This is a genomic window from Shewanella sp. 6_MG-2023 (assembly GCF_030547195.1).
Classification (GTDB): Bacteria; Pseudomonadota; Gammaproteobacteria; order Enterobacterales; family Shewanellaceae; genus Shewanella.
The window spans coordinates 1-82,747 of sequence record NZ_JAUOQU010000024.1; the positions used below are offsets into that span (position 1 = coordinate 1).

Consider the following 82,747-nt stretch of genomic DNA (forward strand, 5'->3'; position numbering starts at 1 on the left):
CCCTGTAGTTCAGTTGGTAGAACGGCGGACTGTTAATCCGTATGTCACTGGTTCGAGTCCAGTCCGGGGAGCCAATTAAAACAAATTTTGAAGCATCGATTCCCCTGTAGTTCAGTTGGTAGAACGGCGGACTGTTAATCCGTATGTCACTGGTTCAAGTCCAGTCTGGGGAGCCACTTCAAAATAGTGTAAAAATTAAAGTATCGATTCCCCTGTAGTTCAGTTGGTAGAACGGCGGACTGTTAATCCGTATGTCACTGGTTCGAGTCCAGTCTGGGGAGCCACTTTAATAGTATGTTTGTAAAAATGAAGTATCAATTCCCCTGTAGTTCAGTTGGTAGAACGGCGGACTGTTAATCCGTATGTCACTGGTTCGAGTCCAGTCCGGGGAGCCACTTCAATAAATCTTCAATTCCCCTGTAGTTCAGTTGGTAGAACGGCGGACTGTTAATCCGTATGTCACTGGTTCGAGTCCAGTCCGGGGAGCCAAGATTTACCTCTAGCATATCATCATGTTATATCTCACGTTTTTAGTTTAAAACCCTCTCCTTTTATGTCTTTTTCTATTACAATTTAATACAGTTATATTTCTTTTTTAAGTTTATAATACCTTGAGTACATTATTCTCATTAAACTCAAGCATTTAAGACAGGAAACGGATCATTCATGGGCTTATCAAAATCTTTCCAGTTAGTACTTTTTGTTATTTTTGGTCTGTTATTATTTCGTATTTATGACCTTGAAAATAAAGAAATGCAACGCCAAGGCCATATTGCAATTGAAAATTACAAGCACCAAATCAATTCAATTACAGAATGGAATAGTGATGGACAGGCACTCTTTCAGCAATTAAGCGAAAATTTTAGCTTCCAATTTTTCCAATACATTCACAGTACTGACAGTGATAATAACTTTACCTATGGAACGTTAGCTAAAACTGACGCCGACTTTGAAGATAAAATTTTTTCTATCGAATTAGGTCATATTAATACGTTTGCTGACGCTCGCCTGCAAGTCCGGTTAAACACGAGTTCAGTTATCACCACAAGCTTTGTTAACCTTGAAAAAGCAGCGAGTCTGACCATTTTAGCGTATTTAGTTATTATGCTGAGTTTTACGCTGTTAATGCATGTGCACCGCAGAGGGATAAAGTATGCATCTGATTACATCAGTAATATTTCTAGTCTGTCATTTCAAGCTGTAGAAACCTCAAGATTAAAAGGCTCGCTTAAACCCATAGGTATTGCTCTTGAAAAGAGCCGAGGCGAATTAAAAGCCAGCATCGACAGTTTTCATAACAAAAATGATACCCTTACCAAAGCCGCTTATCAGGATGCTGTCACCGGCTTTTCAACCCGAAGACGCTTTGACGATCAAATAAAATCTATTTCGAAATCAGATAAGCAGCAATTTGGCGTGCTTTGTATTGTTAAAGCTGCTGAACTTGCCAGTATAAACCAGTTGCAAGGACGTGAAGCTGGCGATGATTATTTAAATAAAATTGCGACTTGCATCAGAACAGCTGGCTCTAAGATGGGAGTCAATGAATTTTACCGGGTATCAAGCAGTGATTTTGCATTATTTATTCATGGTATTACGACAAAAGAGTCTGAGCGATTTTTAGATAACCTAAAAAGAAGCTTTGATGAATATGCCCAAACCATTGAACCCGATAATATTGCCAATGCCGGTTTAGTCCCTTTTGAAAACCAGTTTGACCCTCACGCGCTATTGGTGTTCGCGGATACTGCAGTCAGCATCGCGCAAACATCTGGCCTTAACAGATACCATATTCTTGAAAAATTCAATGGTAACGAACAATTAGGCGATAACCACTGGAAAGTAACCATCAATGACCTCATTAACCGCAAAGGGGTTAAGTTTTTTCAACAACCAATCTTACCTTGTAATAATCAAGTCGATGTTTATCGTGAGTTATTTGCCCGTTTCTTTAATAATGAAGGCTCCAATTTACCCACAGCCAGTGTGGTCGCAATGGCTGAACGTCATCGATTAAATATCGATTTGGATAAAATGCTCATCGTTCATTGCATACAATTACTCAGCACCAATCCAAGCCTTAAGGGTAATTTTGGCGTCAATATTAGTGCCTCATCTGCTACCCATGAAGTCTTTGTGTCTTGGTTAACAGATATTTTATCTAGCCACCGCAGTGTTGCTGCAAGATTAATCTTTGAAGTCAATGAATCAGGTATGCAGAAGAACTTAAATGCAAGCCAACGCTTCGTTAATGAGATGCACAAAGTTGGCGTTAAGGTTGCCATTCAACAATTTGGATTAGGTTTTTCATCTTTCAAATTCTTTAGGGAAGTAAAACCCGATTTTATCAAGCTTGACAGCAGTTATAGCGATAAGATTGATCAAAACAACAACAATAAATTCTTCATAAGAATGATTGTTGATATCTCCAAAAGAATTGGCATAAAAGTGGTCGCTACAGGCGTAGAAAAGCAAGAAGAGAAACTAACACTTGAAAAATTACTCGTTGATGGCTTACAAGGTTATTACATTGCCAGACCAGAAATTATCGCGAAAACAGATAAATAAATAACCAATGTAAGACCTTTATTCAAAAAAAGGGTTATTATTTACATAACCCTTTTTTTTATCCGTTGTTAAACCAGCCTAAACCTTAGATAATACTGCTAATCTCTTAAAGAACTCTCATATAGAAAAGTGTAGTAATGACAGACTATCTCTTACTGTTAATTGGCACAGTGCTAGTTAATAATTTTGTATTAGTAAAATTCCTTGGACTATGCCCTTTTATGGGGGTATCTAGCAAGTTAGCTTCTGCCATCGGTATGTCCATGGCAACAACTTTTGTACTCACATTAGCATCTATACTTAGCTACTTAACCAACGAATTTTTACTTGAGCCTTTTGGTATCACCTATCTAAAAACAATGAGCTTTATTTTGGTCATTGCTGTTGTGGTGCAATTTACTGAAATGTTAGTACAAAAAACCAGTGCCTCTTTACATAGAGCATTAGGGATTTATCTCCCGCTCATCACTACCAACTGCGCAGTACTCGGTGTCGCCCTACTTAACGTCAATGAAGATCATAACTTTATTCAATCTGCAGTATATGGTTTTGGTGCAGCGGTTGGATTTTCTTTAGTACTAGTATTGTTTTCAGCCATGCGCGAACGTTTGGCGGCGGCTGACGTGCCTTTACCTTTTAAAGGTGGTGCTATTGCCATGATTACCGCAGGCATAATGTCGCTTGCCTTTATGGGATTTGCGGGGCTAGTTAAATAATCATGTCTAGTATTGCAATCGCTGTCATTGTGCTAACCATCTTAGCCTTAATATTTGGCTTAATTCTTGGTTACGCTTCAATTAAATTTAAAGTCGAAGGAAACCCTATTGTCGATCAAGTAGAAGCCCTGTTGCCGCAAACCCAATGCGGTCAATGTGGCTATCCAGGCTGCCGACCATATGCTGAAGCTATTGCCAATGGTGATAACATCAATAAGTGCCCGCCTGGTGGCACTGCGACTATGGAGAAACTTGCGTCATTAATGGGAGTTGATCCAGAGCCATTAAACGAAGTAGCTCAGGAAACGGTTAAAAAAGTCGCCTACATCAGAGAAGATGAATGTATTGGTTGTACTAAATGTATTCAAGCCTGCCCAGTAGATGCCATTTTAGGCGCGGGTAAACTGATGCACACGGTTATTACTAAAGATTGTACCGGCTGTGATTTGTGTGTAGAGCCTTGTCCAGTTGACTGTATTGATATGATCCCAGTTGAACAAAACCTAAAGAACTGGGATTGGAAATTATCTTCTATCCCAGTCACGCTTATTGATATTGATCATGTTAAAAGCTCAAAAGCAGCTAAAGTAAACGATGTAAACGAGGAATCTCAGTGCTAACTTTATTAGAACAAATTGATAAAGGGACTTTATGGCATTCTCCAGGTGGAATACACCCTCCACAACTTAAGACTCTGTCTAATACTCAAGCTGTACGCCAACTACCCTTAGCAGCTCAATATAGAGTACCGCTGCCTCAAGTCGGTGATTGCGCTCGTTTAACAGTAAAAGTCGGCGAGCAGGTACTCAAAGGGCAAATGCTCACTGATGGTGAAGGCTTTATGTACCTTCCTGTACATGCGCCTACATCTGGTCAAATTATCAGTATTGAACAGCATGCAAGTAATCATGCCTCTGGTTTACCTTGTTTAACTTGCACCATTGCCGCTGATGGTCAAGATACTGCTGCGGTATTTTTGCCTGCGACATTGACAGAACTGAGTAACCAACAAGTTATTGAGAAAATTAAGCAAGCTGGCATCGCGGGTATGGGCGGCGCAACGTTTCCAAGTCATATAAAACTTAATCCAGCCAGTGAAATTGATCTTGTGATCATTAACGGTGTTGAGTGTGAACCTTATATCACCTCTGATGATGTGTTAATGCGTGAATACGCAACTGACATCATCAAAGGCATCGAAGTCATCGATTATTTGTTGAAACCTCAACGGATAATTATCGCTATCGAAGATAACAAATCACAAGCTGCTGCAGCGATGAAGACGGCGTTAGCAGGCTTTGAATCCTTAGCAAAAATGACTCGTATCACCATCATTCCAACTAAGTACCCCTCCGGTGGCGAAAAGCAGTTGATTCAAATTGTGACCGGTAAAGAAATACACACAGGTAGCATTCCGGCCCAGCAAGGTATTGTGGTGCACAATGTCGGCACCGCCTTTGCGATTCAAGATGCTGTGTTAAATGGTAAACCTCTGATTGAGAGATTAGTGACCATCACGGGTAATCAAGTATCACAACCAGGCAACTATTGGTTACCTATCGGTACACCGATCACCCATGCACTCAAGCAAACACAAACGCCAGTCAAAGACACTAATAACATAAGTGCTAAAGTCATCATCGGTGGTCCTATGATGGGTTATGCACTGCCCAATACTGATGTTCCAGTATTAAAAGGAACAAACTGCATATTGGTACCAAGCAGTGATGAAATCGCCCCTGATGTCGATGAAAAAGCCTGTATCCGCTGCGGAGAATGTGCTGTTGTCTGCCCAGCTCTGTTGTTACCGCAACAATTATTCTGGCATGCAAAAGCCCAGGAGTACGATAAGGCCGCTAGCTTTAATTTAAAAGATTGCATTGAATGCGGCTGTTGCAGTTATGTTTGCCCCAGTGATATTCCACTTGTTGAGTATTATCGCATTGCCAAATCAGCGCTTAAAAATGAAGCGGAAGAAAAATTCCAAGCTGAACAGGCTAAAATACGTTTTGAAGCCCGCTTGCAACGCCTTGAAGATGAAAAGCGTGCCCGCGAAGAAAAATCAAGACTCGCAGCAGAAAAACGTAAAGCTGCTATGGATAGCAGTAAAAAAGATGCTGTTGCAGAAGCAATGGCGCGTATTGCAGCCAAAAAGCAAGCGACGGCAACACCCGCTGCAGAAACCAATAACAATAGTGCCACTACAGATAAAAGTGCAGCAGTTAAAGCCGCTATTGCCCGAGCAAAAGCCAAGAAACTCGCCAGTGCAGTTCCAGCTGATGCTAATGACACGCCTGTAACTACTAGCACTGTTACTACTAGCAGTGAACCTAGCAACACAGCTACAGACAAAAAATCACAAATCGCCGCAGCAGTTGCACGTGCAAAAGCCAAAAAGCTCGCTGCAACAAGTGCAACTGATGATGTCTCAGCCTCTGTTCAAGCCGCTAACGAGCAAGTTGTTAGCGAAGTAACAGAAGTAACGTCAGAAGCAGTTGACGACAGAAAAGCGAAAATTGCGGCTGCCGTTGCACGAGCTAAAGCCAAAAAGCTCGCAGCAACAGCTGCAACAAGTGCAACTGATGATATCTCTGCCTCTGTTCAAGTAGCTAACGAGCAAGTTGTTAGCGAGCAAGTTGTTAGCGAAGTAACAGAAGTAACCTCAGAACCAATTGACGACAGAAAAGCGAAAATTGCGGCTGCCGTTGCACGAGCTAAAGCCAAAAAGCTCGCTGCAACAGCTGCAACAAGTGCAACTGATGATATCTCTGCCTCTGTTCAAGTAGCTAACGAGCAAGTTGTTAGCGAAGTAACAGAAGTAACGTCAAAACCAATTGACGACAAAAAAGCGAAAATTGCGGCTGCCGTTGCACGAGCTAAAGCGAAAAAGCTCGCTGCAACAAATGCAACTGATGATGTCTCTGCCTCTGTTCAAGCTACTAACGAACAAGCTGCTAACGAGCAAGTTGTTAGCGAAGTGACAAAAGTACAGTCAGAACCCGTTGACGACAAAAAAGCGAAAATTGCAGCCGCTGTTGCTAAGGCCAAAGCGAAAAAACTTGCGCCTAAACATGACACTGAAAATGAAACTGTATCAGCGCCAGCAAAGCTTAAAGAAGAGCCTGCTCCAACAGAAGCTACTGACGACAAAAAAGCACGAATTGCAGCTGCAGTTGCTAAAGCAAAAGCGAAGAAGCTTGAAAATCAGCGTAAGCTGAGTGAAAAGGAATAAACATGGCATTTAAAATAGCTTCATCTCCACATGTCAGTACCACACTGCAGACCAATAAAGTCATGCTGCGTGTTGCCTACTGTTTAATTCCGGGTATTTTAGCCCAAACCTACTTCTTTGGTATGGGGACTTTGGTACAAATCATTATTGCCGTAGTAACAGCCTTAAGCGCTGAAGCTTGCATAATGAAGTTACGTAATAAATCAATTAAAACAGCCTTAGCAGATAATAGTGCCTTAGTTACAGCTTTATTGATTGCCGTTGCCATACCGCCCTTAACACCTTGGTGGATGACGGTTATAGGCTGTCTTTTTGCTATCGTGATCGTAAAGCATTTATATGGCGGGCTAGGTAATAATATCTTTAATCCTGCCATGGCTGCATATGTTCTGTTACTGGTTTCGTTTCCAGTGCAAATGACCTCATGGGTTGCACCTGCAGAACTTGCTAGCAATCATGTGGGCATTATTGCAGCATTAAATTCAATATTTGAATTATCCAATGTGGATATTCATTTATATCGCCTTGGCATCGACGGTCATACTATGGCGACACCGTTAGACACATTCAAAACTGATTTATCTATGGGGTTAACTAGCGCCGAAAGTTTACAGAAGAATGTTTTTGACGGCATAGCAGGTGTTGGCTGGCTTTGGGTCAATATTGCGTATTTACTTGGTGGCCTTGTGATGTTAGAGCTCAAGGTGATCCGCTGGCAGATCAGTACTGGCATATTATTAGCGATATTTATCTGTGCAGGTGTGGGATTTTTATTAAATCCAAGTACTCATGCTAGCCCATTACTGCATCTGTTTTCTGGTGGCACCATGTTATGTGCTTTCTTTATTGCGACCGATCCTGTTACCGCTGCAACCAGTCCCCGGGGCAGATTGTTATTTGGCGCTATCATAGGCGTGCTTATTTTTGTGATTAGAACCTATGGTGGTTACCCTGATGCGGTCGCCTTTGCAGTTTTACTTGCCAATATGTGTGCTCCATTTATTGATTACTACATTCGTCCGCGCTCATACGGCCATAGAGCAGGAAATTAAACAGGATTTATTATGTCTAATATTATTACACGAAATGGCCTGATACTTGCGATATTTGCTTTGTGTTGCACTGGCTTAGTAGCAAGCGTGAACTATTTAACTGCAGACAGGATTATTGACCAGCAACGCAAGCAACTTACACGCGTGCTGCAACAAATCATACCTCAAGCAATGCATGACAATGCATTAACTGACGATTGTATTGCCGTGATTGATGAAGCATATTTGGGCAGCGATCAATCGTTATCAGCCTATATTGCTAAACAGGGCGATTTACCTGTTGCAATGGCCATTGAAGCCATTGCCCCTGACGGTTATAACGGTGATATCAAGCTTATTATCGGTGTCGATAACGACAACACCCTACTAGGCGTAAGAACCTTAGCACATCAGGAAACACCTGGCTTAGGTGACAAAATTGATTTAAGAAAATCTGACTGGGTTTTAGCCTTTGCTGGGTTAGTTTTTAATTCAAACGATAAACCATTAGGCGTTAAAAAAGATGGTGGTAACATCGACCAATTTACAGGGGCTACCATTACCCCAAGAGCTTATGTCAAAGCGATTAATAATGCCCTAACCTATGTTAAAAACAACAGGCAAATGCTTTATAGCACCGTAAACCAATGTGGACGAGATCATGACTAATTACCGCGAAATAGCTTGGCAAGGATTATGGAAAAACAATCCCGGATTGGTTCAGTTATTAGGCTTATGTCCGTTATTAGCTGTAACAGCTACGGTAACTAATGCTTTAGGCTTAGGTGTTGCCACACTGCTAGTGCTGGTTGGTTCTAATGTACTGGTATCATTGGTGCGCAACTTTGTTCCAAAAGAAATCCGTATTCCAGTGTTTGTGATGATCATTGCCGCACTAGTAACCTGTGTTCAGCTGTTAATAAATGCTTATGCCTATGGCTTATATCTTTCTTTAGGCATTTTCTTGCCCTTGATTGTCACCAACTGTGTGATCATTGGCCGAGCAGAAGCCTTTGCATCACGCAACAATGTTAGCAGCGCTGCTTTTGATGGGCTCATGATGGGACTTGGGTTTACCGCCATTTTAGTGGTGCTTGGCGGAGTACGTGAAGTTCTTGGTCAAGGCACTTTATTTGATGGTGCTGAGCTGCTGTTAGGTGACTGGGCAAGCGCACTGACGATTCAAGTATTTCAACTCGATAGCCATTTTTTAATTGCAATGTTACCGCCGGGGGCGTTTATCGCCATGGGACTGTTAATTGCCCTTAAAAATGTTATTGATGCAAAACTCGAAAGCCGACAACCAAAACAACAAAGCGAAGCCATAGCGCGCGCCAGAATTACCAAGGTTAGCTAATAGATGAACAAACAAAAACGTTATGAAATGTTAACCCGTCTTCGGGACAATAACCCTAAACCTGAAACTGAATTAAACTTTTCATCGCCGTTTGAACTGCTGGTTGCCGTCACCCTGTCGGCGCAAGCAACCGATGTCAGCGTCAATAAAGCCACTGACAAATTATTCCCTGTCGCCAACACAGCTCAAGGAATTTACGATCTTGGCGTTGATGGCTTAAAAACTTACATTAAAACCATTGGGCTTTATAACAACAAAGCGATAAATGTTATTAAAGCCTGTAAAATGCTAATTGATCAACATGGCGGCGAAGTACCTGAAAATCGAGAGGCATTAGAAGCACTCCCTGGCGTTGGCCGTAAAACTGCCAACGTGGTACTCAACACTGCATTTGGCTGGCCGACCATCGCTGTTGATACCCATATTTTTCGTATGGCAAATCGCACTAAATTTGCCATGGGTAAAAATGTCGACCAAGTAGAAGAAAAAATGCTGAAAGTCACCCCTGCCGAATTTAAAGTCGATGTACATCACTGGTTTATTTTACATGGACGCTATACCTGCATCGCCCGCAAGCCTCGCTGTGGTAGCTGTATGATAGAAGACCTTTGCGAATACTCTCCACCAAAGAAAAAGTAAAGGATTATACTCATGCGAAGTAATAGATTCCCAAGGGAATCTATTTTTTTACCTTTACAAAAGCAAAAAGGCCAATTAAGGTGTATTTATGTATAATTAATGGTTGACTTTGCAATGAATGCTTTGAGTGTTAATGTTCAAGTAAAAATATACAAGGATATAAATGGTTATTCATTTCCCGCTGTTATTAGGGATGGCTTACCTTGCTGCTTGTACTTGAATGCTTATCTTAATGGCAATCATAATTCTCCACTTTCAAAGTCAAAGTCAAAACAGTCACCGTCATTCTATACCATAAAAAAATATGCCTACGAATTGAAGTTTCTATATTGCTTCTTCATTGATAAAGGTATTGATCTCGTTGAGCGTGTTGCGAGTGGCACTTTTCTATCTATTGAAGAAATTGACAGTTATATTCGTACTTGTAAATTTTATGTGGGCACAGAATCTGATAGCGAAGACAGCACAGTAGTTAGCCTTACCGATAAAAGAATCAGGGATGCAATCCATGCGACATCCAACAGTCAATCAGAAGTGTCAGCGCATACTTTTAATCAACGCCTCAATCGCCTGAAAGCCTACATTGAGTTTTTATACGTGTGCCATCACTACGATAAAGCTGAAACTAAGCAGCAAATCAGCACCGATGACCAATTTAATAAATTTAAACTCTACATAAGCACCGTAATATCTAGCTCCCGAAAGGACAATACTATTACTAAAGATGCTTTTGAATCTGCTATCCCATCCGATAAATTCTTTAATTTGTTGGATGTTATTCAAGAATGCTCTCCTGATAATCCATTCAAATCGAGTAAACTTCGAAATCAAATAATCGCCCAAATATTGATTGATTCAGGGGTACGCGTGGGTGCGGTATTGAAATTAAAGGTAAGTGATTTAATAGATGATTGGGGCAATCCTAGATTCCTACTCACCCGAACGCCCAACGACCCAACGGACACAAGACGCCTTCCCGCTGCGAATAAAACAAAAGCACTTTCTGTTCCAATCTCTCGTGATTTAATGAAGTTTATTAAGCTCTATATTGAAACCGTGCGCAAAAGTACACCAAACTCTCATGAACATGACTTCCTTTTCATCTCAGAAAAAGGAAGAACTATCGGTAAGCCAATGTCTTACAACGCAATGTACAAGGTCATTAAGACGATTGGAGGTTGTGTCGGGATAGCACTACATCCACATCTACTTCGTCATAAGTGGAATGAAATCTTTGAAAACAAAGCCAAAGCCAAAGGGTTCTCACCAGATAAAATCGAAGACCTTCGCAAATATGCAATGGGCTGGGTAGAAGACTCAAAAATGGCATCAGTTTACAACGAGTTCCAATTAGCCGTGACGGTAGCTGAAATTTCATCCAAGAACCAGAGCCAATCCGTACCCAACCTGAGAGATAGCAAATGAACAGCATTGAACTTAAAAGCTTAAAAAATAGCTATCAAGGAAAACGAACCTTTCAAGCAAAAGAAACGGGTTACGAGTTCGATCTCTTTTCTGATGAATGGTTGCTTGGCTACAAGAAAACCCTTTACCTTGACTGGATGAATGAGCTAGATAGCGAAACCTTTCTCGACCTACGACTGGCTATCGCGCACGTTGCTAAACATTATGCTCATTCAACCCTAAATGGCCATGTCAGCATCTTAAGAACCATTTGCGGTTACTTAGAGCCAACGACTTTTGAGGCGTGGTGGTTAACGCTCACGGACTATAAAAAGAATGTAAAAGATGCCCTATACGCATTTAATAAACGAAGTCATGAGTACCGCAGCAGTCTTCTTACTCCGCTCTATGACATCGTTAAGGATGAGAATTTAGGCACACGAGGTCACCAAAAAAATATCCTTGATGAAACAACAGGCGCTTACAGTGAAATCGAGCGTGATAACCTTCTTGAAGCACTAAGAATTGAAACCCTCCATGCACTCAGCAGTGAGATTGCAACAGCACAACCTTTCACTCGCCTTAGAACCGTTCTGGCTTGTCAGTTGATGGTGGCCATTGTAAGAAGACCTTCGCAACTGGTTAAAATTAAATGGTGTGACCTTTTGCGGGTGGGTCAAACATTTAACTCACACAAAGAAAGTAACCGTGATTGGCAGCCTTTAACTCAGCATCATTTTTCTGATGTAGAGCAGTTGCACCTACGAACCTTCAAAGGTAAAAATGGAGCGTTTAGAGTCGATGCCGAGTCACGTTCACATCGCTTGGAGCCAAATCTGTCTGAATTGTTGCTTCAGTATTACCAAGTTTACGAAACTTTCCTTTGCGCGTCATTGAGCAAGAGTGGCGTTATCCTCTCTGAGAGTGAAACAAAAGAGCTAATGCAACGACTCCCCTTGTTTCCAGACCAAAGTTTATTCTCCGTAAAATTTGATACAAAAGAGAGTCTCTTTCAATCAGTAAGCGACACATCAGAGGCTTTCCACCTCTCTTCGGTAAGTCTTGCCAAAAGTATTGCTTACCTCTTCGAAAAAAAATTAAGTATCAAGAGTGACCGGATAGCGCACAAGCCTCTTGCATTTAAAAATAATCGCTGGCGTCATACCCAGTTAACCCTCGCAGCTTGGATGGGGTTAAGCCCTGCGCAAATTGCCGCCATTACAGGTGTTACGGTAGAGGCAATACAAAATTACCTTGATTTAAAAGCGCCTGAGCGAGTCAAAATAGACGAAGCCTATGCGGGTAACAGTGTCATACAACGTTTTGATAGCGTATCTTCGAAAGAATTACAGCAACACGCTGACTTTAAAGTGAAAAGCCCATTTGATGAAGAGATAGGGCACAAGCTTAACCCAGCCAACTGCTCAAGCTGTCAATCAAAGGGAGCCGCTCCAATGGGGTGCTATCCCTGTGATAACTTTCGACCTTTGGAAACCGCAAACCATCAGCAATATTTAGATAAGGCAGAGCGTAATCTGGCGATTAATAGTCAATCAGGCCACCCCGCTACGGTTAAACGACTGCAAACCATTATTCTCTATATCAAAGTGACAATGATGCTGTGCGAAGAACGACAAACCATGAAAGTGGGGGCGAAAAAATGAGTCAGATTAACCGCTACATTGATAATCAACGCGCTTATGTCGCCAAAAAGAAAGCACAGCCTCTGATTGGATTTACCAACGCTCAAGGTGAGCAGGCATCTTGGGAAGATATTGCTGTCACATTTACCAACAGTGACAACAGAACCCAGAATATTCTCTTTTGTAATCTAAATAGAAAGAAAACCCAAATAGGTACGCGTTTCACGGATGAAGATCGTTTAGCACCCGAGGTGCATGAGTTATTATTTACCTATGCCCTTGATATATTAAAAGAAAACATATCTATAAAGTATAAAGTAGGAAAACTCACAGCCGCAAGAATCTTCCTTTGTCACCTAAATGAGAATGTCGCGACCGCCACCCTTGAAAGGATTCAATCTGCCATCAACCTGATGACATACAGCACTAACTTAACATCTTTTATCAACTGGCTGCATCAACATAAAATGCTGGCGAAGAGCTGTCAGCCCTACATTAATACTACAGTTGAATCAGTTCGCACTAAAAGTGGCGATGATGCGCTACAAGCAGAACAAAACAAGCTCCCCTCCGAAAACGCACTACTGGCGCTCGGGGCTATCTTCTATGATGTTATTCCAGCCTATCAGGATGGTGACAAGGAAGATGTTGATGCTTGGCAACACCTTTTATTACCGAAGCAAGAGCAGCGAGACAGCTTTAGTTGTACCATGGCAGCACTTGGCATGGCTTCACCTAATCGGGTCGGCGCAGAGCAAGTACTTTTAACAGTGCAACGCATAAAGGCTCATACACAAGTTGTCGATGGACAGGAAAAAACGGTGCATTATCTCAACTGGCGAGGCTCAAAGGGGTATAAGGATAATCAAAATCACATTAATGCAGAAATGGTCGACAGCGTAGACAGAGCCTTGCATTACACCACTCTTGCTACAGAGACCGCCAGAGCACTGGCTCGGTTCTACCGAAAGCCGAGTCGCCCACTAAAAGAAGTGCTAGGTGAATTTAAGCCTAGCAATGAAAACATCACCCTGCTTAAGCCTAGTTTAAGCAAATCAACCAACCTGTTACATCTTGGGTTGCTGCTTGGTTTTTTTGACGACAGTGACAAATGTGTACGGGTCACCCCTGACACAAAAGGGGCAATAGGCGTATCAATCACTAACCCAAAATTCATCAAGCCCATTGCGCAGCTTGAAGCATTCGACACACTGATATTCAAGATGAATTGCCCATACAGTAAAGCACTAGCTGGATGTACTTTTACCGCGAAAATTCAATATGATAATTATACAGCAGGCAAGCAAGAACTCACCCTGGCAGAGTTTCAAAATCACACTATAGAGATGAATCAATCTCAACTCAAAGGATACAATAAAACGCAAACTAAGTTTGTCGATTTTGAAAACGCATTATTTGCTTACACACAAAAGCAATTGGCTGGCAGAGTGAGACACCCCTTCCTTTTAGTGCCTATCGGTACACTAAGTACTACATTCGCTGACGATTTAATTAAAGGCAATAAAAATAGGCTTACGATCTTTGAACGCCACGGATTTTCATCAAACTTTTTGCTTAAGCCACATCAATTGCGACATTGGCAAAATGATTTTCTGGCGAAAAAAGGTCTACCTCATCACCTCATTTCTATGTTGTCAGGTCGAAAGAGCGCCGAGCAAACACTGACCTATATCCATACAACTGACGCTCAGAACGCTTCAGTAATTGGTGATATCTCTTACGCTAATGAGCCAGAAAGCGATATCGAAGCGAAGATAAGCCTTCGTATTAAAACTATGGATCAATTTAATGAGGCTATCGACAGTGAAACGCCGACTTTTGTTCATGAGTCAGGTTTCTGCACTCAAAATCTAGCCCTATCACCCTGTACTTATATGTCGGAGTTTGAAACGCAATGTGCGTTATGCGCATCTTCTTGCCATGTGACCCATGATAGCGCGGCAATAGACTTACTCATGAAGGATTTAAAGGTGCAGTCGCATAACTTGAAAAGGGTTCAGGAAGCTATCAACTTTGAAACCAGTAAAGGAATGCAAAAGTGGTATAAAACCCACTATAGCAACACTTGCATGCTAAAAAAACTCATTGAAGTGTTGTCCGACAAGACAATAGAGGAAGGTCGTATGGTACGATTGCTAACTCGATCAAACAGCATAAAAATCACTAATTTAAAGACACAAACTGTGGAAGAACGAAAGTTAGCACTGCCAGATACCGAGCAAGCACTTCAAGCTGCTATTGAGGCAAAAAATGACAATAACAAAGATGAAGCCACAAATAATTTTTTAGGTTTTTTAGGCTCACTCTAGGGTAAAAATATGGCACTTAAATCACTAGAAACCGACCAACAAATTTCCATTCAAGCCCTTATTCGAAGCTGGGAAGGCAAGTTGACATGGGATTTATTAGTCACAAAAACAGAATCCAGCTTAGGTATTGCTACTACGAGACAAACGCTCGACAAGTACGCCAATATCAAGCATGAGTACAAGCAAAAAAAGCAAGTTCTAAGGGGAAAGCCCGTTTCATCTGAAAATGAGGAACTGATTGCTTACTTACAGAAAGATGTGGATTTAGCGGAGAAGGTGCTCCAACTGGAATCCGAACTTGCGGTAGCACGTTCAGAAATAGGCAAACTTCAGGCTTTCATTCAAAAGTTATCCAGCATTGGCAAAACTAATCCAAGTGTCATGGATGTGTTTCAAAAAACTCTGCAAGACATTGAGCGCAGCAATTCGTAAACACCCAACAATGTCTAACGCACTCAGCCTTCAATCAAAATATAGCGAGGGGTAAAATGGCAGGTGGTCAGCAAAAGGCGCAGCAAAACCTTGAGGCATTTGAGGTTTGGAAAGCCACACAGACGGACGATGACTTTAAACAAATCGTGTTCAGAGGTCAGCTTAATCGTATTGAAGTGGCAAAAGGGATTGGCTGTGGTAAATCTGCTTTAAATCAAAACCCTGCCCTCAAAACAGCACTTAAAGCTTTAGAAGATGAACTGCGTGGTAAAGGCCTCCTGCCACCTTTAACTAACGCTGCAAAGAAGAATGCGGATAAACCCAAAGCCTACGACAATACAGCGAATCGTAAACTGCTTGATTCAAAGCGAGTGTCTTCATTAGAGACTGAGAATATTGAATTAAAAACTAAGGTCAAAGAGCTTGAAAGACGACTTGAACGCTTCGGTGAACTGTCTGAAACCTTATCTGAAATGGGGTTAATGCCACGATGAATTCCGCTTTGCATGAAGACCAAATGCGTGTCACTAGTGTCCCTTTCCGCTCGACCAATATGGTGATATTCACAGGAGTACCGCTGGCAAAAGACTCTTACAAAACCAATAGTGGCAAGTATTACGTCACCATCAAAGTAGACCCTGAGAGCATCCCCGTGCAACCTGAACTGGGTCAGCATTGGTCAGTCAAAGGTCATCGACAATTAAAAAACATGGAGACAGGCGATTATGTGATGCAGCAGCACACCTATGAATCACCAGAGTATGTTGAGTGCTCTTTGCCCGAAACAGGTGAGCAACTAATACGCTTTATCGCCAGAGAAAGCATATTCAAAGGGATTGGGGAAAGCAAAGCCAGAGCGCTTTGGCAGCTCTTAGGTAAAGACTTTCATGCCACATTAAGAAATGACACACCTGAATCCAGAAAGCGCCTGAAATCGATTGTGAATGACGATTCTGTGGAATCACTTTACAAAGGCTATGCCAAATACAAAAATTTAGCGTATTGCAACTGGATGAGTGAGCACAAAATCCCTGCCAGTGTGCAGCAACGGCTCCTTAAGCATCATGGTGAAGTCTCTATCGATGTTATCAAGGGCAATCCCTATGCACTTATTGGTTTTGGTCTTTCGTTCAGCGACATTGAAGATATTATCAAGGTAACGGATTTTAAGACCGATGTTGCAAAGGATGATCCAAGAAGACTTAGTGCAGCACTTGAAATGGCTATTCGAAAAGAAATTGAAAAGGGTCATACCTATACCACTCACACTAACGTGCGCCCTTACCTCTACAAACTCCTTAAAGACAAAATACTGATAACGCAGGCATTTCAATCGGGCCATAATAAGGCGCAGTACATTTTAAATCCTGACAAGGGAACTTATCACCCAACCGCACAACTCTTGATGGAGAGTGTCGTTGCTAAAAGACTTAACGCATTAGTCAAATGCAATGATTTGTTGGATGAACAGGCTAATGCTGCATATTGTACTGCGGTTGCCGAGCTGCCTTACGACTTAACCAGCAAGCAAACCGAAGCCGTAATAACGTGCTTAGATAGCTCGGTAAGTTGCATTACAGGCGGAGCAGGCACAGGCAAGACAACGGTACTAAGAGCCGCACTTAAGGCTTATCATCAACAGGGCTTTGAAGTCCATGCCGTTGCGCTGAGTGGTCGCGCAGCGATGAGACTGCATGAGTCGATTGGCTTTGTCACTTCAACCATTGCTAAGTTTCTCCGTGAAGAGCCTATTGAACCCAGCGATAAACAAACCAATCACCTCTTAGTTATTGATGAAGCGAGCATGATTGATTTGCCGACCATGTATCGCCTTGTAAATCACATTCATCCTTCTACACGATTAATATTTACTGGCGACCCAGACCAACTTCCACCAATAGGATGCGGTAAAGTACTGGCTGATATTGTTCAAGCAAAAACGGTTGCTAACACCATGCTGGATATTGTCAAAAGGCAAGAAGGCTCAACGGGCATCCCTGAATACTCAAAGCTCATTAATCAGGGCGTGATGCCAGATCACTTAAGCACAGATGCAATACACTTTCACGAAACCAGTCAAGAAAACATTGCTCAAGTCTGCTGTCAGTTGTATCAAAAGTCTCCCGAAAATAGCCGTATTATGGCTCCTACAAAAGCCCTAGTTGCTGAAATCAATATGCTGACCCAGGAGGCCATAAATCCCAATGGTAGTAGGCTTGAATTTGAAATTAATGGTGAGAAGTTTTTTCAAAATATCCGTTTAAATGACACGATTTTGTTTACCCGTAATCATTACGATAAAGGCATACAGAATGGCTCTCTTGGTGTTCTCACAAGCGTTACGGCTAGTGGTGATAGTTATGGTGAAGTGACCCTTGATACTGGAGATAAGATTGAAATCACACAAACTGTATTGGATTGTATGGAACTGGGTTATGCAATAACCCTTCACAAAGCACAAGGCTCCCAGTTCCCACGTATCATTATCGCCCTGAAAAAAGGCAGAATCGTAGATAGGGCTTGGCTCTATACCGCAATCACGAGGGCGGAACATGAAATACATATTGTCGGCTCAAGTGCTGAATTTAGACTTGTAACCGAAGCCCCTAGTCATTCTCACAAACGCAATAGTTATCTTGTTGAGCTTTTAACAAAACAATAATAAAACTTATGATTAAGGAGTGACTACGGGTGCAAGCGGAAATAAGCTGTGTGTTAATGCGAAGCATTATCCATAGTTTATTCTGCGCTCTTGCGAAGCTAGATGTGCCTGTAGTTGAGCGACTATTCTTGCAAATCACTTCTGCCCAGAAGTGTGTCAGGTTCTAGTATCAAAGCTGACACGTTTCTGGACAGAAATCATTTAGAGTACTCTGTCTACGTCGACTAATATTGATTAGAAAAAGTATCCGAAATTATCAAAGATCTATAATTAGTTTCACCCTCTTTATCTACAAAACGAGCGGTGAACGGTAGCCGAAGAGTACAGGGCAAGATCACGAAGCTTTACCTTGTGCTAAGTTTTTTATCTTATACTTCTTTTTGATAACAAACCAAGTCAACCATGTCTAAGCTCAATTTATTCAAGTACTTTGTAGCCTTCATTGCATTTTGACCTTATAACTCTTTATTAAAAACGACGTATACTCCCTCAAAAGTAGCAACCAACTCATCCGCACAAAATAGATTGCAGGCTATTTGAACACGACCTTTTCCCTTGCGTTGAAACGCACGATGAAACCGAGACCACGCCGTAAGGTTGTCATATTTACATACTGCTGTTACATCTTTGCTGGCGGGTTTCAAGTATCGAATGCTATTTTTTTGAATAACAATTTGATGTTTTTTACCCTCCAGCTGGGCATAAACTAAAGACCAACCTGCCAAAATACCAACAACAGACAAGCTGCCGCCAAACACCGTATTCATGTGGTTTGTATTCATTCTCAATGGTGCAGTAATCTCGATATTTTTGCTGCTACAAGTATTCACACCGATACCGAGAGACTTTGATACTGGTATATGATGATGAAGGTAGACTTCAAGCTCTCTATGTTTCATATAGACCGTTGCCTTTTTTAGACCGCCAAAATATTGCAAAAGTCCGTTTTAGAGGGATGCAGGAATTACATTTTAGCTAATTCAGTTAATACTTGCTTATACGTATCCACTGATTGGGCTCCAGAAATAGCGCTCTCGCGATTGAATACAACTGTTGGAACACCTGATATACCCGCTTGTTTCCATTTCTGTTCCAGCGACTGGACATGACTTCGCATATTATCGTCATCTAGGCATTGCATTGCTTCGTCAACATTAATACCAAGACTTTGCAACTCTTGCTCGAGGGTACTCTTGCTGGATATATCTTTTTGCTCGCTATAAAACGAAGCAAATAACCGGTTTTTAAGCTCGGTTTGCTTGCCTACACTTTTTGCATGCTCCAGAAGAATATGAGCATCAAGGGTATTTACAGCTTTTAGCCCGTCAAAGTAGTCGAATTTAAACCCAACGTCTTCTCCAAGCTCTGTCATCTCTTTTCTGAAACGAATGCTATCTTCTAATGTAGTACCGTACTTCCTTTTAAGGTGGGCACGTAGGTCTTCACCTTCAAGCGGCATATCTGGATTTAACTGAAAAGGTTGCCACTCAATCTCAATGCGATCTTCTATCCCAAGCTCTTTTATCGCGGTATTTAAACGCTTATAACCGATAATACACCAAGGACAAATCACATCTGACACTATATCCAATTTGATTTTCTTATTCATATTTAACTCTTTTTTATCAAGCGTTTAGCTTCAATTTTATTTCATTAAATAACACTAAGCTGAATCCAAATTGTTTATTATTCGGTATCCTGCTCATTTTCACCGTAGAGAGTTGCGGTTCTATATTTTTTGCTCACAAAGCTGAATTGTTGGAACGGTATTAGTGAAGTTCGGTACATCAGCTTTTATCTTCTCTGCATTTGGGCCAAATGCCGTTTGAAATGACTCTATAGATTCAAATGAAATTGTACTAATCGCCACATATGCCGCTGCTTCACCAGGAACAACACTTGTTAGCCCTGCATCTACTGTCGCCCCTTTTAGTGCGTCTCCCAGAAGCTCTCCTATCATAGGAACATGTTTGTTGCAGTAGTAATCAAAATCAAAAATCACATCATCGTTATTTGGGTATATTACGTATACTTTAATCATTGCTTTTTCCCTTTTTCTTTCACTAAAGTTTTAAACTGTTGGGGGTTACATTTTGTTCTTGGGCATTGCTTTTCCAATCATTGATTCACCCATTATTGCCTGCTTTTGGTGGGAGATGATCCCAGAAAGAATAGCGGTCATTCGATTACGTTTACCTGGAACCACAACTGCTTTTCTACCCAAACCATTGATAGCTATTTCTGCTACTTCCGCAGGATCTTTTGCAACCATAGGTAGTTTTGACCAGTCAACACCATTATCAGCAGTCATCGGTGTAGTTGTTAACCCAGGAGAAAGAACCGTTACATCAATACCTTTGGGTTTAAGTTCGCCATGAAGAGATGCACCTAGCTGAAGAACATAGGCTTTGGTACCTGCATAATTTGAAAAATATGGGGAAACCATATGACCAGAAAGACTTGATACCATTAAAATACCGCCTCTTTTTCTTTCGATCATCGCTGGTGTAAAGTGGTGAGTCAGTTGCAATACAGAGGTAACGTTAAGCTGTATCATCTTCAACTCTTGCTCTAGAGATGATTTAGCAAACGAACCATTAACTTCAATACCAGCGGCTAGTACAAGTAGCCCAATACTTTTGTCAATTTGCTTAACTTTTTCGACGCCTTCTGACGTACTTAAGTCAGCAGAAACTGTCATTGCTTTAATTCCGTAGCGTTCCGTAAGCAACGTAGCTTGCTCTTCAAGCTCTTTTTCTCGACGAGCGACCAAAACAACGTTCAATCCTTTTGCCGCAATCTGGCTTGCCATTTCTGCGCCAATGCCTGATGTTGCCCCTGTGATAAGTGCCCAATCACCATATTTTTCTTTAAAGCTGATACCCATAATTCGTTACCTTTCTCTGTGTTTAGTTGATGGGGTAACTATATGGAATTTGGAGGTACAGAGCTCTCCATAAAAGTTCAAAAATTGCTCACATTAGTTCAAACGAGCCAACCTGAATAGAAAGGTTAAAATGCGGTGGTGTCAAGTTAAACGAAATTGAGAAGGGGATAGGCCTGTTTGTCCTTTAAAGGCACGGTTAAACGTGGAAACCGACTCGAAACCCGTTTCAAAAACGATGTCGGAGATACGTAAGCTATTATCTTTCAGTAACACTTTAGCTTTGTTGATTTTTAATTTGCTAATGTATTTTATTGGGGGTTCTGAATACACCTCTTTAAACTTACGTTTAAAAGTAGAAACACTCATATGACACAGTGCTGCCAACTCATCCACACTCAGATCCGCATACAGATTACTTTGGATAATATCTTCAAATTTGGCAAAGTTAGGTTTAAACATAGAAGCAAGAAAATCGAGTTCAGAAGGTGCGCCGGTTCTTTTCGCCATAAGAATGACAAATTCACGTAGTTTGCTCTCGATAAGCAAATCATCCGCCAACTCTGGAGAATCCAGCAATATACTGATGCTATCACGATAGTGCTCTAGCAATTTGTCCACTTCAACCTGCAAAATATTATAATCGACCCTGTATTTTGACTGGCTAATATCAAAGTTAAACAGTGACTGAAATATTTCAGGATAGAGAAGGATACCAATCGCTTCACCTGCACCTTCATCATTATGATAGCTAGTGTTTTCATAAAAGTAGTTAGTGCATTTTGCCAGTATTCCGCAGTTTTTGTTCAATGAAGCAGATTCTGTCTGTTCCCTGACGTTAAAATCGCCATTTGTGACAAACGCAAAACACGCTTCACTGTCTACAAATACGCGCGGCATACGTTTGAAACTGGGTATATCTTGTTTTTGAAAAACAATACGTCCATTATATTTTATTGTTTTCATTTAAAGGCACCATTCAATAGTATTGCGATAAGGATAAAGCAGTCTACCTGCTCGATTAACTAATTGGCTCAACTAGAATCGTGTTGCTACGGTGCTGCATTCATAATCATTAGACATCTAAAACTCGACAACAAAACTAAAGCTCGAGAATAGCCTACGCATAATCTATTTTTCAAATGTACTCAATACAAGCATGAATACGTGTATAGATCGAGCGAGAGATTCATGTGGTCTTTGCCCTCTTGATTGAACTTTGAGTCCTTGACGAAACGTAAGGAAATAGTCGGTCAAATGCTCCGCATCTATACCATCAATAAGTCGTTCTGTTTTCTCATATTGAGTAAAAAATGCCAGTGTTGCAATACGACCTTGTTCAAACTTCTTAATAACATACTCATAGAGGGCTGGTTCGTTTGATTTTAATTCAACAATACTGTTTGTAATTAAGCAGCCGTAAGTGAGTAGATCATTCTCTGGATTTAAGAACTCACTATCAAATAAATATTGAAGATTCTCTGATATTAATTTATCTGAGTCGAGTTTCCTGAGTACCACAGACATGTGATGCTCAACATAGAAATCTACTATACATTTAAACACGGTTTCTTTGTTGCCAAACGCGTTGTAAATACTGGTTTTAGTTAATCCTGTAACGGTCGATAATTGATCCACCTTAGTCGACGCATAACCATGCTGCCAAAAATATTTGGCCATAACTCCAAGCACTTCTATCTCGTCAAACTGTCTTTTCTTTGCCATTTATCTATACAACTACATAAAATTCTTATTGACACCTATTGTACTAGTTAGTACATTAATTGCAAATGTACTAACTGGTACAATTAAACAAAACAATGAGGAACAAACGATGTTTTCAGCTATAGCACTATCACTACTTGGATTTGCCTCAACGGTGATTGGAAGTTTGCATTACTTTCTAAAAGTAAAAAAGAACAAGCCTCCCAAAAATCCTATCATCCTTATGCTAGCACTTGCGGCAGGTGTCCTTTTGGGGCTAGGTGCAATTATCAGTGGGATTATAAATATGCATTGGAGCTTTGTTTTCGTTGTCTTAATGTCCAGCTTTTCCATATTTCTTGGTGGTAAATTCATTTGGGTATTCAGTCAAAAAGATACTCCTCTAGGTGATATTAAAGTTGTAATTGGAGATAAGTTCCCACAATTCGAATCAACAACATATGACAACGAGATTTATTCGGCTGATGACATAAAAAATCAACGCGTTCTACTCAAGTTTTACCGAGGTGCTTGGTGTCCATACTGTAGTGCTGAATTAAAAATGTTTAACGATATGAAACCGACCCTAGATCGATATGGCGTTAAGGTCGTTGCGTTGTCGGGAGATACGGCAGAACAAGCAAAAATGCACATCGAACGAGATAGTTTAGATTTTCTTCTTTTGTCAGACCCAGAACTCAAAGTAGTTAAACAATACGGCGTTGAACACCACAAGGCTTTAGGGGCTGACTCGTCTAAAACAAAAACAGTATTAGGGCTGCCATTTCCTACTTCATTTGAATACAAATCAATGTCTATCCCAACATCGGTCTTAATTGATGAACATGGTGTCATCCAATGGATAGATCAGTCTGAAGACTATCGACTAAGAGCAAGCGAAGAACGATTAACTCAAGCCTTACGTAACGCTTTCACCATTAATAAATAATAAACCGAGAGAATTATTATGTTTAACTACCACAATATTGAAACAGCACCAGAAGCTTCAAAGCAAATGATGGAGCAATCTAAAAAATCACTTGGTTTAATTCCAAATTTACATAAAGTGCTAGCAGATGCTCCCGCAACTTATCAAGCTTATTTGAAGACTTATGAGTTATTCACGCAAAGTACACTATTCAGTCCACTCGAAGCTCAAGTGGTTCTGATGACCTCAAACTTTGAAAACAACTGTCACTATTGCGTTCCTGGTCATACGTGGATCATGAAATCAGCTAATATGCCAGAAAGCATTATTGAAGCACTACGGGAAGGAAATGAGTTACCTGATGTCAAACTACAAGCGTTGCATGTCTTTACTAAAGAGCTACTAGATAATCGTGGTCATATAGGTGATGAAAAGTTGCAGAACTTTCTAACGGTAGGATACACTGAGCGGCATGCACTTGAAGTGTTGACAGGCTTAGCTTGCAAACTCATTTCAAATTTCACCAATGCATTATCTCATACACCAGTTGATGCCCCATTAAAGGCTTTTGACTGGACTCACCCTTCAGAGAGGTAAGATCAATCTGAAGAGAGTATCTACTGATACTCTCTTTTAATGGCCGTGTATTTTCATAAGTATATGTGTTGTGGATTAGTAAATTTGGCCACATAGTCAGAACTCTAGGCATAAAGAAAAGTAAGTCAAATTACGAATCTTTAGTATAGCCTCATTCCTGCTCTAGCTTGTTATGGGGCAGAAACGTGTCAGCCTTGATACCAGACCCTGACACACTTCGGGGCATAAATAAGCTAGGTATGCTCTAAAAAAGTGGCCAAATTCACCATACCACTGCATAGGAAACCATGACGGTGAGAAAAGCTAAGATACCAACGCATCGAAATATCTTAAAATTAGCAATTGATTCTAGTAGCAGTTTAAATTTTTGCATAGATCCTTTATTTTTCCTAGTCATTAAATATCCTTATTATTTATGGCGTTAGGATTTTATCTATTCTATTCACAATTAATAAAAATGGTCTACACTTTATCGACATATTAAAAACAAGGAATGTTTTATGTTGTATTTAACCCGCCTGAAAGATGAATCTGTTGTGCTCTCTGGGGTGCATGATGCCCATGGCAATCTATTAGATGATATTGAAATCGTGATATTGCCTAATGATAAAGTGGGCATTAGTGCTGATAAAAAAATTACCATTCTGCGAAAAGAGCTAGTGCAGCGATACTTCCAAGATGGAACTCAGAAAGTCTTGCAAAAATAATAGAATTAACTACCATAACTGTATATAAGTACAGTAGTGTTGGTTATGAAGATTATTCCTATATACGCAAGTGCTGGTATTACAGGCTTTGAAAGCCCTGCGGCAGAATATAAGCAATCACCCTTATGCCTTGATGATTTACTAATAGAGCACCCAAGCGCGACGTTTATAGGTCAAGCTAAGGGCGAGTCTATGCAGGGAGTCGGCATCTTTGATGGCGATATTCTTGTGGTTGATAGGCAGTTAACCGTTAAAAATAATGATGTGATCGTCGGTTGTTATAACGGTGAATTTGTTTGCAAAATTATTGATACTCACAATCAGCAGCTGCTGTCAGCAAATACTGATTATGAGCCTGCCTTAATAACTACCAGTGAAATGTTTACGATCGAAGGGGTGGTAGCACGTTCAATAAGATGCCACCGACCGGCTAAGTTTCTATAGAATTTTTGTCATGTAAACGTTTTGGGTAAAGCTCAGTATAAACTTGCCATAGCGTATTAATATTTCTATGGCCTGTCACTTGAGCTACTTCATCAATGGTGTAGCCTTTTTCAAATAACCGGCTGTGTAGTGGTCAAGAAATATTGGCCACAGTCAGAGAGTTTGTTCAAAATGGTGACCTCCTATAAATAAAGCCTATACATCAAAAGGTGAGTTGAAAGTAGATACCACCTTTTCTCTAAAGCCACCTAATATTTCAAAAGATAGCGATTGCTCCCAAGTGAGGTCTCGATTGTTAGGTGGCGTTAAAATAGGTAATTGTGATTCATTTTTGTGTGGTGTACTAAACCTAACTTTATGCTCAGCTTGAAATGGGGTGCTAGCTCGTATTATCTCGCTTCTCCCCTGCTCTGCGGAGACAGTAACAGTTTCGGATTCCCTGAATATAACCGGTACATCAGGTATTTCTTCAGCGATACGATTTGCAAATTCTATAAGCTTTGGTGCTGCAAAAGTATATAGCCAAGCCTCCTGATTGATAGCCTTGTTTACTCGTAATATCCTACCGAGTACTTGCCTAAAATAGAGTTCGGTTTTAACTCTGCTTAGGTGGCAACACACCTGCAAGCGTGGGATATCAGTGCCTTCGCTGATCATACCTACACTGACTATCCAGTTCTTTGTGCTATTCCTGAATTCGTTGATTTTATGCGAAGGCAGATCTTCTTTATAGGTAACTATTTCGGCAGTTTGCCCATATTCACTTCTGAGCATATTTAGAATATATGCGGCGTGCTCTATCGAAGATGCAACGACAAGTCCAGCAGCATTCGGGTTATGCAGTCTAATGTCGTCGAGCTTGTTAGTCGCCAACGTTAAGGCATGCCGAATGGCTATATCATTTTTAATGATCGATTGGTAAGTAACTAATGAACCTTTGAATAGAGCCTCTAGGCTATTGAACGTCTTAGTTTCATTTTCTTCGTCAGTAACCGCAATCCTTTCATTATCAATTAATACAATCTTTGGGCCTCGGCATACACCATCAGCAACAGCGTCCCTTAATCCGTAGATATAATCACACTGTATTTGATTGTCTGGATCTGTATAACGAGATAAAGCTATCGGTGCTTGATCTGAGCGCCATGGAGTGCCAGTTAACGCTAAAGTATATTCGGCTTGGCTTTGAATATTCAATAAGATCTCTTCCCCCCAGGCGTTAGCATCTTCAAGAGAACTGCCAGAGCAATGATGGATCTCGTCAAATATCACGAGTACCCGATTTTGTTTTAACAGTTGCCAGAAATCTTCTTTGAAAGACAACATGCTTTGATACGTATAGGAGCAACCAACGGCACCTATGACACCATCGAAACGACATTCTAAAAGCCTCGAAAATGTATGCTTAATACCTTGCGATATATTTATCGAAGGTGAAAAGCAAAGTACAAAATCGATAAGGTCTTGCTCAAGTAGCTGAGCAGCGACTTCTGAAGCCATAATCGTCTTACCTGCCCCAGGAGTTGCTAAACAAAGGAAGTGCTTATGTTTGGCACTAAAGTGCTCTAGAGCGCGATTAACGCACTCTGATTGCCATTGTCTTAGATGCATTAAGGTTACTTTTGTTGATGAGCGAGAACAGATTTAATCGCTTTGATTTGGCCGAGTAGTTTTGAGCTATTTTCACGGGCTTGTAAATACTGGGATTCAAGGTGCGCTTTCATCTCAGGGAAGGATTGATACAACCGCATATATTCTTCTGACTCGCCTATGCTAGTGAGTAAATCAACTTCAGATTCTTTAAGGCGTTTTTCAAGCTGCTGGACAGCGAGACGAGTACTTGCATTAATCAACTCGGGTTTATTAACCTTTCTTTCAGTTCTTTCAGTTCTTTCAGTTCTTTCAGTGATAAAACTCGCTTCATGAAACAAATCCGACTTCTGATACGTAACTCTTTTAGAGTTTTTCGTTCCTTTTTTTGACAATAGACCTTTCTTAACTAGTCTCAGAATTTGTCTGTACACAAACTTGCGAACCTCTACGGAATCCTTATTAGTAGGAGATATAGCTAAATATGCATCACGTAATTGAGATACACGGAAATTGTTAAAGCTCTCATCCTGGAGAATAGTATGCAACCTTGTGCATATTTTCATTGAAATTTTCGACATTACTTTCTCGCAAGAGGTAGTGGTTCACTGTCTTAAGCTCTTTGTAATGAGCTTTAAACTAAATACGGATTATAATCCGTGGCTTTATAAGCCGCAACTTTGGATAGTCTTTATCTTTAACGAGATGAAAAATGAAAGACTTAGCTATCCAATTTGGAGCAAAATTGCGTGATAAGCGCAAAACACTAGGCATTTCTCAGGATAAATTGGCATTACTAGCAGAGATTGACCGCAGTTATGCAGGACGAATAGAGCGCGGTGAAGTAAATATCACCCTCGAAAAAGCCTATCAGTTAGCAGAGGTTTTGGGGTGTGATGTAAGGGAGCTGCTTCCTTAGTTCAAAAAACAATTTGTGTAACGTATTAAAATTACAATAGTTGTCATTATGGAAGTTTTTACTCTAATTGTGGCATAGTGATTTTAGGTACTGATTTGTTGTTGAACGCATTTTTGATCGTGATAATAATCTGAAATAATTCACGATGAGTCACACTGATTAAATCGTTTTTGCCCCATTCCGTGCTAGCACGCTTAACCTCACAAACCACAGCGAGGCTGTTTGTCCTACTTTTTCTAATGCCATCACTCACGCCAAGACAATTGCATTGAGCGGTCAATAAACTACGGTGTTTTGGAAGGATGTGAAACCAATTAATCCAAGGTGGCTCTAGGAATGTCTCGATTTAATCGCCATATACAGTAAGTATCTGCTTACACTGTGATTTATTCTGCTCTTTATCAATAGAAAGTGTAATGATTTAACTTGCAAAGTAAATCTTAGTACTATATGTTGTGCTTATTGATCGGCAAGGCACTATATATAGTGCTATCACTTTCAAAAAATTGAGGGGACATATGAGCATTCAAGCAAAATTTATTAAGTTTCACGATAAGATTAAGATAAGCCGTGAAGATAGCGAGTACAAAGATGCTCGTGAAAAGGATGACAGTATCTTAAAGGCTATTAAAAGTACCTTGAAGGACGAAGGCTACCCAGTAATAGAAGATTTTCTTCAAGGGTCTATGTCAACAGCCACAGGGGTCAAGAATCCGGATGAAGATTTCGACATTGATAGAGCTATAGTGATTGCTTTTGATGGTTCACCAGATGACCCTATCATAGTTAAAGAAATCGTTCTGAAAGTACTAGAAGACCGAGGCTTCAAAAACGCCAAGATTAAAAAGCCATGCGTAACCGCCGACTACGCTGCTAAAAATCTACATATCGACATCCCGGTTTATCGGGAGCAAAACGGTGATTATGAGTTAGCTGTAGGCAAAAAGAACTCTAGCGAAGGCAATAAGGAATGGTCTGGCTCGGATCCTAAAGGGCTAAAGGACTGGGTAAATGACTCTTCAACTCACCTCGGTTCAGCGAGTAAAAAGCTTGGGCAATATAAGCGTATCGTTAGGTACCTTAAGCGCTGGCGAGATCACAAATTTAGTACAGATGTAGCTAAGAAAGTTTTTTCCATCGGCTTAACCGTGATGGCAAAAGAGCAATTTTCGCCAAGCTTGGATGATAGTGATAAAGCTAACGATTTAGTTGCACTTCGAAACACAGTAAATGCCATGTTGAGTGGTGGTTATTTTAGTGATCAAGGTGACGATCTTTATAAGGTGACGGTTTATTTACCCAAATCACCATGGAAAGATATCTTTGTTGGTAGCAGTTTAAATACCGGAACTCAGTTCTATAACAAGCTGAAGTCGTTAAGAGATAAGTTAGATAAAGCTATAGATGAAACAGATTTGGTTAAGCGGTGCAAGATACTGAACCAAGTGTTTGGCAATGATTTTGAAGTACCTAGTAGTTCATCCAATATTAAAAAGGCTGCATACGCAACAGCCGGAGCCTCGGGTACATCGCAGGGGGCCTAATGATAGCATCTGAGGAAATTGTCGAGCATTTGATCAGTAGAGGCTTTGATTGCAAAGCACAGGATTTAAATGGGGCTGGCGTTATTACAGTCAGCCTTGAAATTGCAGGAAAAAAAATAGATCTGATACATTTTATAACATCAGAGATCACTCACTTACCTGTTTTTTTGCTTATAAATCCGCGCGATATAGGGCATCTGGCGCATGTCCTAATTTTCAAAATTGCTGACGTTGAGTATGGCAGTATCTGTGTCAATGATAAGGATTCTGTTTCAGTAAACTTCAATATGCCATTGCTGGCGATTGAGGAGTCTCTTAATCGCCACATAGGTATTTTGAATAGAGCGGTTACTGACCCCGACTGGAACCGGAAAGAGCTGTTACGAGAGTTCAAGTCTTGCTGGTTAAATATTTGTGATTTTGATGAAAGACCCGTACTTCTTACTAATGATAGCGGGGCACTGGAAGAGATAGATGTTTATAAGCCTGTAAAAAATTTTAAGTTTGGTGTTAGATCTTACTATTTGGCGCAATCTGAAAGTACTGATCTAGCAGCTGCGGCGAAAGTTTACTGGCAGGATAGTTCAGGAAGAAATCTTGCTGGTAAAGCTGTAGTTTTGCCTCTAACTGAAATTGAGCCAGCACCGTTAGAAAGAGAGCAGCTTACAACTTGGTATTTAGCTGTCTTGTTGAAACAAGAACCTGACCTTCTCAAAAAGTTGAGTGATAATTATGGGAGGTGGAAGACTCATGAGTACTGGATTGTTTTCAATGCTCAAGTACCTTCAGGAACGGTCTGGTTTTGCTTATATTTCAAAAGTAGAAAAGGTAAAAAGCATTCTCTGCCGTTAACTGAAACTCAGCTAAGACACTGGAAGATTAAGGCTGTTCCTATAAGGCTTTTTAATAAAGGAGCTGTGCTGCCAAGAGGTGGTGCAAATTTAGATTTAGCGACAAGCAAGGTTGCCTTGATTGGAGCTGGATCTGTTGGGAGCGAGATAGCACACAAGCTTTCTGCGGCCGGGGTTCAAAACTTAGATATCTATGACAATGATATTTATCAGATAGATAACTTATACCGGCATATCTTACCTGAGGAGTATTTAAATCTAGAGAAGTCTTATGGCCTCAGTTACCACCTAGCTCGTCAGTTCTTATGGTCCAAAGCTGTTCCCTCCAAAAAGAAACTACTGGAACTCAGAAACTCTCAGTTGATTAGCTCTTATGATTTGATTGTTATAGCCATTGGTAGCCCAACTCATGAGCGACTTTTTAAAGAGTATCTTTTGGAAAAAGGCATAAAAGTTCCGGTCATTAACACTTGGCTTGAAGGTTTTGGTGTAGGTGGGCATGCTGTATTAGATATGCCGGATAGCGCTGGTTGCTTACTTTGCGCCTATGTTTGCCCTGATATGTTGACCAGAGGGCTTAACTCTAACCTTAACTTCATCGAGCCAAACCAAGACGTCACAATTAACATGTCTGGTTGTGGTGAGCAGTTTATTTCCTATAGCGCTATTTGCTCTGCGCAAACGGCTCTAATTGCGAGTGATTTGGCTATCAAATGCCTGGAAGGGAAGATTACTGCTAGTTCAAAAGTTAGTTGGAAAGGCAGTGAACATGATGCTGTGTCTCATGGAGTATCGCTGACTAATAGGTTCTATCAATTTAGTGACTCTTTGCAGGTTAAATCTCTGATTCATGAGGATTGTGATGTCTGTAACTGATGAAGATATCTTGTTTGTCGGTTCAAGTGTCGAACTACGAGTTAACAAGCAGGTCTATGAATGTTGGCTGGAACACCGCCAAATCAAGCGAAAGGATACAGAACAGTTTGGGGCGTTGATTGGTTCACGAGCTGAAGGTGAATGCAAGATTTGGATTGACAGGTGTACAACACCAAAGAAAAAAGATATTAGCCAGCGAGCAAGGTTTGTGATGAGAGACCCATTTCATCAACAGGCAATAGACAAAGCATTTGAACAATCAAATGGTGAGCTGGGCTATATTGGAACTTGGCATACGCACCCACAATGTGTACCAGAACCCTCATCTATTGATTTGAATGACTGGGCTCAATGTACGTTGCGAAATCCTGACAGGAAACTTGTGTTTGTAATAGTGGGTAATGAGCAGGTAAACGTTTACATTAACATTAACGGTAATTTAGAAATAGCAAAGAGGAACATTGATGGGTAACAAGGCAGATCAATTCTGTAATCAAGCGGCAAGCTCGCCATTAGATTCGATGGATACTTTTTATCAGTATCTCGACAATCTGCGAAATTTGGTTAGTTGGAACCGTGTAGGGATTTTAACTGACGAAGGTGATAGGAATACCATCATTTTGCTAATGTTAAGCGAAGAATTGACTGCCACAATGCGCCTTTGCTTTGAGCCAAGTCTGATTAAGTCTTGTATAAATACCTTATCTGGTGAATCTGAAATAGTCACTTACAGATGTATTCAAGGTTATGCAATAACGCGCGATGATTTAACCAATTTATCTAGTATAGCAAGTATCTGGGTGAAAGCCGAGGCACAGAGCACTGAGCTAACACAAGATGATTTAGAATCGTTGTTCACTCGTTTTGAAGGAGAAAGGAAAAAAACGGGCCGTGGTCCAGATTTCACAAAAGGCACCAAGGAGACCGTTTGGCGGGATAGTTTTGGTCGTTGCATATTTACTGGGTGCGGTGAAAAGCTTGATTACGATGAGGTTTCAGGTACTTCAGGCAACTATGCATACTTGGCTCACAATGTTGCATCGTCTGAAAAAGGCGCAAGAGGAATTACCGAGTTATCAGAGAAACTGTCAAATGATCCGAGCAATGTATTGCTTTTATGTGATAAACACCATCGGTTAATTGATAAGGTTGCCGCTAGTGACTATCCAGCATCGTCACTATCTGCGATGAGGAAGGAATTCGGTCTTGTCGCAAATAGTTTATTGGATGGCTTGAAGTACCAACCAATCCCAGTTTACGCTGTATTGTGGCCTGTAAATTCTCAAACAGTTTCTCCCCCTTCTTACCTTCAAGTCGCCAACAGCCTTTCTAGAATAAAAAGAAGGATGCACCAGCAGATCAACATATTAAGTCATAATGAAGAGCTTTTGGTTGAATCACCAGATTTATTTTGGGGTCTAATGCCGAAAATCATTCAGGCTTCCGCCGATAAGATTATCCAACAAACCAAAGAGTTTGGATTTAATGCTGCGTTGTTTGGGTTTGGACCAACTTCAGCGCTTATTGGTTTCGGCGCAAAAATTGGGAACAAGAATGCGGTTACTCCGATGCTTAGATTTAGAGAATCTGGTAGTTGGTCATGGCCTGCAATAGATCCTGTCGGTGAGTTTTATGAAGTGGTTGGGTTTGATAAATTAGAAAAAGGAACTGATTTTGTAATAACTATTGCCTTAACGGCTGAACCAGAAAGTTTAGTTGAAGCTTCTAATTCAGTTTGTGTGAAGACTGGAGCCGAAATGATTACAATTCGCGCGAAGGAACAGTTTATGGGCAATGGTGCAGTATCGCATCCAGATGACGGAAAGGCTTTTACTGCTGTTCTTCAGTCAATGTTTCATACTCTCAAATCAGAGTATGGTGCACAAACTATCCATTTGTTTCCTTGTGCATCAAACGCTGCATCAGTGTTTATTGGACAAGCATATGATGTACACCACCCTAGGGTGGTTGTATATGATTTTGACAGTGGAACGATGGTGCCAAGAATATGTTTAGAAAGTGAGAACCACAAGTGTTCCATATCATCAATTTAATACTGTTGCTGAACCTGTCCTATAAAATAGCAAGATCGTGGGTGCCCCCAGTGTCAGGATAGTTGTTCAGATCTTAAAGTGATTTGTACCAATTAAACTGAACACTTTACGACGCGATTTTATGATACAAAAAGTTATCTATATTTCTCTAATTTAAGTGGTTACTCTAAGAAGGTTCTGTCCAAAAACGAGTTACGAAGGTACTTTTACCTTACCATCATTACTCAGGATACTTTGGCAAAGTGATGGTTTCACGCATTGAGGCAATCGCCTTACCAAGCCTACAAAAAAGAAATTTGATATAGCAGTCATTTTAAATTTGATATTATTTTGTAAAGAATAACTGGTGTGAATTTGTATGAATTTCAGCTAACAAAGCACTAAGTTTACAAATCTTACTCTTTTCGTAAAGCAAAATTTGGAAGATAAACCGTTGTAAACCACGGCACTAGGTCAATTGCACTCACTCACCCACTGAGTTGAATTTATTTTTGGTAAATATAAAATGACTACAAAGATAAGGTTTACCCAGAAGATTAATCATCTAATGCTATCTTTTTAGTACTTTTTATTAGAGCATCTCTACGAACCATTGCCTTCCAATTGGCAATGGTTAAACTGTTAAATACCATCCTGTAAATACAATCCCGCGCCCAAATCAGTTAATACTTTTGCATTAAAAAAATGTTAATACTGTGATCTATTTTGCTATCATTATAAGCTAATGATACTTGCAGCTATCCGTCATAACCTTTACAGCTAATTCATCTAAATACTCAATGCGTAGCAAGAATTATTTGTGGTTTGAAGCACAACATTTAGAAAAGGACATTTCGTGACACAGAAAGACACAGCTTGGGTTGAATACGCTAAAGCAATAGGCATCATGTTAGTGGTGTATGGACATGTAGCCCGTGGCATTTATCATTCGGGCATAGACTTACCCGTTCCTTTTTACAAACTTGCTGATAGCCTAGTTTATAGTTTTCACATGCCGCTTTTTTTCTTTTTATCAGGGTTATTCTTTGTTACATCATTACAAAAAAGAGGACCGAAAAAATTAGTTTTCAGTAAAATTGATACTATCTTTTACCCCTACTTATTGTGGTCAATGTTACAAGGTTCATTAGAAGTACTTTTACCTAGCTACACCAATGGAAGTCCCTCTTTTACTGACGTCCTTTCACTGTTGTGGGCCCCTAGAGCACATTTTTGGTTCTTATATGCTTTATTGTTAATCTTTGCATTATCGACGCTAGCATATCGTTTATTACCACAACGCTTCAGCGCTGTATTTGGCATTTTCAGCATTATAATGTACTTAACTAGCTCGATGATTTCAGATGATAAAATAATCAATTATATTACTGAAAACACAGCTTTTTTCGCGCTAGGAATTATTTTTTCACTGCATATAAAAACGCAGTGGCTTGATAGCAAATTAGCCCTTGTCGGATTATTTTTGGCTTTCATATTAGGGCAATGGATATTTCACGGTTATCTGTCATTAGAATATCGTGATAGAGGTATACAGTCTTTGTTACTGGCTATAATTTCAATTGGTTTTATCGTTTCTTTATCTATTCATCTGGCAAAATTTAACCTAAGTTTTTTTGCTTATTTAGGTCGCTATTCAATGGCAATATATCTGATGCATGTTGTTGCGGGCGGAGCCGCTAGAGCACTACTAAGTCAACTAGGCATACACTCTTTTATCGAACAGCTTGTTATCGGTTTTATCTTTGCCCTGTTAGCACCGCTGGCTGTTTTAGTGCTGATTAATAAACTAAAAATACCTTATATGTTTTCAGCACCATTGTGTTCTTGCTTAGCTAACATATTTGCTAAAGCTGCAAAACTTACCCATAAAAAGAAGCAAACAGGTACTTAGTTTGACCAAGTCAAATTTAAGGCACAAAAAAGCCGCTATAAGCGGTTTTTTGTGAATATTTTCAGCAAGTTTTAAAACATTGATACAAAAAATGCGCTGAAACATACTGCGATTACTACTGAGGTACCAAGAGCCATTTTTAGTTCTGTTGTCATTATCTTGTCTCCAAATGAATATAAGTTAATTTTAGCTTTTAATAATTATTTTCCTATTGTTTAACAACAAAACTGTGAACTAAAACGTAAATTTTAACCTGAAATCAATTTTATATCTCAGATGAAAATTTGTTATGCTTGAACAGTTACTTACATACATTCAATTATAGAGAATATTATGTCACAACTTCTTCATACCATGATCCGTGTCGGCAACCTTGACCGTAGCATTGAGTTTTATACCCAAGTTATGGGGATGAAATTATTACGAAAATCAGAAAACAAGCAATATCAATATACCCTCGCCTTTGTCGGTTATGGGGATGAGTCAACTGGACAAGCTGTAGTTGAATTAACTTATAACTGGGGTACTGAGAGCTACGATTTGGGTACAGGTTTTGGGCATTTAGCTATTGGCGAAGAAGACATATACGCCCGCTGTGAAGCCATTGCAGCTGCTGGCGCCAATATCACTCGCGCACCAGGCCCTGTTGCAGGTGGAAGCACCGAAATTGCCTTTGTAGAAGACCCAGATGGTTACAAAATAGAACTCATCCAAATGAAGTCAGCGACTCAGGGCTTAGGTTAAAAATCAGCAAAAAATTAGCTTAATGGTTAGAATAACTATCTAACTAAGATTGTCACTTGGTGACAATACAAAAAGCCAGCGTTAGCTGGCTTTTTATTGGATTCATATAAGTTTTAATTGCTTAGAACTTAAATGATACACCTGCGTAGATTTGACGACCAATGGTGTCATACACTTCAGGAACTGTACCTGCATCGTTTTCACTTGGGATCATCAGTGGCTCTTCATCGGTTAAGTTTTTCACACCAATGTTAGCTGAGACTGCGTCGCTGAAGAAATACGTTGCCGAAACATTGTGGTAAAGAATTGAATCAATCGGAGCATCCGTGTTGATGTCATTCATTTCGCCAATATAACGGTTCGAATACATTACACTCCAATCACCTTGTCTAGCACTTATGTTGAAGTTGTTTTTGTATTCAGCGTAACCACCGAACATACCACCAATTGTACCAGTGTAATTTTGGCCATCTTGCTCAAACTTAATCAAGTGAGTCAGATCGTTATTGATTTTCCAATCCAAACCAAATGCTTCAAAGCTGTATGCTAAGTTAAAATCAATACCTGATGTATCTTGATAACCAACGTTCGTTAGTGGGTTACTTAGGTCAGATAAATCACCATTAGCGCCAATATTAAAAGTTTCACAAGCACTTACATCACCAGCAAAACAGTTATTTAGACCTGCTTGAACGTCTAAACGAGAAATCGCGTTATCAATCTTAAATCTCCACCAGTCAAGTGTGATAGATAGACCATCAACATAGCTTGGTGAGTAAACTAAACCAGCAGTATAGGATTCTGACGACTCAGCATCTAAGTTTTCATCTGAGGTGTAGTTAACTAAAATTTGGTCATCTAACTCATTACCCCAAGGATCATCTAGGTAGTCGAATGAACCTGAGTTACCACCAAATAATTCGCTGACACTTGGCGCACGGAAACCAGTAGCAGCTACTGTACGAAGCATTAAATCATCGGTCGCCTCATAAGTTAAGCCCACTTTCCAAGTTGCAGCACTACCAAAAGTAGAGTAATCATCATAACGAAGTGCAAACTCACCAGTTAATTTTTCAGTGAAAGGAACACTGACTTCTTGGTAAACAGAGAATACATCAAAGCTGCCATCAGTTGGATCTTGCTGCGCTGCAGTACCTTCACCAGCAATAATTACTGGATCTGGATTGTAATAACCACTTTCATGACGGTACTCTACACCGATTGCGAAAGCCACTGCACCAGCATCTAAATCAAATGCTTCACCGCTGATCACACCAGCAATAACATGTTGATCGTTACCGCCATCAGTTTGCTCTGTGTAGCTAACGGCATCAATCATCTCTTGGCTCATAGGATCGCCACCAAACCATGCATCTTGATTCGCATTGATTGATTTTATCATGTTGCCTTGGTGAATTGAATTATGTACCCAAGTATCAGCTTTGTTACTGCCGTAGGTATAAGACACATCCCAGTCCATACCGGTATTAATATCTAAATAACCGGCTAGACCAGCAGATACACGTAGGGTATCTGTTTCTTGTTCATAAACACGATTACCAACATCATTCATACGTTTACGGTAGTTGATCATGCCGTCTTCATCAGCAGCAACGCCACCAGCAATCATTGCATCGTCTAATGTAATACAGTCATCTTGCTTAATATTGCCTTCACAAACTTTTAAATCTAAGTTAGCTGGTTGAGCTGCCATCATTTGATTAGATTTACGTTTAGTGTAGAGGATATCACCGCTTAAAATCATGTCATTTGAGAATTCGTGATTACCATTAGCAAAAAAACTGTAACGTTTATTTGGCGTTTGTAACCAGCTATCTTGGGTGAAATCGTATCCGTATTCACGATCGCCCCATTCGCCAGTCTCAGGGTTAATTTGTTTGCCACCTAAAGTGCCTTCAGGAATAAAAGAGCTATCACCCTTAGCAACCCAATCACGATCGCCCTGCATTACACCTTTACGCTCTGAGTAAGCTAAACCAAAAGTCACGTTACCTTTGCCGGTATCAAAACCATATAATGCACTTAGCTCTAGGTTCTCGCCATCACCTTTGTCAGTTGCACCGCCATTGATATCAAACTGGAAACCTTCAAAGTCTTTTTTAGTAATGATGTTAACAACACCAGCAATAGCATCTGAACCATATACTGCTGATGCGCCATCTTTTAAGATTTCAACACGAGCAATCATTGCAACTGGAATAGTGTTCAAATCGACTGCACTGTCTGCGCCAGATCCTGAGTTCACCATACGACGACCATTTAACAGTACTAATGTTCTGTTTGAACCCATACCACGTAAATCAACTTGCGCTACACCATCAGATCCGTTGTTGGTGGTCGCACCTGCAGCCATACCGGCCATAGCAGGTTGAGATTGTAGAATTTCATCTACAGAGTTATAACCTTCCGCTTTGATAGCACTGGCGTCAATCGTGGTGACAGGCGATGCTGTTTCCATATCTTGACGTTGAATACGGGAGCCCGTTACTGCAATTCTTTCTACGTTAGCAGATTCTTCTGCTGCGTAAGCACTTACCGAAACGGCTGAAGCAGCTGAAACTGACGCTAATAACGCGACGTTTACGCTGTTTGATAATTTAGATCTTTTAAGCATTTGTAGCTCCCTGGTGATATCTTTTCTTATTCTATGTACGCAATTAAATAAGTATTTAAATTTGCGTTGAACTAGATACTGTATAACCAGAGATATTTCGTCAAACCACTAACCTTTAACTTTTGACCGTTATCTTGTTAATAACTTACAAGTGCAAGTGTTAACACTAATAAGTAGCTATCGCGCTAAAATAGAATTTATTTTACTTAGCAGTGAATAACACTGCCAATAACCATCAAATAAAGTGTTATCATCTAGTGCAAAAATAACATTTTTAATACTTATCAAAACGAATATATGTGACAATGATCACACAATATTATTGAAGCTTGCGCCATATAAAATTTATTTAGTCAGTTTTTATTCAGTTTAAGATCTGTTTAGGATCTAAAACACTGTAACCCGCACCAGTACTGGGTCTTTATAGAATTATTAACTGTGGTTATTATTTAAACAAGTATATTTATAACAATGAAAGGTAATTTTATCTGTAGGATTGTTTGTATGGCTCAATTAAATAGCATTAGGTTTTAACAAGTACAACACAAGCAGGTGTTAGGTTATTACAATTTAACAATTGAGTATTATGCCATCCGGTATGTTTTATTTTTAATCATTTATAAATGTTACAATTCGTCGATAAGTTAATAATGAATATTTATTCAATACTGCACCATTATTTATAAGTAAAAAAAAAGGAAAGCCTTAGCTTTCCATTTTTTATTACAACAAATTAAACTGCTGGTTTTATGATATCAAAGTGCAGATATGCTCTATCTGTTGCAATTCGGCCACGTGGTGTTCTTTGTATAAAGCCTTGTTGGATTAAAAATGGCTCTAATACATCCTCAATGGTTTCTCTGTCCTCACCAATAGCTGCGGCAAGGTTATCTAAACCCACTGGCCCGCCCATGAACTTATCAATGATGGCTAATAATAATTTTCTGTCTAGATAATCAAAGCCTTCTAAATCAACATCAAGTAAATCCAGCGCTTTTTGTGCGACCTCTGCAGTTACAAAGCCATCATGCTTTACTTCAGCGTAATCGCGAACACGTCTTAACAAACGATTAGCGATACGAGGTGTTCCCCTTGAGCGTTTTGCAATTTCAAAGGCGCCCTGCTCATCGATGGGTAATTCCATGACTTTGGCTGAGCGAGTCACAATGGTACAAAGATCTTTTACGTTATAAAACTCAAGACGCAGTGGAATACCAAAACGGGCGCGCAAAGGCGACGTTAACGCCCCTGCTCGGGTGGTGGCGCCAATTAGAGTAAAGGGTGGTAAATCCAGTTTAATGGAACGTGCTGCAGGTCCTTCACCAATCATAATATCTAATTGATAATCTTCCATTGCAGGATAGAGAATTTCTTCCACTACTGGGCTTAAGCGGTGTATTTCATCGATAAATAGCACATCACCATGTTCAAGGTTTGTCAGTAGTGCAGCGAGATCGCCCGCTTTTTCAAGTACAGGTCCTGAAGTAGACTTAATATTTACACCCATTTCATTGGCAACAATCATCGCCAGCGTAGTTTTACCTAAACCTGGAGGGCCAAAAATCAACATATGATCTAAGGCCTCTTCACGTTTAAGCGCTGCCTCTATAAACACTTTAAGCTGGGCGCGAGTATCATCTTGACCTGTATAGTCTTCAAGCATTTTAGGGCGCATCGCCCTATCAATATGTACTTCTTGCTCAAATTCTTGTGGTTGTATTAAGCGATCTGCTTCTATCATTTATATCTCTTTAATTAAGCAATTAAATACCGGAGTTAAAGCATCGATTTTAGCGCGGCTTTAATTAATACTTCGCTGGTCATGCCGTCTGAATAAGCTGTTATAACCGCTTTACTCGCTTGCGCGGGTTTGTAGCCTAATGATACTAGTGCGGCAATAGCATCTTCTTCGGCATTGTTTTCAACCACTGCAGGTTGATAGTTAGTTTGCAATGCAAACTCACGCTCGGAGCCAACGGAAGCTTCGAGTAAACTTTTCAGTTTATCGCGCATTTCAATAACTAAGCGTTCTGCAGTTTTTTTACCGACACCGGGAAGTTTTACTAAGGTCACGATATCATCACGCTCAACACAATTAACAAACTCGCCAGCGGTCATACCTGACAAAATGGTAAGCGCCAGTTTAGGGCCGACACCATTGGTTTTTATTAATAAGCGAAATAACGCCCGCTCTTGCTTAGTAATAAAACCATAAAGTAATTGCGCATCCTCACGTACCACAAAGTGGGTGTATAGCATTGCGGTATGGTTTAATTCCGGTAACTCGTAAAAACTGGTCATTGGTACCTGTAACTCGTAACCAACGCCATTAACATCAAGTACAATTTCTGGGGCCTGTTTCTCAACCACCAATCCGCATAATCTTCCAATCATTTGTATCTTCCATATGTGCGGCTTTGAGCTTTTCCACCCAGCGCAATTAAACTTTGATAAGTGTGGTAGTGACAAATAGCAACGCCAAGTGCATCAGCAGCATCAGCTTGAGGCGCAGCAGGCAATTTAAAAATTTGCTGGATCATATGCTGAACTTGCGCTTTTTGCGCGCGCCCCGTCCCCACAACAGCACTTTTAATTTGGGTTGCACTGTATTCAGCAACCGGCAAATTAGCATTCATGGCCGCCACAATGGCGGCGCCGCGTGCTTGCCCAAGCTTTAGAGCCGAATCGGCATTTTTTGCCATAAAAACCCGTTCAATGGCAAATTGATCCGGCTGGTATTGCTTGATGATTTCTGTAATGCCATCAAAAACTTGTTTTAATCGAGTCGGCAAATCATCTGCTGAGGTTCGAATACAGCCACTGCCTAAATACAGTTGTTGTCTGCCTTGGCACTTGATGACGCCGTATCCGGTAATTCGTGAACCAGGATCAATGCCTAATATTGTTGTCACGGTTTTAAGGTTTCCTTAACCTAGACTTTCCATTACTTCGTCTGATATTTCAGCGTTATGATAAACCTCTTGAACATCATCATGATCTTCTAAATTATCGATCAAGCGCATAAATTTAGCTGCGGTATCAGCATCTAAATCGGCTTTAGTACCGGCAATCATGGTGACTTCGGCATTTACTGCTTCAAAACCAGCAGTATCTAGGGCATCTTTAACACTGCCAAATGCATCAGGCGTGGTGAGTACATCAAATGCACCATTATCATGGGAAACCACATCATCTGCACCCGCTTCTAAGGCGGCGTCCATCAGTTGATCTTCATCGACAGTATTTGGATATGAAATGACCCCAGATTTTGTAAACATATAAGCGACAGAACCATCGGTGCCTAGGTTACCACCTGACTTACTGAATGCATTGCGTACGCCAGAGACAGTTCGGTTTTTGTTGTCGGTCATGGTTTCAACCATCACTGCGGTGCCACCTGGGCCGTACCCTTCATAAATAATGGTATCAAGCTGCTGACCATCAAGCTCGCCGGCACCACGTTTTACTGCGCGCTCTACCGTGTCTCGGGTCATATTATTTGATAAAGCTTTGTCTATTGCGGCGCGTAGACGCGGGTTAGCATCTGGATCTGATCCGCCTTCTCGTGCTGAAACGGTTAACTCACGAATAAATTTACTGAATAATTTGCCACGCTTGGCATCTTGGGCCGCTTTACGATGCTTAATATTGTCCCATTTACTGTGTCCAGCCATGGTAAGTCCTTTAAATTTCCGGTCTCAATACCTGTTAGATTACACACTTAGGTATTATAAAAACAGACCGAGGCATATGCCTCGGTTTGTTATTTTATCAATGTAGCCAAACTTTAGATTACTCTTCAGTAGCGGGCTTCTCTTGCGGAATAACATTGATACCTAATTCAACTAACTGCTGCGGGTTAGCAAAACCTGGGGCATTAGTTAACGGACATGCCGCAGTGGTTGTTTTAGGGAATGCCATTACATCACGTATTGAGCTTGCACCTGTCATTAACATGATAATGCGATCTAAACCAAAGGCTAAACCTGCATGAGGTGGTGTACCATAACGTAATGCTTCAAGTAAGAAGCCAAACTTCTCGTTGGCTTCTTCATCTGAAATACCTAAGATACGGAATACCGCGCTTTGCATCTCTGCATTATGAATACGCACTGAACCACCGCCTAATTCACAGCCATTTAATACCATATCGTATGCATCTGAAATCGCAGCGGCTGGATCCGCTTCTAATTGCTCCGGGGTAACATCACATGCTGCGGTAAACGGATGGTGAACAGCGTGGAAACCACCATTAATTTTCTCAAACATTGGGAAGTCAACAACCCACAATGGACGCCATTCACCTTCAAGTAGGTCAAAATCTTCACCGGCTTTAAGACGTAGTGCTCCCATTGCTTCAGCAACAACATTGGCTTTATCAGCGCCAAATAACACGATGTCACCAGTTTGCGCACCTGTGCGACTGATAATTTCGTTAACGATTTCTTCGTTTAAGAATTTTAGTACTGGTGATTGAATACCTTCAATGCCAGCAGATAAGTCGTTAATCTTCATCCACGCTAGGCCTTTAGCACCATAGATGCCAGCGTACTTAGTGTAGTTGTCAATTTGTTTGCGAGACAAAGATGCGCCTGCTGGAATGCGTAATGCCGCAACACGACCTTCGACATCGTTAGCTGGACCACTGAATACTGCAAATTCTACGTCTTTAACCAAATCAGCGATGTCCACTAACTCTAGTGGGTTACGTAAATCAGGCTTGTCTGAACCAAAACGTGCCATGGCTTCTGCATATGGCATACGTGGAAATTCACCTAAATCGACATTTAATAAGTCGTTAAATAAACCACGAACCATTTCTTCAGTTTTCGCCATCACTTGATCTGACGACATGAAAGAAGTTTCGATATCTATTTGAGTAAATTCTGGTTGGCGATCTGCACGTAAATCTTCATCACGGAAACACTTTACGATCTGGTAATAACGGTCAAAACCAGACATCATTAACAATTGCTTAAACAACTGTGGTGACTGAGGTAAGGCAAAGAATTGACCTTTATAGGTCCGGCTTGGAACTAGATAATCACGAGCGCCTTCTGGTGTAGCTTTGGTTAAGATTGGCGTTTCAATATCTAAAAAACCGCTGTCATCAAGGAAACGACGCACAGCACTAGTCACTTTAGAGCGAAATACGATTCTGTCAGCCATTTCTGGGCGACGTAAATCTAAGTAGCGGTATTTTAAACGCTGCTCTTCACTATTGTTTTGGTAGTTATCCATGCTTAGTGGTAACGGCGCAGAAGCATTGATAATAACTAAGTCTTTACCTAATACTTCAATTTCACCGGTTTTCATTTGTGCATTAATTTGGCTTTCTGGTCTTGCACGCACCACGCCTTTTACTTGTACACAAAATTCACCACGTAAACTACTGGCAACCTTGAAAACATCTTCTAAATCCGGATCATAAACAACTTGTACAATCCCTTCTCTGTCACGAAGATCTAAAAAAATCACGCCACCTAAATCACGGCTACGGTTTACCCAACCTACTAAGGTGACTTCTTGACCAAGATGAGACTTATTGACGTCTCCACAATATTGACTGCGCATTTAACTCTACCCTTAATTCGGTAATAGGTTCTAAAAAATAATTCTGTTAAACATTAGATAAATAATGCTAGCAACTATAGTACTTAAACAACGTCAATGACGTGATAAATAAATCCGAACATTATTTTACTACAAGCTTTGAAATAGTTTACTGCAATTAACGCGGCTTTAGGAAAAAGTTAGCACAATAAACGTGCAAAAAAGCATCATCCAATGCTTTTTTTGTGGATCTGCTGCATTTTTGGTTAACCGCTGCCAAGCCTTAAGTTTATTTGTTAGAAATTAATCAAGACTATTCAGCTTATTGGTAACCTAAGTTGTTAGCGCTTTTCTTGTTGCGGTACATATTTTTATCAGCACACTTTAACAATGCAATGGCGTTATCACCATCATCAGGATAAATCGCCATACCGATACTGGCAGTAAGCGTTAGACTGATACCATCAATCCTCAAAGGCTCTGTTAGGTTAGCAGTAATGGTTTCAGCCACCTTAATTGCACTTTCTGCGTTATCGATATTATTCAGTAGTATGACAAATTCATCACCACCAAATCGAGAAACTGTATCTGATTTTCTAACCGCTTTTTTCAAGCTATTTGCTATAGCAACTAATGCTTGATCACCAACATGATGGCCATAGGTGTCATTAACTGCTTTAAACTTATCGATATCAATAAATAAAATGGCAAATTTATGTTGTTCTCTTAGATGAGCGGTGACGGCGCAAGCTAATCTATCATCAAGTAAACACCGATTAGGTAAATGAGTCACAGGATCATGCTCAGCTGCAAATTTACTTTCTAATTGTGCTTGTTTACGAAGCTCCACTTCTGCCTTCAGCCGCCTGTTACCCCAAATAACCAACAATGTAATAGCGCTAACAATAACTAACCCTATCAACAGCATCTTAAACCAATGTTGATATTTATCCGCTTCGCTACTTAAGTCAATGGCCACCCATTGCTGATACATTTGCTGCTGCTTTGTTTCATCAATAGTTTCTAAGGCACGATTAATTAGTGGGATGAGCTTTTTAAGTTCTGAATAGACGCCAATATGACTTTTTTGCTCTGCTAAATCCGCTACCAGTGCTATTTTTAAATCAGGGAAACCACCTTCATTAAGTGCATAAGCCAAGGTAACCACTTGCTCAATAAATAAATCAGCTTGACCTGTAGATACGGCTTTTAAACCACTTTTGACATCTGCCACAGGCATGATCTTTAAGCCTGGAAATTGTTGCCTTAATTGATTATTGATGCTGTACCCTTTGACCACAGCAATCCGTTTACTTGTGTATTGACTTAAATTAAATAGTGGTTGCTCAGTGAGTGAGGTGGCAATGGCCCAAGGAGATGGCCAGTAACCATCGGTAAATTCGAGCGTAGGCTGCTGCAATTTACTCTTGGCCATACTAGCGACCATGTGTATGGTTCCTGATTTAATATCATTGTTAAGGCTATCCCAATCTTGATAAGCAACTGGAATAATATCGATTCCTAATTGATTAGAGATAATGTCAGTGACGTCGCTGTTAACGCCAGAAAACTCACCCTGTTCATTTTGATATTCCATTGGTGCCCAGTCGTCTAAATAGCCCAATTTTAATGCACCTAAGGAGTCCAAATATTTTTGCTCGTTATGACTTAAAAATATTTGCTTATCACGGCTAATAAAAGTGCGGTCGTCATTATTAACCAGCCATTTACGCTCTATTTTATTTAGTTCATGCAAACTAATCAGCTTGAAACCATTGGTGATACGCTCAGCAAGCTCTGTGTTTTCAACATTGGTGAGGTTATAAATCTGGGTGCTAAATTCAGTTGAAGTGAGCTGATTGAAATCTGCCCATTTTTTATTATTAAGTAAGTAATGTGACGTAGTCGCACTCGATGCAACAAAGCCGACAATATCGCCGTCTTGGCTCGCTTTGACCATTTGAGCCATAGAATCGTAATACCGCAGCTGCGCATTAGGCAATAATGTTCTCAGTTCAACAATATAAGGAGATGTGGCAAAAATACCAATGCGTTTACCATCAACTTGACTAATATTGGTTAATTCTTTTTGGTAACTAAAAAAACGACTTTTTACCGTATATAAATGATTTGCACGATTTAACCCAGTGTTCATCGTGTCACTTTCAGGATAACCAATATGAACATCGGCAAGCCCTTTCTTAACCATGTTAATGCTACCGTTCATATCGCTAGAAATGAAATTAATATTGATACCCGTTTTTTCTGACCATAGCTGCCAAATATCGACAAATAAACCATGGGGTTGACCTTCAGGGTTTATATCAACAAACGGCTCAATTTCAACTTGCATAGCGATCATTAAGCCGCCTGATTCACGTCTCAGGCCAAACCAGCGTTTCTCAATATCATCAACCACCTTCGCTGATATTTGCGCAAAACCTTGGTTAATTTCAGCAACCCAATGACTGTGCCGTTTGGCAACCGCTGGCGCTAAATTAACTGTATTAACTGAGATCCTAGCGGAAGTTTGATACTTATTGGCCAAATCAAAATTAACCGGAATCCCTTGATAATAACCTTGAATAGCAGCAAAAGCATATAGCTCGCCATCAATTACCGCGTCCACGAGTTCACGTTTAGTTTTGAAGGTTTTAAATGTGAGACTAGGTTCAATGGCTAATAAATCATCGAGATGAGATGTGCCTTCGATAACCCCTATTTTAAAAGGTTTTAAATCTGTGATGCTTTTCTTAGTGGCGATATCATTATGAAGGTAAACGTAATTATTTAATGTTGTTATTTGATTGGCATAAGCAAATTTTGTCTTTCTTTTCGCGTTTACTACCATTCCTATATGGGCATCGACCTTACCTTCTTCAACAGCAGAGAGTGACTCCTTCCATGGCATGGGCTTAAAAATCACTTTAATGCCACTCTTAACTGACCATTCGTGCCATAAATCGACCATCAAACCCGAAGGGTTACCATTTTGATCAACAAATTGATAAGGGTAAGCGTCTTCACTCATTGAAATAGATATTGTTTTCGGTAGTGAGCTTACTAGTATCTCATCTGAGGAGGTATTAGCCCAAGTAGCAGTGGTGAGCACTAAATTGACTATGATGACAAATATAAATTGAGTGAACTTCAAGCGCTATCCCTTGTGCAAGATGTATTTTCTCTGAAGAAAAAGGTTATGTGTTTGTTGATTATTTTTAATTACTGTACATCATACCGTTTTATATCGACTAATTGTCTAACAAGGTGAATAATTTACCGAGAAAATAGCCAATAAACAAAATAATTTACAAAAATTCCAATGGGATACTTGCTGCTATTTGTTAGGATTAGCTAGAATGACAATATAATACTCCTAAGTTACTGCAGATGAACTCTCAACAAGACACAATTTACGCCACAGCAACTGACAAAATATCAGATTTTCAATTTGATAATCGCGTCGCTGGTGTGTTCAACGATATGATCAGACGTTCTGTACCTGGTTATGCACAAATCATTAATACGATAGGTGATTTTGCTGATAGGTATGTAACGCCAAATTCTAATATTTATGATTTAGGCAGCTCCTTAGGCTCTGCTACCTTAAGTATTCGTCGTCAAATTGAACAACGCCAATGCCGTATCATCGCAGTAGATAATAGCGAGTCTATGGTTTCTCGATGTCAGGAAAATCTCGCGGCTTATGTCAGTGATACTGAGGTTGAGTTAATTTGTGGTGACATTAGAGATGTAGAAATCACCAATGCATCGATGGTGGTGTTAAATTTCACCTTACAGTTTTTACCGGTGCAAGATAGAGATAGCCTGATCAAAAAAATATTTCAAGGCTTATTGCCTGGCGGCATTTTAGTGATCTCAGAAAAGCTCTGCTTTGAAGATGATGTGATTCAATCATTGCTGTATGAACAACACCTCGATTTTAAACGTGCTAATGGCTACAGTGAGTTAGAAATCAGCCAAAAACGCAGCGCACTTGAAAATGTGATGCGCCCAGACAGTTTAACAATCCACCAACAACGCTTTACTGATAATGGCTTTAGTCATTCAACTGTATGGTTCCAATGTTTTAATTTCGCATCTATGGTGGCTATCAAGTGATTAGTTTCAGCTCTTTTTATCAACAAATTGCCGACTCATCGTTACAACACTGGTTGGAAGAATTACCGGCTATTTTAGGAAAGTGGCAACGTGAACATAAACACGGCAATTTACCTAAATGGGAAAAAGTCCTTAACAAACTTAATTACCCTACTCCAACAAGCATCGATTTATTCAATGGTGTCAAAATTGGCGATGGCAGCCAATTAACTGCAGGTCAAACTGAAAAACTTGAAAACCTTTTAGGCTTGTTTCAACCTTGGCGTAAAGGTCCTTTTAATATTCATGGTATTGATATCGATACCGAATGGCGCAGTGACTGGAAATGGGATCGAGTCAAACCACATATTTCACCGTTAGAGAATCGCACCGTGCTAGATGTAGGTTGTGGTAGCGGCTACCACATGTGGCGCATGCTAGGGGCTGGCGCAAAACGTGTCGTGGGTATTGACCCTTCGCCGTTATTTTTATGCCAATTTGAAGCCGTTAAGCGTTTAGCGGGTAATCAGCATCCTGTTCATTTATTGCCATTAGGAATTGAAGAACTGCCAGCACTTGATGCGTTTGATACAGTGTTTTCTATGGGAGTGTTATATCACCGCCGCTCACCTATCGACCATCTAATGCAGTTACGTGATCAACTGCGTATGGGCGGCGAATTGGTATTAGAAACTTTAGTTATCGATGGTGATGAAAATGCGGTTTTAGTGCCAGAAGACAGATACGGCAAAATGAACAATGTATGGTTTTTACCCTCCGTTGATGCGTTAATGTTATGGCTTAAAAAATGCGATTTTACCGATATCCGTTGTGTCGATGTTGATGTCACCTCTATGGCAGAACAGCGCTCAACTAAATGGATGAAAAACGAGTCATTAGTGGATTATCTTGATCCAAATGATGTTAGTTTAACGGTAGAAGGTTACCCTGCACCCAAACGTGCAACGATTATTGCAATAAAGAACCAACCTAATCACGACTTAATTTAACCTAGATTATTAAAATAACAGGAATTATCATGTTAAAGCAGGTATTTATTTTATCTTGTACAGCCGCGTTAATCACCGGCTGTGCTTCAACAGAAAAAGTAACTCCGGTTGGTAGTGAAGAGTTTACTTCAAATTTAGCCAGTTCTCAGGCCGCTATTATTGAAGCGATTAATAGCCAATGTATTAGCGCCACACCTGAAATTGTTGCCTTAAACGAAGAAGTACAACAATTAAGGTTACAAATCACCGATACTCTTACCAAACAATCTGAAAAAATGGATGCTGATGCCGTTGCATTAGCGCAATTAAATGAACCACCTCAGTGTCCTGAGTCAGCAATAACCGATAAGTTTGTTCTGGGTGAAGTAGAAAGTGTTTTTATTGACGAATTAAAAGCCGCTTTTGCAACGCGTATTGATACTGGCGCTGAATCGTCATCATTAGATGCCCGCAATATTGTGTTATTTGAACGTAATGGCGTTCAATGGGTTCGCTTCGATGTAATGATCAATGGAGAGGATCAACCTGGAGATACTTTTGAACATAAAGTTGAACGTTTTGTGCGCATTAAACAAGATGCAGAACAACCTGATGATCGCCGCCCCGTTATTCATGCCCACCTGCAAATTGGTAAATACGCCGCTGAAACTGACTTAAACTTAACCGATCGTAGCCATTTAGATTATCCCTTACTACTTGGTCGTAAATTTATGAAAGATATTGCTGTAGTCGATGTCGGCCAGAGCTATATTCATGGAAAAAAAGACAAACAAATAACGACAAAAGTTAAATAGGACTTCTAATGCATTCACGTAAACCGTTTTTTATCTTCGTCGCGTTATTATTTATATTCGGTACTGCAGCCAGTATTTATCGCAGCGTTGAACACAACGTCCCTTTCCTTCCTGGTCAGCAGGTTCAAAGCTGGTCAGTGGAAGCAAAAGTGATGTTTAATGGTAATAATAACCCAACCGAAGTATCACTCTCTTTGCCACAAGATCCTGCATTTGATGTACTTTCAGAAAATGCTACCTCACCGGGATATGGTCTAAATATCTCAGAAGGGGCTGACAGAAGAGCAGTTTGGTCAATTCGTGAATCCTCTGGACGTCAATCCTTATATTACCGTGTAACACTGGTACCGACAGGTCAACTTGACGTCACCCAAGATGAAGTACCTGAAACACCAGAACCCTTTTTATGGCAAGTCACTGAAAAAGGCGCCGCTGACCAAATCATGAACGATGTATGGCAGCGCAGTGCTAATAACCTTTCTTACGCACAGCAGTTAATGTCAGTGATTAACGACACTAATCAATCGCAGAATTTAGCACTGTTATTATCAGTTAACACTCGTACCCAGTTGTTTTTGCAAATGCTGCACTCTAAAGGCGTTCCTGCAAAACAAGTGAGTGGTCTAATGCTAGAAGACCAACGTCGTCGTCAGCAACTCAATCCTTATGTGCAGGTTTATCATAATGGTGAATGGGTTTTATTTGATGTTGAAGGCAACAAACAAGGCCGTCCTGATAACTTGGTTTTATGGCAACACAATAACCAATCGGTGTTAGATGTTGTTGGTGGCAGTAACTCGCAAGTTAACTTTTCAATGTTGCAAGAAACACGCTCAGCACTGGCAACCTCTATCGATATGATGAAAAACTCAGATGCACTGGATTTTTCTTTGTACCAATTACCACTAGAAGAACAAAGTACCTTCAAAGGGATTTTATTGATCCCAATTGGCGTGCTTGTGGTGGTGTTCTTAAGAGTGATTATCGGTATCAAGACATCAGGTACCTTTATGCCGGTACTGATTGCATTAGCCTTTATTCAAACCACATTATTGACCGGCTTAATTGGCTTCTTGTTAATTGTCGCCTTTGGTTTGATGATCCGCTCCTATTTATCGCAACTTAACTTATTGCTCATATCCCGAATATCCGCGGTCATTATTGTAGTGATATTTATTATTGGCTTGTTTACGCTTATTTCCTATAAAGTGGGATTAAGTGAAGGCTTAACCATTACCTTCTTCCCGATGATCATTTTGGCATGGACCATTGAACGTATGTCAATTTTATGGGAAGAAGAAGGCCCTAAAGCGGTAGTGATGGCCGGCGGTGGTAGCTTGTTTGTCGCCACCTTAGCCTACCTTGCTATGAGTAACAGTTGGATCCAATATTGGGTATTTAACTTCTTAGGTATTCACTTAGTGATTTTAGCAATGGTGTTAGTGATGGGCCAATACACTGGCTACCGTCTCACAGAGCTTAAACGCTTTAAACCTTTGGCTGGAGATCAGTAATGAACTTTGCCTGGCCTTGGGAGCTGCGCCGCAAAGGCGTATTAAATATGAATAAGCGTAATATCGATTACATTGGAAAATATAATCCTCGTAAATATTACAAACGCGTGGATGACAAGCTGATTACCAAGCAATTAGCTTTAGCCAATGGTATTGCCGTACCTGACTTGATTGGTGTTGTTGAAGAGCAGCACAAAATCAATGATATTCCGCAAATGGTCATCGACCGTACTGGCTTTGTGATAAAGCCAGCAAAAGGTTCTGGCGGTAAAGGGATTTTGGTGATCACTAAAGTGGAAGGCGGTCGCTATTATAAACCTAATGGCGATGAAGTGACGCCGACTGAAGTTTATCGCCATGTCTCCAACATCTTAAGTGGGTTGTTTTCTTTAGGCGGCACCCCTGATGTCGCCATTGTTGAAGGCTTGATTGAGTTCGATCCGGTTTTTGATGGTTTTAGTTACGAAGGCGTGCCTGATATCCGCTTAATCGTGTTTAAAGGCTATCCAGTAATGGGCATGCTACGCTGCTCAACAGCTGCTTCTGATGGCAAAGCTAATTTGCACCAAGGCGCTGTCGGTGTCGGTTTAGATATTGCTACAGGCAAAAGTTTGTTTGCTGTTCAATTTGATGAACCTGTTTTAAAGCATCCTGATACTCAATTTGAATTGTCACAAATTCAAGTCCCAAACTGGGACACTCTGCTTCATACCGCATCCAGTGCCTATGAAATGTGTGAACTGGGTTATTTAGGAACCGATATGGTTTTGGATAAGCAGCGAGGTCCATTACTACTGGAGCTAAATGCTCGACCAGGACTTGCAATTCAAACCGCAAACGGTAGAGGGATTTTACAACGCTTGCAACATGTTGAGTCTATCAAAGGCCCTGCCGTTTCAGTGGAAGAACGTGTGGCTTATGCCAAAAAGCATTTCTGTAGTAATCCTAACTTTTAGTTTATTGGCAACTGCGCAAGCAGTTGCCAATCCTCTTCAGCTGTTTGTGCAACAATGTTTGCAATACAAACCGTCTTTAGCATCCCTAGATTTAAAGCAAACAACCCCTTACCAAACATTACAGTTTGAGCAATTAACCTTAGGCTTTAACAATTTTAACGACCGTTTAAATTACTACCGCCACTTAGCCACTCATAACCAGCGTGAAGGGCTATTAATGTGCCAATTACATTTAGCTGATGAATTATCAGCATTGTTAACAGCGCCTCAATTATCCAGTTTTATCGCTGAGCTTGAAGATAGCCACATGCCCTACTCTTTATTAGCCAATAAAATTAACGCGATTACACTAGCCCAACTTGATATCGATACCAAATCACAGTTACACAATGCACAGGCAACGATAAGACGAAACCTTAGTAATAGTAATTTGAAATTGGTATTTAATAACGCACAATGCCAGTTAGATACCAACCGCGATGATACAAACTCTGCTTTTGAGATCAGTTTAGCCAAATACTTACTTTTACAACCAGATGAGCAATGCCGAAAAACCACTTGGCAGGCCTATCAAGCACGGGCAAAAAGTAAAAATCAGCAGTTATTAGCGACAATTAAAACCATTAAGCAGCAAGTTTCAGCGCCTGAGCCCAGCATTGCTTCAGCTGAAGCCCAAAGCGCGCCATTACAGGCAACCCAATCATTATCAACAAAGCCGTTATTAACAAATCAGCTGTTATTATCCTTCTTAGAAAGCCAAACCAATAATATTAATACAGCGCCTTGGAATATCGGTAAAACCCTTAGTCAGATAAAAAATACCCCTTATCTTGGCCCCAAAAACAGTAGTGATTTATTTCAGCAAGTTGTCGATGTATTAACGCCTCTGGGGCTTGAATTCGAAGCGATTCCCCTCCAAGTGCAAGCTGATATGTCGTCCACTAATGAAACCAATACCACCGCGAGTACTGGCAATGGCACTGCAACGGTCAATGAACCATCAGAACCAATTACAACTTATCGCTTGTGGCATCAGCAGCGTTTAGTTGGTGAACTCTATATCCATACAAGTAAGCATTCGATGGCGAATATCATTAGGTATCCGGTGATCGGTCAGCAATTTGCCCAAGCGAGCGTGGTTTTTCCAAAATATTTATCTAATCGGCGCCAAGCAATGCAACTGGTGAAAAGCCTCAGCGAGGCCATTACTGCTATGCCTCGAGGCAGCCAATTCTATTTGGTAAATAAGCTTGGAGTATCAACAGATAATTATTTATTAGGTTATTATTGGTTAAGCAGTCATCTACAACACCAATTAGCCTATTTAACCCCTTCAGCGAGAGAGCAATTTGCTGAGTCTTATCGACAGCAACTTAGGGTATTTCGCAGCAAAGTCGCTTGGTATTATTTAAACTCTGAGCAGCAAGGAGATGATATAAATAATCAACAACTAAATAGCGCCATCAATCAGGCTTTTCAGGCGAGTTTTAATCAACAATGGCCGGATGCAAAAAATATGGCCTATAGCTTTAACGGCATAGCTAATGAAGGGCTCGATTACTATCACCCACTTTGGCAACAAAATTTAGTTAATTTGATTAATACAGACACTAACGCTTCAATAACAAATCGCCAAGTTTTTGATATTTTGGTAGTTAATGAAGATAATTTATCCCTAATCCAACAAATGAGCATTATACTTAATCCACCGACTGATCCATCATCAATCATCAGGAGAGCCTTTAATGTTGGCAATTCGAAAATTTAAATCCTTAACCAGTTTAATCAGCTTTTCGTTGCTACTTACTTGTGCCAGCAGCTTTGCTGAAACCAGAGATAACCATCAATTAACTCACCAGCAAGTTCGAAGCGCAATTCAGCTTAACCTTGAACAAAATATGTATTCCTTGCCACCTCGAATTCAAGGGCATTATGGTTTACGTATGTATCGCATGACTGGTGATGAAAAGTACGCTAATGCCGCTTTAATTGATTTGATCACCATTACAGAAAGACAAAACTACTTTGCCTGTAATATGGATAAACCTAATTTTATTGAAGATGAAGCCGAACAAGCTATTAGCGTGTTAGGTAAAGGTCCTCGTGCTAAAGCGCGTAAAAAAGCCCTTAAGCCGTTTCCAGAGTTTATTTTCTATAGCGATATTTTATTGCGCTATGCCAGTCGCACCGATGAACTGGGTTTCATGGGGCCATGTCATGAGCAAATGATTAAAGGCTTAAAAGCCTATGATTTAACCCCAGCTTTGACTGATCCTAAAATGATCACATCATGGGCCGCGCAGTTAGTGAATTATGTTTACTGGGCTAAACAGCTAAATGTGGGGGATTATGTCGAGGTATATAAACAAGCGTTCATCGAGACTTATCCTGACGATAAAGACAACAATCTTGATAAAAAGCAGTACCGAAACAAGCTATATGGTATGACACACTTTATTTTTGCCTCTAGTGGTTATTATCAAGAGCAAGTTAACGCCAAAGATTATCAATGGATTTTAGATTACTTTAATAACAACATTGATCGGATCTTAACTGATGCAACCGATGACATTATTTCAGAAGTCGGCATTAGCTTTTTATTAGCGGGTCAGCCAAACCATCCTGTGGTTAAAAAGACTCAAAACCATATTGCGGCGTCATTTATCCCTGAGTATCAACTGATCCCGTCACCTCGTGGTAATCCCAATATGGTGTCAGGCGAACACCGCAATGTATTGGCGATGATGCTTCTTGATTGGCCAGAGAAGCTGCATAAAGGCCCTTACCTTGCTGAAATAAAAGCGACGAAAAAGTATTTGCCGGTGCAAGTGACGCCTAAAGATCTCACTAAAACTAACAGCAATACAAAAGAGAAACCTAGCGCTAAGTAATTAAGCGCGTTCTCGATTGCCTTCAAGAGCGTATCACTGTGTGATACGCTCTTTTTAATATTGACCTGTAAACTAATGAGTTTTGTATGAATAGAGCAAAATCCACACTTGAGCAATGGCGAATTATTCAATCTGTAGTGGACTTTGGTGGTTACGCCCAAGCAGCAGAAAAGCTGAATAAAAGCCAATCTTCGCTCAATCACGCTGTGGCTAAACTACAAAACCAACTTGGGATTCAATTACTTGAAGTAAAGGGACGCAAAGCTTACCTAACGCAGCAAGGTGAAGTACTACTCAGGCGCTCACGTCACTTAACCCAAACCGTTGATGAACTTGAGCAACTTGCGAGCAATTTAGGACAAGGCTGGGAGCCCAACTTGACCATTGCCCGCGAAATCATCTATCCAATGCAATTTCTTGTGGACGCCTTAAAAGCCTTTTGGCCCGATAGCCGTGGGACCCGAGTGACTGTCATTGACTCGGTGATCACAGGCACACAAGAATTAATTGACAATAACATCGCCGATATCGCTATTTGCGGTATTCCTGCAAAAGGCCATATTGCCGAGTTCCTGTGTGAGTCAGACTTATACCTTGTATGCAGTCCGACTCATCCATTAACCCAGTGCGGTATTGTTGCCGATGAAACAGAGCTGGCGCAGCACTTACAAGTGGTCATTAAAGACACTGCAACTGAAAAATCAGTAGATACTGGTTGGTTAAAGTCAGAGCAGCGCTGGACAGTATCAAACTTTCACGAAGCAAAAAACGTGTTACAAAGTGGCATTGGCTTTTGTTGGGCGCCCGCTTATTTGGTCGAGGATGATATTCGCCAAGGTAAGCTCGCCAGGCTTATTCTTAAAGGCAGTAAAAGTCGTAAAATTGCATTAACTTTGGTTATCCCTAACCGAGATAATCAGGGGCCTGCCAGTAAATTGTTAGAATCTTTAATTTTATTACAGCACGATATTGACCAAAACAAGCCTTGATAGATATCTGATTTATTTAGCTTTAATGATACTCAAAGTCATTAATGCCAGCTCAAGTTACATTGAGTTCTACACTGAGACATCGATTATGGTGCCAATGTTTTCAGACCAGACATTTATCACATCTACTGCAACCTCGGCGTGAGAAATAGCTTGCTGAGCATCAATCAGGGCCGCTGTTTGCGAGCTAAGCGTGACGCTATCTGCAGTTATTAGTACTGAGGCAGAACTTAGCGTTTCTGGGATGGCTACCGCCGTGGTCGCCTGCGCTAAATCATTGTGCGCCTGTTGCAGTCCTTGAACACCGAGGGTAAAACTTGATGCTATTTCCATGATACAACTCCTTTTGAAACAACCTAATAGCAAGTTATATCACATTGAATAGTCGTGATAAAATGCATACCAATTTAAAAACTAATACCAGTTTGTCTCCCAATCTTTCCATACTGGGTTAAGCCCTGACTTTTGTATTTGCTGCACCATTTGCACCGCGCTGCGCTCATCTGAGATTTCAAATTGATCCAACTGGGTGTTGGGATTTTGATAACCACCAGGTTGGGTAGAGCTGCCAGCGCTGATATGAGTCACCCCTAAAGGCAATAAGTTGTTACGTAACTGCTGGGTTTCTCTGGTAGATAAACTAATTTCAAGCTGGGGGTTAAACAATCTAAACGCACAGATCAATTGCACTAAGCCCACATCAGTTAATTCGACTTTAGGACTAATTCCACCGGTACACGGTCTTAATCTCGGTAAAGAAATACTGTAACGACTGCGCCAGTGATGTTTTTCTAAATAGGCCAAATGATAGCCCATTAATAACGCATCTACGCGCCAACTGTCTAATCCGAGCAATACCCCTAATCCCACTTTATCAACCCCAGCCGCCGCGACCCTTTCTGGTGTAGTGAGCCGATAAGTAAAATCTTGTTTTTTACCTCTGGTATGATGCTTGGCATAGGTTTGGCGATGATAAGTTTCTTGATATACCATCACAGCATCGAGCCCTAACCCCACCAGCTGGGCGTATTCATCTTGCGCCAAAGGCTGTACTTCGATTGCTACATAACTGAAATGCTGTTTTACCAGTGGCAAGATGGTTTTAAAGTATTCAATGCCTACTTTGGTTTCATGTTCTCCAGAAACCAGTAATATTGAATCAAAACCTCGCTGTTTAATGATTTGAATTTCAGCTAATAATTCGGTCTCTGTTAAGGTTTTTCGTTTGAGTTTATTACTCATAGAAAAACCGCAATAGTCACACTCATTTGCGCACAAGTTAGATAAATACAATGGCAGGTATAAACCAATATTAGCCCCAAAGCGTTGCCGGGTTATCTGATATGCCCGCTGCGCCATCGTTTCTAAAAAAGGTAATGCAGCAGGCGATAAAAGCGCGATTAAACTGTCAATATGACCTTGGGGGCGCTGTAATGCTTGTTGCACATCAGCTTCAGTGCTGCTATTAATCCGCATTGATAAATCGATTAAATCTAGCTGTTTAAATTGCTCGACAAAACTCATGGTGCGCCACTCTATTAACTTAATTTGTTGAACCAACCGCATTCAAAGTTAAATTACTCAAACCAAATCATTCACCAGTAAGGGAATAATCTGGCTTACAGATGTAAAAATTGCGTCAGCGGGCTAGTATGTTCTGCCTGTTTGGTAACACTGCCAAGTCCGGCGGTATAGGCATCACGACCGGTTCTAACCGCAAAATCAAAACACCGCGCCATCACTATGGGAGATTGACTACTGGCAATCGCAGTATTGACTAGCACGGCATCTGCGCCCAGCTCCATTGCTCGGCTAGCTTGCGAAGGTGCGCCAATCCCAGCATCAACAACCACCGGCACATTAGCTTGCTCAATGATCATCTCTAAAAAAGGCTCAGTGGCTAAACCTTGATTACTGCCGATAGGACTGCCTAACGGCATCACAGCGGCGCAGCCCACTTCCTCTAGCCGGTAACACAGCACAGGATCTGCATGAACATAAGGCAACACAATAAAGCCTTTTTTACACAAGACTTCGGCAGCTTTAAGGGTTTCAATAGCATCTGGCATCAAGTATTTCGGATCTGGATGGATTTCAAGTTTGATCCACTTTGTGCCAAGCATTTCACTGGCAAGTTCTGCTGCAAAAATAGCTTCTTTAGCGGTTCTTGCCCCTGCAGTATTGGGTAATAACTTAACTCCCATTTGCTGTAATGGCGTCAACAAGTCATCATAGTCTTTACTATGATCAATACGCTTCATTGCGAGGGTCACTAATTGTGAGTTAGAGGCCTCAATGGCAGCTAGCATAGTGTTAGCATCGCTAAACTTTCCTGTACCTGTAAATAAACGAGACTCAAATTGATGTCCGGCTATGGTTAACATAATCACCCCCCTGCTACAGCTGAAAAGACGTCTACTTTATCATTAGGCTGGCATTGAATGGCCTGCCAGCGACTTCTTGGTACAACTTGTTGATTGAGCACTAATGCCAGTGCTTTGGGATTAAGTTGTTTAGACTCTATTAGCGCTAATAAGCTTGGCGCTTGTTGCAACTGCTCTGGTTGGCCATTAAATTCAATTTCAATCATGTTTAATCCTTTTGCGGTAAAGTTATCTGCATGAGTTGACGTCATTTGTTGACGCTGTAATAGCTGCGCTACAACAACTACATTTAGGGTCTTGATTCATTTGTATAATCTGCCATTGCAAGCTTTTAGCATTAAACACATGTAACTTACCCGCTAGCAGGCCTTTGCCTAAGTCATCGGCTGTTAACCAATTTAGCCCCAATAAACTTTGCATTGATGCAACCGTTTGAACAGCAGCAGTATTAACCCCCATTGATACACATGTTTGTGAAACATGAGTATCTTGTGGGTACAGGCATTGATAACAGCCCCTTTGCGGATAGTCAGTTGAGCTGCAAAATAATTGCCCATCATTAGCGGAAATCGCTGCGCTAATTAGCCCTGTAGCGTGACTAACACAAACTTCATTAATCATTAAGCGGCTAGTAAAGTTGTCAGTGCAATCAAACACCAGATCGACAGATTCAACTAATTTTGCACCATCTGTATCAGCGCCAAAGGCCTGCTCAATTGCCATGATATTTACGTCTTCATAGGCTGCTGCTAACTTATCTTTGGCAAGTAGCGCTTTGCTTAAACCAATATCTTGTTCGTTAAAAAGTAATTGCCGCGACAGATTTGAAAGCTCTACCTTGTCATGATCCATCAATATCAGTTCTCCAACTCCCGCGGCGGCCAATTGCTGGGCAACACTGTGACCTAAACCACCGATTCCGATGATCAGTAGCCGGCTATTAAGTAATTTAAGCTGACCAAGCTCACCCATATCAGTCAGTAAAATATGACTGGCATACTTGATAAACTGCTTGGAAGTGAGCCCACTCTTATTAGCTTGACGCTGTTGTGTAATCGTCATGACACTGGCTCACACTGCTTTAGTTTCACTGATGGCTTGTGGGATTTTACATGTAATTGCCTTGGCTGTTGCTGAGGTTGTTGCTGAGGTTGTTGCTGAGGTTGTTGCTGAGGTTGTTGTGCAGCCGCTAGATGCCATTGCTGCTCTAACAATGAATAAGCCTTGGCAGGGTTTTCTGCTTCAGTAATGGCTCTTACCACGGCAACACTATCAACCCCAGTGGCTTTGATATCCGTTATAACACTTGCATCAATACCACCGATGGCCACGGTTGGGCATACGTTGTTAAGTAATGCACTGTAGCGTGCTAATTTTGCTAAGCCTTGAGGCTTTGACGGCATCACCTTAGTGGTCGTTGGGAAAATATGCCCTAAGGCGATATAGGATGGATTTAATTGCTGAGCTAATAGAATTTCAAATACGCTGTGGCTAGATAACCCAAGGGCTAGCCCTGCCGCTGAAATTTCATTTAAGTCAGCTAACTCAAGGTCTTCTTGACCTAAATGAACCCCGAATGCACCAAGCTGTATTGCCAGTTGCCAATGATCGTTAATAAACACTTGGGCGTTATATTGCTTACCCAGAGCTATTGCGCGGCTAATATCTTGTACTAGTTTGGTTTGCTGAGCATCATTAGAGACCTCATTGACAGCATTAGCTTTAATTCGCAGCTGCACTGTGATGCAATTGGCTTCTAACACGCTTTGCAGCATAGTCACGTCATCCACAACCGGATAAACACCAATGCCCTTATGCAGCGCAGGAAAGCGGCAATCTAGGTAGCCCTGAGCTGTATTTATTAATCCATTGCTAAACTTTCCACCAGCAGCTAATTCTTGCTGTGTTTTGCCTAAATTGTTAATTTCAGCGCCACTTACGGCAGTAATTTCAGGGTAGTATTGTATTTCATCAGGCCAAGCGGTTTTTGCCACTGGCCCTGCGCCTTTACCAAATGATTCACTGCACACTAATCCCTTGAGTACATATGCTTTTGCCATCACAACGGCATCATGAAGTACATAGTTATGGGCTAAAAAGCATGCTATCGCAGTGGATAAGGTGCAACCTGTGCCATGGTTATTACTTGTATTAACTCGCTCGCTATTAAGCCAATAAGCTTGATATTGATGGGCGTCACTCACGCCGTGAACTTTACGGCAAATGAACAAATCATTGGCTTTGGTTTGTTGCCATACTGCATCACCGCCTTTGGCGAGCACATGACAATGAAGCTGTTTAACCAGTTGCGCTGCCGCACTATAAAAACCATCACTTGAGTCTAGGCTTTGGCTTTTAATTGTGCACTGAGGTTCAAATTCCACGCTGTTAGTATCAGTCAGCGTGTGTAACTCCCTAACATTAGGGGTAATTAAGCTAATTAGACCTTTAAAAGGGCTAAAATCTAACGGCTTTTTTGCGCGCTCATTTAAGCTATCACCACTACTGGCAACCATGACAGGATCTAAAATAATCGGGATCAGCTGGTTAGCTAAACTCTGACTTTTAAATGTCTTTAACCAATTAGCAATGAGTGCCAATTGTTGTTGATTGGCAATTAAGCCAATTTTTATGGCTGCTGGCGCTAAATCGCTAGCAAGTGTATTTAGCTGTGCCAATAAGATGGATTCTGACACAGCCTCGACTAGTGTTACAGCCACCGAATTTTGCGCAGTAACAGTGGTAATTGTGCTGCAGCCAAAACACTGTAAGTCATTTATAGTTGCTAAATCTGCCTGTATGCCGGCGCCGCCACCACTATCTGAACCGGCAATAGTCCAGACGATGGGCGACATGGTTTCTAAGCTATGTGGTTGTGAAACATTCATGGTTAAGCCTCTAATTCAGCAGTGGTCTTAACTGCTAAATCTGCGCTTGTTGCTGTGTCTGGCTTAGAAGGTAACGGATGATAAATTGCATAGCCTGTGGCTTTAAATTCAGCTGACTTTTGTGCCATGGCTGATTGAATATCTACACCGCTACTAACGCTTATATCTGCACTTGCGTCTACGGAATTAACATTGTGATTAGAGTGTGCCTGCAGGTGTTTAAATTCGCTAGCGTCAAGCACGTTCACCTTTTGTAACTGATCACGCGCTTGCTTTGCAGCGTATTCACGCACTTCTTGAGTGATTTTCATTGAGCAAAACTTTGGCCCACACATAGAACAAAAATGCGCAACTTTGGCAGACTCTTGGGGGAGCGATTCATCGTGATAAGCACGAGCGGTATCTGGGTCTAAGCCTAAGTTATATTGATCTTCCCAGCGAAATTCGAACCTTGCTTTTGATAAGGCATTATCACGAATTTGCGCACCAGGGTGACCTTTAGCCACATCGGCAGCATGAGCTGCAATTTTATAAGCGATAAGTCCTTGTTTAACATCTTCTTTATTCGGTAAACCCAAATGCTCTTTAGGAGTGACATAGCACAGCATGGCCACGCCATACCAAGCCATCATTGCCGCCCCAATCCCTGAGGTGAAGTGATCATAACCTGGCGCAATATCGGTGGTTTGTGGGCCGAGTGTGTAAAAAGGCGCTTCATCACAATGGGCAAGCTGCTTTTCCATATTCACTTTAATGAGCTGCATCGGTACATGGCCTGGGCCTTCAATGATGGTTTGCACATCATTTTCCCAAGCAATGTTAACCAGCTCGCCTAAGGTTTCTAATTCAGCAAATTGCGCTTCATCATCGGCATCGGCAATACTGCCGGGCCGCATACCATCGCCTAATGACAATGACACATCGTAGGCAGCGCAGATTTCGCAAATCTCTCTAAAGTGCTCATACAAAAAACTTTCTTTATGGTGACTTAAACACCACTTTGCCATGATGGAACCACCACGAGAAACGATGCCAGTAAGACGTTTTGCCGTCATTGGTACATAACGCAGCAGTACCCCAGCATGGATGGTAAAGTAATCGACGCCCTGCTCTGCCTGTTCAATCAAGGTATCTTTGAAAATGTCCCAATTTAGGTCTTCAGCGACACCATTTACTTTTTCTAACGCTTGATAGATGGGCACTGTACCAATGGGGACAGGAGAGTTTCGAATGACCCATTCACGGGTTTCATGGATATAGCGCCCCGTAGACAAATCCATTACAGTGTCAGCGCCCCACCTCGTTGACCAGACCAGCTTTTCAACTTCTTCTTCAATTGAAGACGTCACAGCAGAATTACCAATATTGGCATTAACTTTGACTAAAAAGTTACGCCCAATGATCATTGGCTCAGCTTCTGGATGATTAATGTTTAACGGGATAATGGCGCGGCCGCGGGCAACTTCATCACGGACAAATTCAGCGGTAATAGGCTGGCCAATGTGAGCGCCAAAAGCTTCACCGGGGGCTTTTTGAGTCAAAATCTCATCAGTGACTTGCTCTCTAGCCATATTCTCGCGAATGGCAATATATTCCATCTCAGGTGTGATAATGCCTTTACGAGCGTAATGCATTTGAGTAACGCGGCGGCCTGACTTGGCTTTTTTAGGGCGAACAAGGGCTTCAAAACGCAAATGATCTAAACCGTCGTCAACCAAACGCTGTTGGGTAAAGTCAGAGCTAACTCCATCAAGTTGCTCTGTATCTTCGCGCTCTTCAATCCAAGCTTGGCGAAACTTGTTTAAGCCTAAACGGACATTAATTTCAGCATCAGGATCTGAATAGGCACCGGCGCAATCATAAACTTTAATGGCTGGGTTGGCTTCAGTAACGGGCGCATCTTCACTACCGCCAAGGATAGTATCGCTTTGATGAATTTGACGCATGCCCACTAACAGATCGGGGCGGGATCCGCTCAGATAGATCTTTTCAGAATTTGGGTGCTGTAAAGGTTTTAGGGTTTCAATAAAATTTTGCGCTTGAGCGCGGGTTTCACGACGATTTGACATAAGCAACCTCAAAATAAAAAAATAGAGTTGCTTGCCTGGAGAATTGTTGATGACGAGCGAGTTAACATTAACTCTGTAATTGACTTGAATTTACACCTTAACTTTGGACCTTAAATATCGGCAAATGGCGGGTTAAATTAACTTCAGCAATAACTCTGCTTTAATTAATTCTATCTTTTATTTTGCACTAATATTTATGATCTAGCCACGCAGCCATTCACTATAAAATTGCTGCTGACTGTAGGGTAAAAATAAGCAAATTAACTGCTTGTTTCCTTCGCAGGTTCTAGCCTGATCAGGTTCAACGGATCCCGAATAAACGGTCTCAGCCATAAAGGCACTCCGACAAGATGGCTGCAGTATAGTCAGCTTATTTAATAAAATACAAGTCTTTGACAATTTTCGAATTGGAATATGAGTTAAATTATTTCACTAATTAAAATACTGTTATATATGGATCTAATTTACAACCAAGCGATTAAGACCCAATTAATACAGAAATAATTTGATAAATAAATTTGATAAATATTATTCATTTTTGATGTTGTTGAAATAAATCTTTTGTGAAAGTCTGAACAGTTCAAGGTAATTTAAGTTTCGATAAGCGTTGTTGAATGGCGTTATCTAGTGCTTTTTTTGTTTTGCCTCCTTCACATGGGTGTCCTAAATCTAAGCCTTCGGCATAAGGGTTAATTTGGGTTGGTAATGCCACCAATCGATGGCAAGTTTCACCAATCTTAACAATTCTATTTGGATCTAAACGATGATTGAGGGTAGTTGGTTGGCGCTTATCTTCTATTACTATTAACTCTATATCATCCATTTCAGGGGTTAACTCACTGGTGCTGGCACCACTAACAGAAGTCGCTAAATGGGCTTGCTGACTTATTTGCTGATTAACTTGTTGTTGATTGAGTTTATTTATAAAGGAATGGCTAGCTTGATTGATGGCCGATAAATTGTCGCTTGTTATGGTATTGGCCTCTGAGATGGTTTCATTAAACAATTGTGGCTTAAATAGATGTTCGTTACTGCTATCTTTTTGCTGCTGCAGATACATGCTATCAACTGAAGACCAATCGAACTGGTGCGTTTCGGCTTGCACTGCTTCTGCTATTGGCAATTTTTCAATTATGGGCTTGTAGTCAATGGGCTTTTGGTTAACAGCTTTTTGGTCAATATCTTTTTGGTCAATAGGCTTTGGGGAAATTGCCTTTTGATTGACAGTATCTTTTGGGCTAGTTGCAACTGCAGGCGCTATTGAGCTTGTATCGACAACCTTATTAGTACTTTGTTTGTTCGATATAGTTTGATCGATTATTTCTTCATTGGTAATGACTTCACTGACGACCTCTTCAATCAAGGCTTGTTCACTTGGCAGGGTCTTAGCTAGCTGGGTAATTTGCTCAGCCGTTAAAAAGTAGGCTTTTATTTCTTGGTTGTTACTTTCAGATGTCGCAGCTTTAACGGCTTGTTCACGGCTGATCTCGACAAAATGGCTAATGGTGTTATCAGCTAAGGAAAATAGCATAAACACCAGCACAACATGTAGCCCTGCAACAATAATGCTCGATGGTGATGTCAGTATCTTTTTAAACTCGTTATCAGAATTTTGTTTTAAAAAGCGACCGTGATTATTTTGATTGTCGATCAGCCCACAGATCAGCGGTAATGTTTGGGCTTTAATTACATCAGTGCTCATTATTTCAGTGCTAGTTACTTCAGTGCTAGTTGCATTCACCGTTTGTAACATCACAACATGATCACAGAAATCTATCACTTCAACCGCAGATTCTTGGCAGCTTGCATTTATGTAAAGCTGTCCATGTGAAACTTGTGTGCCATTTAAGCCTGTCGAATTTCCACTAGCACCCGGTTCAAAATTAGTGTTTGCTGCCAATCCTTGTGTTAAATGTTTATCACCACCTTGGTTCATTACTCGCGCCTCCTGTCGCTTTTGAATCACTGGATATAAATCGTGCTAGATCAGACTTCAACCACAAGCTGACCATAAACTAGATGATAAAAAAGCCATTAAGTTCATTTAATTTATGTCGATGACACACGACTCCCCACAAAATCAGACAGTTATCATAGCGTCAAACTTAAGCTTACACGTGTACGCTAAAGTCATGGCCTATTATGAATATTGCTGGTAGACTCAATGTAAATTGCTTAACAAGGTTGTATGCAACTATGTCACTTGAGTTAGATGCTAATCAAACATTAGCACCAACACCTACATCAAAGTCAGACTATGGTGTGATTGAGGAATTAGCTAACAGTATCACCCATGGTATAGGGGTACTTGCGGGTATCGCCGCGCTAATTGCAATGCTAATAAAAGCGAATGGCCAACTTAATATCGCTGACACTATCGGGATCACTGTGTATGGATTAAGTATTATTATGCTTTTTCTGGCCTCAACCTTATACCATTCCAGTAAAAGTCCCTTATGGCGTAAACGCTTTAAAATGGCTGATCACTGTGCAATCTATTTGCTTATTGCTGGTACATACACACCTTTAATGTCAATTAGCCTTCAAAATGATAGTGCGACGCTAATACTAACTGCAATATGGTTATTAGCCTTAGGCGGTATTATTTTTAAAACCTTATTTATTGGCCGCTTCAAAGGGCTAAGTGTTATTTTGTATCTTGTTATGGGCTGGCTTTGTGTCACCATCATGGGAGATTTAATCAAAGGCATGTCAGATTTAGGCTTTAACCTATTACTTGCAGGTGGGGCTTTTTATAGCATCGGGGTTATTTTTTATGTCAATAAGCGTATTCCTTATAATCATGCTATTTGGCATTTATTTGTACTTGCAGGCGCCTTGTCTCATTTCTTGTGTATTTATTTAACAGTCATATAAACCTGCTTTATATCCACAGTATTAACCCTGTCAGTATTTCGTCTCACTGTTATAAACTCACTCAAAAAGTATCGCTCATCAACCATGAGCGATAACCAACACTCATAAGCTGGCTATTGAATACTTACTATTGTCTACTTAACTCGCAACACCAAAGCGGGTTACAATAAATTATCATCCCATACCTGATCAAAAGCCATCAATGGAAAACCTTAGCCCAAAGCAAAGAATTTGGTTTATTGTAAATATGATCCCCACAGGTCATGTTTTAGCTTATGGTAAAGTGGCTGACTTAGCTGGGCTACCAGGTAGAGCCAGGTATGTGTCTAAAGCACTCAAAGACGCCCCCGATAACCTAAACTTACCTTGGTATAGAGTGATTAACAGCCAAGGAAAAATTTCTTTTAAAGTCAATTCTATTCATTTCCAAAATCAGCAACAGCGACTAAGATCAGATGGAGTAGAAGTGAACCAAGGCAAGGTTTCATTGTCAAAATATGAATGGCGCCCTGACATTGCAACCCTTGTCATGTCGTTACCTTTTTAAATATTGCATGGGTAGGTATTACTTTGATTAGAAAATTCACCGCTTTATTAGCCAATATTATTGTCATTACATTGTCTCAGGCCCCTAATGCTGTCGCTTCTGATGACAAGGAAAACCTCGAGTACCTCAAAGCATTAACCCCTCACTCTGCTGAATATCGGGTGTTCTATGGCAGTATCGAACTCGGTAAAGCTCGCTACCAGTTGCCTGAAAGTGATAATGGCTACTATAACTATCGCTTTGATAGCGATATCAGCTTATTAATGCTATCGGATGTGCGTAACCTTAATAGTGAGTTCAAACTCGAAGATGGCAAGGTTAAGCCCATCCGCTATATGAGTAAACGTAGCGGCACCGGATCTGACTACACAGAGCAAACCGCCTTTGCTGCTGGACAAGGCGTTATCCACACCATATATAAAGACGAAAGAGAGAAATTACCCTTTGCCGAGGATATCTACGATCCCTTGGTATCTCAATTAATATTTAGAATGGATATGTACCGCCAACCCGAATTGCTTAAATACAAAATGGTCAAAGAAAAAGAGTTTGATGATTATGAATTTAAAATTGTCGGCAAAGAACAAGTGATATTAGACAGTGGCACTTATCAAACCGTAAAAATAGAAGTGGTACGAAAAAGTAAAAAGCGCCAAACCTTTTTTTGGATGGCGCCAGAATTAAACTACTTACCCGTGCGTTTAAGTCATTTTTCTAAAGGTAGTAAGCAGCTTGATATTCAGTTAGATAATTATCAAATTCAGCAAGCAATAGAATCCGATACAGCTGTTACTAAAGCAAACGCTGGATTAACTGTTAATCAGTAATTCGCCTTGCCTAAATAACTTCCATTCGCCAGGCTGTAAAATATGCCACTGTTCGTTTTTTGTCAGCGGACGAGTAGCAATCACTGTAACGACATCATTGGGTGTCGTTTCTTTATTAAAATCAATAACCACATCAGTATCGATTAATTTGGCTTTGCCAAAAGGCGCACGGCGGGTAATGAAGCACAAATTATTAGTGCAATAACTCATTAAATCGACACCATCACTTAGGATCATATTAAAAACACCTAAAGCTCGAATGTCATCAGCCAGCGTTGCTACAAATTCAAACACCTGTTTCATGTCATCGGGTGGCGTATGACCAAACTCACCTAACACCTGTTCCATAATCCAGCAAAATGCCAGCTCACTGTCGGTGTCCCCAACAGGCTGAAAATGATTTACTTGAAACTTATTTTGGTAGTCTGATAACTGTCCATTATGGGCATAAGTCCAATATCGGCCCCATAACTCGCGGGTGAAAGGATGGGTATTTTCCAGCGCAACACAGCCACGGTTTGCTTGACGAATATGACTGACGACAATCTCACTTTTGATTGGATAAGATTTAATGAGCTGAGCGACATGGGATTCACTGCTAGGACGAGCATCTTTAAAGGTGCGGCTGCCCTTGCCTTCATAAAAAGTGATCCCCCAACCATCAACATGTGGCCCAGTAACACCACCTCTTTCAGCTAAGCCTGTGAAACTAAATACAATATCCGTTGGGACATTAGCGCTCATCGCTAGTAACTCACACATGAAACACGCCTTAAAAATATAATTAACTCAAAATATTACGTAATTTATATTGTACCTAGTGCAGAAAAAAATTGGCATTTTTATTAAACAAAATATTTTAAACAATTGTTTGAAATAACTTGTAATCAGCGCCAGTTAGGTTTAATTTTATGTGATACAGGTCAGACCACGGTCAGTTCTGTGAATAGGATCATTAATTTGTAGGTGTTTAAATATTAAACACTTTTAAGGAGAAAGACAGTGGAGACACTTATTTGGATCATCGCCATGATCGCGGTACTCGGCGCAGCAACTTACTTGCGGGTGTCGTTATTAACAGCAACAATTGCAGCAGCAGTTGTAATGTTAATTGGTAGTGTATTAGATATTGTTGGCAGTCTAGCTTGGGTTGTCTATATAGTTTTAGCATTACCTTTAAATGTTAAATCATTTCGTCAGAATTTCATCTCACGTCCACTGCTTAAAGTATATCAAGGCATCATGCCTGAAATGTCTACCACTGAAAAAGAAGCCATTGAAGCAGGTACAACCTGGTGGGAAGCTGACTTATTCGCTGGTAACCCTAACTGGAATAAATTACATAACTACCCTAAAGCGCGTTTAACTGCTGAAGAGCAAGCGTTTTTAGATGGCCCAGTTGAAACTGTGTGTAAAATGGTTAACCAACATCAGGTTTCACATGAGCTAGCTGACCTTCCACAAGAAGTTTGGCAATACTTAAAAGACGAAGGCTTCTTCGCCATGATCATCAAAAAGAAATACGGTGGTCTTGAATACTCAGCTTATGCTCAGTCACGTGTATTGCAAAAATTAGCTGGCGTGAGTAGTGAACTTGCATCAACGGTTGGGGTACCAAACTCTCTAGGCCCTGGTGAGTTACTGCAACACTATGGTACGACTGAACAACAAGATCATTATTTACCGCGTTTAGCTAAAGGTCTTGAAGTGCCTTGTTTTGCACTTACTAGCCCAGAAGCTGGTAGTGATGCTGGCGCGATCCCTGATTTTGGTATCGTCTGTAAAGGTGAATGGGAAGGCGAAGAAGTGTTAGGTATGAAACTAACATGGAACAAACGCTACATTACCTTAGCACCAGTGGCGACAGTATTAGGTTTGGCATTTAAATTACGCGACCCTGACAGCTTATTAGGTGATACCGAAGATTTAGGTATTACTTGTGCCCTTATCCCTACTGATATTCAAGGGGTTGAAACCGGTCGTCGTCACTTCCCATTGAACTGTATGTTCCAAAATGGTCCAACTCGTGGCAACGAAGTATTCGTGCCACTGAGCTTTATCATTGGTGGCCCTGAAATGGCCGGTCAAGGCTGGCGCATGCTAGTTGAATGTCTCTCTGTAGGCCGTGGTATTACCCTGCCGTCAAACTCTGCTGGTGGCGTCAAAACAGCTGCATTAGCTACAGGTGCTTACGCTCGAATTCGTCGTCAGTTCAAACTACCTATCGGTAAATTAGAAGGTATTGAAGAGCCAATGGCACGTATTGGCGGTAATGCTTACTTGATGGATGCTGTAAGTTCATTAACTACTGTGGGGATTGGTCTAGGTGAAAAGCCATCAGTTATCTCTGCCATCGTTAAATTCCATTTAACCGATAGAATGCAAAAGTGTGTTATCGACGCCATGGATATTCACGGCGGTAAAGGTGTATGTCTAGGTCCAAATAACTATTTGGGTCGTGGTTATCAAGCAGCGCCGATTGCAATTACCGTTGAAGGTGCCAACATTTTAACCCGTTCTATGATTATTTATGGACAAGGCGCTATTCGCTGTCATCCATATGTATTAGCTGAAATGGAATCTGCTTTTGATACCACATCGGGTCAAGGCTTAAGTAACTTCGATGCTGCCATCTTCGGTCATATTGGCTTTGCGATGTCTAATTTTGTAAGAAGTTTCTGGATGGGCGTTACTTCTAGCCGCTTCACCAAATCACCTTATAATGATAAAACGAAACGTTATTATCAGCAGATGAATCGTTTCAGTGCTAACTTAGCCCTGCTTTCGGATTTAGCGATGGCAACACTTGGCGGTAACCTTAAGCGTAAAGAACGTATTTCAGCACGCTTAGGTGATTTATTAAGTCAGCTATATTTAGCGTCTGCAACGCTTAAGCGTTATGAAGATGATGGTCGTTTAACTGAAGATTTACCGTTAGTTCAATGGGCTGTAGAAGATTCACTACATAAACTACAAACATCTTTAGATGACTTACTGGATAACTTCCCTATGGGTCTTGGCATTGCACTTCGCGCTGTTATCTTCCCATTTGGTCGCCCACTAAAACGTCCTAGCGATGTATTAGACCATAAAGTGTCTAAAATTATGCAAACGCCATGTGCCAGTCGTGACCGTTTAGGCCAAGGCCAATTCTGGACAGCTTCAGAGCACAATGCGGTAGGTATTCAAGAGCAAACTTTATTAGATATTTTAGCTTCAGAGCCTTTATACGACAAAGTCTGTAAAGCTGCCGGTAAACGCCTACCATTTATGTGGTTAGATAAAGTCGCTGCACAAGGTAAAGCCTTAGGTGTGTTAAGTGATACTGAAGTGGCCTTACTTGAAAGAGCTGAAATTGGTCGTATGAAGTCAATCAATGTTGATGACTTTGACCCTGAAGAGCTTGAAGCAAAGGTTGTTAGTGAAGCCAAGCAAGTTAAAGCGGCTTAACTCACTTTTTAAAGCTAACTAAAAATACCAAAAGGGAAAGCATTGCTTTCCCTTTTTTATTTGCTGTAAACCCAAGTTAAGCTGCGCTAATTACCCTAGTGTTAAGCAAAAATAATAATGACTTAAGTTAAACGCTTTGCCCAATTACCCTCATGTTGACTATCACATGCCGCTTCACTGTCTAATACAATCTGCCCAGCAGTTATCTCCACAGAAACAGCCTGTAAATAATGGCTTATCATCTGCACAATAAACGCATCTTGCTTGGCTAATTTGACCTTGGTTATTTGCGCCTCATTACTAAATACACAAATCACTTTTAACGATTTAGGAAAAGCGGTGTAGTTTACCGAATGCGTGAGCCATTGAAAGCCCTCACACTCTGACATTAATAAATCACACACCAGTGTTAACTGCTGACGAATTTGGTTATCACGTTTCTTGTCGGATTTTTTCATCGTTAACCTTCGATTAGCTTTGAATTATAGGGTTGTCACTGAGTTGTCACTATACAGACATAAAAAAGCCAGTTGTGACTATTCACAACTGGCTTTTTGAAGTGCTTAAGTCAACATAGCGTTTATAACAGCTAATTCACTTAAGCAGATTGTCACTAAGTCGTTAACTCTTGTTCTAGTTGCTTGGCAATCGCTTCAGGCGACCTACTGTTTCGGGCAAAGATACTGTAAGCCACCGGGATCACTAACAAGGTGAAGAAGGTTGCTAACAAAATACCTGATAACACTACCACGCCAATCACAAAACGTGTTTCAGAGCCCGCACCACTTGATAGCACCAATGGAATAGCACCAGCTGCAGTGGTAATACCGGTCATGAGGATCGGTCTTAAACGTTGGGATGAGGCTTGAATGACTGCTTGTTCAAACTCAATGCCTTTGTCACGCAATTGGTTGGTAAATTCAACAATCAAAATACCATTTTTAGCCGCTAGCCCCACCAGCATAATAATACCAATTTGACTGTAAATATTGATACTTTGTCCGGTAAACCATAGGCCAATTAATGCGCCTAGCGTAGCCAGAGGTACTGTAAGCATAATCACCATAGGATGCACATAACTTTCAAATTGCGCCGCCAATACTAAGAACACAATACCTAACGCTAGGATAAACACAAAGTACATGGAGTTGCCTGAACTTTGATAATCCAGCGATTGCCCTTTATAACTAATCACCGCTTCAGCAGGCAAATAGGTATAGGATAAATCATTAAGATAATCTAACGCTTCACCTAGACTATAGCCATCAGCCAAGTTTGCTTCGATAGTGATCGCCCGCATGCGGTTATAGCGATTTAAAGAGCTGGCATCAGCATACTCTTCTACAGTGACAATATTCGATAGTGGCACTAACTCGCCGGTTCGATCAGATCTCACGTAGATATTTTCTAAATCCGTAGCAGTATTTTGATTTTCACGATTACCTTCAATGATCACATCATATTCTTCCCCTTCTCGCATGAAGGTCGTCACTAAACGTGAGCCCAGCATCGATTCTAAGGTTCTGCCCACATGTGATATTGACACCCCTAAATCAGCAGCCCTGTCTTTATCAATTGACACTCTAAGTTGAGGTTTGGTTTCTTTATAATCATGATCAAGCCCGGTTAACATCGGATTTTCTTTAGCTTTTTCCATGATGATGTCTCGCCATAAAGCTAACTCTTCATAACTTGGACCACCTAATACAAACTGCACAGGCTTACCGACACCACGGCCAAAGGCTTGACGCATAATGGGAAATGCCCTGACCCCTGCTAAGTCCGAAATTCGAGCACGAATATCAGTAATAATTTCACTGGCAGGACGTCGCTCGGCCCAATCTTCTAAAACGATAATCGCCATGCCGTTTGAAAAGTTTGCTGAGCGACCAAAACCACGAGGAGCGCGGATCAATAAGCGTTTCACATCACCCGATTCAACTAATGGCATTAAACGGCCTTCAATTTCATCCATGTACTTTTCAATGTACTCAAAGCTTGCTCCTTCAGGGCCATTAACCACCAAAAACATTGAGCCTCTATCTTCGCGAGGGGCAAATTCCTGAGGTACTTGTTTAAGCAAGTAGCCACTTAACGCAAAAGCCACCACGACAATTACGCCGATAAGATAGGGCTTTTTAATCGCACTCACCAAATGCGATTGATAAATAGCAGATAACTTATCCATCACGTCATCGACTTTACGTACTAACCAAGTGTTTTCACCGGCGGGTTTAAGCAACTTAGAGCACATCATTGGGCTTAGGGTTAATGCGACTAAGCTTGAGAAAATCACTGCGGCGCTCATGGTAACTGCAAACTCTTTAAACAGCTTACCTAAATCACCTTCTAAAAACGTGATCGGCATAAACACGGCAATTAATACCAATGTTGTCGCAACTACCGCAAAAGCAACTTCACGGCCACCTAAATAGGCCGCTTTAAGCGGTGAGTCACCTTGCTCAATACGGCGATGAATATTTTCTAACATCACAATGGCATCATCAACCACCATACCAATGGCAAGGATCATCGCCAGCAAAGTCAGTAAGTTAATGGTATAACCTAATGAATATAAAACAATAAAAGTCCCCATTAACGACACTGGAACAGTCAACGCTGGAATTAACATCGCGCGCACACTGCCTAGGAACAGATAAATCACCACTATCACTAATAGCATCGCGATAAATAAGGTTTGGTACACCTCTTTAATTGACGCTTCAATGAATACTGAGCTGTCGTATGAGCGCTTAATCTCCATTCCTGCTGGTAATGTCGGATTAATAACATCGACTAACGCATTGGCAGCACGGGCGACTTCTAAGGTGTTTGAGGTTGATTGTTTAGATACCCCTAAGCCAATCATTGATTCAGTATTACCGCGGAACATTATCCGCTCTTCTTCTGAGCCAATTTGCACTTTAGCCACATCACCAAGCTTCACTAAATAGCCATCATCACCTTGGGTAATAACAAGGCTGGCAAAGTCTTCAGCGGTTCTAAAGCTTCTATCAACCCTGACAGTAAAATGGCGCTCTTTTGACTCAATAGAACCCGCCGGAAGCTCAACGTTTTCTGAGCGCAGCGCAGATTCCACATCCGCTACGGTCAGTTTACGCGCAGCTAAAGCTTGTCTGTCTATCCACACTCGCATGGCATAAACTTTACCGCCACCTAAACGGATGTTGGCAACACCGTCGACAACTGAAAATCGATCGACTAAATAGCGTCGGGCATAGTCTGTTAGCTGTAATGTGTTCATTTGATCAGACACTAAGTTAAGCCACATGATCACTTCATCACCACCATTGGACTTTTCTACTTCTGGTGGGTCTGCCTCTTCTGGTAAGTTATCCAGTAACCCTGAAATTCTATCTCGAACATCATTGGTCGCCGCTTCAATATCACGGTTGATATTAAACTCTAAGGTAATAGAAGAGCGTCCATCACGGCTACTTGAGGTAATTTGTTTGATCCCTTCAACGCCGCTAATTCTGTCTTCAATTAATTGGGTAATGCGACTTTCAACCACTGAAGCACTCGCGCCGCGATAATTGGTATCAATCGATACTACCGGTGGATCAATGTTGGGGTATTCTCTAAGAGGTAACTTATCAAATGACACCATGCCAAGAATAATAATTAAAATACTAATAACAGAAGCAAATACCGGCCTCTTTACGGAAATGTCAGTGAGGATCATGCCGCATTCTCCACATCAGCGACATTGGCAAAGTTAAACGCTTCTGCAGCCTGAGTGGTGACTTCATCTCCCGGTCTTACTTTTAATAACCCGCGGATAATGACCGATTGACCAATTCCGACACCATCAAGAATTTCAACCCAACCTCGATTACGAATGCCTATTGTGACTTCTTTTCGCTCGACAATATTCTCTTCGTTAACTGTGTATACATAGTGTTTTGATTGAATAGGAATGATGGCAGACTCTGGTAATAATAAGGTTTCACGATTTTGTTTAATCAGTTTAACTTTCATCAACATGCCGGGTAATAACGCTGCATCGTCATTGGCAATAATAGCGCGAACTACCACAGCACGTGTTGTTGGGTTTACCCTTGTATCAATAGATGTGACCACACCTTTAAATATACGATCTGGATAGGCAATCGCTTTCGCTTCAACGGTTTTACCTAATTTAAGTTGTTGGATAAAACGCTCTGGCACTGAGAAATCAAGTTTAATTTTACTAACATCATCTAAGGTCGATATTTGGGTACCTGGAGACACTAAACTGCCGACACTGACAAGCTTTAGTCCCAAGCGACCACTAAATGGTGCATGAATGGCGCGATCACCCAAAGCAGCTTTAGCTTGCTCAAGCTCAGCGCGGGTCGTATCGATTAAGGTTTGTAATCTATCTCGCTCAAGTTCTGCTACCGTTTTACTGGTAACCAAACTACGAATTCTGTCGAGTTCACGTAAATTATCGCTGACTTTAAACTCAGCGGCTTTAACTTTGGCTAGCTGCTCGCGGTTACGTAATTGAACCAGCAAATCGCCTTTTTTAACCACATCACCATCGTTAAATTTAATGTCTGCGATTTTCTCAGTGATTTTTGGTGTAATAGTAATAGACTCAAACGCTTTGTTGGTTCCTATTGCCTCAACCTCATCTCTTACTGGCAACATCGCCACTTTAGCAACAACAACGTTTGGGATAGGTTTAGCACGCACCTTGGCCTCTTCAGTAGGCTTCATAGATTGGTATGTAAACCAGCCTATCAGTAACGCAACGAGGAGAATTATTATTTTTTTCATCGGGATTCCATTCATCAAACTCAAAAACGATATGTTATGGGATTTAGCCAACCGCTAGTGTACTCAGCATCATACTGGTATCAAGGTGTTTTACCATTTCTTACAATTAACACACTTAGGAAACATTTGCGGAATATACGGGGTCGGGGTTAACTAAGATCAATCTTAGCTTTTTAATTGGTAAACAATCGATATAGAAGGTTAAATGACTATTTTTACTGTTTTTAAAGCATAAAAAAAGAGACAGTAAATACTGTCTCTTTTTTTTGATAGCCTAAAATACGAACAATTAGGTAATGTTAATTTAACGCATTATCGTACTTTACGATCTTCTTTCATTGCTTCGCTGACTACGCGATAGATTTCAGTAATCGTTTCATTTTCTAATGGCTCACCTGCGGCATCTTTAATAAAGATTTCAGTTTGATCTTTATCATCAGTTTCAACAAGCTCAATTCGATAGTTACCTTTTTCAAGTGATAACTTATCTTCGCCCCATAATGAACTCCAGAACCCGCCAGTTTCTTCCAAGACAATATAATACAAACCTTTGGCGCTGTTCATATCAACAATATCGAAACCTAGCTCAGGCAATACAATACGTAATCGATCCCAGGTTTTATTGAAATCAACTTCTGAAATGTAATAAGCGCCAGTGGTTTCTGTTTCAGCCACTAGATCAACGTTAATACCTTTACTTTGTTGAATACGGTCAGCTTTAATTTGCTTGTCACGTTTTAAGCTGATGTAAGCAATAGTGTTATTGAGCATATCAACGGTGTAACGGCGTTTATCTTCTGCCGTTAATAGCACTTGCTGATCATCACCATTGTAGCTTTCTTCATGCTCAATGAGATCAATACCCATGCTGCCTGAGCGACCATGAGGACTCACATCGACCTCATAACGGTAACGTTGACGCAGTAAATACACTTTGTCTTCACCGAACCAGCTTGTTTCTATGACGTCTTGCGTGTCTATCCAACCTGTTTCGATAAAACCTTCGTCATAATTTTCGTTTTCGATAGGTACTTCATGTTTTGCTAAGAAACCATGTAAATTATCAAAAACTTCTTGTTTTAGATCTTTTGTGGTCGTAATTGATTCGACAATAATTTTAATATTGTCACTGCCTTCTTCAATACGCGTACCTTCAGACATAGGCAAGACCAGTAAAGGAGGACGAATATCCAGACGTTTTCCAACTAAGTCTTTATCAACTTTGTTACCCACTTTAGGAATGTCGTATTCACGGCCATAAGTTGGCTCAGTCAAGCCTTCTGGAATAACTAATAGTGGGACTTCTTTGGCGTTAACATATTCATCATTGCCATTGGCAACGCGACGATCTGTCGGTGAACTACAAGCAGAAACTGCTGCTATAAGTAAAATTGGAGTGACTTGCTTCAACATTTATTGTGTTACCTCTATCTGGGCTTGTTTCATCGCTTCTAACAACTGACCATGAAACTGCTCAGAAAGTTCAGTTAAAGGTAAACGAATATGTCCTTGGCTAATTAAACCTATTTGATGCGCAGCCCATTTAACAGGGATTGGGTTAGCTTCGCAGAATAAATGCTCATATAAACCTTTCAGTGGTAGGTTCAGTTTTTCGGATAAAGCATGGTCACCTGCTAATGCTGCATCACACAGTTGTTTAAATGCTTTTGGAACAATATTATTAGCAACCGAAATAACACCATCACCGCCAAGTAATAAAAAGTCTCTCGCAGTGGCATCATCGCCGCTATAAAGTTTGAAATCCTGACCGCAAAGCTCGCGTAATCGAGCAACACGGGTTAAATCGCCAGTGGCTTCTTTAACACCGATAATATTTTCCACCGCTACTAATTCAGCCACGGTTTCAGGCAACATATCCACTGAAGTACGTCCAGGGACGTTATAAAGAATTTGAGGGATATCAGTACTTGCTGCAACAGCTTTATAATGTGCAATTAAGCCCTTAGGTGAAGGCTTATTGTAATAAGGCGTGACCCCAAGCATGGCAACAATGCCAGAATCAGCCATTGATTGGGTAAGTTCTATCGCTTCGGCAGTGGCGTTAGCGCCATTACCACCAATGACGGGTATACGACCTGCGGCAAATTTAACAGTTTGCGACACAACTTGTGCATGTTCTTTAATGGGTAAAGTAGCAGACTCACCTGTTGTACCGACTGCAACGATCGCATCAGTCCCCTGCTCTATATGAAACTCTACCAGTCTTTCAAGACTTTTATAATCTACTGTGCCATCACTATTCATAGGAGTGATTAAGGCAACGATGCTTCCGTTTATCATCTAAATTCCCCAAGGTTTCAGGATTCGCTATGTTACTGATGCCTACAACTAATGACAAGCATTAACGGGGGCTCTCAAATGCATTTTTACTAAAGCACAAATTTACATCGTCAGATGATTGTTTAATGGCTAAGCATATTTTTTATATCATGACGTTAGGTACTTTATTTCATTGAAATCAATCTTACACCTAAGTTGTTATGCCAAGAAGTAAATTTTTAATATGAATTAACTTTCATAGTGACATACTTATGTGGTTTTACATTAGTTATGGTAGCATTAGTGCCCGCAAAAAAACTTTGCGTTAGCTCGCTAGTTTACGCTCCATGATATCGAAAAAGTGAGGAAAATCCATGACCAACTATCTGGTCGTTACTGCTATGGGTGCTGATCGCCCTGGTTTAGTAAGTCGTCTAGCCCGTTTAGCAAGTGAATGTGACTGTGACATCGTCGATAGCCGTATGGCACTTTTTGGTAATGAATTTACCTTAATTATGATGATTTCAGGCTCTTGGGCAGCAATAACAAAGATAGAAACCCAGTTACCCAGCTTAAGTGTACAGCTTGAATTACTCATGGTAATGAAACGTACTTCCAAGCATACACCACAAAATTACGTGTCGCGTATCGAGGTCAATGTTAACGGTCAAGATCAACGTGGCACCATGAAGCGAATAACCGAATTCTTAGCGGATCGTTCCCTTGATCTTGCTGCGGTGCGCTCTCACGCTGACGACGATAATTTAACGCAGCATATTTTATTTACTATCAATGTGCCGGAAAAAATTGATCTTATAAAGCTTGAAAAAAGTATTCATGAACTGGCAAAAGAACTATCACTTGAGTGCTCTATCAATCATATGCAAAACAGTGACAAATAGAATATAAAATAAGGACATAAAATGAATACCTTAACCCTTGGTGATTTAGCACCACAATTTACCCTACAAAATCAATTTGACCAATCAGTCTCTCTCACTGAAGCTTTAAAAACCGGCCCTGTGTTAGTTTATTTTTACCCTAAAGCATCAACACCTGGTTGCACAGTGCAAGCTCATGGCTTGCGTGATAGCAAAGACCAGTTAGCAAATCATAATGTCACAGTATTGGGTTTAAGCCCTGACCCAGTTGCTAAACTGCTTAAGTTCAATGACAAGCAAGAGTTAAACTTTGCCTTACTCAGTGATGAAGATCATGCCGTTGCTGATGCCTTTGGCGTGTGGGGCGAGAAGCAATTCATGGGCAAAATCTATGACGGTATCCATAGATTGAGCTTCCTCATTGGTCAAGATGGCAAAATAGTACATGTGTTCGATAAATTTAAAACCAAAAACCACCATGAAGTGGTGTTATCGGTGTTAGAAACGCTTTAACTTAAGCCTTAAGTAAAAATTCCATAAAAAAAGCTTCGTTAATACGAAGCTTTTTTATTGCTGATTTTTAGTCAAATTCAAATTCAAGCTGATGTATTGCCGAAAGTTTCACCAGAGTCATCTTGCTCATTAGCGTCTTCATTTTCTGTTACTTCAGCTAAATTACGTTGGATTATATCTTGCTCTTGCGCCTCTTTCGGCAATAGGCTAATTAACTCGATACCGACTGGTAATTCATTAATTTCAGTACCTGAAATAATTTTTACTTTCTGATCTTTAGTCAGGTAAATTAACGGCATCGCCGTTTCACCATAACGCTGTTTAAAGTGTTCAAATGTAAAATTATCCGTAATATTAGTGACTTTAATAACAGCACCTTTCGCCATGTAACTGGCTATTTTGGCATAAGAAATTGACTCACCAAATAAACACAAACGCTTTAAATAAGACTCTGACAATTGATGTCTGGCACTTCCCCCTTCGGCATTATTTAAGCCATACACTTTATTGGTACCGAATAAGTCTTGAAAATGAAAACTCACTAAAGGGTTTAATTGACGATAGGGAGATAACACTAGCACTCGACCTATACCACTTAAATCCATAAAGTTTTCGGCGTGTTCAGAGGCCGGATTACCAAAATAAACCGGGATATTCGCCATTCTCGCTTGACGAATGTTGTCCCAGTTATTATCGGCTAATACCACTTTCACTTGCTTAGCCGTTAACACCTTAGCTAACTCACGTGAAAACTTAGAGGCACCAAATAACAGTAAGCCTTGTGATGAATCGGCCTTTACACCTAAAAACTTAGCCCATGGGCCTGCCGTTAAGCTTTGTATTACAACAGTGCCAATAATAATTAAAAACACTAATGGCACTATCGAGCTGGCACCATTAACCCCAATAGCTTCAAGCTTAATGGCAAATAACGAAGAAATTGCCGCTGCAACTATCCCTCTTGGTGCGACCCAACTTAAAAACCATTTATCAGCTCTAGATAAACTAGTACCAATACCAGAAATCCAGATACTCAGAGGCCTTGCAACCAACAACACGACCACTAAGACACCGACACCTCCCCAACCTAAATCAAGCATCGCGGTCGAGTTAAGTCTTGCTGCTAATAAAATAAACAAGGCGGAGATCAGTAATACGGTAAGAGTCTCTTTAAACTCTAAAATATCCGCAATATCAACCCCACGCATATTCGCTAACCAAATGCCCATCACAGTCACGGTTAACAGCCCAGACTCTTCTTGGATCAAATTAGAACCAACAAAGACGCCCAGCATAATAGTTAATACCGCAGTATTTTTAAGATAATGAGGAAACACATTACTACGAAGTGCAATGCCAATGAGATAGCCAGCAAGCGCCCCAAGTCCAAAACCTAACAGTAATGTCATGCCTAAAGCGAATAATATATGGGTGGTGGGATCTGCAGCGGTCGCCACAGCAATATATTCATAAACTAATACTGCTAAAATTGCCCCGATAGGGTCTATGACTATTCCTTCCCAGCGTAAGATGCTGGCAAGGTTTGATTTTGGCCTTACTGTGCGCAGCATAGGCACTATTACTGTTGGACCTGTCACTACCACTAATGCACCAAAAAGTAGCGCCATGGGCCATTCAAAGCCTAATAGCCAATGAGCGGCTGGGGCGATACAAGCCCAAGTTATAAAGGCACCAAAGGTCACTAAGTTTGTCACCATGCGGCCGTGATCTTTGATTTCTTTAAAATTGAGGGTTAACGCGCCTTCAAAAAGAATAACCGCGACCCCCAATGAAATAATGGGAAACAGCAAATCGCCAAAGATAGCATCAGGGTCTAAAATGCCAAGCCCCGGACCAAGTAACAAACCGCATAATAATAACGGTAATATTGCAGGAAGACGAAACTTCCAACCTAACCATTGACACAATAAAGACAGCACGCCAATCAGCGCGAGCATGCCAGTTATGTGTTCTACCATGGACAATTCCTTTTTTATATTTTCTGCGATATAGCTCGCGAGTTTGTATCTTTAATAAAATACTAAATTACACATCAGAGCAAGGCTTAATTAAAACATCTACCGTAATTTTTTAACTTAACATCAACCTTTTAACCTGCTGATTGGAAGTATCTAAAGCTTAATAATTTTCACGTTAAAGCCGCAGAACAATAGACTCAGCTTAAGATAAATACATTCAATGTCATAAATTACAGGCACAAAAAAGCCCTTGTCTTATGACAAGGGCTAATCTGTTCGGCGCAGCGGACGGGACTCGAACCTGCGCCCCCGGCGTGACAGGCTCAGCTTACTAATACAAAGTAACCAACTGCTGCTTTTATTCAAGCAATTCATTTAACCAATTGAAGTAACTAATTCAAGTAACTAATTCAAGTAACTAATTCAAGTAATTAATCCAATTAACTAATTCATTAAAATAAGCCCAACAGCATAAATTACAGGCACAAAAAAGCCCTTGTCTTATGACAAGGGCTAATCTGTTTGGCGCAGCGGACGAGACTCGAACCCGCGCCCCGGCGTGGCAGCCTCAGCTTACTAATACAAAGTAACCAACTGCTGCTTTTATTCAAGCAATTCATTTAGCCAATTCAAGTAACTAATTCAAGTAATTAATCCAATTAACTCATTCATTAAAATAAGCCCAACAGCATAAATTACAGGCACAAAAAAGCCCTTGTCTTATGACAAGGGCTAATCTGTTTGGCGCAGCGGACGAGACTCGAACCTGCGCCCCCGGCGTGACAGCCTCAGCTTACTAATACAAAGTAACCAACTGCTGCTTTTATTCAAGCAATTCATTTAGCCAATTCAAGTAACTAATTCAAGTAACTAATTCAAGTAACTAATTCAAGTAACTAATTCAAGTAATTAATCCAATTAACTCATTCATTAAAATAAGCCCAACAGCATAAATTAAAGGCACAAAAAAGCCCTTGTCTAATGACAAGGGCTAATCTGTTTGGCGGAGCGGACGGGACTCGAACCCGCGACCCCCGGCGTGACAGGCCGGTATTCTAACCAACTGAACTACCGCTC

The 82,747-nt window shown here is 40.7% G+C and carries 69 protein-coding genes, 5 tRNA genes, 1 pseudogene and 1 riboswitch; of the genes and pseudogenes, 44 read left to right on the forward strand and 31 right to left on the reverse strand.

What is annotated here, in order from left to right; genetic code table 11:
• The 19 genes from Q4533_RS14040 (at position 1) to Q4533_RS14130 (ending at position 18,014) form a co-directional block, all read left to right on the forward strand.
• A tRNA-Asn gene (locus Q4533_RS14040) sits at positions 1-74 on the forward strand.
• Between the two features lie 26 nt (positions 75-100).
• A tRNA-Asn gene (locus Q4533_RS14045) sits at positions 101-176 on the forward strand.
• Between the two features lie 32 nt (positions 177-208).
• Positions 209-284: transfer RNA gene (locus Q4533_RS14050), tRNA-Asn, on the forward strand.
• Positions 285-319: 35 nt separating this feature from the next.
• Positions 320-395 (forward strand) — tRNA-Asn (locus Q4533_RS14055).
• An 18-nt stretch (positions 396-413) separates the two neighbouring features.
• Positions 414-489 (forward strand) — tRNA-Asn (locus Q4533_RS14060).
• 177 nt (positions 490-666) lie between these two features.
• Complete coding sequence (locus Q4533_RS14065; RefSeq protein ID WP_303502965.1) at positions 667-2,568, forward strand: GGDEF domain-containing protein; 1,902 nt, start codon at positions 667-669, stop codon at positions 2,566-2,568.
• A gap of 137 nt (positions 2,569-2,705) precedes the next feature.
• Positions 2,706-3,284, forward strand: coding sequence for an electron transport complex subunit RsxA (rsxA, locus tag Q4533_RS14070; protein WP_076536414.1), 579 nt, complete (start codon positions 2,706-2,708; stop codon positions 3,282-3,284).
• Positions 3,285-3,286: 2 nt separating this feature from the next.
• Positions 3,287-3,904 carry an electron transport complex subunit RsxB gene (gene rsxB / locus Q4533_RS14075; protein WP_102475526.1) on the forward strand — a complete coding sequence of 206 codons (618 nt, stop codon included), beginning with the start codon at positions 3,287-3,289 and terminating at the stop codon, positions 3,902-3,904.
• On the forward strand, positions 3,898-6,516 hold the full coding sequence (gene rsxC, locus Q4533_RS14080; protein WP_303502966.1) for an electron transport complex subunit RsxC: 2,619 nt from the start codon (positions 3,898-3,900) through the stop codon (positions 6,514-6,516). The genes rsxB and rsxC overlap by 7 nt, the downstream gene beginning before the upstream one ends.
• 2 nt (positions 6,517-6,518) lie before the next feature.
• On the forward strand, positions 6,519-7,568 hold the full coding sequence (gene rsxD / locus Q4533_RS14085; RefSeq protein ID WP_303502967.1) for an electron transport complex subunit RsxD: 1,050 nt from the start codon (positions 6,519-6,521) through the stop codon (positions 7,566-7,568).
• A gap of 12 nt (positions 7,569-7,580) precedes the next feature.
• A complete protein-coding gene (rsxG, locus tag Q4533_RS14090) occupies positions 7,581-8,216 on the forward strand; it encodes an electron transport complex subunit RsxG (protein ID WP_102437228.1) in 636 nt (211 codons plus the stop codon).
• Positions 8,209-8,904, forward strand: a complete 696-nt coding sequence (locus tag Q4533_RS14095) for an electron transport complex subunit E (protein ID WP_076536406.1) — start codon at positions 8,209-8,211, stop codon at positions 8,902-8,904. Before rsxG ends, Q4533_RS14095 begins: the two co-directional genes overlap by 8 nt.
• Positions 8,905-8,907: 3 nt before the next feature.
• Complete coding sequence (gene nth, locus Q4533_RS14100) at positions 8,908-9,543, forward strand: endonuclease III (protein ID WP_303414803.1); 636 nt, start codon at positions 8,908-8,910, stop codon at positions 9,541-9,543.
• A gap of 99 nt (positions 9,544-9,642) precedes the next feature.
• Positions 9,643-10,968 carry a site-specific integrase gene (locus tag Q4533_RS14105; RefSeq protein ID WP_303502968.1) on the forward strand — a complete coding sequence of 442 codons (1,326 nt, stop codon included), beginning with the start codon at positions 9,643-9,645 and terminating at the stop codon, positions 10,966-10,968.
• A complete protein-coding gene (locus Q4533_RS14110) occupies positions 10,965-12,611 on the forward strand; it encodes a hypothetical protein (RefSeq protein ID WP_303502969.1) in 1,647 nt (548 codons plus the stop codon). Before Q4533_RS14105 ends, Q4533_RS14110 begins: the two co-directional genes overlap by 4 nt.
• Positions 12,608-14,920 (forward strand): hypothetical protein, encoded by a 2,313-nt coding sequence (locus tag Q4533_RS14115; protein WP_303502970.1) that lies wholly within the window; start codon positions 12,608-12,610, stop codon positions 14,918-14,920. The genes Q4533_RS14110 and Q4533_RS14115 overlap by 4 nt, the downstream gene beginning before the upstream one ends.
• Positions 14,921-14,929: 9 nt before the next feature.
• On the forward strand, positions 14,930-15,352 hold the full coding sequence (locus tag Q4533_RS14120; RefSeq protein WP_303502971.1) for a hypothetical protein: 423 nt from the start codon (positions 14,930-14,932) through the stop codon (positions 15,350-15,352).
• Positions 15,353-15,408: 56 nt separating this feature from the next.
• The gene (locus Q4533_RS14125; protein WP_303502972.1) at positions 15,409-15,846 is read left to right on the forward strand and encodes a VPA1267 family protein; all 438 of its coding nucleotides are present in this window, start codon (positions 15,409-15,411) and stop codon (positions 15,844-15,846) included.
• Complete coding sequence (locus Q4533_RS14130) at positions 15,843-18,014, forward strand: AAA family ATPase (RefSeq protein ID WP_303502973.1); 2,172 nt, start codon at positions 15,843-15,845, stop codon at positions 18,012-18,014. Before Q4533_RS14125 ends, Q4533_RS14130 begins: the two co-directional genes overlap by 4 nt.
• Before the next feature lie 455 nt (positions 18,015-18,469).
• On the opposite strand, the gene Q4533_RS14135 is transcribed toward Q4533_RS14130, so the two are convergent.
• From Q4533_RS14135 to Q4533_RS14160, 6 genes are all read right to left on the reverse strand, one after another.
• Positions 18,470-18,913 carry a YiiD C-terminal domain-containing protein gene (locus Q4533_RS14135; RefSeq protein WP_082419996.1) on the reverse strand — a complete coding sequence of 148 codons (444 nt, stop codon included), beginning with the start codon at positions 18,911-18,913 and terminating at the stop codon, positions 18,470-18,472.
• Between the two features lie 65 nt (positions 18,914-18,978).
• The gene (locus tag Q4533_RS14140) at positions 18,979-19,623 is read right to left on the reverse strand and encodes a DsbA family oxidoreductase (RefSeq protein ID WP_055024797.1); all 645 of its coding nucleotides are present in this window, start codon (positions 19,621-19,623) and stop codon (positions 18,979-18,981) included.
• 120 nt (positions 19,624-19,743) lie between these two features.
• Positions 19,744-20,055, reverse strand: a complete 312-nt coding sequence (locus Q4533_RS14145) for an EthD family reductase (RefSeq protein ID WP_055024798.1) — start codon at positions 20,053-20,055, stop codon at positions 19,744-19,746.
• A gap of 45 nt (positions 20,056-20,100) precedes the next feature.
• A complete protein-coding gene (locus tag Q4533_RS14150) occupies positions 20,101-20,901 on the reverse strand; it encodes an SDR family oxidoreductase (protein ID WP_055024799.1) in 801 nt (266 codons plus the stop codon).
• 141 nt (positions 20,902-21,042) lie between these two features.
• Complete coding sequence (locus Q4533_RS14155; RefSeq protein ID WP_198589623.1) at positions 21,043-21,864, reverse strand: AraC family transcriptional regulator; 822 nt, start codon at positions 21,862-21,864, stop codon at positions 21,043-21,045.
• Between the two features lie 165 nt (positions 21,865-22,029).
• Complete coding sequence (locus tag Q4533_RS14160; protein WP_055024800.1) at positions 22,030-22,623, reverse strand: TetR/AcrR family transcriptional regulator; 594 nt, start codon at positions 22,621-22,623, stop codon at positions 22,030-22,032.
• A 109-nt stretch (positions 22,624-22,732) separates the two neighbouring features.
• Here Q4533_RS14160 and Q4533_RS14165 point away from each other — a divergent pair, with 109 nt between their 5' ends.
• From Q4533_RS14165 to Q4533_RS14180, 4 genes are all read left to right on the forward strand, one after another.
• The gene (locus Q4533_RS14165; protein ID WP_055024801.1) at positions 22,733-23,551 is read left to right on the forward strand and encodes a peroxiredoxin family protein; all 819 of its coding nucleotides are present in this window, start codon (positions 22,733-22,735) and stop codon (positions 23,549-23,551) included.
• A gap of 18 nt (positions 23,552-23,569) precedes the next feature.
• Positions 23,570-24,127, forward strand: coding sequence for a carboxymuconolactone decarboxylase family protein (locus tag Q4533_RS14170; protein WP_055024802.1), 558 nt, complete (start codon positions 23,570-23,572; stop codon positions 24,125-24,127).
• Positions 24,128-24,627: 500 nt separating this feature from the next.
• Positions 24,628-24,834 carry a carbon storage regulator gene (locus Q4533_RS14175; RefSeq protein ID WP_102437136.1) on the forward strand — a complete coding sequence of 69 codons (207 nt, stop codon included), beginning with the start codon at positions 24,628-24,630 and terminating at the stop codon, positions 24,832-24,834.
• A gap of 45 nt (positions 24,835-24,879) precedes the next feature.
• Entirely contained in the window at positions 24,880-25,278 is a 399-nt protein-coding gene (locus Q4533_RS14180) for a LexA family transcriptional regulator (RefSeq protein WP_303502974.1), read from the forward strand.
• On the opposite strand, the pseudogene Q4533_RS14185 reads toward Q4533_RS14180, so the two are convergent.
• The 3 genes and pseudogenes from Q4533_RS14185 to Q4533_RS14195 form a co-directional block, all read right to left on the reverse strand.
• Positions 25,265-25,402 (reverse strand): annotated as a pseudogene (locus Q4533_RS14185) (site-specific integrase); the annotation flags it as partial. The gene Q4533_RS14180 and the pseudogene Q4533_RS14185 sit on opposite strands and share 14 nt — an antisense overlap.
• 71 nt (positions 25,403-25,473) lie before the next feature.
• Positions 25,474-26,889: a DEAD/DEAH box helicase gene (locus Q4533_RS14190; RefSeq protein ID WP_303502975.1), complete on the reverse strand. Its 1,416-nt coding sequence runs from the start codon at positions 26,887-26,889 to the stop codon at positions 25,474-25,476.
• 5 nt (positions 26,890-26,894) lie between these two features.
• Entirely contained in the window at positions 26,895-27,449 is a 555-nt protein-coding gene (locus Q4533_RS14195) for a response regulator (protein WP_303502976.1), read from the reverse strand.
• 131 nt (positions 27,450-27,580) lie between these two features.
• On the opposite strand from Q4533_RS14195, the gene Q4533_RS14200 reads away from it, so the two are divergent.
• From Q4533_RS14200 to gloA, 7 genes are all read left to right on the forward strand, one after another.
• Positions 27,581-27,787, forward strand: a complete 207-nt coding sequence (locus Q4533_RS14200; RefSeq protein WP_011638855.1) for a helix-turn-helix domain-containing protein — start codon at positions 27,581-27,583, stop codon at positions 27,785-27,787.
• Between the two features lie 518 nt (positions 27,788-28,305).
• Complete coding sequence (locus tag Q4533_RS14205) at positions 28,306-29,331, forward strand: nucleotidyltransferase (RefSeq protein WP_303502977.1); 1,026 nt, start codon at positions 28,306-28,308, stop codon at positions 29,329-29,331.
• Positions 29,331-31,058 carry a ThiF family adenylyltransferase gene (locus tag Q4533_RS14210; RefSeq protein WP_303502978.1) on the forward strand — a complete coding sequence of 576 codons (1,728 nt, stop codon included), beginning with the start codon at positions 29,331-29,333 and terminating at the stop codon, positions 31,056-31,058. The genes Q4533_RS14205 and Q4533_RS14210 overlap by 1 nt, the downstream gene beginning before the upstream one ends.
• Complete coding sequence (locus Q4533_RS14215; RefSeq protein WP_303502979.1) at positions 31,045-31,530, forward strand: Mov34/MPN/PAD-1 family protein; 486 nt, start codon at positions 31,045-31,047, stop codon at positions 31,528-31,530. The genes Q4533_RS14210 and Q4533_RS14215 overlap by 14 nt, the downstream gene beginning before the upstream one ends.
• On the forward strand, positions 31,523-33,112 hold the full coding sequence (locus tag Q4533_RS14220) for an SAVED domain-containing protein (protein WP_303502980.1): 1,590 nt from the start codon (positions 31,523-31,525) through the stop codon (positions 33,110-33,112). Before Q4533_RS14215 ends, Q4533_RS14220 begins: the two co-directional genes overlap by 8 nt.
• An 835-nt stretch (positions 33,113-33,947) precedes the next feature.
• Positions 33,948-35,003 carry an acyltransferase family protein gene (locus tag Q4533_RS14225; protein WP_303502981.1) on the forward strand — a complete coding sequence of 352 codons (1,056 nt, stop codon included), beginning with the start codon at positions 33,948-33,950 and terminating at the stop codon, positions 35,001-35,003.
• A gap of 333 nt (positions 35,004-35,336) precedes the next feature.
• A complete protein-coding gene (gene gloA, locus Q4533_RS14230) occupies positions 35,337-35,747 on the forward strand; it encodes a lactoylglutathione lyase (RefSeq protein WP_102437219.1) in 411 nt (136 codons plus the stop codon).
• Positions 35,748-35,868: 121 nt separating this feature from the next.
• On the opposite strand, the gene Q4533_RS14235 is transcribed toward gloA, so the two are convergent.
• The 7 genes from Q4533_RS14235 to Q4533_RS14265 form a co-directional block, all read right to left on the reverse strand.
• Positions 35,869-38,382, reverse strand: a complete 2,514-nt coding sequence (locus Q4533_RS14235; RefSeq protein WP_102437217.1) for a TonB-dependent siderophore receptor — start codon at positions 38,380-38,382, stop codon at positions 35,869-35,871.
• Positions 38,383-39,115: 733 nt separating this feature from the next.
• Positions 39,116-40,123 carry a Holliday junction branch migration DNA helicase RuvB gene (gene ruvB, locus Q4533_RS14240; RefSeq protein ID WP_076536398.1) on the reverse strand — a complete coding sequence of 336 codons (1,008 nt, stop codon included), beginning with the start codon at positions 40,121-40,123 and terminating at the stop codon, positions 39,116-39,118.
• Between the two features lie 35 nt (positions 40,124-40,158).
• On the reverse strand, positions 40,159-40,776 hold the full coding sequence (gene ruvA, locus Q4533_RS14245) for a Holliday junction branch migration protein RuvA (protein ID WP_102437215.1): 618 nt from the start codon (positions 40,774-40,776) through the stop codon (positions 40,159-40,161).
• The gene (gene ruvC, locus Q4533_RS14250; protein WP_102475520.1) at positions 40,773-41,294 is read right to left on the reverse strand and encodes a crossover junction endodeoxyribonuclease RuvC; all 522 of its coding nucleotides are present in this window, start codon (positions 41,292-41,294) and stop codon (positions 40,773-40,775) included. The genes ruvA and ruvC overlap by 4 nt, the downstream gene beginning before the upstream one ends.
• 15 nt (positions 41,295-41,309) lie before the next feature.
• Entirely contained in the window at positions 41,310-42,056 is a 747-nt protein-coding gene (locus tag Q4533_RS14255; RefSeq protein WP_303502983.1) for a YebC/PmpR family DNA-binding transcriptional regulator, read from the reverse strand.
• Between the two features lie 118 nt (positions 42,057-42,174).
• Positions 42,175-43,956 (reverse strand): aspartate--tRNA ligase, encoded by a 1,782-nt coding sequence (gene aspS, locus Q4533_RS14260; RefSeq protein ID WP_102475518.1) that lies wholly within the window; start codon positions 43,954-43,956, stop codon positions 42,175-42,177.
• Between the two features lie 301 nt (positions 43,957-44,257).
• Positions 44,258-47,089, reverse strand: coding sequence for a transporter substrate-binding domain-containing protein (locus Q4533_RS14265; protein ID WP_303502985.1), 2,832 nt, complete (start codon positions 47,087-47,089; stop codon positions 44,258-44,260).
• 236 nt (positions 47,090-47,325) lie between these two features.
• Between Q4533_RS14265 and cmoA the strand changes: the two genes are divergently transcribed.
• The 8 genes from cmoA (at position 47,326) to Q4533_RS14305 (ending at position 56,190) form a co-directional block, all read left to right on the forward strand.
• Entirely contained in the window at positions 47,326-48,057 is a 732-nt protein-coding gene (gene cmoA / locus Q4533_RS14270) for a carboxy-S-adenosyl-L-methionine synthase CmoA (protein WP_102437206.1), read from the forward strand.
• Entirely contained in the window at positions 48,054-49,046 is a 993-nt protein-coding gene (gene cmoB, locus Q4533_RS14275) for a tRNA 5-methoxyuridine(34)/uridine 5-oxyacetic acid(34) synthase CmoB (RefSeq protein WP_102437204.1), read from the forward strand. Before cmoA ends, cmoB begins: the two co-directional genes overlap by 4 nt.
• Before the next feature lie 29 nt (positions 49,047-49,075).
• Positions 49,076-49,840 carry an ATP-dependent zinc protease gene (locus Q4533_RS14280; protein ID WP_102437202.1) on the forward strand — a complete coding sequence of 255 codons (765 nt, stop codon included), beginning with the start codon at positions 49,076-49,078 and terminating at the stop codon, positions 49,838-49,840.
• A gap of 8 nt (positions 49,841-49,848) precedes the next feature.
• A complete protein-coding gene (locus Q4533_RS14285) occupies positions 49,849-51,354 on the forward strand; it encodes an inactive transglutaminase family protein (protein WP_102437200.1) in 1,506 nt (501 codons plus the stop codon).
• Entirely contained in the window at positions 51,354-52,310 is a 957-nt protein-coding gene (locus Q4533_RS14290; RefSeq protein ID WP_076536381.1) for an alpha-L-glutamate ligase-like protein, read from the forward strand. The genes Q4533_RS14285 and Q4533_RS14290 overlap by 1 nt, the downstream gene beginning before the upstream one ends.
• On the forward strand, positions 52,273-54,078 hold the full coding sequence (locus Q4533_RS14295) for a hypothetical protein (RefSeq protein ID WP_303502987.1): 1,806 nt from the start codon (positions 52,273-52,275) through the stop codon (positions 54,076-54,078). Before Q4533_RS14290 ends, Q4533_RS14295 begins: the two co-directional genes overlap by 38 nt.
• Complete coding sequence (locus Q4533_RS14300) at positions 54,056-55,201, forward strand: DUF3541 domain-containing protein (protein ID WP_102437196.1); 1,146 nt, start codon at positions 54,056-54,058, stop codon at positions 55,199-55,201. Before Q4533_RS14295 ends, Q4533_RS14300 begins: the two co-directional genes overlap by 23 nt.
• Before the next feature lie 86 nt (positions 55,202-55,287).
• A complete protein-coding gene (locus Q4533_RS14305; protein ID WP_102437194.1) occupies positions 55,288-56,190 on the forward strand; it encodes a LysR family transcriptional regulator in 903 nt (300 codons plus the stop codon).
• Between the two features lie 69 nt (positions 56,191-56,259).
• On the opposite strand, the gene Q4533_RS14310 is transcribed toward Q4533_RS14305, so the two are convergent.
• The 8 genes from Q4533_RS14310 to Q4533_RS14345 all read right to left on the reverse strand — a co-directional run bounded on the left by Q4533_RS14310 (position 56,260) and on the right by Q4533_RS14345 (position 65,467).
• The gene (locus Q4533_RS14310; protein ID WP_102437192.1) at positions 56,260-56,523 is read right to left on the reverse strand and encodes a chemotaxis protein; all 264 of its coding nucleotides are present in this window, start codon (positions 56,521-56,523) and stop codon (positions 56,260-56,262) included.
• Positions 56,524-56,604: 81 nt separating this feature from the next.
• Positions 56,605-57,714: a 2-iminoacetate synthase ThiH gene (thiH, locus tag Q4533_RS14315; RefSeq protein ID WP_102475530.1), complete on the reverse strand. Its 1,110-nt coding sequence runs from the start codon at positions 57,712-57,714 to the stop codon at positions 56,605-56,607.
• Between the two features lie 95 nt (positions 57,715-57,809).
• Entirely contained in the window at positions 57,810-58,574 is a 765-nt protein-coding gene (locus tag Q4533_RS14320) for a thiazole synthase (protein WP_102437190.1), read from the reverse strand.
• Positions 58,575-58,576: 2 nt separating this feature from the next.
• On the reverse strand, positions 58,577-58,780 hold the full coding sequence (gene thiS, locus Q4533_RS14325; protein WP_102437188.1) for a sulfur carrier protein ThiS: 204 nt from the start codon (positions 58,778-58,780) through the stop codon (positions 58,577-58,579).
• Between the two features lie 22 nt (positions 58,781-58,802).
• Complete coding sequence (locus tag Q4533_RS14330; protein WP_303502993.1) at positions 58,803-59,636, reverse strand: HesA/MoeB/ThiF family protein; 834 nt, start codon at positions 59,634-59,636, stop codon at positions 58,803-58,805.
• Complete coding sequence (gene thiE / locus Q4533_RS14335) at positions 59,633-61,462, reverse strand: thiamine phosphate synthase (protein ID WP_303502995.1); 1,830 nt, start codon at positions 61,460-61,462, stop codon at positions 59,633-59,635. The genes Q4533_RS14330 and thiE overlap by 4 nt, the downstream gene beginning before the upstream one ends.
• A gap of 2 nt (positions 61,463-61,464) precedes the next feature.
• The gene (gene thiC, locus Q4533_RS14340; protein ID WP_303502997.1) at positions 61,465-63,531 is read right to left on the reverse strand and encodes a phosphomethylpyrimidine synthase ThiC; all 2,067 of its coding nucleotides are present in this window, start codon (positions 63,529-63,531) and stop codon (positions 61,465-61,467) included.
• Between the two features lie 255 nt (positions 63,532-63,786).
• A riboswitch (TPP riboswitch) is annotated at positions 63,787-63,886 on the reverse strand.
• A gap of 225 nt (positions 63,887-64,111) precedes the next feature.
• A complete protein-coding gene (locus Q4533_RS14345; RefSeq protein WP_303502999.1) occupies positions 64,112-65,467 on the reverse strand; it encodes a hypothetical protein in 1,356 nt (451 codons plus the stop codon).
• Between the two features lie 260 nt (positions 65,468-65,727).
• Here Q4533_RS14345 and Q4533_RS14350 point away from each other — a divergent pair, with 260 nt between their 5' ends.
• From Q4533_RS14350 to Q4533_RS14360, 3 genes are all read left to right on the forward strand, one after another.
• Positions 65,728-66,408 (forward strand): hemolysin III family protein, encoded by a 681-nt coding sequence (locus Q4533_RS14350; protein ID WP_102475510.1) that lies wholly within the window; start codon positions 65,728-65,730, stop codon positions 66,406-66,408.
• A 202-nt stretch (positions 66,409-66,610) separates the two neighbouring features.
• A complete protein-coding gene (locus tag Q4533_RS14355; protein WP_102437176.1) occupies positions 66,611-66,955 on the forward strand; it encodes an MGMT family protein in 345 nt (114 codons plus the stop codon).
• Between the two features lie 23 nt (positions 66,956-66,978).
• Positions 66,979-67,782, forward strand: a complete 804-nt coding sequence (locus Q4533_RS14360) for a DUF3108 domain-containing protein (protein WP_241901099.1) — start codon at positions 66,979-66,981, stop codon at positions 67,780-67,782.
• Here the strand turns inward: Q4533_RS14360 and Q4533_RS14365 are convergent.
• A complete protein-coding gene (locus tag Q4533_RS14365) occupies positions 67,765-68,544 on the reverse strand; it encodes a class II glutamine amidotransferase (RefSeq protein WP_102437174.1) in 780 nt (259 codons plus the stop codon). The genes Q4533_RS14360 and Q4533_RS14365 overlap by 18 nt on opposite strands.
• A gap of 240 nt (positions 68,545-68,784) precedes the next feature.
• Here Q4533_RS14365 and fadE point away from each other — a divergent pair, with 240 nt between their 5' ends.
• The gene (gene fadE / locus Q4533_RS14370) at positions 68,785-71,232 is read left to right on the forward strand and encodes an acyl-CoA dehydrogenase FadE (protein ID WP_102437172.1); all 2,448 of its coding nucleotides are present in this window, start codon (positions 68,785-68,787) and stop codon (positions 71,230-71,232) included.
• A 122-nt stretch (positions 71,233-71,354) separates the two neighbouring features.
• Here the strand turns inward: fadE and Q4533_RS14375 are convergent, their stop codons facing one another.
• From Q4533_RS14375 to dapA, 5 genes are all read right to left on the reverse strand, one after another.
• Entirely contained in the window at positions 71,355-71,690 is a 336-nt protein-coding gene (locus Q4533_RS14375; protein ID WP_102437170.1) for a Fis family transcriptional regulator, read from the reverse strand.
• Positions 71,691-71,845: 155 nt separating this feature from the next.
• The gene (locus Q4533_RS14380) at positions 71,846-74,938 is read right to left on the reverse strand and encodes an efflux RND transporter permease subunit (RefSeq protein ID WP_303503001.1); all 3,093 of its coding nucleotides are present in this window, start codon (positions 74,936-74,938) and stop codon (positions 71,846-71,848) included.
• On the reverse strand, positions 74,935-76,017 hold the full coding sequence (locus tag Q4533_RS14385; protein WP_102475507.1) for an efflux RND transporter periplasmic adaptor subunit: 1,083 nt from the start codon (positions 76,015-76,017) through the stop codon (positions 74,935-74,937). The genes Q4533_RS14380 and Q4533_RS14385 overlap by 4 nt, the downstream gene beginning before the upstream one ends.
• 312 nt (positions 76,018-76,329) lie before the next feature.
• Positions 76,330-77,430: an outer membrane protein assembly factor BamC gene (bamC, locus tag Q4533_RS14390; RefSeq protein WP_102437164.1), complete on the reverse strand. Its 1,101-nt coding sequence runs from the start codon at positions 77,428-77,430 to the stop codon at positions 76,330-76,332.
• Complete coding sequence (dapA, locus tag Q4533_RS14395) at positions 77,431-78,318, reverse strand: 4-hydroxy-tetrahydrodipicolinate synthase (protein WP_102475506.1); 888 nt, start codon at positions 78,316-78,318, stop codon at positions 77,431-77,433.
• A gap of 353 nt (positions 78,319-78,671) precedes the next feature.
• On the opposite strand from dapA, the gene Q4533_RS14400 reads away from it, so the two are divergent.
• The gene (locus Q4533_RS14400) at positions 78,672-79,199 is read left to right on the forward strand and encodes a glycine cleavage system protein R (protein WP_102437160.1); all 528 of its coding nucleotides are present in this window, start codon (positions 78,672-78,674) and stop codon (positions 79,197-79,199) included.
• Positions 79,200-79,220: 21 nt separating this feature from the next.
• On the forward strand, positions 79,221-79,691 hold the full coding sequence (gene bcp, locus Q4533_RS14405) for a thioredoxin-dependent thiol peroxidase (protein ID WP_303503003.1): 471 nt from the start codon (positions 79,221-79,223) through the stop codon (positions 79,689-79,691).
• Between the two features lie 83 nt (positions 79,692-79,774).
• Here the strand turns inward: bcp and Q4533_RS14410 are convergent, their stop codons facing one another.
• Positions 79,775-81,670 carry a sodium:proton antiporter gene (locus Q4533_RS14410; protein WP_303503005.1) on the reverse strand — a complete coding sequence of 632 codons (1,896 nt, stop codon included), beginning with the start codon at positions 81,668-81,670 and terminating at the stop codon, positions 79,775-79,777.
• Positions 81,671-82,747 lie beyond the last annotated feature (1,077 nt).

Coding starts and splice junctions, on each gene's coding strand:
- Q4533_RS14135 (WP_082419996.1), bottom strand. CDS start 18,913: ATGAAACATAGAGAGCTTGAAGTCTACCTTCATCATCATATACCAGTA.
- Q4533_RS14125 (WP_303502972.1), top strand. CDS start 15,409: ATGGCAGGTGGTCAGCAAAAGGCGCAGCAAAACCTTGAGGCATTTGAG.
- Q4533_RS14095 (WP_076536406.1), top strand. CDS start 8,209: ATGACTAATTACCGCGAAATAGCTTGGCAAGGATTATGGAAAAACAAT.
- Q4533_RS14150 (WP_055024799.1), bottom strand. CDS start 20,901: ATGGGTATCAGCTTTAAAGAAAAATATGGTGATTGGGCACTTATCACA.
- Q4533_RS14065 (WP_303502965.1), top strand. CDS start 667: ATGGGCTTATCAAAATCTTTCCAGTTAGTACTTTTTGTTATTTTTGGT.
- Q4533_RS14140 (WP_055024797.1), bottom strand. CDS start 19,623: ATGAATAAGAAAATCAAATTGGATATAGTGTCAGATGTGATTTGTCCT.
- Q4533_RS14330 (WP_303502993.1), bottom strand. CDS start 59,636: ATGACGATTACACAACAGCGTCAAGCTAATAAGAGTGGGCTCACTTCC.
- Q4533_RS14170 (WP_055024802.1), top strand. CDS start 23,570: ATGTTTAACTACCACAATATTGAAACAGCACCAGAAGCTTCAAAGCAA.
- thiH (WP_102475530.1), bottom strand. CDS start 57,714: ATGAGTTTTGTCGAGCAATTTAAACAGCTAGATTTAATCGATTTATCA.
- Q4533_RS14320 (WP_102437190.1), bottom strand. CDS start 58,574: ATGTTAACCATAGCCGGACATCAATTTGAGTCTCGTTTATTTACAGGT.
- Q4533_RS14375 (WP_102437170.1), bottom strand. CDS start 71,690: ATGAAAAAATCCGACAAGAAACGTGATAACCAAATTCGTCAGCAGTTA.
- Q4533_RS14155 (WP_198589623.1), bottom strand. CDS start 21,864: ATGAAAACAATAAAATATAATGGACGTATTGTTTTTCAAAAACAAGAT.
- Q4533_RS14130 (WP_303502973.1), top strand. CDS start 15,843: ATGAATTCCGCTTTGCATGAAGACCAAATGCGTGTCACTAGTGTCCCT.
- Q4533_RS14220 (WP_303502980.1), top strand. CDS start 31,523: ATGGGTAACAAGGCAGATCAATTCTGTAATCAAGCGGCAAGCTCGCCA.
- Q4533_RS14180 (WP_303502974.1), top strand. CDS start 24,880: ATGAAGATTATTCCTATATACGCAAGTGCTGGTATTACAGGCTTTGAA.
- Q4533_RS14110 (WP_303502969.1), top strand. CDS start 10,965: ATGAACAGCATTGAACTTAAAAGCTTAAAAAATAGCTATCAAGGAAAA.
- Q4533_RS14115 (WP_303502970.1), top strand. CDS start 12,608: ATGAGTCAGATTAACCGCTACATTGATAATCAACGCGCTTATGTCGCC.
- Q4533_RS14165 (WP_055024801.1), top strand. CDS start 22,733: ATGTTTTCAGCTATAGCACTATCACTACTTGGATTTGCCTCAACGGTG.
- Q4533_RS14310 (WP_102437192.1), bottom strand. CDS start 56,523: ATGGAAATAGCATCAAGTTTTACCCTCGGTGTTCAAGGACTGCAACAG.
- dapA (WP_102475506.1), bottom strand. CDS start 78,318: ATGATAAACGGAAGCATCGTTGCCTTAATCACTCCTATGAATAGTGAT.
- Q4533_RS14175 (WP_102437136.1), top strand. CDS start 24,628: ATGTTGTATTTAACCCGCCTGAAAGATGAATCTGTTGTGCTCTCTGGG.
- Q4533_RS14345 (WP_303502999.1), bottom strand. CDS start 65,467: ATGAACCAAGGTGGTGATAAACATTTAACACAAGGATTGGCAGCAAAC.
- Q4533_RS14190 (WP_303502975.1), bottom strand. CDS start 26,889: ATGCATCTAAGACAATGGCAATCAGAGTGCGTTAATCGCGCTCTAGAG.
- Q4533_RS14195 (WP_303502976.1), bottom strand. CDS start 27,449: ATGTCGAAAATTTCAATGAAAATATGCACAAGGTTGCATACTATTCTC.
- Q4533_RS14215 (WP_303502979.1), top strand. CDS start 31,045: ATGTCTGTAACTGATGAAGATATCTTGTTTGTCGGTTCAAGTGTCGAA.
- Q4533_RS14300 (WP_102437196.1), top strand. CDS start 54,056: ATGTTGGCAATTCGAAAATTTAAATCCTTAACCAGTTTAATCAGCTTT.
- Q4533_RS14350 (WP_102475510.1), top strand. CDS start 65,728: ATGTCACTTGAGTTAGATGCTAATCAAACATTAGCACCAACACCTACA.
- Q4533_RS14355 (WP_102437176.1), top strand. CDS start 66,611: ATGGAAAACCTTAGCCCAAAGCAAAGAATTTGGTTTATTGTAAATATG.
- ruvA (WP_102437215.1), bottom strand. CDS start 40,776: ATGATTGGAAGATTATGCGGATTGGTGGTTGAGAAACAGGCCCCAGAA.
- Q4533_RS14105 (WP_303502968.1), top strand. CDS start 9,643: ATGGTTGACTTTGCAATGAATGCTTTGAGTGTTAATGTTCAAGTAAAA.
- Q4533_RS14290 (WP_076536381.1), top strand. CDS start 51,354: ATGAACTTTGCCTGGCCTTGGGAGCTGCGCCGCAAAGGCGTATTAAAT.
- Q4533_RS14400 (WP_102437160.1), top strand. CDS start 78,672: ATGACCAACTATCTGGTCGTTACTGCTATGGGTGCTGATCGCCCTGGT.
- Q4533_RS14305 (WP_102437194.1), top strand. CDS start 55,288: ATGAATAGAGCAAAATCCACACTTGAGCAATGGCGAATTATTCAATCT.
- Q4533_RS14210 (WP_303502978.1), top strand. CDS start 29,331: ATGATAGCATCTGAGGAAATTGTCGAGCATTTGATCAGTAGAGGCTTT.
- Q4533_RS14380 (WP_303503001.1), bottom strand. CDS start 74,938: ATGATCCTCACTGACATTTCCGTAAAGAGGCCGGTATTTGCTTCTGTT.
- thiC (WP_303502997.1), bottom strand. CDS start 63,531: ATGTCAAATCGTCGTGAAACCCGCGCTCAAGCGCAAAATTTTATTGAA.
- Q4533_RS14285 (WP_102437200.1), top strand. CDS start 49,849: ATGCATTCACGTAAACCGTTTTTTATCTTCGTCGCGTTATTATTTATA.
- bcp (WP_303503003.1), top strand. CDS start 79,221: ATGAATACCTTAACCCTTGGTGATTTAGCACCACAATTTACCCTACAA.
- Q4533_RS14280 (WP_102437202.1), top strand. CDS start 49,076: ATGTTAAAGCAGGTATTTATTTTATCTTGTACAGCCGCGTTAATCACC.
- cmoA (WP_102437206.1), top strand. CDS start 47,326: ATGAACTCTCAACAAGACACAATTTACGCCACAGCAACTGACAAAATA.
- Q4533_RS14365 (WP_102437174.1), bottom strand. CDS start 68,544: ATGTGTGAGTTACTAGCGATGAGCGCTAATGTCCCAACGGATATTGTA.
- thiE (WP_303502995.1), bottom strand. CDS start 61,462: ATGAATGTTTCACAACCACATAGCTTAGAAACCATGTCGCCCATCGTC.
- Q4533_RS14160 (WP_055024800.1), bottom strand. CDS start 22,623: ATGGCAAAGAAAAGACAGTTTGACGAGATAGAAGTGCTTGGAGTTATG.
- rsxB (WP_102475526.1), top strand. CDS start 3,287: ATGTCTAGTATTGCAATCGCTGTCATTGTGCTAACCATCTTAGCCTTA.
- Q4533_RS14200 (WP_011638855.1), top strand. CDS start 27,581: ATGAAAGACTTAGCTATCCAATTTGGAGCAAAATTGCGTGATAAGCGC.
- Q4533_RS14205 (WP_303502977.1), top strand. CDS start 28,306: ATGAGCATTCAAGCAAAATTTATTAAGTTTCACGATAAGATTAAGATA.
- rsxD (WP_303502967.1), top strand. CDS start 6,519: ATGGCATTTAAAATAGCTTCATCTCCACATGTCAGTACCACACTGCAG.
- Q4533_RS14255 (WP_303502983.1), bottom strand. CDS start 42,056: ATGGCTGGACACAGTAAATGGGACAATATTAAGCATCGTAAAGCGGCC.
- thiS (WP_102437188.1), bottom strand. CDS start 58,780: ATGATTGAAATTGAATTTAATGGCCAACCAGAGCAGTTGCAACAAGCG.
- bamC (WP_102437164.1), bottom strand. CDS start 77,430: ATGTTGAAGCAAGTCACTCCAATTTTACTTATAGCAGCAGTTTCTGCT.
- Q4533_RS14410 (WP_303503005.1), bottom strand. CDS start 81,670: ATGGTAGAACACATAACTGGCATGCTCGCGCTGATTGGCGTGCTGTCT.
- rsxG (WP_102437228.1), top strand. CDS start 7,581: ATGTCTAATATTATTACACGAAATGGCCTGATACTTGCGATATTTGCT.
- Q4533_RS14295 (WP_303502987.1), top strand. CDS start 52,273: ATGCCAAAAAGCATTTCTGTAGTAATCCTAACTTTTAGTTTATTGGCA.
- nth (WP_303414803.1), top strand. CDS start 8,908: ATGAACAAACAAAAACGTTATGAAATGTTAACCCGTCTTCGGGACAAT.
- rsxA (WP_076536414.1), top strand. CDS start 2,706: ATGACAGACTATCTCTTACTGTTAATTGGCACAGTGCTAGTTAATAAT.
- Q4533_RS14120 (WP_303502971.1), top strand. CDS start 14,930: ATGGCACTTAAATCACTAGAAACCGACCAACAAATTTCCATTCAAGCC.
- aspS (WP_102475518.1), bottom strand. CDS start 43,956: ATGCGCAGTCAATATTGTGGAGACGTCAATAAGTCTCATCTTGGTCAA.
- gloA (WP_102437219.1), top strand. CDS start 35,337: ATGTCACAACTTCTTCATACCATGATCCGTGTCGGCAACCTTGACCGT.
- Q4533_RS14235 (WP_102437217.1), bottom strand. CDS start 38,382: ATGCTTAAAAGATCTAAATTATCAAACAGCGTAAACGTCGCGTTATTA.
- Q4533_RS14145 (WP_055024798.1), bottom strand. CDS start 20,055: ATGATTAAAGTATACGTAATATACCCAAATAACGATGATGTGATTTTT.
- Q4533_RS14385 (WP_102475507.1), bottom strand. CDS start 76,017: ATGAAAAAAATAATAATTCTCCTCGTTGCGTTACTGATAGGCTGGTTT.
- ruvB (WP_076536398.1), bottom strand. CDS start 40,123: ATGATAGAAGCAGATCGCTTAATACAACCACAAGAATTTGAGCAAGAA.